This window comes from Xenorhabdus hominickii, assembly GCF_002632725.1.
In the GTDB taxonomy this organism is placed as follows: Bacteria; Pseudomonadota; Gammaproteobacteria; order Enterobacterales; family Enterobacteriaceae; genus Xenorhabdus; species Xenorhabdus hominickii.
In genome coordinates, this window is record NZ_NJAI01000001.1 from 417,953 (window position 1) to 533,295 (window position 115,343).

Consider the following 115,343-nt stretch of genomic DNA (forward strand, 5'->3'; position numbering starts at 1 on the left):
GATTTGTGACAATAACGGCAATAGACGTCAGCTTTGGCCATGCTTTACCCTTAAAAGGCGGGAAGCATATCACAACAACTAACTATTTAATACATGACCTTCCTTTGTAGTGTCATATCCTATAGTGCGAAGCGCTTTATTGACCGTATTCTCACTCATGACCTTACTGGGGTCTCTATCTCCGGGGAAAAGGTGCTCGTTATCGCCGCTGATCTCTTTCAGTTCCACCAGCAACGAAACAGCTTGCTTACTGAGTGGTACGATATGCGGCGTTTTCATCTTCATGCCACGATGAGAGAATTTCACACCGTCGATACTTTCCCTTTGACCGGGGATCTCCCACACTGCCCGTTCTAAATCAAACTCATCCCAACGAGCAAAGCGTAATTCACTGGCTCTGACATAGGTCAATAAACCCAGTTCAATAGCTATTCTGGTGATATTGCGGCCTTTAAACGCTTTAATACGTTCTAGAAACTCAGGGAACTGAGCGGGCAGTAAGGCGGGATGATGGGTAGCTTTAGTAGTAGAAAGTGCGCCTGCCATATCATTAGCGGGATTAGTGTCAATAATATCTTTCTGCACGGCATAGCGCATAATCGCAGTAACACGTTGCTGTAGTCGCTTCGCCACGTCATTTTTCCCCGCCTCATCGATCGCTGTTATAGGGGCTAATAGCTGACTGGTCTTTAACTTGCGAATGTCGAGCTTTCCGATATGGGGGAAAATATACAACTCTAAGTAACGTAGTACCCTTGCTCGGTGATCGTCGCTCCAGTTCTTTTGTTTATCGTGCCACTCACGCGCAATGTGCTCAAAAGTAAATGCCCCCACAGCTTCAAGTTGTGCCCCCTTTTGAATGTCTTTGGGGTCTACCCCGTCCGCTAATGCTTTCTTTGCTTCATCACGTTTTGCGCGAGCTTCCGCAAGGGTTACTGTCGGCCACACGCCAAAAGCCAAGCGATCTTCTTTCCTATCTCTTGGGCGTCTGTATTTTAAACGCCAATACTTACCGCCGTTGGGGGTAATCTCCAGATACAAGCCGCCACCGTCAGCAAGTCTATATTTTTTGTCTTTTGGCTTTGCAGTCTCTACTTGTCTAGCATTGAGCTTCATTTGGGGGCACCTCAATTAACCTAACCGGATGTTCCCCCAATTGTTCCCCCAAATGCCATAGATTGCAAGGGACGCTATGAGATACTATTAGATATTGAATTGTTGATTTAGTGGGGTTTTTAGGGAATTTGTAGACTTGGGTAGACGTTAGAAAACTAACGAATGGTGCCGAAGGCCGGACTCGAACCGGCACACCCGAAGGCGGTTGATTTTGAATCAACTGCGTCTACCGATTTCGCCACTTCGGCACTGAAGGGTTCGGAGAACGAGGTTCATTATACTTGTCGGAAGACCATTCGCAACACTTATCCTTTCAATTTTGTTCAAGTGCCGAAAAAATACGCATATTTATACCTTACCCATCAAATCAGATCAAAACTCAACCAATCATGCTCAATCCAGCGCACATAGTCCTCTTATAAACCTTCTTCACTAATAGACAACCCTTAAACTCCTTATATAATTCAACACAAAACACTGCTACGAGGTAAATTATCATGACTATTATTAGTTGGATTTTTGCAGGAGTCCTGATAGGTATCATTATCGGTGCCATTATGGCACTGTTTAAGAAAAATAAATGATGACCTTATTCCCCACTGATTGCTTCCTGATTGGTTAATCCAAAAATGAAAAAACGGCTCTATAAACTTTGTGTAGTTTCTGCCCTGTCATGGGCACTTTCAGCTTGTGCTGATTCCGGTAATTCATACCAGAACAAGTTTCAGCAATCCAATGCGCAACCTGCAAAGTGGAAAGTTTTTGAAGGTAATGGCAAGGTCAAAAAATTGGCTACCGCGCTGGTCGATCAGTATGCACAGTCAATCTTTGATGAAGGAGAGCCGTTGGGTATGGCGATGGTGGTTATTGATAATAATCGCGTCGAACATCGCAGTTTTGGAGAGACTTATCCGGGGAGTGGGGTTCGGCCACGTCAGGATTCTTTGATTCGTATTGCTTCAATCACCAAGTTGATGACCAGCGAAGTAATGATAAAGTTAGCTGAAAAGGAACGTATCAAGATCACCGATCCACTACAAAAGTATGCTTATTATGGTGTGAATGTACCTCATTTTGGCAAAAATCAGCCAATCCGGTTATATCATTTGGCAAGCCATACCAGCGGGCTACCACGAGAGCAGCCGGGTGGAAAGTGGGGGCGCCCCGTATTTATTTGGCCTACGCAATCCAATCGCTGGACTTGGCTGAAAACCTCAGGGCTGGATGCTGCACCCGGTACGACAGCTTCGTATTCCAATCTGGCTTATGATTTATTGGCGGATGCGTTGTCCAAAGCCACAGGGCAGCCATATACCCGCTTGCTGCAAGAGGAGATCACCCGGCCTTACCGCATGAAGGATACAACGCTGACGCCCCTGCCATCCCAATGCGCCCGTTTGATGGCAGGGGTTAAGCCCAGCCCTTGCGTACACACTACTGCCGCCGCAGGCAGTGGCGGAATCTATTCCACTCCCACCGATATGCAGCTTTGGATGCAGCAGTTTTTATCTTCCCACAATCAGTTGAGAAAACAGACTGCCAGCCGTGAACAGGGTATTTACTTTAAGCGTTCCGATCTGACATCAATCAAAGGGATGGATGTCGCAGGTCTGGCAAATGGTATCGGCCTAGGCTGGGTATATATGGATGCTAAAGACAATATTCCCGGTATTTATCAGAAAACCGGTGGTGGTGGCGGGTTCAATACTTATATGGCGATGATCCCTGAACGCAATATCGGCGTGTTTGTGGTGATGACACGTAAGGAAAAAAGCAAATTTAGCAGTGTGACGACTGGAGTGAATGACTTAGTTGCTGCACTGGCACATAACCAGAATCAAATTTAGTCAGTGTATTTTTGACAATCAAACAACAGACTGAGCTTTGCTGATGTGAAACTCAGTCTGGTTGAAATAAATAGTTTGCCACATATTTTAATGTTAATAAATTAAATATAATAAAAACAGTTAATTACATAAATTTATATACAGGTTCCAAATTTGTGTAAACGCCTCCCATACTCCCTAATTTTTTCACCAATTACTTCAGAAAAACCAGAAATCATTTATTATGCTAAAGGAAATCGGTTATATTTTTGCTAGATCTTCCATTACGAAAGAATACTCGGGAAGCAAGAATATCCCGCATCTGAACCGGGTTGCACGTTTCAAAAAAATCTTCAAACTCCTCGACTGAATTCCAAAAAGCCTTCTTCATATTTGGTGCTTCACTGTGTTCAGTCATAGAGTTGAACAGAAACTGATTTACAACATCTATGTCATAATCAGACGTTAATATTCTTTTAGGGTCATTATAATTAGCAGAAGAGCTGCTCCAATCTAGCTCTGAGAGGTCTTCAAAAGAATTAGTTCTTTTTTGATAGTCAACGGTATTCATATGAATTACCCCCTGATAAGCCTCCACGATCACTCTCTCAGGATTAGGCAATAATCGGGAAAAATTTGCCGCAAAAGAACTTCCCCATCTATCCCTATCTGCTGAATAGCAAAATAACAAACGAATATGACGATATTTAGGCATATCATGCTTAAAGTATCTATTTAAAATAGCTAGTAATTTTTCTGGCTCAATGAATTGGACCCCTGACAAACCATGGATTCTGGCTTCTGGATTCAGGGTTCTGGATTCTAAATTAGCTAGTGATCCTCCGGCTATGCCGTGACCCGATACACTCAAACGCGGCTCTTTAGATGCTCCACTACATACATCTTCAAAAACATGAAACCCTTCCGAAAAAAATTTAAGATATTTCATGATAAAAGCTTCCATCTTAGCTAAACCCAAAAACAATAATTATTTTAATTTCCTCGGGATACATTGAATATTGGCATATCAATGACACTCAAAAAATTTCAACAAGTAGGAATGGATAAAATAAAAACTGGTGGCTAATCAGTTCAAAACATGAGTGCTGTCAAAAAGCGATTACATTCTATGATAATCAATTAGTAACACAAATAAACTAATTTACACCTGGAATTAAGGCGAACTCCATACAAAAGTAAATAGACACTCACTACAAAAACTTGGCAAAAGCGTTCTCAATATTAGGGCCATGCCATAAACCAAACTCATCAGAGCCTGATCTTTATAAAAAGATGATTTTAATAAATATTATTTCAAGGAATTTGGCTGTTATCCGTTATCTTGGTTCCGCCGTAATACCAAACGGATTCATGAGGAGTATCGGGATCTAGAGGTTCGTAAGTGTCTATGTTACGACGTAATGTGTTAACTGAGTGCCGAAATCTATCTGTAAATTCTTGGGGATAACCAAAAGAATGGACTTTGCGGACGAACCCTATTTGGAAAAGACTATTCATAACGCGGGGATTATGAGGGTCAGTATCTGTATTAAATTGCTTTCCAGCAGGGTCATAAACTATCCGCCTCGTCCTGACATTACCGATATAACCTTCTACGTAGGTATGCGGACACAGCTTCGAAAAATGGCAGGCAAAAGAATTTTCATCACCACTCGCAGAATTACACAGTAATAAACGCAGGTAACGAAATCTTTTCAATTTTAGAGGGTACAGTATTTCAAATAACCCCTGTGGGGTTTTGCCAATATTGTGCCCATTGACGTCAAGACACAGCATAAAACCGTTTTCGTAATATCCACTATGTCCATAGACATTCAACCGTTTGATACCACGATATTTATCTTCAAAAGTATAAAAACCCTCTGGGTAATATTTTAGATCTCTCATGCTATTCACCTTCTGTTTCAATTAAGAATACAAGCAAGATGGGCTAAAAATACACCTAATACAGAGTGAATCTAAGAAAAAAATCGCCCCTGCGATAAAAGCAAGGGCGATATAAAATAAGCCTAGTGGAATATCAGTCTGTTACGTCTTCTTATTCAAAAGTAAGTAAATACTCACACCAAAGAACAACAGACTTGGCAGCAGCGCCCCCAATATCGGTGGTATGCTGTAAACCAGACTGAGCGGGCCGAATATCTCGTTCAAGACATAGAAAACGAAGCCCATGCTGATACCCACAACGACCCTGAATCCCATCGGTACGCTACGTAACGGCCCGAAGATAAAGGAAAGTGCCATCAGCATCATCACCGCCACAGATAAAGGCGCAAAGACCTTTTTCCACATATTGAGCTGGTAACGTCCGGCATCCTGTTGGCTTTGCGCCAGGTAAGTGATGTATTGATGCAAGCCGCGGATGGAGAGAGCTTCAGGATCAAGGGCAACAACACCCAATTTTTCCGGTGTCAGCCGACTGGCCCAGTCAGCAGAGATACGTTGCGAACCCGTGATACGTCCAATTTGGGTTAAGTCAGATTCTTCAACCTGAGATAATTTCCATAATTTATTATCATTATCATACACTGCGGAAGTTGCGTATCTCACTGACAGCAGTTTTTTGTTGGTATCAAAATGATAAATATTGACACCGTTCAGGCTGTTATCCTTACCGACGCTCTGAATATAAACAAAATCATAACCATCTTTTGCCCAAAGCCCTTTGGCGGTGGACATCAGCGAGCCACCATACATCTTCTGGGAACGGTAATTACGGGCAAGTTGCTCCCCCTGTGGTGCTACCCATTCACCAATAACCATTGTCAGCAGCACCAGCGGGATTGCTGTTTTCATCACTGAGCCAGCCACTTGCAGGCGGGTAAAACCAGAAGCCTGCATAACCACCAGCTCGCTGCGTGTTGCCAATGCCCCCAACCCCAATAACGCCCCAAGCAAGGCGGCCATTGGAAAGAATATTTGGATATCTTTGGGAACACTCAGCAATGTATAAATACCCGCAGAAAATGCAGTATATTCGCCCTGCCCGACCTTACGGAGCTGATCGACAAATTTGATGATGCCGGAAAGTGATACCAGCATGAACAACGTCATCAGGATGGTTTGCAGGATAGTTCGCCCAATATAGCGATCCAATACACCAAACATCAGGCCGCTCCTTGAGTCTTAAAGCGTGAACGCAATTTACGCATTGGGACGGTATCCCACACATTGAGGAACAGCGCCAACGCGAAATACGCACCATTGACCAGCCACATCCATAACATCGGATCGAGCTTGCCCCGGCCTCCGTTGGAACGCAGGGAACTTTGCAACAAGAAGAAAATCAGATAGAGCAACATGGCCGGCAACATACTGAGTATGCGCCCCTGACGAGGGTTCACAACACTTAGCGGAACTACCATCAATGCCATGGTCAAGACCGACACAATCAATGTCAGGCGCCAGTGGAACTCAGCACGGGAGTCGAAATCATTCTCGTGCCAAAGCTGAGTTATCGATTTTTGTTCAACTTTACCATTATCAATGTTGGCAGACTGATGCCCAATCACTGCCTGATAGTTCTTAAAATCAGTGATACGGAAGTCACGCAACATTGCAGTGCCTTCATAACGCGTCCCTTCATGAAGTACCGCAATCTGGTTGCCATTAGGCAATTCTTCCATATGACCACCGTCGGCTATCACCACAGACGGACGCTGATCATTTGCCGGGCGGAGTTGAGCAAGGAATACATTCTCAAAACTATTGCCTTTGACGTCACCGACATACAGCACCATACTGCTATCGCTGGAAGACTTGAACTGCCCTTCCATCAGCGCCGCAAGGCTTGGATTCGCCTTTGCATCCGCCAATACTTGTGCTTGGTATTTAGAAGACCACGGTGTGAACCAGATAACGTTGGCAGCCGCCAGAATGGATGTCAGCAGTGCCAGAATCATGGCCGATTTTACCAACACACCTTTGCCCAACCCACAGGCATGCATGACGGTGATTTCACTTTCGGTATAGAGTTTGCTGAATGTCATTAATACCCCGAGAAATAAACTCAGGGGTAAAATAAGTTGCGCCATGTCTGGCACACCTAATCCTAACAAAGATAAAACCAAATTTGCGGGAATATTCCCTTCCACTGCCGCGCCCAATACCTCAACCAATTTCTGGCTGAAAAAGATCAGCAATAAGATGAAAAGTATTGCGATTTGGCTTTTCAGGGTTTCCCGTACTAGATATCTAATGATGATCACGCTTATTACGCCTGTGAAAACTTGTCTTTTTGCAGGAAAGTCGCTAACTTCGTCGTATATCTACCATTTATATGCATCAGTTTGGCTTCCCCATCGCTAAAATGATACCAAAGCATCCCATATATTGGTTCCCAATTAGAACACACTTATCGTTAGCTAAGTACTAAAAAATAATGTGCTTAGCTTAACATAACAGTTAACTTTCTTTGGGATGAATTAATGCGGAACGTGATATTTTAACGATTGTATCCGTCTTTGTCTTTAAGATTCAGGAGAACTCATGGAGTTTAGTGTAAAGAGCGGTAGCCCGGAAAAACAACGCAGTGCCTGTATTATTGTCGGCGTGTTTGAACCTCGCCGTCTTTCCCCTATCGCAGAGCAACTCGACAAAATCAGTAATGGTTATATCAGTGCGTTATTACGCCGTGGTGAACTTGAAGGCAAAGTGGGTCAAACCCTATTGCTACATCATGTTCCCAATGTGCTCTCTGAACGTATCTTACTGGTTGGCTGCGGAAAAGAGCGTGAACTGGATGAACGTCAGTATAAGCAAATTATCCAGAAGACGATCAATACCCTCAACGAAACTGGCTCAATGGAAGCCGTTTGTTTCTTGACCGAATTGCATGTGAAGGGACGCAATAATTACTGGAAAGTACGCCAAGCGGTCGAAACAGCCAAAGAGTCACTGTATGTTTTTGACCAGCTCAAAAGCAGCAAAAATGAGCTTCGTCGCCCACTGCGCAAAATGGTGTTCAATGTACCAACCCGCCGCGAATTACCCAGCGGTGAGCGCGCCATTCAGCACGGTCTTGCCATTGCATCAGGTATCAAGGCGACAAAAGATCTGGCCAATATGCCACCCAATATCTGTAATGCTGCATACTTAGCATCACAAGCTCGCCAGCTTGCTGACAGCGCCGCCAATCTGACCACCAAAGTCATTGGCGAAGAGCAGATGAAAGAGCTGGGCATGAATTCCTATCTGGCAGTCGGCCAGGGTTCACAAAATGAATCCTTAATGGCAGTCATGGAATATAAAGGCAGCCGCGACACCAATGCGAAGCCTATCGTATTAGTGGGCAAAGGTCTGACGTTTGACTCCGGCGGTATCTCCATCAAGCCATCCGAAGGCATGGATGAGATGAAATATGATATGTGCGGTGCCGCTTCGGTTTATGGCGTGATGCGTGTTGTCGCCGAGCTGCAATTGCCAATCAATGTCATCGGAGTCCTCGCAGGGTGTGAAAACATGCCAGGTGGACGCGCTTACCGTCCGGGCGATATTTTGACCACCATGTCCGGCCAGACCGTTGAAGTGACAAATACGGATGCGGAAGGCCGTCTGGTACTGTGTGATGCGCTGACCTATGTTGAGCGTTTTGAACCGGAACTGGTCATTGATGTCGCCACCCTGACAGGTGCTTGTGTTGTCGCTCTCGGCGGTCACTACACTGGCCTGATGTCCAACCATAATCCACTGGCTCATGAACTGCTGAACGCTTCAGAGCAAGCCGGGGATCGTGCATGGCGTCTGCCTTTAGGTGACGAATATACCGAGCAGTTAGAGTCCAATTTTGCGGATATGGTAAACTCGTGCGGCCGTTCTGGTGGTGCAATTACCGCAGGGGCTTTCCTGTCTCGCTTTGCAGCCAAATACAATTGGGCCCACCTGGATGTTGCAGGTACAGCATGGCGTTCAGGTAAAGCGAAAGGCGCAACAGGTCGTCCGGTTGCGCTGCTGTCACAATTCCTGTTAAATCGTTCAGGTCTGAACACTGATGATTAATGCCCCTGCCGCACATTTTTATTTATAACCTTTTATTTTATAAAAATGTGTACAAAGGTATTGAGGGAATAAATGGAATTAAGGGTATTGCAATCGCAATACCCTTTTCCGTCACTGTTTCCCCGTAATCTTGTAACCAAGAAACTATGAAAAACGCCACCTTCTATTTATTGGAAAAGCTTTTATTGGAAAAGCAGCTCTCAGAGCAATCATCATTTTCTGATGATTTACAGCCACATGAATGGCTGGCATGTCAGCTTTCTGCTGACCAATGGCGTGCAGGGAAGCGGGTTCTGATTGCTTGTGAAAGTCAGCAACAGGCCGAAAAACTGGACGAAGCATTATGGCAGCGAGAACCAAGTCAATTTGTGCCACACAATCTTGCCGGAGAAGGCCCTCGCTATGGCGCTCCCGTAGAATTATGCTGGCCGCAAAAAAGAAGCAATGCACCGCGCGATATTCTCATCACATTGCTTCCTCACTTTGCAGACTTTGCCACGGCTTTCTATGAAGTGATAGACTTCGTCCCTATTGATGAAAATCTGAAACAGTTAGCTCGCGAACGATATAAATCCTATCGTAGCGTTGGCTTTAATTTGACCATGGCAAACCCGCCAATCTATTAAATATCAAGATAAAATGGAAAAGACACCCGCTAATCAAACGCAATCTGAGCCATCTCTCGATAAAACATACAACCCGACAGAGATAGAGCAACCTCTTTATAACCACTGGGAAAAAAGCGGTTATTTCAAACCTAATGGCGATACCAACCGTGAAAGTTTCTGCATCGTCATCCCGCCACCAAACGTCACTGGTAGCCTGCACATGGGACACGCATTCCAGCAGACTATCATGGACACTATGGTGCGTTATCAGCGTATGCAGGGCAAAAACACGCTGTGGCAGGCAGGTACTGACCACGCAGGCATCGCAACACAAATGGTTGTTGAGCGCAAAATCGCGGCCGAAGAAGGTAAAACCCGCCACGATTATGGCCGTGAAGCCTTTATCGACAAAATTTGGCAATGGAAAGCGGAATCGGGTGGCAATATCTCTAACCAGATGCGCCGTCTGGGTAACTCCGTCGATTGGGAGCGTGAGCGCTTCACTATGGATGAGGGTCTGTCCAAAGCGGTAAAAGAAGCCTTCGTTCGCCTGTACCAAGAAGATCTGATTTATCGGGGCAAACGTCTGGTTAATTGGGATCCCAAACTGCGCACTGCAATTTCTGATCTGGAAGTTGAAAACCGTGAAGTGAAAGGTTCCATGTGGCACCTGCGCTACCCACTGGCTGACGGCGCAAAAACGGCTGAAGGCAAAGATTACCTGATTGTTGCCACCACCCGCCCGGAAACCATGCTGGGAGATACCGGCGTTGCCGTTAACCCGGAAGATCCACGTTATAAGGATCTCATTGGCAAAGAGATCCTTCTGCCGCTGGTAAACCGTCGCATTCCTATCATCGGCGATGAGCACGCGGACATGGAAAAAGGCACTGGCTGTGTGAAAATCACCCCAGCTCACGATTTCAATGACTATGAAGTCGGTAAGCGCCACAGCCTGCCAATGATCAACATTCTGACCTTCGACGGTGATATCCGCGAAGCCGCAGAAGTGTTCGATACTAATGGCGAAGTTTCTGATGTTTATTCGACTGACATTCCTGCTGAATACCGTGGCATGGAGCGTTTTGCTGCTCGTAAAACGATGGTAGCAGAGTTCGAAAAACAAGGTCTGTTGGTTGAGATCAAACCTCATGACCTGACCGTTCCTTACGGCGACCGTGGCGGTGTGGTTATCGAACCAATGCTGACCGACCAATGGTACGTCCGTACCGCACCACTGGCAAAAGTAGCAATTGACGCGGTTGAGAGCGGCGATATTCAGTTCGTACCAAAACAGTACGAAAACATGTACTACTCTTGGATGCGTGATATCCAGGATTGGTGTATCTCCCGTCAATTGTGGTGGGGTCACCGCATTCCTGCATGGTACGATGCCGAAGGCAACGTCTATGTTGGTCGCGATGAAGAAGAAGTCCGCCGCGAAAACAATCTGGGTGCAGATATCGCCCTGACCCAAGACGAAGACGTACTGGATACCTGGTTCTCCTCTGGTCTGTGGACATTCTCTACTCTCGGCTGGCCTGAGCAGACCGACGCACTGAAAACCTTCCATCCAACCAATGTGCTGGTCAGTGGCTTCGACATTATCTTCTTCTGGATTGCCCGCATGATCATGATGACCATGCACTTCATCAAAGATGAAAACGGCAAGCCACAAGTGCCATTCAAGACAGTCTACATGACCGGCCTGATCCGCGATGACGAAGGTCAGAAGATGTCGAAATCCAAAGGTAACGTTATCGACCCACTGGATATGATCGACGGTATTTCTTTGGAAACACTGCTGGAAAAACGTACCGGCAATATGATGCAGCCACAACTGGCTGAAAAAATCCGCAAGCGCACTGAAAAACAGTTCCCGGAAGGCATTGAAGCCCACGGTACTGACGCCCTGCGTTTCACACTGGCAGCACTGGCTTCTACCGGTCGTGATATCAACTGGGACATGAAGCGTCTGCAAGGTTATCGCAACTTCTGTAACAAACTGTGGAATGCCAGCCGTTTCGTGCTGATGAACACCGAAGGGCAGGATTGCGGCCAAAACGGTGGCGAAATGTCACTGTCACTGGCCGATCGCTGGATCCTGGCTGAATTCAACCAAACGGTGAAAACCTACCGTGAAGCACTGGATACTTACCGTTTCGACATCGCCGCCAGTATTCTGTACGAATTCACATGGAACCAATTCTGTGACTGGTATCTGGAACTGTCAAAGCCAGCTATCAACAAAGGCTCAGAAGCGGAAGTCCGTGCAGCTCGTCATACTCTGATTGAAGTACTGGAAGGCCTGTTGCGTCTGGCACACCCAATCATTCCATTCATCACCGAAACCATCTGGCAGCGGGTAAAAGTGGTCAAAGGTATCGATGCGGATACCATCATGCTGCAATCTTTCCCTGAATTCGATCAGGCAAAAATTGATGAACTGGCTCTGAACGATCTGGAATGGATCAAGGAAGCTATCATTGCAATACGTAATATCCGTGCCGAAATGAATATCGCACCGAGCAAACCGCTGGAAGTTCTGCTGCGCGATGCCAATGACGATGCACAACGCCGTGTTGCGGAAAACCTCAACTTCATTCAGGCGATGGGCCGTCTTGCATCGGTGACCGTATTGGCAGCAGGAGAAGAAGCTCCCGTTTCTGTGACCAAACTGATCAACGGGGCAGAAGTGCTGATCCCAATGGCGGGTTTGGTAGATAAAGACGCAGAACTGGCACGTCTGGATAAAGAAATCGAGAAGCTGGATAAAGAGATCACCAGCATTGAAGGCAAACTGGCTAACGAAGGCTTTGTCAGCCGTGCGCCGGAATCCGTCGTTGCAAAAGAGCGTGAACGTCTGGCAACCAACAATACCGCAAAAGAGAAATTATTGGCGCAGAAAGAGACTATCGCTGCGCTGTAATATTTCTCGATTGAAATTTATACCCAATGGATTTCAAAGTGCAGCGTGACGGCAAGAGAACGAATCTCCAGAAGCATAGGCCACTATGTGACTGGGGTGGGTGAGCGTAGCCAACAAAGCTGCAACTTGAAAGACGACGGGTATATATAAAAAGCCACTGCCATTTAAATGGCAGTGGCTTTTTCATTTAGCATCTCTTTTAACTCTATCACTATTACACTCATGCAAATTGTAATAACATAAATTGCACTAATATAAAAAAAACCAATGAAAACATCAGACTTTTTAATATTGAGTGCGTATATTTGCTGATAAAATAAGCCAGTACCACTGTGACCAGCGCGAGTACATATTTAATCTCAAATTGCTCAATCAGCTCAATCAGGGATAAATTATTCAATGAAATATTGACGATAATGGTTCCCAGAATAAAACAAATGGCATAATCCAGCGAAGTAATTAGCAAGCTTTGCCCCTTGAAAAACCGATTATTATTCATCAGGAATGGCGTAGCCCTTAATACAAAACTTATCAATCCCATCAATACGATCAGCAGCATCATGATGTTTTATCCTTTCTGAGTTTTCGCTCAATAAGTGCAAGTCCAATCCCACACAAAATAGGGATTGCCAGATCCATTAATTTCATACTCACTTCATTCAATACCGGTGCGCACAACCCGCCCATTACTGCTGCCAACACGGACATATCTTTGCCCGAACGTTTGGCAGTCAAGGAGGCAAAATGAATGGGAACCAACATGCCTCAAAACAGAGAAAAGGAACCATAATTCAGATGTTCTGCCGAAATATACCCTAACAGCGTGGCACAAAATGTAATCACAAAACAGGGTATGGCAACACCCAGATAAAAATGAAATTGAGATTTACCATCGGTGATATTTTCTGCACAGATATGTGAATGCGTCACTGTATAAGTGCTGGCACTGAATCCTAACATCGACAACAAAATATTTCGCTTTGGGATACCATGAAAATACTGTGACATTACCATTGCCATCAGGAAAAAGCGGAAATTAATCAACAATGCCAAGATGATAACAGAGAATACCGCCCCATCAGCCAGATAACCTACCGCAGCAACCTGCAATGGCGCAGCATGTATCAATAATGACCCGACCAACGTTTCTGCCAATGGAACACCGTGGCTTTGATAAAGCGCCCCAATCGAAGCAAAAATAAGGAAAAAAGAGATACAGACAGGCAAAGAATGCATCATGCCTTTCTTAAAGAATGGATTCACACTTAGTACCTATATTTAGAGTTGTATTTAAAGTAGTGGAGAAATCGCTGTATTTCATAACGGAAGAATAGCCATATCATTGAGCTATATTATGAAAAAACAAAGTTATAGCAGGATATATATCATGGCAATCATTTTAAGAATAATTTTGACAAAGCTTCCCTGTGATTAAAATAACCCAACAAATAATAAACCCTATTTAATATAAGTAATTAGTGAAATTATATGTCACACGCCAATATGATATAACTTTATTTTATATATAAGGCTTTTAATATTCTCGTTATAGTGGTAACAATTTTAAAAACAATAAGTTACTCTCGGAGAAATAGAATGAAAATTGTTCTCAATATATTATTGGCGGGTATTGTTCAATTGGGTTTCACCCATCTGGCTTATGCGCAATCCACTCTCGATAACATTCAATCTACAGGCATCTTCAAAATCGGAACAGAAGGTGCTTATGCGCCATTCAGTTATCACGATGCTTCCGGGAAATTGACTGGCTTCGATGTGGAAATCGGCCGTGAAATTGCTTTGCGTATGAAAGTAAAACCTGAATTTGTTGAAGGCAAATGGGATGGTTTGATTGGTGGCCTTGATGCAGGACGTTCCGATGCAGTAATGAACCAAATCGCGATTACGCCAGAGCGCGAGAAAAAATACAGCTTTTCCCTGCCTTATGTGATTTCAGAAGCGGTACTGATTACCCGTACCAATAACAACGATATAAAAACATTCAGCGACTTAAAAGGGAAAAAATCGGCACATACCCTGACCAATAATTTTGCCCAGATTGCCAGAAATTATGGTGCAGATATCATCGGCGTTAATGGTTTTAATCAAGAAGTGGAATTGGTAAACACAGGTCGTGCAGATGCAACAATCAACGATAAACTTTCTTATCTTGATTACAAAAAACATCGCCCGGATGCCCCGGTAAAAATTGTTGTTGCGGATACTCAGGCTGCAAAAACTGCCGTACTACTACGTAAAAGTGATAGTGAATTAAAAGCCGCAGTAGATAAAGCCATTACTGAAATAAAAGCGGATGGTACTTATCAACGCATTTGGGATAAATATTTTTCTGAGGGAACAGTTGAATAATCAAAATAAAGAACAAATAAGATCAATGTCTATTGGATTGAGAAAAAGTAGGCGTCATTGACGCCTGCATTATCATTACTACTGAATATCAGTAAAAAGGAAGTCAGACATTACCAACCTATTGCAACACCCGCCCCAAATACCGCACCATCAGAATTATTCCAGCTCGTAGAAGCTCTGACATTGACGTTTTCAGTCACTTTCGCTTGAGTACCAACTGCAATCGCACTCCCATCGCGATATTGCCCCAAGCCCACACCGACACTAAAGCGGTTTGCATTGCTGTAAGGAATATTGGTCATAGCCGCAACACTGGCAATACCGGCGTTAGCACGTTTTTCTACACGGTTAATTTTGTTATCTAATTTGTGAACACTCTGGCGCATTTCTGATTCTAATGCGTTAAAACGTTTTTCAGAGTAAACATGATATTCACCCATTTTCGCATTCATATCCTGAGCATATTTATAGATCCCATCTGTTTTTGCATCCAGCTTATTCATTCTTTCTTCAGAAGCCTTCTTGACGATAGTGATTTTGTCACCTAACTGTTTATTTGTCTCTGAGTCTTTCGTGGGCTGCTCTGCCGCCTGCTGTGACGAACCCGCCTTTGTCACTGAGTCTGTGACCTTTGCTGCTGAATTCGTCGCTTCTTGCGCAGACTGCTCTGCCGCCTGCTGTGACGAGCCCGCTTTTGTCGCTGAGTCTGTGGCCTTTGCTGCTGAGTTCGCCGCTTCTTGCGCAGACTGCTCTGCCGCCTGCTGTGACGAGCCCGCCTTTGTCACTGAGTCTGTGGCCTTTGCTGCTGAACCCGCCGCTTCTTGCGCAGACTGCTCTGCCGCCTGCTGTGACGAGCCCGCTTTTGTCGCTGAGTCTGTGGCCTTTGCTGCTGAGTTCGCCGCTTCTTGCGCAGACTGCTCTGCCGCCTGCTGTGACGAGCCCGCCTTTGTCGCTGAGTCTGCGGCCTTTGCTGCTAAGTCCGCCGCAGCTTGCTCTGATTGTATGACAGTCTGCTGAATTTCAGAAAGCGTTATAAGAGTATCATCTATTTTCTTTACCTTATCTCCAATGTCTTTTTTTAATTCATTGGTAATACTACTCTTAACATCATCAAGCTGTTTTTTATTAACTGCATCGTTCGAATTCTTACCATCGGCAATATTAACTAACCGTAATTGAGTTTGATTATCACCAAAGGACACAACATTACTCTCATCTGCTTTAAAAGTAAGGTTTCCCACAAAATATGAGGTTGTATATGTGGGGTTGGAAAAGAAACCGCGACGGTTCAATTGAGCTACAGTAACTGCATCCTGATCTTTTTCACCATCAGCAATATTTGTTAGATATTTATTTTTAGTGGTATCTGCGCTACTTCCAAACGAAAACGAATTATCTCTGTCAGTTTCAGAGCCTTTTCCGATTGCAACTGCATTAGTATGGTGAGAAACTGCACTTGTCCCCAAAGCAATACCATCATTCTTATGAACAATAGCCCCCACTCCTATTGCAATACTTCGCTCTGCCTTAGCGTTTGATAGATTGCCTATAGCTACCGAATTTTCACTCTTATCATCAATTTTTCCTATAAAAGCAAAAGAGTTAGCACTGGAATTGCCAATTTTTCCAGCGCTCAAAGCAACAGAATGATTGCTATTATGACCAATACTCCCTTCGCTCAAAGCGACAGAACTAAATCCACTTTTTCCAATTGAACTTCCAAGTATTGCAATGGAATTTGCAGGATGAATATCGACATTAATATTTCCTGCATCTACACTACTATCATCTGATACAATATATCTAAATCCTACATGGTAATTTCCATGATGATATATTTTTAAATTTTCTATCAAATTCAAAGGAAGATATTTTGGTACTGGTTCTGAATCAGTACTCGTGCTGGCATATGATACTGATGCCGTACTGATTAACATCAATGAAACCATTGATTTAAATGAAATTTTTCTCATTATTTATTTCACCGTGATAAAAATAGATAAGTTTACTTATTAAAAAAAAGTTAATTCAATGAAACACCAAGAATAGACTTAATCTGTCTTTATTAATTTTTTATAAGAAATTCCATATTTATATAAAACTAAAATAAACACAATTATTATCTGAAAATCAACAATGTTATATATTGCATAAATTGAAATTAATAAATTAAATTAAGATAGTTATACTCGTATTCCTATTGAAATAAGCGCGTCATTAAATATTAAAAATAAATAAAAGACAAGTTTTTTTATTTATAAAAATTACATTACAATGCATATATCAGACTGATTCCATCTTAATATTTTATCTGTTAGCGCTAATTCTATGATTTTATTGATTCTCAATGACTTGTTTAAGATTACTCCGATAATACACTTTAAATTAGCAATTAGACACAGCACTATAATTTACATCAACTCATAATTTAATTCTGAAAAAACATTAATTAATAAAATATTTTAAAAACAAATTAATTAAATTATTTATTTTAAATATGAATATAAAAACATAATAACATCATTATTTATAATAACTCTACTCCTTGCCACATTTACCAATATCACCAGCCCATACTAAAGTTCTAAGCTATAACTTTATTGTATATAGCGTTCGCCTTTTCTTGCCATATCATCATTAAAACAACCTTATAAAAAATAAACATATTTTTAATATCTATCTATTAGGAAGAATCTATGACCCCAGATTGGCTCAGTTTAGCGCTGGATTCCCTTTGGCCGATGCTTTACGCCGGTCTCACATTCACCATTCCCCTTACGCTGATTACTTTCGCACTTGGGATCTCATTAGGATTTATCGTCGCTTTAATCAGACTGTATGGGCCTAAGCCACTGATTGCTGTGGTTCGCTTTTATGTCTGGTTGATTCGCGGTACGCCTTTGTTGGTGCAACTGTTTTTGATCTTCTACGCCCTGCCCAGCGTAGGCATTACATTGGAAGCCTTTACCTCTGCTGTTATCGGCTTTACCCTGAATGTGGGTGCTTATACGTCAGAAGTGATCCGTGCCGCATTGATTTCTGTTCCCAAAGGGCAATGGGAAGCCTCTCACTCTATCGGCATGAGTTGGTGGCAATCACTGCGCCGGATCATACTTCCACAGGCGGCTCGGGTTTCAATTCCTCCCCTGTCCAATACCTTTATTTCGTTGGTAAAAGATACTTCTCTGGCTTCCGTCATTACCGTGCCGGAAATGTTTCTGGCGGCACAGCGCATCGCCGCAGTTACCTATCAGCCGCTTATCCTGTATACCGAAGCCGCTATTCTCTACCTTCTCTTAAGCTCAGTGTTGTCAGCACTGCAAGTCCGGTTGGAAAAGAAATTCGCCCAACAAAGCAATAACCAGCAAAACAACCGTAATAATAAGGAAGCCAAAGATGATTCAGCTCACCAACATTGAAAAAAGTTTCGACGGGCAAAAGGTGCTGAAAAATATTAACCTGACGATAAAGGAAGGCAGTCTGACGGCACTGATTGGCCCTTCTGGTAGCGGGAAAAGTACTTTGCTGCGTTGTATTAATCTGTTGGAGATCCCACAGGCTGGCAAACTGGAAATTGGCAAAGAACAGATTACGTTTAACGGTAAGGATCGGTTGCCGCATCGGGAAATTCAGCGCTTTAGCCTGCAAACGGGCATGGTCTTCCAGAACTTCCAGCTTTTTCCGCATCTGACGGTAATTGAAAATATTATGGAAGGGCTAATTTGGGTACAGAAATGGCCGCGTGAACGCGCCAGAGAACGAGCGCTGGAATTACTGAAAAAGGTCGGGATGTCGCACAAAGCGGATGTCTGGCCGAGTACACTGTCGGGTGGTCAGCAGCAGCGAGTGGCAATAGCCAGAGCGATGGCACCCTCGCCTAAAGTCCTTCTGTGCGATGAACCAACATCAGCACTCGATCCTGAATTATCTAAAGAAGTGGTTTCCGTTTTGAAGCAATTGGCAGGAGAAGGCACTACCATGTTAATGGCAACGCACGATTTACGCTTGGCTGCCAACCTTGCCCATGATGTCGTCTTTCTGGAATCCGGTGAGATTATTGAATCGGGCCCGGCAAAAACTCTCTTTACCCGTCCCAGTAAAGTGCGTACTGGTGAATTTATCTCAACTCTGACAGAAACCTTACCGGATTGGGAAATATAGCAAGCAGTCACGTTTAATATCAGCAACATTATTTACTCGGAGAAACCCATGAAAACATTTTTTAGTTTGTTACTGGCCGGCGCGACTGCCCTTGCGATTTCTGCCCCAAGCTATGCCGGTAAAGATTTTGACGCGGTAAAAGCCTCTGGCGTCTTTAAGGTTGGTACAGAAGGCACTTATCCTCCTTTTACCTATCACGATGCCAGCAACAAATTAACCGGCTTTGATGTGGATATCGCACGGGAAATCGCTCAGCGTCTGAACGTTAAACCTGAATTCATGGAAGTCAAATGGGATGGTTTGATTGCAGGGCTGGATGCCAAGCGTTTTGATGCTGTTATCAATCAGGTGGGAGTTACTCCAGAGCGCGAAGCAAAATATAGTTTCTCTATTCCTTACACAACCTCGCAAGTCGTGTTGATCACCCGCAATAATAACAGTGATATTAAAGCCTTCGCGGATATTAAAGAAAAACGTTCAGCCCAATCACTGACCAGTAATTACGGGCAATTGGCAACGTCTTATGGTGCCACGTTAGTCAGTACGGATGGTTTTAACCAAGCCATTGATTTGGTCGCCACCGGACGTGCTGATGCAACATTGAATGATCGCTTGTCGTTTTTGGATTTCAAAAAACAGCGCCCGAACGCCCCTGTGAAAATCGTCGCCCAAAAAGCCGACGCGAGTAAATCAGCCGTTTTACTGCGTAAAGGCGATCCTGAGTTGGTAGAAGCGGTTAATAAAGCCCTACAAGAGATAAAAAATGACGGAACCTATACCCGTATCTCCGAGAAGTATTTTGGGGTAGATATTTCTAAATAATTAATCTTAAGTACCGGAACAAGTGGTAGGTAATAGATATAGGCGGAAACAACAGAATGATTGCAGAACCTACCAAAGCGCTTGAAGCAACAAGATTTGTTAATTTGTGAAGCTAAAGCTAATCGCACACGCTTTAAGAAGTAATCCCCGGTCACATAACTAACTATGTGACTGGGGTGAGTGAGCGCAGCCAACAAAGCTTCAACTTGAAAAACGATGGATATAGTTCTAATAAAATTGCCCTATACCAAAACCAACAACTCCATCACTATAACACCTCATAATTTTTACTGGTGACCCTGATGTATAGGCTGTCAATAACATCGCATATGCTGCCTGAGCATTTTTACTTGCGTTACTATCGTTAGTAAACTTATTATCGGTACCAGTAATATAATTATACAAAGATATTGTCGTAATAGTATTAGAGTTATTTTCTTTAAAACCAAATGTGATTCTAGCATCTTTATTATCGTCTACTCCCAAATAAACACTCGTTACATAACCCGTTTTATTTAAGTTTTTACTACAATTTCCAGCATAAGCACAGGCATGATTATTTATTACCATTAAAATAAAAAAACTTAAAATAATCTTTAATTTAATTTTCATATCTCTTCTCCTTTTGACCATATTTAATACCTTAATACATATCATGGTAACAAGTATTTACTCACAAGAATAACGTTTGATAAATTGGCATCATAGCATTCGCTAAGGGATAAATTATTTGAAATTTATGGCAGTTTAAAGAATTTACAAATCTTACTGTTCGTTGTAAATTATGACAATTAACCATATCTTGTATCCATGAATTTTCATTGTCAGATAAGCCAATCATATTTCTTGTCAGAAATTCTCCTCGCTGCTCGTGCAAATCTGATAAAAATTGAAGTTGATCAGAGTGCATAAGTGCTGGCTGAGGGCTAGCTAGCATATTTTCAAAATTTGACACTCCTATTGCATTACGATAAATATGTGCCCCACGTTCAGGATTTGGATAAAAAGACCGGTCAGCATTATCAGGATGAGAAAGGCCTACAGCATGACCAAATTCATGGAGTATTATTGTGTATAATAAATTTCCTAATAAAACTTTTCTATTATTGCTTCCAAAAATACCCCGTAACATATTGAGCCATGTATTATCTATAGGAATATGTTGTCTTAAAAAAATACCCGCTGAATTAAATACACTAGGATATCTTTGACGATAATAGTCTAAGCATACACTATTAGCCTCAAACGTAAGTGCAGTCCTGACTTCTGCCACGTCTCCATCTGAGTACAGAACATTATTTACCATATTAGGTGGAACAAATCGTATAATAAAATTAGGTTGTCTTGAACCTGAGTTTTGCTCAATCGTTAAACCATGCTCTCCCAACTGTCTATTCCAATATGCTGCAGCGGCTTCTACAAGAGGGGTGAGGGGAATACTGATCGAATGACCTTGGATTTCATAAGTAATTTCCATTTGAGGATTATCCAAAGTATATCCTATGTGACCTCCGTAACTAGATACCGCAGAATACATGTTTTGTTTATCTCTTGATAATAAAAAAGCTATATGAGTGTATGCTGGATCAGGAGGTTCAGTTTGAGCTATTGCCTGTGCTGTAGTAATAAGTAGAATAAATATAAATATTTTTTTAATGAGTTTCATATTCTAACCCTTTTATACTAAATGATGACTCCGTTGCGATTTTTTGGATTAATTTGAATGAATTTTTATTTTGGATAAATATATTCGGCGAGTACTAAAAATTGCCTAAAAGGAAATTTAATCACTCCGCATTACATTAACGTAATTCTTAATTAACTGGAAACATTACTCCATGATATTATAATGATAATATTTAAATTTCAGAATATCGATAAAGCAATAAAGCACGTTCTTGTCTACACTCAATGTCTTTTCAAAGCGGTCTCATCTATTTACTAACTAAACTATAAAGTATGGTGACGTTTTGTCAATGTCGATCAGCCCTTTCAGGAGAAGTATTGACAAAATATTCCCGCCAATTCAGTACACATTATTATAGAAATTATCTTGTTATAAGAATTACATTGTTATAAAACCAGCACCCATTTAATGTCATGTTATTATTGAAATAGACTTGGGCTGTGGCAGTGACTGCTGCCTACTCTGTCGGGGAGCAATGTTGAAAAAATACATTGAAACTATGGGCGGTGAAATGATATTTGGTGTCAAATTGCCTGACGGGAAATTAAGGAATTTTTCTAGTTAACAAATATGGGGCCGTACCCCACATTTGTTAACTACAAATCAAGTACTAACCGCCTCCCTTTTGCCCGGGAACAACAAATCAGCATTGATGTCTGACTCTGTTTTTCCTCATCACTAAAATATTGGTCACGATGATCTGCTTCACCTTCTAAAATCATTGTTTCACACGTACCACACACCCCTTCACGGCACAAACTTTCAACAGAGACAACTTTATTTTTTTCAATAACTTGTAGAATTGTTGATTCGCTATCGACTTCCAACTCAACGCCAGATTTAGCCAGAAAAACGGTAAACGTATCTCCTGTTTTATCTTCAAGAGTGAATTGCTCAAAATGCAATTGATGGCTGGGAAACCCAGCCTTTTGTGCCGCTTGTTTTACACCATCATTCAATGAATTTGAGCCACAGGTATAAACATGACTTCCTTCTGGTAATTGAGAGATAAATGTATCGAGTTCAAGCCGAGTACCTTCGGATGAGATATGGCAAACTATCTTATCCTTAAACCCCGATGCCATTAGCTCTTGGGTAAACGCATTGTCATTGGCATTCCGGTAGCAATAATGCAGTTCATATTCAGCATTTTGTTTTTGCAATTCATGCAAATGGGACATAAAGGGCGTGATCCCAATTCCACCCGCTATCAATATATGTTTTTTCGCTTCAGGCACTAATGCAAATAAGTTATTCGGCTCAGAAACAATGAGTTTGTTTCCAATAGCCACTTTTTTGTGCATAAATGCCGAGCCACCACGGGAATGCTCTCCTCGCTTAACCGCAATTTGATAACGTTGTTCATCAAAAGGAGAATTTAATAAAGAATAGGCATTACTATAATGGTTGTCATCATCCTGCATCTGTACAAAGAGGTGACTACCACTGGTAAAAGAAGGTAACTGTGTGTTTTCATCCGGTATTAGCGTAAATCGTTTAATTGTTGGTGTGATTGTCTCAATATCACTGACAATAACACCAAGCTTCTGATAAGTAGACACAAGCAACTCCTGATTATTCATTAAAAACCTTGGCAGAGATATTTCAGCTCTAAATAATCGTCAATACCGTGAGTAGAACCCTCACGCCCCAAACCAGACTGTTTTACTCCGCCAAAGGGAGCAACTTCATTAGAAATAAGGCCTGTGTTAATACCTACCATGCCATATTCTAATTTCTCTGAAACTCGCCAAATGCGTTGCGGGTTTTCACTGTAAAAATAGGCAGCAAGCCCATAAATGGTATTATTGGCAGATTCGATAACGCTATTTTCATCATCAAAAATAACCAGAGGTGCAATCGGCCCAAATATTTCTTCTTCTAATAACAGGCTATTTGTGGGGACATTACCGAGTACCGTGGGGATAAAGAAATTGTCACCTAAAGCATGACGTTTACCACCACATAATAAATCTGCCCCTTTATTTAATGCATCATCTAAAAGAAACTGAACTTTATCTGTCGATTTCGCGTTAATCAACGGGCCTATTTGTACTCCTTGATCAAAACCATTCCCCATTTTAAGTTTTTGTGCTTCTTCAACAAAACGCTGGCTAAATGTTTGATAAATAGCTTTGTGAATATAGAAACGATTCACACAAACACAGGTTTGACCTGCATTACGGAATTTGGCGGCAATCGCTCCTTCTACCGCTTTTTCGATGTCAGCATCATCAAAGACAATAAAGGGCGCATTTCCCCCTAATTCCAAAGATACTTTTTTTATACTGTCTGAACATTGACGCATTAATAAACGCCCAACCTCCGTTGAACCCGTAAAACTCAGTTTGCGTACCCGATCATCTGTAGTAAGTATTTCACCAATAATACGTGAATGACCCATGATAATATTTATCACCCCCTCAGGAATACCTGCCCGAATGGCTAGCTCCACCATTGCCAATGCTGTAAAGGGGGTTTCGTTCGCAGGCTTTATTATTATGCTACAGCCTGCTGCAAGTGCAGGCGCTGCTTTGCGGGTAATCATTGCAGCCGGAAAATTCCAAGGCGTGATAACTGCGCAAACACCGACCCCTTGTTTAATCACCATCAAGCGTTTGTCTGCCGTTGGCGAAGGAATAATTTCCCCGTTTATACGCTTTCCTTGTTCTGCAAACCACTCAATAAAAGAAGCAGCATAGACGATTTCGCCTTCAGCTTCTGCCAGTGGCTTTCCTTGCTCTGAAGTCATAATTGCCGCAAGCTGTTTTTTGTTTTCACTGATCAAGCGAAACCAATTTTGCAATAACTGAGCACGCTGATGAGCAGTAAGCGCCCGCCATTGCGGTAATGCATCGTGTGCAGCTTGAATGGCTTTTTTCGTTTCACTTGCTGCCATATTAGGTACTTGCCCGATGATCTTACCTGTTGCAGGATCAGAAACATCCAATGTTCCTTTATCGTCGGCATCGCACCACTGTCCATTGATGTAAGCCTGCTGACGAAAAAAAGGATTATCTGAAATATTCACTTAATGACCTCACTGACTAAGCTCATGACATAATTGCCTTTACCCTGCGCCATTTTATTCATGGTAAGTTTGAGCAATAAGATTGTGAAAATAAGCGATACCGTGTTCACTAATTCCACTTCCTGAACTATCCGCCATGATGCGTCCCTGACCGCGATAACCCCGCGATTTAAGCCCTTTTTGTACGCTTTCAACTAAGCACAGGTCTTCTGGGCGAAAAACGTCACGATACCATTCAATCAACGTTTGCTGTTCTTGAGTAATATCTTCATTCGTAAAGTAAATATCGTAATGTTGCAGCGTGGTTTCTGCATCTATCGGGAATTCATATATCACCGTCATCATGCCTTTAATTGGTGTAACGTTGTACATGGTACAAGGCCATAACCAAAAACCGTGGAATGACGACTCTCCTTCAAATTGAAAAGATTGATCGGAAGGGATCGCATGCCCGAATTGCAATGACCATTTCTCATGCATGGTATGCCAATAACGATCGACCTGAACGGACGTTGAAAAACCGGGATGTGCCGGGCCACAGTGATAACATTCCAGATAATTATCAACAATGCTTTTCCAATTCGCAGGTGTTACTGTCGTGAAACGATCGGCCAGCTTTAAATCATAAACTTCAGGGCAGGCTTCTAACACTTTAGCGCCTAATCCCGGTAACTGTTCCTCAACCGTACCGGCTTCCATATCCATATTAATAAAAACGAAACCCGCATACTCTTCCAATTTTACCGGGGTTAATTGAGCTAAGTCTTTATCAAAATTAGCGACATTTTCGCAATTACGGGCATGTGCCAAAGAGCCATCTAGCTTGAATGTCCATGCATGATAAGGGCAAGTAATCACATTTTTGGCCTTACCTTCCCCTGTCAATAATTGGTGCCCGCGATGAGGACAAACGTTAAAAAATGCACGCAGTACTTTGTCGCGCCCACGAACAATAGCAATGTTCTCACCAATAATTTCACGCGTAACATAATCGTTAGGATTAGCCAGCTCACTACTGTGCGCAACACAGATCCAGCTCTTGGCAAAAATCGCTTCTTTCTCATAATTAAACACGTCTTGAGAAGTATAGAAACGAGCAGGCATGGTGTATGCTTCTGTTGGATTTGCACAAAAATCTTTGGGTAATGTGAAATAAGAGTCTTGAATGCTCATATCAATTCCTACCGTGAATTTACTTGTATTGTTAATTTACTTACCGTGTTAATCATTTAACGAAATTGATGCCGTTGATGAAGCCATAGCGGGTTCGGTTGCTTTTTTCTGTGTATATGCTTTTTTCTGCATAGAGGTCGGCGCAATAACATGCTCTTTCTGGTTTAAGCTATCAATAAGATGTACAGGAACATGTGCATAGTCTTGTTTTATCCAGCGAATAAAACCGTATGTCTTAATCAATAGAACCACTAAAAAAGGCAATGCAGTCAGCACTACAGTGGTTTTCATTGTCTCTAAAGAAGCTTGCGTAAATAGAATTGAAAGTGGAATTAACGTAATCACCACACACCAGAAAAGACGTAATTTTCGGCTCGGATCTTGGCCTTCACTTAAATTACGCGTACTGGTTGCAGCCATGGTATAAGCCACGGCATCCATATGTGAGGCCAAGAAAATAATCATGATAAAGAGATAGGCAGCAAGGAAAAATTGGCCTAATGGCAATGCACTCAATAACTGGTGAACAGCCGTTTCTCCACCCAAAGTATTCAATATTTCAGGTACATTAATAGCGCCGGTAATAAATTGGTGCATTGCATAACTCTCCAGGACACCAAAGAAGAACCAGCAACCAAAAGTACTGCCTAATAACAATGCCCAAATCACTTCTTTAATTTTACGGCCATGAGAAACTCTGGTTACAAACATGGCAACACCGGGGGTATATGAAATCCACCATAACCAGTAGAATACCGTCCAACTCCGCGTAAATTGACCATCTCCCATCGGGTCGGTAAATAAGCTCATTTGCAGGAAATGCTGCGTTGTCAAACCAACCGCATTAATCATGTTATTAATGCTAAATTCCGTCGGCCCTACAATCAGGACAAGTAAAGCAAAACCCAATGCTCCCCATCCCACCATTTGACTTAAACGCCGCATACCATTATCAATACCAATATAAGAACTTAAACAAAAGATCAATGCTGCTAATAATGTAATGCCAGCTTGCACGATAAAATTATTAGGCATACCTGTTAATGAAGAAAGTCCGCCACTTAATGTCGCCGCAGTAACCACTAAAGAAATCGTTAACGCTCCTACAGTGGCAATTAAGAACGTCATATCAATGAGTCGTCCCCAAAAACCATGCGGATTAATTTTGATAATTGCGGAAATAATCCCTGATAAACTCAACCCTTTATTTTTTCTGACATGAAAATGGTAAGCCATGATCAGTGAAGCAAGTGCATAAGTTGCCCAGGCGCTTAACCCCCAATGGAAAAAAGAATAACTGATACTGTACTCCAGCGCTTTAGGGGTTTGAGGCGTAATATTAAGGCCAGGTGTCTGGTAATAATATGCCCATTCCATTACCCCCCAATATAAAGTCGATGAGCCAAGCCCTGCACAAATAAACATAAAGAGCCAAGGTATCGTGGTATAATCTGGTTTTCCTTCACCAAGCCGAATATTTCCGTATTTACTTAACGCCAGATAAAGCACAAACATCAAAGCGGCAAGAACTAATATTTGGATTGTTGATCCAAGTAAGCGAGTCAGCCCATTAAAAATTTCATTAGCAATAACACTTGTTTTCTCAGGAAATAAACTGAGTGTTATTGCTATAACAACAATACAAGCCAGGCTTATTACAATTAAAGGAACATCTTTCTTTGTATTGCTCAACATGAAACCTCCGTTTTTTCACTTTGTGCATCCCTCTTTTGGGTATCCATCTTTTGAATGTCCCTTTTTTGAGTATAGAAACAAAGTGCCTGTTATCGTTGTTATGATTACGTTTATGCTGGTATAGACACAACAAAAGGAAAACGTGAAATAAGTGGGAACGACACTTACCTCCTCTTTTGGTTAACAATTAAAATATATTATTGATACATGATTTAAACAATTGGTTGAATAGTAAATAGATAAAACACGTATCGTAATTAATGTTTTGTGACATACATTAATAATCAAAAGAGTAACGGTGATGGCTAACAACAAAAAGTAAACTATAATTAAAAGTCACACCCTAAAAACGAGTGTGATTTTTATAAGAAGTAAAGAATAAATAAATTATTTTTTAATTAATTAAATGGTTAATAATGGCTTCCCCAACCTGTTGAGTCGATGCTTCGCCTTTCATATCTGGCGTAACAATTCCTTTCGCTATCACCACTTCAATTGCAGATAAAATATCATCATAGGCATCTTGATAACGTGTATCGCTTTCTCCTGACATGCCTTTACCTAAGAACTGTAACATCATGGCCCCAGCCCAAATCATTGCAATAGGATTGGCAATATTTTTGCCATAGATATCTGGCGCAGATCCATGAACAGGTTCAAATAAAGAAGGAAAATGCCTTTCCGGATTCAGATTAGCAGAAGGTGAAATCCCAATCGTTCCAGTACATGCCGGCCCCAGATCAGAAAGAATATCGCCAAACAAATTAGAAGCAACAACGACATCAAATCGTTCCGGATTTAATACAAACCGGGCACAAAGAATATCAATATGTTGTTTATCCCATTTAATATCAGGATACTGTTTTGCCATCTCTTCAAAACGCTCATCCCAATAAGGCATGCTAATCGCCAATCCATTTGATTTAGTGGCAGACGTTAATAATTTACGCGGACGATTTTGGGCTAATTCAAACGCATATTTTAATATGCGATCAACACCACGGCGGGTAAAAACCGATTCTTGGATCACCACTTCATGTTCCGTACCTTCATGAAAACGGCCACCAATAGTAGAATATTCTCCCTCAGTATTCTCTCTGACAACATAAAAATCGATATCTTCCGGTTTTTTGTTCGCTAACGGGCAAGGCACCCCCGGTAAGAGACGGACAGGCCGCAAATTGACATATTGCTGAAAATCACGACGGAATTTAAGCAATGAACCCCAAAGCGAGATATGATCAGGTACCGTTTCAGGCCAGCCAACAGCGCCAAAATATATGGCATCAAACGCCATTAGCTGCTTAAACCAATTATCAGGCATCATTGTGCCGTGCTTAAGATAATAGTCACAACTGGCCCACTCGAAATACTCAAACGATAAACAGAGATCCCACTTTTCAGCTACAGCCTGCAATACCCGAATTCCTTCCGGAAGAACTTCATGGCCAATTCCATCCCCCGGAATTGCAGCAATCTTAAACGGTTTTTTCATTAGATATCTCTCATTTATCAGGATACAAAATTGACTTTTGAGCTATCTTATAATTGACTGATTCGTATTCAATCTTAAAAATGTAGAAACATAATTTACGATTTATGAACAATCTTCCTATTTTACAGGATCTGCGGGTTTTTCTTTTAGTCGCCAAGAGAGCAAGTTTTGTTGCAGCAGCCGAAGAAATTGGGGCATCTCCGGCCTTTATCAGTAAACGCATTGCGATCTTAGAGAACATATTGAATGTCACTCTATTACACAGAACAACACGTCGGGTATCGATTACGGAAGATGGTGAACGAATATACGAATGGGCACAACGTATTCTCAATGATGTTCACCAGATGCTTGATGAACTTTCTGAACTTCGGCAAGAACCTCAAGGAACAATTAGGGTAGTCAGTAGTTTCGGTTTTGGGCGGAAATTCGTTGCGCCTGCTTTATCAGCACTCATTCAGGCCTACCCACAATTGGAACTCCGGTTTGACGTGGAAGATCGCATTGTAGATTTAGCGACTGAAGGCATTGATTTAGATATTCGTGTTGGTGATGATATTGATAATAACCTTATCGCACGCAAACTTGCGTCTAACCACCGGATCCTTTGTGCATCCCCCTCTTATCTCACGCGTAATCCGATGCCAAAATCACTTAATGAACTCCCTGCTCACTCCTGTCTGGTGATCAAAGAGCGAGATCACCCCTTCGGAATTTGGCAGTTGCAAAACAGTACTGGCTCTCAATCGGTGAAAGTCACCGGGCCGATGTCATCCAATCATGGTGAAATCATTCATCAATGGTGCCTTGATGGTCATGGCATTACCCTGCGCTCTTATTGGGATGTCAGAGAAAACATCAAGTCAGGTACATTAGTCCATATTCTTCCTGAATATTATCAATCAGCTAATATCTGGGCGGTCTACGTCACACGTCTAGCCATGTCTGCTCGTATCAGAGTAACGATTGAATTTTTAGAACGCTATTTTCAACTTCATTATTCAGAAAAAATTGAAGTTAAATCAGATCAATAGTGATTAAAATACCGGATAAAAACAGCGCCTTGTCGGTAACTTGATGTGGAACCACGACCCCATACTTAACTGGTTAATTATTAGTTAAAACAATACATCCCATGCTGTATTATTTATCCTCCCTACCAATAAATAATATAAAGAGAAAATAATGACAGCAAAAACAACACAAAACTACATCATTCGCCCCATTAACCAGCAAGATAATTCAGGTATTGCCACAGTGATCCGTGAAGTCTCCGCCGAGCATGGCTTAACCGCAGACAAAGGTTTTGCTGTTGCTGATCCGATTCTGGATACACTGTACGAAGTTTACAGCCAGCCACGCAGCGCTTATTGGGTCATTGAAATGGATGGGGAAATTGTTGGCGGCGGAGGTGTTGCACCACTTGCAGGTGGTGATGGTGATACCTGTGAATTGCAGAAAATGTACCTGTCATCCGTATTGAGAGGAAAAGGCGTAGCCAAGCAAATTGTGCAGAAATCTCTGGAATTCGGTACACAACAAGGGTTTAAATGCTGCTATCTGGAAACAACAGAAACGCTGAAAGCTGCCATTGCCCTGTATGAAAAACTGGGCTTCAGCCATATTGATGAACCACTGGGCAATACAGGCCACAGCGACTGTGAAGTCCGGATGATCAAGGCACTATAACGACCATAATCACCAATAAATAAGCCCCACAGTTTAAGTGGGGCATTTGGCGCTGACAAAAATTAGTGCAATCTGCGTTCATCTTCCTCAGGCGGGAAGAGATCGACTTCATCGTCTTCATCATCTGGCGCGTTGGGATCTTCAAAGTACGTCCCCCAACCATCGTAATTAACACCGATCTTTTCAGCCAAATCCATCAGTTGCTCAACCTGTACGTTGATCAGTTCAGCTTCTAGGCGACTTTCACTAATCACATCGCAACACATCAAAACAACGCGATCTTCCGTTTCCAACTCTTCCGCATCTGTTACTTCATAGCCTAACTTAAATGCTTCGAGGGCGGCCTTCTCCAGTTGATCAAAGTCTTCCGCCGAAAAGTGGTGCTCAATGATATAAAGCGCTTCTGGATCACTGCCATCTTCCAATAATTCTTCGATGATCAAACGAGTCTCTTCACGCTGTTCTTCTAAAGCATGTGGGTCTGCCATGCCAATCCCCTCTATCTGTTGGCTGTCCAATTTTTGCATTCTCCCATCTTTTTTCTACAAAGGATATATCTATCCAATTTTGTTCAAGGAGAAGTACAAACCGTAAGCGACTGATTCATAGTCAGTCTTAATAACTCCCCCCTCATGAGCTCCGAAAACAAAGCTTGTAATTGAATTTTTTATCGATATATATTGAATATAAATTCAATTTTTCACTAATGGAGACAATGCGTAATGAACCCATTATTTCAACGTAACTTACTTAGATTGCTTGATATTACACCAATAGAAATTAATGCTCTTTTAACATTGGCTCATAAATTAAAATCGAATAAAAAATCAGATAAAGAATCGCCTTTACTCAAGGGAAAAAATATCGCCCTGATTTTTGAAAAAGACTCTACTCGTACACGCTGTGCATTCGAAGTTGCTGCCTACGATCAAGGTGCCAATGTCACCTATTTAGGCTCAAGTGGCAACCAGATTGGGCACAAAGAATCCATCAAGGACACCGCGCGAGTACTTGGACGCCTGTATGATGGAATTCAATACCGTGGTCACAGTCAGCACATTGTTGAGACATTAGCGCAATATGCCGGTGTTTCCGTTTGGAATGGCCTGACTGATGAATTCCACCCGACTCAGCTGCTGGCCGATTTAATGACGATACAGGAGCACAGCGATAAGCCATTGTCTGAAATCAAATTTGCTTATCTGGGCGATGCCCGCAATAACATGGGCAATACCATGTTGGAAGCAGCCGTATTAACGGGCATGGATCTTCGTTTGGTCGCACCAAAAGCTTGTTGGCCAGATACACATTTGGTTGCAGAATGCCAAAAACAAGCGGAAAAAACTGGCGGCCAGATCACTCTGACAGAAAATATTACGCAAGGTGTGAAAGACGCGGATTACCTGTATACCGATGTTTGGGTATCCATGGGCGAACCGAAGTCAGTCTGGCAAGAACGCATTACGTTATTGAAGCCTTATCAGGTCAATATGAATGTCGTGAAATTAACGGGCAATCCTAAAGTGAAATTCCTGCACTGTCTTCCCGCTTTCCACGATGAAGAAACGATGCTGGGTAAACAACTTGCGGAGGAATTTAATCTATATGGTGGGTTAGAAGTCACTAATGAAGTATTCGAATCAGAACACAGCATTGTGTTTGATCAGTCGGAAAACCGAATGCATACTATTAAGGCGATAATGGTAGCAACGCTGGTGAAAGAACTGGATTTGTAAAAAAAAAAAATGAATCACCAGTCACATAGCCAACCATGTGACTGGTGTAAGTCATGCAAGCAACAAAGAGACAATGCGAAACATAAAAGATATACCATTAATATCGTCATTTACTGGTAGAGGAAGATAGGGTTACTCATCAACAATATATAATTTTGTAAAATCTCTATTTCCCATTATTAAGAGCTTAGATATACAGCCAAAATTATCTGTTATTTGAACCATACAACCTGAATCATACTCTGGACGTTTAGAGTTATAATTATCACAATATCCAAGAGAAGCTCTGATAACATTATTGTCAGTATTTAGGCGTATCTTTCTATCACCATCAGGTAAATCGACATCTACCATCAGACTATTAACTGAAATTTCTTCTATATCAGAAGAGAACGCTATACCCATTCGTAATGGGGCTTATTTTGATTAGTATTGCAGATAATTCCGCCGACTTCGATGAGTTGAGCTTTAAAATCAATAAGCTCATAGCCTTTTATTGTTAATGAATCAGGTAACTTCCAATAATAAATATCGGTACCTACGTAATGTCCGCTTTCAAATTCATTCTTATAAGCTTCTTCAGTTTTTATTTCAAGTTCATGACCTTGTAGTCCATATGCGGCACGTGGGCTTTACCGACACTATTTCTGACTGCGGATTCTTCGCTACCCCAACGTTTGTGAATTTTTGTCCATGAATGGTTACCTCAGCTATAAATTCTCTTCTAGTCCCGGCATCGCCCCTCACTCTCAGATAACGATAAACAGTATCAGGAGAGGTAGTGATAGCATCATTCACCTCACTTGAGTTAATTGCGCCATTTATATTTTCCCCCGAATTCCTTCATCGAAGTCATTCTTGGTTTTATCACATGCCCAACCTGGATACATGGATGTCCCCGGTTTCAAATTCGAAGCCCGCGCAATAAGCGTCACACTCTCTTTTTCTTCATCAGTTAAAGGTTTATACATGCCATCAACTAGTTTCAAAATAGTAACCTCTACCTTAACTTGCTGATTACCATTCTCATAAAGTCTGTCTGTCGTTTTGCTATTTTCTGGAAAAAATTTAACATCAAATTGGAGAAAATTAATTTTCATTTATATATTTACCCGCTTTGTTTATACAGTGCCCATGATAGTGAAACGATAAATAGTGGAGTAATTTATTCATAAGATATGAATACATAAAAATTAACCACTATTTGCATAAATTTTATGATCGTTATTCAAATTGTCTAAAAAAACAAATATAAATTAATTTAATATTGGATATGAATTAATATATACCTTTCATCTTTCGAGCTAAAAATAGAAGTTTATTAAGTATATATTAATTGTAGAATAAAAATATCAACGGCGGCTCAATACCAATTTAAATGCAAAAAATAAAAAGATCCCCCCTGTTGCCCGATTCATCCACTTAACAACACTTTCACGGCGTAAGATATGGGAAAGTGGGCGTGTGGCATAAATCAGTGATAATGACCACAATGTGCCGAGTAATACATGGATCGTCACCAAACTGAATGTCCATAAAATGGGTGAATGCCCTTGCGGAATAAATTGAGGCAAAAATGAAACATAAAACACGCCCATTTTTGGATTCAACACATTACCTAACATGCCTTTGATAAACCAGTTTGATGCCTTGACTGAAGAAGATGTTTCCCCCGCTAATGTCTGCTTGGGACGCAGAATCATTTGGCTCCCCAGCCAGAATAAGTAAAGCGCTCCACACCATTTCAGAATATTGAATGCCATTTCAGAAACTGCAATCAATGTACCAAGGCCAAATGCCACCATTGCTCCCCAAATAAAACAACCCGCATTAATCCCAAGGGCAGCATGAAAAGCCTTTTTACCCCCTTCTGCCGTTGCGGTTCTCAAAACCAATGCGGTATCCAACCCGGGTGTCAATGTCAGTAATGTAGCAGCCACAACAAATGCAAGCAGAGAATCCACGACCGTCATGTTTTATCTCCAAAATCAGAGTGTGTAAAAATGTTTACTGATGATGCTAAATGACACTCATATATTCAACAGGCACGGTTTTCGTCAACCAAACACCGTTATCCGCCTGATGGAATTTAAATCCCTGTTCATACATCAACTGGGATTCAATTTTCAGGATAATCGCCGTAGATTTGTCCGCCGATAAATGCACGTAATGCCGCGTTCCTGCTACGAGCCCTTGTTTAAAGATGGAATCCAAAAAACGGGTAGCTGTGCCGTGGTACAAAATGCCAGGAGGAGCTTTCTCTTGATAGCAGATATCTACCTGCTGTGTTGAATGCCCTTGTACTGCCCTTATGCGCTTCTGATCGGCAGAAATAGCAAACCGTTTTTTGTCATTAGTATCGACAATCGTCTCAATCAGCGCGCAGTTCAAACGCTTACCATGCTGAGCCGCACATTTTATCAGCATACCGATATCAGCCCATCCTTCGTTATCCAATGTTAAGCCTATGGATTCCGGCTGATGACGCAGAACATAGCTTAAAAACCTACTAGTTTTAGTAAAAACGTGTTCCATATTTTTCATCTGTTAGTCTTAATATGAATTCCCTATTTTTGATGATAATTGAATCTGCGTTTCATCACCCACTGCTTTAAATAATCGTCCAGTAACTCGTGACGTTGGTCGCGCTTATCCCTAAGTTCACATCGTGCCAATGTCTCATCCAATTCCGATTCGATAAAAGCATAAATCCTCGGTTTACGCAGGCCATATTCTGTCTCATTCGCTGTCCGTTTAATCCTCAGTAGATCATCAATTTCCAGTTTTAATTGTGGATCATCCACCGTTCCCTTAACCAACGTTTCAAAATCTATCGGTGGGACGCCTTTACCCATTTCGATCCAGCGAACAGCAAGCAATGGACGCAATACGTAAAAGTACTTTTTAAGCCGAATTTCCTCACCTTGTAGATAGGCCCGGAAATTTTTCTTTGCCATAGAAAGATAGTGATAGCGGGCTTTAATAGCCGAAAAAAAATGTGGCACCATCGCTTTCAGCCCATTGGCCGCTACCGGATCGGCATGGTAAATAATGGGAGAATCTAACCATTCCATCAAAGTTGGGTTTGCCTGTTTCAACAATTTTAAAGTTTTGCGTAATTCCCAACCACAAATATCCAATTCATCACTGATAGGTAATTCGATTACGTCCCGCTCCGCTTCCACTTTGAGATACCAATCCATCTGATGGACATAAATAAACCGCACATCGTAATCACTGTCAGGTGAGGCAAAACCCCACCCACGACTACCAGATTCACAAGCGTACAGTATCATCACGCCATAGTTTTTTTCTATATCAGCCAATTTCTGTCTAATGCACGAACGCATGGCAGAGCTGACGGTGGTTATTTTTATTTCCTTTTCCATTTCTTCCATCTTTTCTTATCTTATTATTCTTATCCTTTTACACACACCACCTGACGCAGGGTATGCACGATTTCCACCAGCGATGACTGCGCTTCCATTACGGCATCGATATCCTTGTACGCCATTGGAATTTCGTCGATCACATCGCTGTCTTTACGGCATTCTACATGCGCAGTAGCCCGTTTTTGATCGCTGACGGTAAAGCGTTTTTTCGCCTCGGTACGGCTCATTATGCGCCCCGCTCCGTGGCTGCATGAACAAAAACTCTCTTCGTTTCCAAGACCACGGACGATATAACTTTTCGCTCCCATCGAACCCGGAATAATCCCCATCTGGCCTTTACGGGCAGATACCGCACCTTTACGTGTTACCAGAACATCTTCACCATAATGCTGCTCGCGCTGCACATAGTTATGGTGGCAATTCACCGCTTCCTGCTGTGTCGTAAAGGGTTTTGGGATCTCACGTGACAACGCTTCCAGCGCACGGTGCATCATCACTTCCCGGTTTTGACGGGCGTAATCCTGCGCCCAACTTACTGCTTCCATATAATCGTCAAAATAGCGGCTTCCTTCCTCGAAATACGCCAAGTCGCGATCTGGCAGGTTAGCGATATGCTGCTGCATATCTTGCTGCGCCAGTGTGATAAACAAATTACCGATAGCGTTACCTACACCACGGGAACCGCTATGCAGCATTACCCAAACACGATCCGCTTCATCAAGGCATAACTCGATAAAATGGTTCCCCGTTCCCAGTGTTCCCAAATGCTGATGGTTATTAGTGTTCAACAATTTGGGGTATTTATCGGTAATACACTTAAACCCATCCGCCAACGTCGCCCAATGTTGATCCACAATCTCCGGTGCCTTATTCCAAGATCCTTTATCGCGGCTTCCTCTATTCACGGTACGCCCATGTGGTACAGCGGCTTCGATGGCATGGCGGATATTCAACAGGCTATCCGGCAAATCAGACGCTACCAGTGAAGTACGCACCGCAATCATTCCACAACCAATATCCACCCCAACCGCAGCCGGAATAATGGCACCGCGTGTCGGGATCACGCTACCAATCGTAGAACCCTTACCGACATGCACGTCCGGCATTACTGCCAGATGTTTGAACACAAAAGGCATTTTGGCGGTGTTTTGCAATTGAATAATGGCTTTCGGATCAACCGGAACTCCATTTGTCCACATTTTTACAGGTGCGCCATTCTCTTGCGTCAATAAGTTATAAGCGTTGGTTTTCATTTCAGTTGTTGTCATTTTTGTTATCCTTTAATTTGTACCAGTCCGTTTAGAACCTGATCTAAACCGCCATATACAGAAATTTGATTAATACGTTCAGCGATACTTTCCAATGTTTCTAATTCTTTCAAACGTAAAGCAATTGGGTTGTTTTCCATCACTTTCGCGGTGTTCAATAGTGAACGTGTCGCCGCAGTCTCTTCTCGACGGCGGATCACGTTAGCCTGTGCGGATTTTTCCGCTTCAACGACTTGCGACAAAATGGCTTTCATATCGCCGGGTAAAATAATGTCTTTTACCCCCAAAGAGGCCACTTCCAGACCAAAATCTTCCGTCATCTGCCGGATTTGTTTGCTTACAAGTTCATCAATAACTTGTTTGTTTTCCAGCAATTCATCCAACGAACGAGTCCCAACCACCTCTCTCAGGGCAAATTGCAGCTCACGGTACAAATATGCCACTGGTTCACTCAGTTGTTCGTAAGCCATCAGTACATCGTGATAACGCCAGTTGGCCGATAAGTTGATGCGCAAATTGACTTTGTCACGCGTCAAAATTTCTTGCCCACCCACTTCCAGAGCCTGCAAACGGGTATCGACGATCTCAACGGTTACGTCATATCCAACTCGCCAGTAACCTTTTAAACCGGGTAGTAATAACGCCTGCGCTGCGCCATCCACTTTTAAAACTCCGACATGCCAGGCTGGAATTTGGGCGATCAACACACTATCCAACCCTTTCACGCTCCGTTTACGCGACATAGAAGAGGCAAGCAAAGAAACCAGCTCAGGCGAAACTTCCAGCTCTGAAGATTTAAGCACCTCAATGCGACGAGGATTACCATTTTTCCAATATAAGCAGCGCGTTGCAGGGGACAAAATCTCCATCAGAACTTCATGCTCATACAGCAATCCCATCTCATCATCCCCAATCTGGATGCCATCACAATATTGTTCTACCCAGTCGCAATGGTGTTGGTGCAAATGCTCCGCCAGAGCTTCTTCAACTTGTGCTTTCGAGCGTGTATCTACGATCTCAACCGTGACCTCATGCCCAAAACGCCAGTAACCTTGCAGACCCGGTTGCAATAATTTCTGCACCATTCCGTCAATTTTCAAAATCCCGATATGCCATGCAGGGATCGTGACGAGTAGTAAGCCATCCAATCCTTTTACACTGCGCTTACTTGCCTTTGAAGGCTGCAATAAAGTCAATAACTCGGGAGAAACAGCCTGTTCTGCAGTTTTGCGTATTTCAATTCGACGCAGGCCACCATTCGTCCAATACAGACGACGAGTCGCCGGTGATATAATCTCTATCAGCAAATCATGTTCATACAGCAACCCCATTTCATCTTCGGCAAGCCGAAGATCATCACAGTGCTGTTCAACCCAATCGGCATGGTACTGACGTAAGTGTTCCGCCAGTTTGGTATCAATTTCGGTACCATCCAGTTCAAAAACCGTCAATTTCAGTTTGTTGAACCAGTCATAGAAACGATATTCACCTGCCGTCAAAATCTGTTGGTACTCACCCTCTTTTGCCAATAAGCCAATCTGTCCCTGCAATATTTTTATTTTTTTCATCATGGTTATTTTCCTTTTTATATTCCCTTCATTCTGAAAACTGGGCATCAAAGCGAAACTAAAGGGGGGATACATCAGTACTCAAACTACAGTAGCTCAGTATCCTGCCTTTAACTCAGCGACATCTGCCGATGTCTTCAAAATGGTCACTCTCAACAGGCAGTCACGGGTTTTTATTTTTTTGTTTTAGCGCGTATCCGATAGAACCCTAAGTTGCTCGTCAATTGTCTGTTCACTGACGGAATACATGCAGTGTAATGACCTCTGCCATCACCCATGCACCGGCTGGATTTTGAATCCATGCTATTTCAGTGTGTTGACTCCCTGCTTTATTGCCAATTGCGTGCCAACGTTGAAAAAAAGCAGAAATACTTTTTATCTATTTGAAAAATAATTGTTTTTATTTTCATCTATTTTTGGTGATTGTTTTTACAGTTTAAATTCCTTATCTTTTCATATCGTTTTTTATAAATTTAGATAATTAAAAACAGGGAAGATAATGAAACGCAGAGTCGCCATTGGGGTGTTGGGTACAACGCTGGATAGAAGAGGCAAGAAGGCCAATCGCTGGGAAAAATGGCGTCCTACCATTGGCATGTGCCAACAACCAGAGCTGCCGATTGATAAACTAGAGTTGTTATACCAGCCCAATGACGCAGTTCTGGCGCAGAGAGTAAAAGAGGATATTGAACAAGTTTCACCACAGACAGAAGTGGTGTTGAACGCAATCCAAATCGCAGATCCGTGGGACTTTGAAGAAGTCTATACTGCTTTGCTGGATTTTGCTGTTCGTTATCCTTTCGATATTGAAAACGAAGAGTATCTGGTGCATATCACGACCGGCACCCACGTTGCACAGATCTGTTGGTTCCTGTTGACCGAAGCCCGTTATCTGCCCGCCCAATTGCTCCAAACGTCCCCTCAAAGTGGCGATCACGAGAGCCATCCTGAGGGCATTTACACGATTATCGATTTAGATCTCAGCCGCTATACCACCCTGACCAGCCGCTTTTTACGTGAACAGCAGGAACAAGTGGCGTTTCTGAAATCCGGTATCGCCACACGTAATGCCAATTTCAACCGTCTGATCGATCAAATCGAACGTGTCGCTCTGCGCTCTACCGCGCCAATTCTGCTTACGGGGCCAACGGGGGCCGGTAAATCTTTTCTCGCGCGCCGGATCTATCAATTACAGCAATCGCGTCATTTACTCAAAGGTCGGTTTGTGGAAGTGAACTGTGCTACCTTGCGTGGTGATAATGCGATGTCCACGTTGTTTGGTCACGTCAAAGGGGCATTTACAGGGGCGATCCAACCACGTACCGGACTACTGCGTGAAGCCAATGGCGGCATTTTGTTTCTTGACGAAGTGGCAGAGCTGGGGTTGGATGAGCAGGCGATGTTACTGAAGGCCATCGAAGAAAAAAGTTTTCTGCCTTACGGTTCGGATAAGGAAGTACACAGCGATTTCCAATTAATTGCCGGTACACACCGCGACCTGCGTGATTGGGTCGCTCAGGGCAAATTCCGCGAAGATTTGTATGCCCGCATCAATATGTGGACTTACCAACTGCCCGGCCTCGCACAACGCAGTGAAGATATCGAGCCGAACATTGATTATGAACTTGCCCGCTATGCACAAATGCAACAAACACAAGTTCGCTTCGATAAGGAAGCACGGCAGACTTACCTGCGTTTTGCCTGTTCTGAACAGGCGCAGTGGCGGGGGAATTTTCGTGAGCTTAGTGCATCAGTCGCACGAATGGCGACATTCGCCGAAAATGGACGTATTAATCAACTCTCGGTTGACGAAGAAATCATACGACTCGAGCAAAATTGGCACGGAGAAGAATGCTCTTCTCTGCTCCCCGATAATTTTCCGGAAATTGATCTGTTTGATCGCCAACAATTGGAAACAGTAATTAAAGTCTGCCGCGAGTCCAACAGCTTATCGGAAGCGGGACGTAAATTATTTGCCGTTTCACGCCAACAGAAAAAACAGCCCAATGATGCCGATAGATTACGCAAGTACCTTGCCCGATTCGATCTGGATTGGGAGAGCATCCAACATTATTAAAACAACAATAAATAAGAGAGCGACAACATGGAACTGAAATTTTTAGGCACCAGTGCAGGCATTCCCACCAAAGAGCGCAACGTCACCAGCTTGGTGCTCGATCTACAGGGCATCCGCAACGCACTCTGGATGTTTGATTGCGGCGAGGGTACACAGCACCAAATCCTCCACTCCCCCATCAAAATCTCCAAGCTGGAAAAAATCTTTATCACCCACCTGCACGGGGATCACATCTTCGGTTTACCCGGATTATTGTGTAGCCGTTCGATGGGAGGATCTACTGATCCCCTGACTTTATACGGGCCAACGGGCATACGTCAGTTTGTGGAAACTGCATTACAGCTAAGCAGCTCTTTCCTGACCTATCCACTAGAGATTATCGAAGTTCAACCCGGCCAACTGTTTGATGACGGAGAATTGAAAGTCACAGCGTATACTCTGAACCATCGTGTAGAGTGTTATGGCTATCGTATTGAAGAGCACGACAAGCCCGGTTCGCTCGATGCCCAAAAGCTGAGCCAAGATGGCATTCCCCGTGGCCCGTGGATGCAGACACTGAAACAAGGCGGCACGGTAACGCTGGAGGATGGCCGTACGATTTGTGGAAACGATTACTTAGGCACTCCGATCCGTGGCAAGTCACTGGCCATTTTCGGGGATACCGAACCTACGCCGGAAGCGCTGAAATTGGCCGCTAATGTTGATGTGATGGTGCATGAAATCACGCTGGAAGATGCATTTGCCGCAAAAGCCAATGAACGAGGGCATTCCACCACCAAACAAGCCGCAACACTGGCGCAGGATGCCAAGGTGAAACATTTTATCGCCACACATATCAGTGGCCGATATGGTCTCGAAGAGTGCCCGAGATTATTGGCAGAGTGTCGGGAAATCTTCCCTAATACCGATCTGGCCGAAGATTTTGCGGTATTTACAGTGAAGTAATTTCCGTTAAAAAGAACAAATGGTTTTTAAATTAATATTGCCTTATGAAATATTAATTGCTTCGATGAGCTGATCACATGCTCTTGAAAGATGCTTTATCGGAGCCATAGCCACTCCTAATAATAGTCCTTTTTGTTGGGGGCTATTAATATCATACCAGACAGATAATGGTGCAGGTGCTAAACCGACTTGAACCATTTTTCTCACCAGAGAAACATCATCAACATTTTGTGGGAGGTTTATCAGCACTGATAGGCCTCCTGCCAAAAGTTGGAAACTATTATTGCGTGCTTGGAGTTGAGTCATTAATTCATTTCGCTGAGTTAAATATAAACGTTTTGTACGCCTAATATGCCGCATATAATGACCTTTTTTCATAAATTCTGAAGTCGCTAATTGGACAGCCGGCCCCGGAGCTGGTGAAAGACAGACTGCAATTTCAGAGAATTGATTCACTAAATGCAATGGCACAACAATGAAGCCTAATCTCAATGAGGGACTCAGTGTTTTGCTAAAAGAGCCAATATGAATAACTCGTCCTGCTTGATCTAATGAGGCTAATGCCGGGGTAGCTCTACCTTCCAGTCGTAATTCACTAAGATAATCATCTTCAATGATCCAGGCATTTTCTTTTGATGCCCAGTTTAGAAGTTGTAAACGTCGTTCTAATGATAATGTGTAACCGAGGGGTGCTTGCTGACCAGGAGTAACAATAGCGAGAGCTGCATTAGGGGCTTGTGTTATCCCCTGCTCAACAATAAGACCTTCCTTATCTACAGGGACAGGGACAATAGATAATTTACCTAACTCTAATCCCTTGCGTGTTAATGGAAAACATGGATTTTCTATCCACGCCTGTTCTCCCTCAATCCCAAGCGCCTTGAGAGTAAGCCCGAGTGCCCCTGCAAAACCGTTGGTAATAATAATTTGAAATGGTGAACATGCAATTCCACGAGAAATAGCAAGATAACTGGCAATTTCACGTCTTAAACCCAGTTCTCCACATGGGTCAGGATAACTGATGGATGTTCCTAATTCTGCATGAATTCCATAAGAACGTATCCTTGAAAAAAGCTTAATTGGTAAATTTTCTTGTGAAGGAACACCCATTTGAAAGATGGCAGGCCCAGCCGTAAATTCTTTATACATGTCCATAAAAGAACTAGGCTTAATACCCTGTTCTTTTATAACTGTATTAGGACGTTCCACTACACGAGTTCCCGTTGATCGTGATGCTGTAATCAATTGATTATCCATTAATCTTTCATAAGCAATGCGGACTGTTCCCCGGGATACACCCAATTGAGCTGCTAAATCAAGCCATGAAGGTAAACGTGCTCCTGATTTCAATACACCTTTCTCAATCGCATTTGTGATCCCAATACGAATTTGTTCAGTGAGAGGTGTTTTTGACAACCTATCTAATTTTAGCTCAAGAGGTTTATTCATCTCGTGGTACATAAAGATTAATGATTTTTGGGTCTATTGCTTGTACCAAATATCGATAATAATTAAAAGCACTACTTCTTGGTTCACCCAATTTCTTGGTATACCCAATGGATTTCAATACCGTTCTAACAAAACGGCATTACTGGCTTTTCGTTATCCTTTTCCACACAAAGTAAAAGTTCGGAGAAATAAACATGAATTACGCGAAAGTCTCACCTAAAATTATTAACCCGTTATATAAAAGCTATGAAGAAATACATGCCTCTGAACTGGATCAGTCTCTCATTCTACTGGTAGAAATACGGGTATCCCAAATTAATGGCTGTGCCTATTGCTGCCGTCTTCATGCTGAAGAAATCCGTAATAAACATGGTATCGAACAGGTCAAACTGGATAAATTACCCGCATGGTTCAATTCCAGCATCTACAGCCCCAAAGAAAAACTGGCGCTGGAGTGGTGTGAAGCCCTGACGACTGATCTTAAGCAAAGCACACTGGATAAGATCAAAGAACGCCTTGATGCCGTCTTTACAGAAAAAGAGATTGTTGACCTGACGGCTGCGATTTCCCTGATAAATGCGCTCAATAGAATGGCAGTGAGTTTAGGCGACAAAAACGAATAACAGAAAAAAATTTCTTCCGGCAAACCTTGCGGTGGATGCTATCGTGAGTATAATGCGCGACGATTTGCTGGGAGAAAACATGAAAGATTGCGCTGTAAAGGCCGTTACAAAACATCAAGCTAACGAAAAACTGTCTGTTGGCAGCGTGGGCGTATTGTTTTTTCCATTGCTCAACCGAACATTTAAAAAGCCCCTCAATTGAGGGGCTTTTTTTTGCTGCCCAGTCCAAGGCTAGAAGTCAAAAAGAGGAACGTACACATGGCTAATCCGTTATATCGCAAACATATCATTTCAATTAATGATCTGAGCCGCACAGATCTGGAATTGGTATTGCAAACGGCCGCTACATTGAAAGCCAATCCGCAGACTGAATTACTGAAAAATAAAGTGATCGCGAGCTGCTTTTTTGAAGCCTCGACCCGTACCCGTCTCTCTTTTGAAACCGCCATTCAGCGACTCGGCGCTTCCGTCGTTGGCTTTGCTGACAGCAGCAATACCTCATTAGGTAAAAAGGGAGAAACGCTGGCAGATACCATTTCTATCATCAGCCAATACGCCGATGCGATCGTCATGCGCCACCCGCAGGAAGGAGCAGCCCGACTGGCTTCTGAGTTTTCCGGCCATATCCCTGTGATTAATGCCGGCGATGGTGCAAACCAGCATCCGACCCAGACTTTACTTGACCTGTTCACCATTCAGGAAACTCAGAACAGACTGGAAAACCTGAAAATCGCCATGGTCGGTGATTTGAAATACGGCCGCACCGTTCACTCACTGACGCAAGCACTGGCGAAATTTAACGGTAACCATTTCTGTTTCATTGCGCCTGATGCACTGGCGATGCCAAGCTATATCCTGCATATGCTGGAAGAAAAGCAAGTGAGCTACAGTCTCCATAACAACTTTGAAGATGTCATGCCTGAGCTGGATATTCTGTATATGACCCGTGTCCAGAAAGAACGTCTTGACCCATCAGAATACGCCAATATCAAGGCTCAGTTTGTTCTGCGCGCGGCAGATCTGGTGAATGTCAAAAAGAACCTGAAAGTGCTGCATCCACTACCACGTATTGATGAAATCACGGTAGATGTCGATAAAACACCATATGCTTACTACTTTCAGCAAGCAGGTAATGGCATTTACGCGCGTCAGGCATTGCTATCACTGGTATTGAATGAAGATATCGCCATAGAAAAATGATGAGAAGTTTAATCTTCTTTAATTGAGGGAAGCCCATTCAGGGCATTTTGACCAGCTCGGTTTTAATGAAGATCATATCGCAATCTCCCAAAACCGAGCTTGAATCGACATACTTCTAACTGCTATTAAGCAGAACTTTGAACCATCAATATCTTATACAAGACGCTGAGTTTCAGATTCACTCTGTTCTGTGAGAGATAATTTCACTGGCACAGACTTTGATGTTGGTGTACCTGTACCCTCACCAACGCTATTCATTGGTACTAGTGGGTTCGTCTCTGGATAATAAGCAGCAAGGTTGCCGCGTGGAATGTTGTAAGAAACCAATTTGAAACCGTAGACTTTACGCTTGATACCATCATTCCATACCGTTTCGATATCGACGAGATCACCCTCCTCATATCCCGCTTGCGCGATATCTTCCGGATGCATAAACAGCACTTCCCGTTGACCATAAACCCCTCGATAGCGATCATCCAAACCATAAATCGTAGTGTTGTATTGATCATGAGAACGCAAGGTCTGCAACACAAAAGGAACTTCAGCACCTTCAATTTGCGGAAACAGCGTTTTCGGCAGTGGTGCATGACTAAATTCTGCTTTTTTGCTCGGTGTGGCAAAACGTAATTCGGCTGCCGCATTACCAAGATAGAAGCCACCGGGATGTTCACATTTTTTATTGAAACCATCAAAACCCGGAATAGTTGCAGCAATATGGTCGCGGATCTTATTGTAATCCCCAGCCAATTCCAGCCAGTTAATCGTTGCTGTATTGCCTACCGTAGCATTCGCAATACCTGCAACGATCGCAGTTTCAGAACGTTGGGTATCAAATAACGGTTTATTCACACCTTCTGAGGCATGAACCATGCTGAAAGAATCTTCTACTGTCACAAACTGTGAACCTGTAACCTGAATATCTCGTTCAGTACGACCTAATGTTGGCAGGATAAGAGCACCTTTTTTACCGGTAACAAGATGACTCCGATTTAATTTGGTACTGATATGCACAGTCAAGTCGCAGTGCCGCAGGGCCTCTTCTGTACGCAGGCTGTCAGGAGCTGCTGCAGCGAGGTTCCCACCCAGAGCGATCAGAACTTTGATTTCATCACGCAACATAGCACTCAGCGCCTGCACAACATTATGCCCATGAGCACGAGGGGGTTCGAAACCAAAATGGGCAGCCATACTATCTAAGAAAGGCTTGAAAGGTTGTTCATTAATCCCCATCGTCCGATTGCCTTGCACATTACTGTGACCACGAACCGGACAAAGCCCTGCTCCGGGTTTACCCAACTGACCAAACAGTAATTGAAGATTAACAATTTCACGAACGGTAACCAATGAGTGTTTATGTTGAGTGATTCCCATTGCCCAAGTACAAATAACGCGTTCAGCATTTTGGTAAATACTCGCAGCCTCGCGCAATTGTGCTTCGGTCAACCCCGATTGTTTTTCAATAAATGACCATTCGGTAGCGTCAACTTCTTGCAAATAAGCATCCACGCCTTCGGTGTAGGTTTCGATAAATTCCAGATCAAAAATACCTGATTTACCTTCAGTCAACAGAGCGTTATGAGTTTCCAAAAGCGCTTTAACAATCCCCCGCACCGCTGCCATATCGCCACCAAGATTAGGTTGGTAGTAACGATGGCTAATGTTACCCGCCATTGGAGTAATCACTTCGAGTGGTTTTTGTGGATCAGCGAAACGCTCTAAACCGCGCTCATGCAGAGTATTAAAAGTAACAATGCGAGTGCCACGCTCTGCGGCATGCCGTAAGCTATGCAACATCCTGGGGTGATTTGTGCCGGGATTTTGTCCGAATATAAAGATGGCATCAGCATGATCAAAATCTTTCAGCAAAATGGTACCTTTACCCACGCCTAAACTTTTCAACATACCGTAACCACTGGCTTCATGGCACATATTGGAGCAATCAGGGAAGTTATTCGTTCCCAAAACACGGCCAAACAACTGATAAAGCCATGAAGCCTCATTACTGGCTCGACCAGAAGTATACAACTCAAGCTGATCAGGGTTATCCATGCCTTTTATATGGCTGGCAATCAGAGCAAAAGCATCATCCCAGCTAACCGACTCATAATGATCCGTTTGCGGGTTATAGCTCATCGGTTCAACGACTCGCCCTTGATATTCAAGGAAATAATCACTCTGTTGGTAAAGTTTACTGACACTGTGAGTAGCAAAGAACTCCCGCTCAACGTGTCTGCGAGTTGCTTCCCAAGTCACTGCTTTAGCCCCGTTCTCACAGAAACTGAACAAGCTTTTATTGTCATCTCCCCATGCGCATCCCGGACAATCAAAGCCTCTGGGCTTGTTCATCCGCATCAGATTAACCATGTTTTTTAAGGCTTGTTTACTGTCAAAGACAAAACGAGTTGTTGCTTCCAAAGACCCCCAACCACCAGCAGCTGCATGATAGGGTTTTATTTTTGATTTAAATTTCATAAAAATCTCTTATCTTTTATGTTGTGGTCAACATAATAGGCCACAGATTGACAGGTGAACCAAAAACTAAAAGTCGTCCTTCGCTTTATAATCATACTCCTACCTATCTATTGTGGTAGTAATTCCGTGTTTAATTTACGAAAAAACCGAGCTATTTACGATTAATGCATCTATAGCAACACCTCTAATTCCACAAATTTTCCGATTTCCATCAGGTCAGTGAACCAAAGTTGCTATATATACATAGATAGGTCTGTGTGATGTTTAATGATGATTCGTAATACGACAATTAGCGGTGAACATGAACATAGTGTGATGGAGATCAGATATACGATAGCAGAGGCCGAATAGAGAGTAAGGCTTCTATTTTGATTCGGGACTAAAGATTTTGCTTATAGTGAGGGGGAAGAGATACATACAGAAAATAAGAATACACAACTTGGAAAGTAAGGAACATATTGGTACTAGAATGGGGTTTTCGATAGAGATATCATCACAATACATCCCTAATGTTGTACATATTAACATCACCTGCTCGTTATGCTCATAACCTTTATTCATCAATCTGTTAAGTATAACGAGCAGGAACACGACTTTTTGACACAAAGTTTATACACTCATCATTCCTTTCTCTGATATCCCTTCCTTAGAGCCTTACGCTACATACATAGAATTTCCCTGATGCCGACATCTTGTATTACAAAATATTAATAGATAACATAATATTATGAATATCAACGCACGACAATATATTATCAAAGAGATGATATAATGCAAGAACCGAACAATAAGAAAACAACCGAATCTGATGCCTTGTTGTCAAACATCGCACAAAATATTGATTTTTTGATGAAAAAAAACAATATAGACTCACAATCTCTGAGTCAGTTAACAGGCCTTGGCATTGCCACTATCAATAGTCTTAAACGTGGTGTTGGGAATCCTACTATTGCTACTATTTCATCTATTGCGGATGTATTTGGTGTCAATGTTGGTGAAATTACAGACAATAAATTATTTGAATCAAATGAAAATCAAGAGATTATTTCATCAATACCCCTAATTCGTTATGACGAATTAGATGGCTATGCATCAGGGAAAGTGGTAAACACAAATCTATATAAACTCAGTATTCAGGAAGATCATGAAGGCTCACTTTTCGCAGTAGAATTTTCAAATAACCTTCTATCGCCGTACTTTGATAGCAACACTATTGCAATAGTTTCTAAAACTGAAAGCTTTTGTGACAGTGATGTAGTACTTGTAAAAATTAAAGATGCTCCTATTTGTTTTAGGCAAATTTTTGTAGGAGAAAGTGGAATTTACTTTTCAATATTAGGAATTGAACACGAACGTAAAATGACCTTCACTCAAAATTATACAATAATTGGTGTTGTGATAAAATCAATTAGAAAATTAAAATAGGAAATTAATTATGGATAAAATAATTGATTTTTTCAAAAAAACATTCAAACCTCGTTATATATATAGTTTACAAAAATTCGATCCAATAAAAGAAAACGGATTTTATATCCTTAAAGAATTAGGCACCCACACATGTATAAAAGCAACTGCCGAAGATATTTTTGAAAGTGATTTTCTATACAACATCAATCCTGCTGACATCATATTTATAACACGTTTTGAAGAAAATGACATGAGAAAAAAGCAGAGATTCGAAATAATAGAAGAAAGGCGGGATCTGATATTTACTATACAAAATCACTATTCTCGAAGACAAGTAAATGGAAAAGAATTACTGATAGATAAGAATATAGTAGAAAAATTAGACCCAAGTAGTCTTGTAAGAATCGCCTACATGTCAGGATTAAAAGATGGAAGAAAAATTTCCGACGAAATATCAAGATCTGAAAAAATAAAATCATCAAAAACCACAAAACTAAAGGTGATAAAGTGAACCGAGATTACCCTACCAATTCAAAGTTCAAATATGATTCCTTATTCATTTCGTTATCCGTCACTATAATGATAACTTGTGATGTTCTGGTCTATAAAACCCTAGATTTCCACGGCTTTAAGATTACATTTAGTGGAATTTTATTCTCATTTTATTTCCTTATCTCCACAATTCAAACGGAAGTTTATGGATATAGACAAGGAGTAAAAACTGTCTGGACCATAGTATTGTGCCAATCAATCTTTGTAATGATTATCTTTGCAGCATCCCATGCACAACCTGAAAATAATCAAATATCAATGAATTTCAAAGCATTATTTGGTGAATTTTGGCGTGTTATGGTAGGGACATGGACTTCAGTACCAATTTCTTATTTTATAAATGGGTTCGTGATATCTACCTTAAAAAAAGTCTTTCTCGGCCGATTTTTTTTCATCAGATATATCATTGCGTCAATGATTACTCAAGCTGCTCTTCTATTATCAGCATATCCTATAAGCCTGTCTTCAAAATATAGCTTCAATGAACTCATTACAATAATTGCAACAACATGGTCTTATAAAGTAATAATGTCCATTATCCTTCTACCTATAGGAATAATATTGGCAGACAAAGTAAAAAAACTAGAGTCCACTGATATATATGATTGGAATATCTCATACAATCCATTTATTTTCGGAGGTAATAAAAAATGAAAGCTATTCAATTAACAGACATACATTTAACCCGAAACAGAGAACAAAAAATATTTGATATAAATCCTTATGACAATTTTGATTTTGTTTGTGAGGAAATACATAGAATAATTAATATTACCGAAATAGAGTTAATTATCGTATCCGGTGATATTACAAATGATGGGGATGTCTATGCCTATCGATACTTTTTAAATAAAATGGAGTCGCTAAAAAAACCTTATATTGCAATACTTGGCAATCATGATCTCAAAAGTAATTTTGATATCGCACTCACTGAAGAAAAAAGAAAATACATTATCAACTCACAAGAATATAACAATAAAGATTGGCATATTATGTCTGTCGATACGGTTGTCGAAGGTGAAGATTATGGTTTTATATCTAAAAATAATCTTTATGAATTAGAAAGCAAAATTATTGAAAACAGAAATTTTAATATTGCCATATTTATGCATCATCATGTGATGCCAGTTGGTACACCACTTGTAGATAGTTGCATGCTGAATAATGCTAAAACACTGTTAGAACTCTGTGAAGAATATCAAGTTAACTTTATTGGTTGCGGACATGCCCACACTTCACGCACTTGGTATCATAATACAATGACAACATGTGTTGCCCCGGCTGTTTCATTCCAGTGGTTATCAGGAACAGATACCGTTACGATATCAAAAGGTTTTGGCTTCAATATAATAAATTTTTCACCTGATTTATCTATAACGTCATGTAGTTATTAATATCCTTCATTTCTTAAGTTATATACTCGTCGTCTTTCAAGTTACAGCTTTGTTATCTGCGTTCACTCACCCCAGTCACATAGTTAACTATGCTGCTGGGGATCCTCTCTCTTACTACAACACTGCAAATTGAGATTCTTAGAGGGCAACGATATCCTCTCCACCACAAAATAAAGTATCCCACCATCATTGTATTATCAGCAACAATCGTGGATGCAACCATACTTTGAGAGGGTTCTAATTTAACCGTCATTGCTGCAAAGTTAACACCTCCCCCAGTATAAGAGGCCGAAATCATTCCACTGATTTTGTCCAATTCTGGGATATATTTTCTGAATAGCAGGAAGGCAATTATTGTTCCTAACATCGTCGCGATAGAGGAAATACCCAATCTTATATGAGAAAATAGGCTGATTTCCTTGATCCCCTAATATCCGGAGGAAGAATACCGAAACGGTATTCATGACACAACATGACTCAAGACCACCAATTACAAGTAGAAGCCATTAAATGTGGTACCGTTATCGATCACATTCCGGCTCATGTCGGCTTCAAATTATTGTCTCTGTTCAAACTCACCAAAACAGATCAACGTATTACCATCGGCCTGAATCTACCTTCCAATCATCTGGGCAAAAAGGATCTGATCAAGATTGAAAATACGTTTCTGACAGAGCAGCAAGCCAACCAGCTCGCCATATACGCACCACATGCCACAATCAACAACATTGAAAATTATGTGGTAGTGAAAAAAATGCCAATCAATCCGCCTGAGCGCATCGACAGTATTCTGATCTGCCCAAATGGCAATTGCATCAGCCATAATGAACCGGTTGAAAGCAGCTTTAACGTGATGGCGACCAAAGATGATGTGGTGCTGCGCTGTAAATACTGTGAAAAAGAATTTGATCGCCAAGCGGTTATCAATAACGATTAAAAAAACCTGCTCCGGCAATTTAAAAATACCCTGTATCATTTGATGCAGGAGTTGGGAGCACTATAATGGCGATCCCGCAAAATTTTCTATTCAGACGTTAAACAGGAGTTTCGAATGTCACGTTCTATTCATACCGAGAATGCACCAGCAGCAATCGGCCCTTATGTTCAGGGTGTTGATCTGGGCAGCATGGTTATCACTTCCGGTCAGATCCCTGTTGATCCAAAAACCGGAACTATCCCTGAAGAGGTTACCGCACAAGCTCGTCAATCTTTGGAAAATGTTAAAGCCATTATCGAACAATCTGGCCTGAAAGTGGCGGATATCGTAAAAACTACGGTATTTGTTAAAGATCTGAATGACTTTAACGCTGTGAACGAAATTTACAAAGCATTCTTCACTGAACATAATGCGCCTTTCCCTGCCCGCTCATGTGTTGAAGTTGCCCGTCTGCCAAAAGATGTGAAAATCGAAATCGAAGCTATCGCCATCCGCAGCTAATTTTCTATGTCCGATGGCCCTGATAATCCCAATATCAGGGCTATTATTTTTTACCCTTCCTTTCCTGTTCCCGCCAAGGTAACTTTATCTTTCTTTGTCTTAGATCAACCTTGCATGTTGTATATCAGCTTTAATTTTCTACATATTGTGTTTAAATAAAATATATTCACTATATATGGTATTTATACACAAAATTATCCACATCAGACAAAAAATAGGCATTCATGTCATTTGCGCTTGTGGGTACATATCTAGGAGTCATATCGTGAGAACCGCCCCTGAATGGCATGATCAACTCGATCAAGAAATTCGTGGCCTGATTGAGCAAAATCATGTCTCCCTGCTCAATGAAAATGCCAATAAAGATAGTAAGGTCATCCCTACACAACGTGATCTATTGGCAGGGATCGTCGCCAGACAATATGCCAAACAGCATATGTTGCCGCATGATGTAGTTATGGCGCATGAAAAGGGAGAAATTCATTATCATGATCTGGATTACGCTCCATTTTTCCCCATGTTCAACTGCATGTTAATCGATTTACAGGGTATGCTGACCAACGGCTTTAAAATGGGCAATGCGGAAATTGAGCCGCCTAAATCTATTTCTACCGCAACTGCTGTCACTGCTCAGATTATCGCGCAAGTTGCCAGTCATATTTATGGTGGCACAACCATTAATCGTATTGATGAAGTCCTCGCGCCTTTCGTGAAAGCCAGTTATGACAAACATCTGGCGATTGCCAGGGAGTGGCAGATAGCAGATCAGTCCGCCTATGCAGAAGCCCGCACGGAAAAAGAGTGTTACGATGCTTTCCAATCTCTGGAATACGAAGTCAATACACTACATACGGCTAATGGGCAAACGCCGTTTGTCACCTTCGGGTTCGGATTAGGAACGTCAAAAGAATCCCACCTTATTCAAACCTCCATTTTGCGCAATCGGATTGCTGGGTTGGGGAAAAACCGCAAGACTGCCGTATTCCCCAAACTGATTTTTGCGATCCGTGATGGGCTGAATCATCGGTTTGGTGACCCTCACTATGACATTAAATTATTAGCGCTGGAGTGTGCCAGCAAGCGTATGTACCCCGATATCCTCAATTATGATCAGGTGGTTAAGGTAACAGGATCGTTTAAAACTCCAATGGGCTGCCGCAGTTTTCTCAGTGTTTATGAAGAAAACGGTCAGCAAATTCATGAAGGGCGAAATAACTTAGGCGTGATTAGCCTCAATCTCCCTCGTATTGCACTCGAAGCCAAAGGAGATGAAACCGCGTTCTGGCAACGTTTGGATCAACGTTTGTTGCTGGCGAAAAAAGCGCTGATGACCCGAATTGCGCGTCTCGAAAACACCAAGGCATGTGTTGCTCCCATCCTCTATATGGAAGGGGCTTGCGGTGTACGTCTGAAAACCGATGACAATATTGCCGAAATTTTCAAACAGGGCCGTGCTTCTATCTCATTAGGTTATATCGGTATCCATGAAACGATAAATGCGCTATATGGCAACCATATTCATCTTTTTGATGATGAAAAGCGCCAACAAAAGGCCATTTCCATTGTTAAATATCTCAGTGAGGCAGTTGATAAATGGAAGCAGGAAACAGGCTATGGATTCAGTCTGTACAGTACGCCAAGTGAGAATTTATGCGATCGGTTCTACCGTTTGGATACTTCCGAGTTTGGGGTAATTTCGGGTGTTACCGATAAAGGTTATTACACTAACAGCTTCCATCTGGACGTGGAGAAGAAAGCTAATCCCTACGATAAACTGGATTTTGAAGCGCCTTACCCACCTTTGGCTAATGGAGGCTTTATCTGTTACGGCGAGTACCCCAATCTGCAACATAATTTAAAAGCATTAGAAGATGTTTGGGATTATAGCTACTCGCGTGTTCCTTACTATGGCACCAATACCCCCATTGATGAATGCTATCAATGCGGTTTCACGGGAGAATTTGCCTGTACCAGTAAAGGATTCGCTTGCCCTCAATGTGGCAATCATGACTCTGCTCATGTCTCGGTGATCCGCCGCGTGTGTGGCTATCTCGGTAGCCCAGATGCCCGCCCATTCAACGCGGGTAAGCAAGAAGAGGTGAAACGTCGTGTGAAGCATCTCGGTAATGGTCAAATCGGTTAATGCCATGAATTATCATCAATATTATCCTATTGATGTCGTTAATGGCCCCGGCACCCGCTGCACCTTGTTCGTGTCGGGCTGTTTACATCAATGCCGTGGCTGCTACAACCAAAGTACATGGCGGGTTGATTCGGGTCAGCCTTTTACACAGACTATAGAAAATCAGATCATCGCTGACTTGAAAGACCATAGTATTAAACGGCAAGGCCTATCATTATCCGGTGGCGATCCCCTGCATCCCCACAATATCCCCACTATACTGCAATTAGTTCAGCGGGTAAGAGAAGAGTGCCCAGATAAGGATATCTGGCTGTGGACAGGCTATATATTCAATCAATTAAGCGAAATCCAGCGAGAAGTCGTTAACTATCTTCATGTACTGGTAGATGGAAAGTTTGAACAGGCGTTGTATGACCCCTCGTTAATTTGGCGAGGCAGTCATAATCAGGTCATTCACTATTTACGATAACCCGTTACCACAATTCATGACTGTAAAACTTATTATGGTAAAACTCACTGAATACGGGGATTGGAAGGCGACCGCCTTAGCGTTGCCAGTGTAATTTTTTGCCAAAGCCGAGGGTGTTATCCACCATTTTTATTTCATTCAAATTGAGTTGCCAGATAGGAGATTTGGCCGTCAGCGCGATGGGAAAACGACGGCAGTAGCGTGCTCTGGCAACACTTTCGGCGTCATCTGCCAACAGAACTACTTTCCCGCGAAATTGAATCCCTTTGATTTGAGCAATATTACGGGTTTGGCCAGCAACAGTACCTGCAATGCTAGGGTTTACCTGCATCATCTGACCGTGACGCGTATCAGATTCAGTCATAAACCAAAGTGCCATGCTATCAACATCAAATACATAAAAGCAGCTAGCACACCATAAATCTTGGTTTAAGGAAGTACAAAGTGTAAAAACATGTCGTTTAGCAAGATAGCGACAAATTGTTAAAAAATCATTATTAGTTTCCATGTAAATCAATACCGTTATTTTAACCTGTTTTTTACAGAACACGACTGGGCTTTTATCCAGTTATGTGTTCTGTATTTTATTAGATATATTGGAAAGTCAGCATGGAACACTATAAATTATTTATAGATTTCAGCAACTCCATTGAGATTATTATGGCCTGTTGCGGAAATAACCCGGAAATATTTTGCGCCAGCTTCATCAGCTTTTTTGGATAAGGCATCAGTCAGGCTATCCAATGTGGCTTCCCCAGTTACTGAAACTACACCAACCTTATTTTCTTTAGCGGCTTTAACTTCAGTAGCGGCAAATGAGCCAAATGAAACAGTACATAATGCTAAAATGGCGACAATATTTTTTGCGTTTTTCATCTTGAATTCCTCTATTCACTTTTAAAACTGGGCTTACCCCGTGTGATGTGGATCAGACTATATGTCCGCACAGAAAATTATAATTAGCAATTACTGCTATAGTTTTTCAATTTTTTTGAATAAAAATAGTTAGCAGCGTTTTCCAAATGGAATATAATTTCAATTAATTCATTTTGTTATATAAATAAAACAATAAAATTCAGCCTACAACCGAATAACTAATTAGTTTCATTACATAATAAATAATTGGAATAATTTAAAATAAATAATGAACATTAACGTATCTCATTGGTATCTCTATCTGATCAGAACACGAAACGGTTCCCTATATACTGGGATCACTACCGATATATCCCGCCGATTTATGCAGCACACATCAGGAAAGGGTGCAAAAGCCCTCAGAGGAAAAGGCCCATTGACGATAGTCTATCAAAGTTCAGTAAAAGATCGGGGAATAGCATTGAGAATGGAGTACTGCGTAAAAAAACTGAGTAAACAGCAAAAAGAGAAGCTGGTTATAACCCAACCTCTCTGTATAACGACTTATTTAATGACAACCGATTTATCGGAGAAGTGTTTGCCAGAAATTACCCCGTCAACAATCACATATTCTCAAAATGGGCAGAATAAGTGACCAGACCATGACAGTCTTCCAGCGAAACATCAGTCAGAGGATAGAGCTGGAAATAATCCTCGCAATCAGGCCATTGGCAGTATAATTGATATTCATTGGCAAGCTTGAAACCAAAACGGCGGTAATACGCATGATCACCAAGTACCACAACTGCGCCATATCCAAATTCGTTCAAGCTATCCAGCCCTTCATACACTAATTTTTCGCCAAGACCCTGACGACGATACTGCTCCGCAACCGCCAAAGGTGCCAGACCAACCCACTGATGATCTTCACCATTGATATCAACTGGAGTGAAACCGACATAGCCAATCACATGACCTTCATCGTCAGTCGCAACAACACCCAGTGTCAACAGTCCATCTTCTCTTAGTCGCTGAACTAACTCAGCTTCTGCCGATGTTTCAAAAGATTGGCGCAACAAGCGATCAATCCCCATAGCATCAACGGGAATTTCGACCCTGATTAACATGACGATAACGCGCGACCGTGCGGATCGGCGCCCTCTTTCTGTCCCGCTTTGATTAATTCAGCCAGACGCAATAAACCAAAGCGAAGAATGGATGGCATAGATTCCAGTTCAATAGAATCCGTAATATTTTTCACATGCAGTCCCAATTCAGAGTTTCCTTTAATCCATAAGCGACGCTGAAAAAACAGTGTATCAAAATCTTCCATGCAAGCAGTAATATGGATGGAATCATTTGCATCGCCGCTGAAACTGACGTCTCCGTGAACATGTGGGCTGACCAAATGGGAATGGATTTTACCTAACACGGTTCAGACTCCTTTTAGTGCAAAGTAATATGCAATTCTGCCAAAACCCCACTGCATTTTACGAGCCTACATCAAGAGTCGATAATAAATCCCTCATCACAAAACGTCTACAGGACAAACATGGGAAAAAGACGAATGCCATCTTTTGTACATAACAGGGCTTTTTATCCATGAAAAACCAGATATTTTTTCACAGTTATCAAATATCAGCTTGTGCGAATCCTGTGTTTTGTTTTTTTACGTCTTATGAATAAAAAAGCGCTTAAAACGTTGTGTAATCCCCCGAAACTCCCCATTACGCAGCATACCGACAAAAATTCCCAAGATCATGTATATCACACCAAGAAGCAACATCACGCCAATATCCCAAAAAACACGATGTAATGGCAGCCCCATTTGGTTCACACCCGCAATCGCTTTTGTTGCCCATGTGGATGGCAGTGCTGATGAAATCACTCTTACCCAATCAGGCATTGCCTGAATCGGCCAAATCGTGCCTGAAATGTAGAAGATCGGCGTAGTAATAAAGGCCAGTGTCAGATAAATCATTTCGATGCTGCGCAAGCACTCCGTAACCAGTTTACCGAGTCCTAACACTGCCAGCAGGAATGGGAATGTCAGCAACAGTAAGAGATAAATCGGCGCATCCTGCCGATACCCCAAGATCCACGGCCACAAGACAAAAAAGATCACCGATAGGAACAACCAAATGGGGATCAAGGCCGACAAAGCGCCCAAATAGACGGGAAGCGGCGGCTTGCCTTTAGGCGTTCCTCGTATGGCAATACTGACACGAACACAAGCAATCAATAAAGAATGCTGTAACAACATGACCAGCAAACTAGGAAAAACTATCGCGGCATAGCTGACTCCCGGGTTAAATAACCCGATGGTTTCTCCCCGAATCGGTTGCAGCAAGACTTTCACCTGTTCGTTGCTGAAACCTGATTTCAATAACAACATGCCATTATATTCCGACAAAAGTTGCTGATAGGCAGATACTAAATTTTGTTGAATCTGCCCATTAGCGAGGCGATTGGTAGCATCACCATAAATAGGCACTGTCACATTTTGACCACTCAACAGCCGTTTTTCAAAACCTACCGGCACGATGATAATGGCAAATATTGTTCTCTGGAGCATGTCACGGCGGGCATTATCGAGACTGTTATAGCTTTTAATTTCAACTTTCGCTGTAGAATCAATACGGCGGATCAATGTACGGCTCGCATGGCTGTTATCCTGATCTATCACAGCAACAGGCAGATCCCACAAAGAAGGACGCACGTAGACCAGACTCATTACACACAACGAAACAATTAAGAGTAACCACATGGGCTTCTCCAACATCCCCAACAATACGTTGCGAAATGTCTGCCAGTACAGATTCCAATTTATTTGACCATTACCCAGCATTGGCAACACCTTCAGATTGATTAAGTCGTTTCCACAAACGATGACGGATCAAAAAACCACAGACCGCAGGATAGATCATTAATATCAGACAAACATGCAGGATAACCTGTAGCGATACCTCCCGCAGGAAGATATCAAACATAGCATTCAAGGCATGGGTTAATGGTTCAAGGTTAGAAATAATCCTTGCGGGTAATACCATTGATAATTCAGGTACAGCCATGCCAGAAAAAGCCATAGCAACACTTACCAGCAACCCAATCAAAGAGTAAGCAGTTAACGCGCTGCTGGTGAAGGTAAACAACAACAAGCCAACACTTTGTGCAGCAATAACATAGAAAAACCCAACAACCGGCATGTACAACGGATTACCCGTCACTTTTGCATCAAAGAAAAAAACGAGCGCCATGACTTCCACCATCAATAGCAATGTGAAAATCAAGGTATAAGGCACTAGTTTTCCCAATAATGACCCGACAAAAGATTTAGTACTTAAGAGTTGCTTTCCTCTGGCCATCGTATAGATGGTGGATGTCACAACAAAAAGCTGTAATAGATGGATGATAGCTGCAAATTGTTGGTAATAAATAAAACTGCCACTCGCATTAAACAGGCTATCATAGGACATAGTCGCTTTCGCTAACGGAGGAAGCTGCCGACCAATTTCAGAAGCAATAATTGCACGATATTTCGCATTCTCTTCCGCCATCAATCCACTGAAATCTTGAACTGAATAACTACCGGCACCATAAAACAAGGCGTTGTAATACATTCTGACCGTAGGCTGTTTGCCATTCAAAGCATCTTTTTCAAGATTTTCAGGCAGATAAAGTAGTGCATAATCCTCAGCGCTGTTCAGTCTCTCTAAGGATTTTGGCAAGCTATTATCATAAAATTTGATATCCGCGTGAGGAGCGGCATTCAAATTGCGTGTCAACGTGCGTGATAACTTACTCTGATCATTATCAACAACCGATACAGGCAAGTTAAACAACGTTCCTTCTGAAAAATTTGCACCGATTAAGATAAACAAAAACAGAGGGAACAACCAACTCAGCCAGTGAAACACCGGGCTATGAATCGCAGCCCTGAGTTCTCGCGTAAATGCCAGTTCAAAACTGCTCCATGCACACGCAGCTTTTCTGTTCATCAGAAAAGCCACCTTACTTATCCCAGAGCCACAATGCACTCATACCAGAACGCAATCCATCAACGGGTTGCAATGGGTATAACCGAACTTCAAACGTTCTCAGGTCAAAATCCCCTGTCGCCCGAGTTGCGCGTTTTGTCGCGTAATCCCCCATCGGCGCGATATAACGGATTTCAGCCTCAATCTCTTTATTATCCAGTGCAGGCACACGCAATTTAATCTTGTCGCCCTTGTGAACTTTCGCCAGAATATCTTCGCGCAGGCTGTAGACAAAGTAATTTTGTGGAATACGCACCAATGTTGCCAGTGGGCTATTAGCGTTAAAGAATTGGCCAACTTCTGCCGGTAATGGCCCAACTTCACCATCAACAGGCGCTTTAACCTGTAAATCCTCACTCTGAATTTTCAACTCACGCAGTGTTTCTTCTGCTTCATTCAGCTCTGCCTGGTGCTGTTGCCGTAATTCGACACGATCACCGTTTTTCCCTTCATCTAGTTTCGCTTTAGCCCCCAACATTTTCTGATAGTTGACATCGCGTTTATTGCGTTCATCATCCAATTCACTGGTAGATACATAGCCTTTAGTTGACATATTACTGAGGCGGACAACTTTACGTTGTGCATTTTTATACTCTGATTGAGCTTGCACAAACTCAGCCTCTAAATCGCGGATATTCTCCTCACGCGTTCCATGCAGGGATAACTCAAATGTTGCCTTAGCCTGATCGCGTTTGGCTTCCGCTGCAGCAACTTTAGCGGCTAGCTCAGGACTATCGAGGCTCACCATCAGTTGCCCTGATTTGACTTCATCCCCTCGCCCAACATGAAGCTCAATGACTCGACCACTGGCTTTGGAAGCAACGATAACTTCCGGCGCATCGACTTCACCCTGTAACAACAGCTCTTGGCTGTGGGAGCGGAAAAGTACTGCTATTGCGATCAGGAAAATAATTAATAATATTGTGAAAAGTGTTCTTTTCTTCATTATGTTCTGTAAGCTCCAAGCGTACTATCAGGTCAAAGTTCTCTATAAAATAGGTAACGTAGTGTGACATTACTGAAGATGATTATTTTTAGAGATTCGTGCGTTTGATCACTTGATCACTGACGAGCAGGAAGCCCTAATCAGAGCATAATAAACAGCACAATATAGTCTAAATATTAAACATCGCTTAAACCTTAGCATTTCTCTGCCAAATACTCTTATATCAGTTATAAATATCAACATAATAAAAATTAAAATTATTTAATAATGAAAATAAGAAAAAAAGATACATAAATAGAATTATATTTCATAAAATTGCAATATGGTTAGCATATCATCGTTCAAATTAAAAATAGTAAACAACAAAATAATTAATTAAATAACAAAATAATTAGTTAAATAATATTTATGTTAATTAGATTAATAGGAAATAACGGCGGCTGTTACATAGAAACACTGCGTTACCATAATAACAATTAAATATTATATTATTTACAATTATTTCTTGTTTATATTAATTAATATTAATATCATTTTTATTCAAGATCGGACTTGATTACGAATAAATCCATAAAAACAGCTCCAGTAGTAAGGTTTTATTATGCAATAAATTTTCACATTGCAATTTTATATTTATCAAAAAAAATATTTATGTATTACTTTAAAGAATAGATGAGTGCCATTTTACTGTAATGTGAATTTTACCTAGGTATTTTTTATCAATGGCAATCCAGTAAATAGACATTAGGACAAAGTTAAAAATAAATATTATTTGTGAATTTTTCAATTTAGCGTAAAAAAATAATGATCATCACTATCTAGAATAATATCTTTCAAATAGTTAACAATCTAAAATAAAATATCCTTGCTTGTATAATAATTGTCATTATTACGTTCCAAATAGGGTTATAGCATGACGGAAATAGATCAAAAACCGGAAAGATCACTGTGATCTGTCCGGTATCTTTTTTGTATATAACGAGAATATTTTTCCTATTCAGGTGATAAGCACGATTTGCAGATAAAACTTGATAAACCCAGAGTGGGAAATGGTACAAATGCGACCATAAATATCTTTAAATTTAATGAGTTATTAAGTAGTGATATATTTTCCGCCATCAATTTTTAGCTTTTGATTATGTTGCCATGCTTTCTGAAACCGCACTGGATTACTAGCGGTATAATGCATAGTATGGCGTATATTCCTATGCCCTAAATAATCTTGAATTAATCGGGTATCCAACCCCTGATTGGCCAGTTCAAAACCACAGGAATGACGCAATTTATGTGGATGTAATTTGATCGATAATCCTGCCTGTTCCCCGTATCGTCCCATTAATACATGAACCCACTGGCGCGATAGTTTACTGCCCTTGCGTGAAGGAAATAACCACGAAGAGACGCGATATACCTGATTACTATTTCTGATTTTAAGCCATTTTAAAATCAACTCTTTTTCCGTTGTTGATATAGGATGTGTTGTCGAAAATCCATTCTTTAATCGCTTTATATAAATGGTTCTCCCTGCGATATCAATATCGGAGACTTTTAATGAAGTCAGCTCACTCACACGTAGGCCATGGATATAAGTTAGGTACAATAAACACTGATCGCGCTCTTTATTTACAGAATTAGTTAGTACAGCAAAAACACGCTTCCATTCGTCTTGTGTGATGTATTTTCTCATGACAATCTCCAATAAAACTAATCTAGCACTACTCCAATTTCACACCTTCTGTTTGAACAGAATACCGACATGATAAGAATATCTTTATGTTTATCATTCTCACGGCAATAAAATTCCTCCTGATAAAGGAATATTAATTAAAAAGGTTTGAATGATTGTTTTTTGATCGACCACATAAAGAATTTTAACTTTATTAATTATATTACCTAAGTACAATTTTGCAGAATATAAATAATATCTTAATCACAAAAAGCACAATAAATGGTTGTAAAGAACGATGAACAGTTCTGCCATTCTGATTTATTAAATTATGAAATGTTATTTGATATCTATTTTCCGAATTTTAAATAACTCGCCAGCGATTAGAAAAAAGAAAGGTAAAACGAAAGTAAAGATTTGCTAACAACAATAAGCTAACCAATCATATTCTCTTATATTTTGTATTGTTTTTATTTTGATCAATCTAAAAACTTCAAAACAATCCAAATAAAAATGATAACTATTTGTTTTTTAATCACTAATTAAATAAAAAATATTTTAACTATCAAAAAACGGCTGACTCCACTAAATTCCCATTTTCTCTTCAATTTTCTGTTTTAGTTAGAATGATTGATAACGAAAGTTATATTGATCGAAAAATGATTTTATGTTGGAATAAAAATCCTGAAAATACAAAATACCTAGATCAATAATCTAGTTATTGTCTATTCATCATATTTTTTAACTATTTTGTGACATATCAGGTCAGGCAATGTCGTGTTGTCAGCTTTTTATTCGTCATTACCTGGCGTTTTCCTCTTCGATTACACGATTCATGACTGGTATTAAATCGAATACATATCCTGAAATGGATAGGTTTGCCGCTGGTTGTCGCCTGATATTTTTTATGGTTACAGGTTTATAGCTATGAACAAAAAATTCGATAAGCCGTGGCTTCATAATCAGCAATATTTGCTGAAACGTGTAGCCTGGGTAAACATTATCACCCAAATTGTGCTTCCGGCTGCGAGCGCATTTACCCCCGTTATCGCTACCGCCAAAACACATACGACTTCTCAAAATGAAAATTTGGTGCTACCGACAGAACCTTATATTCTAGCCTCAGGAGAAACAGTCAATATCATCGCAAAACGCTATGATTTAACAGTCTCTGACCTGAAAGAGATCAATCAACTACGCACCTTTAGCAAACCTTTTATGGCACTTGGTATCGGTGACGAAATTGATATCCCTAAACCGCGCCACAATAAGTTTCTACCTTTTAACTACGCTCAATTGAATAAAACGCTATTAGACAAAACGTCGACTACAGATAAAAGCTCTCTTCGTTTGGCTGAAGCAGCCTCTCAGGTTGGTCAGCTACTAACCAACGACAATATCGGGGATAACGCAGTAAACCGATTAAGCAATCTGGCAATAGGTGAAACTAATCGACAGATTCAAGATTGGCTGGGACGCTATGGCACAACACGCGTTCAAGTCAATGTAGACAGACATGGTCATCTGAGTGGCAGCCAGTTTGATATGCTACTGCCGCTGTATAACACCAACAACTATCTGGCTTTCACCCAGTTAGGCTTACGCCGTATTGATGAACGTAATACTGTCAATATTGGCTTAGGGCAGCGCCATTTTTTTAGCAATTGGATGCTAGGTTACAACGCCTTCCTTGACCATGATTTCACCGGAAATAATACCCGCTTAGGTGTCGGTGCAGAATACGCCCGCAATTACCTGAAATTAGGCGCAAATGGCTACCTCCGTTTAAGTGACTGGAAAGAATCTCGACTTTTGACAGATTATGATGAACGTCCCGCCAATGGATTCGACCTGAGAGTTCAAGGTTATTTACCCGTTTTGCCACAACTCGGTGGTAGTTTGATATATGAACAATACTTCGGTAATGAAGTTGGATTAATAAATAAAGACCACCGCAGAAAGAATCCATCTGCTTTCACTGCTGGGATTAATTATACTCCCATTCCATTACTGACTTTCGGTATTGACCATAGACAAGAGACATCCGGCAGTGGAGAAACCTCGTTTAATCTGACCCTGAACTATGAAATAGGCACACCGTGGTCAAAACAAATTGATCCGGATGCCGTAGCGTTCAACCGCACTTTACAAGGTAGCCGCTACGATTTGGTGGAACGCAATAACCAGATCGTTCTGGAATATCGCAAGCGTGAAGTGATCTCTCTGATTATCGATAATTTGGTCGTCGGCTATGCGGGTGATACCAAAGCTATTCATATCAGAGTCAACAGTAAGTATGGATTGAAAGATATCCAATGGGACGTAAAAGACCTGTTAATTAATGGCGGTAAGATTAAACACAAAGGTGGTACAAACTACCAACTGCTCCTGCCGAAATATCAATCTCAAGGTAATAACACCTACACTGTGGGCGCTATTGCCTACGATGAACGCGGCAATGCTTCCAAACGCGTAGAAATGCAGGTACAGGTACTCAACGCAGAAGTCAGTGCCGACAAATCGACCTTCACGACAAAAGATAAAGAAATGCTGGCGGATGGACACTCCAATACCCTTCTGACATTGATCTTAAAGGATAAACATAACGCACCAATCAGCGGAATGGCCTCGAAGATCAAATTGGTCACCAGTGGATTAAGTGGAGAAGGCAGCGATCCGAAGATCGCAAAAATGAAAGAAACCCAACCGGGTGTCTATGAGTCCTTGCTTACTTCTGGTGAAAAGATAGGGGTAATGAAAATTACACCAGAAGTGGATGGACTCAATATCAAGCCCGTAGAGGTCCTATTTGTGCATCCCGACGCGCCGCTCGTCAGAAATCTAGCCATAACTGGCAAGTTGGAGATGGGGCAAAAACTCAGTGCAACCTATACTTTTAACGCAAACCACGGCGATAAAACTGATAAATCCCGCTATATATGGGGTAACAAAGGTAGTACTGATGTGACTAAAGGCAATACGATCACCGAGTCTGGCAAAATCCCTAACTATACATTGACACAGGAAGATGCAGGTAGGGTGAAAGAGGTTGCTGTGCAAGCCCAAAATGCGATGGGTCTCATCGGGAATACCCAGACCGTTGATACCAGCATGGATGCCGAACTGGGCAATCATACGCATGATAGTGGAAAAGGAGGCTCTGTCAGGGGACTGGCCGATAATATCATCGTCACGATGAGTGCCGATAAGGTTAAGAGAAATGAACCGATTACCCTGAAAGTCAAAACACTAAATCACGGGCAGCTAGTCCGGAATGTGGCAATCAGAGTTCAGGCCATCAAGGCGCTCAATCGGCAGGATGTTTCTCAGAAAATTTCGGTGTTACTCAATGGTGAATTAAAGCAGTACCAAGACTTCTCTGATGATCAAGGTATGCTGTCTATTTCTGTGACAGATCCGAACGGACTTGGCGTGAAAACAACGCTGTCTGTCAAAGCAGATGGCAGTGTGGCACCTGAATCGAAAGATGCTATTTTCACTGTAATTACCAGCCCAGACGTTCCAAGTGCAAACTTTTGGGGGCACATGGCTGAAACTATAACTCTAAATGGAGTCACTTTTAGACGACCACAATTACAAACAGAGGCAGATGACGGCTCACATAAGGTAGGACATTCCGTATATCCTGAACATGGTGAAGTATGGCATCGCCGTACCCATGAAGGCGCATTATTCTATTGCAGGAAATTAATGAATGCACAACTACCGACAAAAGATGAATTGATCAGCCTGAGCCAAACCTATCCAGATAAAATACAAAACATGTTTGGCTGGCCAGACCATCGTGCCTATCGTTCTTCAACGCCAGGAACAGATCCAAATGGGGAGCAAGGACGAGAAGATAAAGGTCCGGTAACCGGACATTATTCGATGACCATCGACCGCTACAATCCACATGTCATCAGAGATACAACCTTCGATTACGTTAGCTGCAAGAGCTAATACCATTCATTTCATAGCGAAAAATCCGTCCCGTTAAGGGACGGAGCATTCTTCGGTATTTATTCCCTTCATCTTTCGAATTGCCTTTTTGTTGACTACGTGAGAATAAATACGTGCTTCTGCCGATGTCTATTGACGGCATTTAATACAACCTTTGATAATGGCATTTTAAATTTATTTATCGTTATTAATCACTCAATGAAAATATATGTACGAATTTAACCTCGTTTTGTTATTACTTCAGCAGATGTGTGTCTATCTTGTGATCGCTTGGCTGCTAAGTAAAACGCCTCTGTTTATTCCCCTACTGCAAGTTACCTTCCGCTTGCCACATAAGCTGATGTGTTACGTTATTTTTTCCATCTTTTGCATTATGGGAACGTACCTTGGGTTAAAGGTTAATGACTCCATTGCCAATACACGCGCTATCGGGGCCGTACTGGGTGGTTTTCTCGGAGGCCCAACGGTAGGGGCGATGGTAGGCCTTACAGGGGGTCTACATCGTTATTTACTTGGAGGCATGACGGCATTCAGTTGTATGATATCCACCCTTGTGGAAGGTGTGCTTGGTGGCCTTGTACATATTTATCTGATGAAACGAGGCCAGATTAATAAGCTGCTGAATCCATGGACGGCCGCCATTGTGACTTTCTTTGCTGAATGCACCCAAATGTGTATTATCCTGCTGCTTGCCAATCCTTTCAGTGAAGTACTGAATTTGGTGAAAGATATCGCCGCTCCCATGATCATCGCCAATAGTATTGGCGCGGCGATGTTTATCCGTATCCTCTTGGATAGACGTGCTATTTTCGAAAAATATACCAGTGCCTTTTCTGCCCAAGCCTTAAAAATTGCAGTCTGTACTGAAGGTATTTTACGTAAAGGTTTCAATGAAGATAACAGTATGCGGGTCGCTAAAGTTATCTATCAGGAGTTGGAAATCGGGGCTGTCGCAATCACTGACAGAGAAAAGTTACTGGCGTTTATTGGTATCGGCTCCGATCATCATTTACCCGGTACGCCTATTGCTTCAAATCAATCACATCGTGCGATAGAAAACAACGAAGTGGTATATGCTGATGGTAATGAGACCCCTTATTGCTGCTCCCTCAGCCCTAGCTGCAAACTGGGTTCTGCTTTGGTCATTCCTTTGCGAGGAGAAAACCAACAGGTGATCGGCACTATCAAACTTTACGAAACCAAGAATCGTTTATTCAGTTCAATCAATCGTACATTGGGTCAGGGCATTGCCAGTCTGCTTTCTGCCCAAATTCTTGCCGGGCAGTATGAACGAAATAAACAATCTTTATTGCAATCAGAGGTGAAACTACTTCACGCGCAAGTAAATCCTCACTTTTTGTTTAATGCCCTGAATACATTGCAAGCTGTGATCCGTCGGGATAGCCAACAGGCAGGACAGCTTGTGCAATATCTTTCAACGTTCTTTCGCAAAAATTTAAAACGGCCCGAAGAAATTGCGACTTTGGAGAATGAAATAGAGCATGTGAATGCTTACTTACAAATCGAGAAAGCTCGCTTCCGCGAACATCTTCAGATTGCTATCGAAATACCAGAACTGTTACGCAACGCAAAATTACCGGCATTCTCCTTACAACCCATGGTAGAAAATGCCATCAAGCATGGCACGTCACAGTTATTGGAGACTGGAAGAATTACGATCAGTGCTCATCAGGATGCCAATCTGCTGAGAATCAAAATTGAAGATAATGCAGGACTCTACTGCCCAGAACACATGGGTAACGGACTTGGGATGAGTTTGGTAGATAAACGTCTGCGTCTTCGCTATGGTGAAAACTACGGTGTGCATGTTGAATGCCAACCGGAGGAATTTACCCGTATCATTTTATGTTTACCATTGGAAAAAGAGGCTGACAAAGCGGCGTAAATAATGAATGTATTGATTGTTGATGATGAACCTCTGGCTCGTGAAAATCTACGTTGTCTGCTGGAAGAGGAAACGGATATCCAAATCATCGGTGAATGCGCCAATGCGGTGGAAGCGATTGGTGCCATCCATCGTCTGAAACCCGATGTTGTTTTCCTTGATATCCAAATGCCCCGTATTACCGGACTTGAAATGGTAGGTATGCTCGACCCTGAGCATCGCCCTTATATTGTCTTTTTGACTGCATTTGATGAATATGCAGTGCAAGCCTTTGAAGAACATGCGTTCGATTATTTATTAAAACCGCTAGAAAAAGAACGTTTGAGTAAGACGTTGCAACGACTGCGCTCTGGCTATCAAAAGCAAAATCTGGCCGACCTGCAACGCGAAGATGAGCAATTGAAATACATTCCCTGTACAGGACACAGCCGGATATGGCTGATGCAGCTAGACGATGTACTGTATGTCACGTCCCGGCTGAGTGGTGTGTATGTCATGAGTGCCAATGGGCAAGAAGGCTTTACCGAGTTAACTTTGCGTACTTTGGAAACACGAACTTCACTGACACGTTGCCATCGTCAGTACCTTGTTAATATGACCCAGTTAAGAGAGATTGTTTTCGTGGAAAATGGACAAGCGGAACTGGTTCTGAGTAATGATGCACGTATTCCGGTCAGCCGTCGTTATCTTAAGCCCCTCAAAGAAGAATTGGGTTTAAATTAATCGCTAAGGCATAATTTCCTGCCCCTACAAGAAAAATAAACTAAGGAAATGCTCGTGGCAGATTTTTATCTCAAAATTAAAACAAACCGAATGATCCTGAAGAATCTCAAGAATCAGAAAGAACTGAAAATTGAGGGGAGTTTCAGTACGTCACGTTTACTTATCGGCGAGTTTGATAATGCAGTATTTCAGTTACATACTTTGATCAATCAACATGGTTTTCTTAAAGGTATTAAGCGCCTTTTCGAACGAAAACATCGAGTACTGATTCATCCATTAGAGCAAAGCGAAGATGGACTGTGTTCTGTAGAAGAAAGAATTTTACAGGAAGTTACTCACGTTGGTTTCAACGGCCATATAAGGAAAGTAGTTATTCATCAAGGTGAGCACTTACTTTCAGATAATGAAACTAAAGCTGAATTGAGCAAACGCATCCCAAAAAACCTACCTAAACGCAATTAGAAATTCATACGACACAAATAATAAAGCCCCTTCTCCATTAAGAGAAGGGGCTTTATTTAATGCATCACGATTACAATATTTTCAACGTAATCGTGAAGCTGCTAATCAAGCCATTCACTAGAATGTCACCGCGTGATTATGCGTTACCGTTGCTTTGGCTCGGACGACGACGTGGTGCACCACCATTGACATCATCGTTGCTACGACCGCGGAAAGAACCACGCTCGCCACCGCCACGACGTTCATTGTTAAAACGGCGGCCACCACCATTGCTGTTGCTAGCACTATCGCGATCACGACGTGGGCCATTACCACCATTGCCGCCACCGTTACCGTTGCCACCATTACCGCCACGGCCACCACCACGACGCTCACGACGTTCGAATGGCTGTGCATCGCCCATCAACTGCATGTTCAATGGTTTGTTCAAAATACGGGTGCGGGTGAAGTGAGACAGTGTTTCCCCTGGCATCCCTTTTGGCAGCTCAATTGTGGAGTGCGTCGCGAATAGTTTGATGTTACCGATATAACGGCTGCTGATATCACCTTCGTTAGCAATTGCGCCCACAATGTGACGGACTTCAACACCATCATCGCGGCCAACTTCAATGCGATACAGTTCCATGTCACCCACGTCACGACGTTCACGACGAGGACGGTCACCTCTATCACTTCTGTCGCCTCTGTCGCCTCTGTCGCTTCTATCGCGCTCACCAAAGCCATTGCCATTGCTATTACGACGACGGTCATCACGATCATTGAATTCACGGCGAGGACGGCGAACTGGATCTGGTGGCAGAATCAATGGACGCTCACCCTGTGCCATTTTCAGCAGAGCTGCGGCCAGTGTTTCCATATCCAGCTCGTCACCAGTACCCAACTTAGACAACAGCGTGCGGTATTGGTCCAAATCGCTGCTTTCCAATTGTTGCTGAACCGTAGCCGCAAATTTCTCCAGACGACGCTGACTCAGAAGTTCCGCATTTGGCAGTTCAACTTCTGGGATTGTCAGTTTCATGGTACGTTCAACGTTACGCAACAAACGACGCTCACGGTTTTCAACAAACAGCAAGGCACGGCCTGCACGGCCTGCACGGCCTGTACGACCAATACGGTGTACGTAAGATTCGGCATCCATTGGGATGTCGTAGTTAACAACCAAGCTGATGCGCTCAACATCCAGACCACGAGCGGCAACATCAGTTGCAATCAGAATGTCTAAACGGCCATCTTTCAGACGCTCAAGTGTCTGCTCACGTAGTGCCTGGTTCATGTCACCATTCAGGGCAGCAGAGTTGTAACCGTTATGCTCCAATGCTTCTGCCACTTCCAGCGTTGCATTTTTGGTACGCACGAAAATAATCGCAGCATCAAAATCTTCTGCTTCAAGGAAACGTACCAGCGCTTCGTTTTTGCGCATGCCGTGAACTGACCAATAACTCTGGCTGATATCAGGACGGTTTGTCACGTTGCTCTGAATGCGGACTTCTTGTGGGTTATTCATGAATCGACGCGTAATACGGCGAATCGCTTCAGGCATAGTTGCTGAGAACAGAGCGGTCTGATGTTCAGCAGGGATCTGGCTCATGATGTTTTCAACATCTTCGATGAAGCCCATACGCAACATTTCGTCGGCTTCATCCAATACCAAACCTTTCAGATTGGACAGATCCAATGTTCCACGTTTCAGGTGATCCAGCAGACGGCCTGGCGTTCCCACCACAACTTGTGGTCCCTGACGCAATGCACGTAATTGAACGTCATAACGCTGTCCACCGTACAGTGCAACAACATTCACGTTGCGCATATGTTTGGAAAACTCTGAACATGCTTCAGCAACCTGTACCGCCAGTTCACGGGTTGGTGCTAACACAAGGATCTGTGGAGCTTTAAGTTCAGCATCAATGTTATGCAGTAACGGCAAGCTGAATGCCGCAGTTTTACCACTACCCGTCTGTGCCATGCCCAGCACGTCACAGCCGTTCAGCAGGTGAGGAATACATTGTTGTTGAATAGGAGAAGGTTTTTCGTAGCCCAAGTCTTCCAATGCAGAAAGAATAGGTGTTGATAAACCTAAATCAGCAAAAGAGATTTCAGTCTCAGTGGTCATGTAATGGTGCCTCATTAATCGTGGCGGCCAGCTTACATAACACAGTGAAAAGAATTTCTGTCATTTTCATTTAAAATGTGAACTGGCTCAAATTATGTAATTAAACGAACAAACAAGTCCTCACCTCTTAAGGTGTGGACTTTAAAATCTGTCGTGAATATGTTCGTCAGCTATTGTTGGTTCGATCCCGATAAATCATCTTGTCTTTGGCCTAGTAACGCCAATTCCAACAATGCATAGCGGTGCTCAACAAAGTTATGGACATTGTTAGCTACCGTCAGCTTGAATAACGCAACTGCGTTATCCTCATCCCCCAGACTTAGGTAATGTTTACCTAAATAGAAGTCAGTTTCACTGAGATGCTCAGCGAGCGAAGTGTTATCCGCTGAATCCTGTTTCAGGCGTTCCATCAATGTTTTTTCATTGATTTTACGCAAATAGAATTCAACAATATTCCAGCCCCATAGCCCCCGGTTCGCTTTGTCAAAATGGTGCGACAAATTCGTCATTGCAACCTTAGGATCAATTTTTTCTTCCACAAGGTACAACCACAACGAACGGAAGGGATCATTTGGATCGTCTTGATAAAACGCCTGCAGATCATCCTGCGCCAATCGATAACGGCCACCGTAATACAGTGCAATGCCGCGATTCATTCGCGCGTAGTTGTAAGTTGGATCAAGCTCTAAAACAGAATCAAACGCTTCATAGGCAGCATTAAAATTACCTGCCTGCGTAGAGTAAATTCCCAGATAATTAAAAATCTCAGGAATATCAGGACGGATAGACAAAGCCACTGAAAAATCATTCTGTGCCAATGCCCTCAGCCCTAGGCTATCATACAGCACACCTCGTTCATATAAAAGCTGTGCATACTCATCTTCTGTGAGTGACCGACTCGCAAGTATTTGCTCCATGCGAGCCAGAATAACCTCTTGTTGCAATGTTGGTTGGAGTGGAATAGCAATAACTTCATTTTTACGCCACTCAGTGTTGCCACATCCCACAAGGAGAAAAATAGCTGCGACGTAACACCAGCGCAGAAAAGAATTCATTTCCTACTCCCGAAGTCAGACATTAATTAGAATGCCCTATTACTCCACCCACATTGTATACCCAATAAGATCTCAAGTAACTTGAAATCTTATTGGGTATAAACGGCGTCCTTTTTACAGGACGCCGCTCTTTACGTCAAATTTATTCTACTGATGATTCCGATGATTGTGGTGCTTCATCGGTAGTAGTTACTGCTTCTTTCATGCTCAGGCGGATACGTCCCTGGCGATCAATTTCCAGTACTTTTACCGGAACTTCCTGACCAACTTGCAGATAATCAGTGACTTTCTCTACACGTTTGTCCGCGATCTGAGAAATGTGTACCAGACCTTCTTTACCACCACCAATAGCAACAAATGCACCAAAATCAACGATACGAGTGACTTTACCATTATAGATGCGGCCAACTTCAACTTCAGCAGTGATTTCTTCAATACGGCTGATAGCGTGACGGGCTTTATCACTGTCAGTTGCCGCAATCTTCACTGTACCATCATCTTCAATTTCAATGGTGGTGCCGGTTTCTTCTGTCAACGCTCGGATCACAGAGCCACCTTTACCAATCACATCTTTGATCTTGTCTGGATTGATCTTGATGGTGTGAATGCGTGGTGCAAATTCAGAGATATCATTACGTGGACCCTGAATAGCCTGCTCCATCACATTAAGGATGTGCAGACGGGCACCTTTTGCCTGATTCAAGGCAATCTGCATGATCTCACGGGTAATACCTTCAATTTTGATGTCCATTTGCAGTGCACTAATACCATCACGGCTACCTGCAACTTTAAAGTCCATGTCGCCCAGATGATCTTCGTCACCCAGAATGTCAGACAGAACAACAAAGTTATCACCTTCTTTTACCAGGCCCATTGCGATACCAGCAACAGCTGCTTTAATCGGCACGCCCGCATCCATCAGCGCCAGTGAAGCGCCACAGACGGAAGCCATAGAAGAAGAACCGTTAGATTCAGTGATTTCAGACACAACACGAACGGTATACGGGAATTCGTTGGCATTTGGCATCACAGCCAATACGCCACGTTTCGCCAAACGACCGTGACCAATTTCACGACGTTTTGGTGAACCGACCATACCTGTTTCACCCACGCAGTATGGAGGGAAGTTATAATGGAACAGGAAGCGGTCTGTACGCTCACCCATCAGTTCATCGATAACTTGTGCATCACGCTCTGTACCCAGAGTTGCAGAAACCAGTGACTGAGTTTCACCACGGGTGAACAGAGATGAACCATGAGTACGTGGCAATACGCCAGTACGAACGTCCAAAGCACGTACCATGTCTTTTTCACGGCCATCAATACGAGGCTCGCCACGCAGAACACGACCACGAACAACGTTTTTCTCCAGCACAGACAGAACGTCAAGAACTTCGCCCTCATCCAGTTCAGTGCCTTTTTCAGCCGCTTCAGCCAGAACCAACGCAGAAACTTCTTCTTTGATAATATTAACCTGAGCGTAACGTTCCTGCTTCTCAGTAATGCGGTAAGCATCGCCCAGACGGCTTTCAGCCAGTTCAGCAATACGGTCATGCAGTGGCTGGTTGATTTGCTCTGGCGACCAGTCCCATTTATCTTTGCCTGCTTCAGCAGCCAGTGAGTTGATGTTATCAATCACAATTTGCTGTTGCTCGTGACCAAATACAACTGCACCCAGCATTTGTTCTTCAGTCAGCAGATCCGCTTCGGATTCTACCATCAATACCGCACCTGCCGTACCTGCAACGACCAGATCCAGACTACTGTGTTTCAGTTCATCGCTGGTTGGGTTCAGTACGTACTGGTCATTGATGTAACCAACGCGCGCAGCACCAATTGGGCCATTGAATGGAATGCCAGACAACGCCAGTACCGCAGAGGCACCGATCATGGCAACAATATCAGGGTTTACCTGAGGGTTAACAGAAACCACTGTCGCGATGATTTGAATTTCGTTCAGGAAACCTTCTGGGAACAGAGGACGCAGAGGACGGTCAATCAGACGGGCTACTAACGTTTCGCCTTCTCCTGGACGGCCTTCACGACGAAAGAAACTTCCCGGAATACGACCAGCAGCGTAAGTACGCTCCTGATAGTTAACAGTCAAAGGAAAGAAATCCTGACCTGCTTTAACTTTTTTCTGACCCACTACGGTTACAAATACCGCGGTGTCATCCATATTTACCATAACAGCTGCTGTCGCTTGACGAGCCATCATGCCGGTTTCAATGGTCACAGTGTGCTGACCATACTGAAATTTACGAACTATCGGATTCAGCAAAATAATTTTCCTTTGTTAGTGTTGCCGATTTTAAGATTCAGCAACAATGGAGTTTCTCTTATTGCTACACCCTCACGACTAATGACAGTGCTTATTCCTTCATCTTTCACATTGCTTTTTGTTGCCTAGCCCGTTTATTGCTGCCACAAAGCAATTTGAAATCATTGGATATTTTCTTTTAAGTACTCTCATTAGCCGCGCGAGTCACTGTAGCCGAAGAGATTCAAACTTTTAGAAACAGTATTCTTAGAAACTATGCTCTTAGAAATAATACTCTTAGAAACAATGTTTAAGTTTATCTACACCGTTTCCTAGAAGAAAAGGGGCCCGCTTAGGCCCCCTTTCCACTGAAACTCATCGATTAGCGACGCAGTCCCAGACGCTCAATCAGTGAAGTGTAACGAGCCAAATCTTTACGCTTCAGGTAGTTCAACAGCTTACGACGCTGTGCAACCATTCTCAGCAGACCACGACGGCTGTGGTGATCTTTTTTATGCTCAGCAAAGTGACCTTGCAGCTGGTTGATATCAGCAGTCAGCAGTGCAACCTGAACTTCGCTGGAACCACTGTCGTTGGCGCCACGGCCAAAATCAGCAATAATCTGCGCTTTTACAGCAGTGCTTAGAGACATAGTATAACTCCAAATATTTAGTTTAAAATGACGAGTGCCGATCTCTAATTCAGCCACTCATATATAGACGCGGTATTCTACGCTGCAAATAGGTGAAGCGCAAGACAGCACAATTGTTGCCATTTTCCTGCTCTTACGTAATTTGTCTGTTTCAAATTCCTTGTCGGTCGCTATCATTATTCAATTTCGGTTTCAACAACCAGACGACGTGGAGCCACCAGCCCATCATCGTCAATTACCGCAATGCCAATGAATTTATTTTCATCACCTTCGATAACTCGCACCCATTCATCTGAAGCCAAATTGTGTCCGCTTCGAACAGGTTGTCCCTGTTTAAAATAGGAGGCAACGACGGATGCCAAGTGAATCACAGGGAAATGGGCTACTGCGGAATCTATCGGCAACAGCAATGGATCCAGCAACGCGCCCGGTTCAATTTCTTGAGCTTCAGCTTGTTGCTTTAATTCATATAACTGTTCCAGTGTCACCATTCGTTGGTTAGGGTAATTGGCGACCTGTAGACGACGCAGGTAAATCACATGCGCACCACAGCCCAAAAGTTCACCCAAGTCATCAATGATAGTGCGGATGTAAGTTCCCTTGGAACAGTGTATTTCCAGCTCTAATTCATCCCCTTCCCAGCGAATGAATTGCAATTCGTAAACGGTGATAGGACGTGCTTCCCGTTCAACTTCAATTCCTTGGCGAGCATATTCGTACAGCGGTTTTCCCTGATGTTTCAATGCAGAGTACATGGAAGGTACTTGCATGGTATCACCACGGAAGGTATCCAAGGCTGCATCAAGCTGAGATTGGGTAATTTGTACTCCGCGTTCACTAATGATTGTCCCATGTGAATCCGAAGTATCCGTACGCTGTCCCAAACGGGCTATCACCCGGTAGCGTTTATCAGAATCCAGCAAGAATTGGGAAAATTTAGTCGCTTCACCAAGACAAATCGGTAGCATGCCTGTTGCTAACGGATCCAGTGCGCCTGTATGACCAGCTTTGCTGGCATTGAAAATGCGCCTTACTTTCTGCAACGCATCATTGGAGGAAATATCCTGCGGCTTGTCCAGCAGCAATACACCGTGAATCGCACGGCCTTTACGACGGCGCCCCATCACTTTTCCTCATTGTGATCCGCAGATGCGCGACGCTGTTCATCATTTTTCACAACGTTGCTAACTAAGTTAGACATACGCATCCCTTCCACTAATGAACTGTCGTAAGAAAACGTCAATTCAGGGATAACACGCAGACGCATCGCTTTACCCAGCAGGGAACGAATAAAACCAGAGGCTTCGTTCAATGCCTTGATACCGTCATTGACCATATTTGAATCATGGTCTTGTACCAGTACGTTCAGAAAGGTCACAAATACTTTGGCATAAGCCAAATCGCGGGAAACCTCAACACCAGAGACGGTCGCCATTCCTATACGGGGATCTTTGACTTCGCGCTGTAAAATGATGGCAATCTCTTTTTTCATTTCTTGAGCAACGCGTTGAGTACGACTGAATTCTCTTGCCATTGTTATATCTCCTGACATTTTGGGGGGCATTAAGCCCCCCAAGAATGGAATGAATCTATTGGGTAGATAATGGTATTAATCGATGGTGCGTTTAACTTCGATCACTTCAAAGACTTCAATCATATCGCCAACACGGACATCATTGTAGTTCTTCACACCGATACCACATTCCATACCATTACGGACTTCGTTTACGTCGTCCTTAAAGCGGCGCAGAGATTCCAACTCACCTTCATAGATAACCACGTTATTACGTAGGACACGGATCGGATTATTACGTTTGATGACACCTTCTGTCACCATACAACCAGCTACAGCACCAAATTTCGGTGACTTAAATACGTCACGGACTTCGGCAAGACCCATGATCTGCTGTTTGTATTCAGGTGCCAACATACCGCTCATTGCCTGTTTGATTTCATCAATCAGACTATAGATAACGGAGTAATAACGCAGATCCACGCTTTCGCTTTCGATAATGCGACGCGCTGAAGCATCTGCACGAACGTTAAAGCCCAGAATGATTGCGTTCGATGCAGCAGCCAGTGTTGCATCAGTCTCGGTGATACCACCCACGCCAGAACCGATGATTTTCACTTTGACTTCATCAGTAGACAGTTTCAGCAATGAATCACAAATTGCTTCACATGTACCCTGAACATCAGTTTTCAGAACGATGTTCAGTTCAGATACCTTACCTTCTTCCATGTTAGCAAACATGTTTTCCAGTTTAGATTTCTGCTGACGAGCCAGTTTCACTTCACGGAATTTACCCTGACGATACAGAGCAACTTCACGCGCTTTTTTCTCATCACGAACAACGGTCGCTTCATCACCCGCAGATGGAACGTTGGACAGACCAAGAATTTCTACTGGAATAGATGGACCTGCAGACATGACTTCAAGGCCAAGCTCATTACGCATCGCACGGATACGGCCATATTCGAAGCCACACAGGACGATGTCGCCTTTGTTCAGAGTACCAGACTGAACCAGAATGGTCGCAACTGGGCCACGGCCTTTATCCAGGAACGATTCAATGACCACACCATTCGCCATACCAGTACGTACGGCTTGCAGTTCAAGGACTTCAGCCTGAAGCAAGATTGCTTCCAACAATTCATCAATGCCGATACCTGCTTTAGCAGATACATTGATGAACTGAGTTTCACCGCCCCAATCTTCTGGAATAATGCCGTACTGAGACAGTTCGTTTTTCACACGATCCGGATCAGCTTCTGGCTTGTCGATCTTGTTCACAGCAACAACAACCGGTACGTTGGCTGCTTTAGCATGTTGAACGGCTTCGATGGTCTGAGGCATCACACCATCATCCGCTGCCACAACCAGAACAACGATATCCGTTGCTTTAGCACCACGTGCACGCATGGAGGTAAACGCAGCATGGCCTGGGGTATCCAAGAAGGTAACCATGCCTTTATCGGTTTGCACGTGATATGCACCGATGTGCTGAGTAATACCACCCGCTTCTCCAGAAGCCACTTTCGTGGAACGGATATAGTCCAGCAAAGAGGTTTTACCATGGTCAACGTGCCCCATGATGGTAACAACCGGTGCACGAGATTCAGCCAGAGTTTCCCCGGTATCACGATCACTCATCAGCGCTTCTTCCAGCTCGTTTTCACGACGCAGGATAACTTTGTGCCCCATTTCTTCGGCAACCATTTGCGCAGTTTCTTGATCGATAACTTGGTTAATGGTCACCATTGCACCCATCTTCATCATGGTTTTGATGACTTGGGAACCTTTGACAGCCATTTTGTTAGCTAATTCAGCAACAGTAATTGTTTCACCAATTACGACATCACGGTTAACGGCTGCAACAGGTTTGGTGAAGCTTTGCTGTAAGGTGCTCTTACGCTGTTTGCCTTTGGTACGGCCTACTGCACGCGCTTCTTCACGATCAGCTTTCGATTCAGAATGTTTATTATTCTTCTTCTGGCGGGCTGCTTTGCCACCACGGGTGCGGGAACGGCGATCGCCTTCAACTTTGGCGTCATTTTCATCTTCCGCGTCACGGGCATGACGGGATGTCGTTACATGATAGTCACTACTCTCAGTGCTTTCAGTTTCTTTTTCTTTAGAAGACCATTCGTCTTTCTTTTCTTCTGCCATTCGACGCGCTTCTTCTGCAACACGTTTCGCTTCAGCTTCAACCTTACGGCGTACTTCTTCTTCAGCTTTGCGTTTTAAATCTGCTGCTTCGGCTTCACGACGCGCTTTTTCATTTTGCGCCGCAGAATCAGTCTGAACTGATTTTTGTTTGTTTTCGGTATGTTGCTTAGTCACTTTTTCTTTTTCCGCCGCCTCACGCTGAGGCAGTTTAGCCTCTTCACGCTTGGCTTTTTCTTCTGCTACACGTTGAGCGCTCTCGTTTGCTTCATGCTTAGCCTTTTCTTCAGCTTCACATTTAGCTTGCTCTTCCGCGAGTTTTTTCGCTTCAGCTTCAAGCCGCGCCTTCTCTTCTGCCTCGCGCCGAGCCTGCTCTTCCGCTTCACGCTTCGCCTGTTCTTCCGTTTTAGCCTGTTCAACGGCATCACGGTTTACATATGTGCGTTTTTTACGGACTTCAATCGCTACCGATTTACTTTTGCCACCGGTGCCAGGAACGTTCAGTGTACTACGTGTTTTACGCTGTAATGTCAATTTACCTGGCTGGCCGCCAGAACCACCTTGTTCGCGGTTCAAGTGGGCCAGCAAAGCTTCTTTTTCTTTCTGGGAAACAGAGTCAGTTGCGGTTTTCTGAATGCCAGCATCAGCGAACTGCTGGGTTAGACGTTCTACCGATGTCTGGATCTCTTCTGCCAGTAATTTTACGGTTACCTCTGTCATTCTGTTCCTTCCTGCTACAGTTTATTTATGCATCATCGCCAAACCAACAGATATTACGGGCTGCCATAATGAGTTCTCCTGCTTTCTCATCACTCAGTCCTTCGATATCAGATAAGTCGTCGATACCCTGCTCTGCAAGATCTTCCAGAGTACAGATGCCACGGGCAGCCAGGTCAAACGCCAAAGTACGCTCCATGCCAGGCAGATTCAATAAATCTTCGGCAGGTTGCTGATCACCAAGGCTCTCTTTTTGAGCCAGTTCCAGCGTCGTCAAGGCCGCTTTTGCACGTTCACGAAGAACTTCAACGGTTTCCTCATCAAGGCCTTCTACTGCCAGAAGTTCATTGATTGGTACATAAACCAATTCTTCCAGTGTAGAGAAGCCTTCCTCGACCAATACGGTGGCGAAATCTTCATCAATGTCGAGATGCTTGGTAAATGTATCAATAGAAGCATGTGCTTCTGCCTGATGTTTTGCTTGCAGCTCTTCCGCAGTCATGACATTCAGTTCCCACTTGTCATCACCACGATGTTTTTTCAACAGCTGTGCTGCCAGACGAACGTTTTGACCATTGCGACCAATCGCCTGAGCAAGATTACTGTTTTCTACGGCAACATCCATTGTGCAGTTGTCTTCGTCAACCACGATAGATGCAACATCTGCCGGAGCCATTGCATTAATGACAAACTGTGCAGGGTTATCATCCCACAACACGATGTCAATTCTTTCACCGCCCAGCTCGCTGGAAACGGCCTGAACCCTTGCGCCACGCATACCTACGCAGGCACCAACCGGATCAATACGCTTATCGTTAGTTTTCACTGCGATCTTCGCACGAGAACCCGGATCACGGGCAGCAGCTTTGATCTCAATAATCTCTTCACCAATCTCAGGTACTTCAATGCGGAACAGTTCAACCAGCATTTCTGGACGAGAACGTGTGATGAAAAGTTGTGCACCACGTGCTTCAGGGCGAACATCATACAGAACACCGCGAACGCGGTCACCCGGACGGAAGTTTTCACGTGGTAACATGTCTTCACGCAAAATAACCGCTTCTGCATTATTACCCAAATCCAGAGTAATATTTTCGCGGTTCACTTTTTTGACTTGGCCAGTTACGATTTCGCCTTGTTGCTCACGGAACTGATCCACAACCATAGCCCGCTCAGCTTCACGTACTTTCTGTACGATAACCTGCTTTGCCGTCTGGGTCGTGATGCGGTCAAAAGTTACTGATTCAATTTGGTCTTCAATATAATCACCCAGTTCAATTTCTGGGTCTTCATATTTTGCAGCTTCCAATGTGATTTCACGGGTTGGTAGAGTCACTTCATCTACTGCTACCCAACGACGAAAGGTATCAAAATCACCGGATTTACGATCGATGCAAACACGAACGTCTATTTCCTGCTCATACTTTTTCTTGGTGGCTGTCGCCAGTGCAATCTCTAATGCTTCGAAGATTTTTTCGCGAGGGAGAGATTTTTCATTAGAAACCGCCTCCACAACAGCCAGAATTTCTTTATTCATCCTAGTTGCCTCATCCGAACTTTAAAAGTGGGGTACCAGGTTCGCTTTCTGGATGTTGCTCAGTGCGAACACTTCGTCTTTTCCATCCACCGTAACCGTAATCATTTCACCATCAACAGCCTTGATGATCCCTTGCCATTTACGGCGATTCTGCATTGCCATTCGTAAAAACAAATTGACTTTTTCGCCCATAAAACGCTGGTAGTGTTCAGCCTTAAACAGTGGACGCTCAAGCCCAGGTGAAGATATTTCCAGGTTATAAAGTACAGAAATCGGATCTTCAACATCAAGCACTGCACTGACCTGGTGGCTAACATCAGCACAATTATCAACAGTGATACCCTCTTCACTATCAATATAGATCCGCAATGTTGAAACACGTGCGCGAATAAACTCCAGGCCAACTAATTCGAAACCCAAAGCTTCAACTGGTGCTGAAATCATCTCTGTTAATTTTTGCTCTAATGTGGACAAGCCCACCCCCAAGACATAAAAAAAGGGCTATATTAGCCCAGTAGTTCTGCTGTCAAATAACAAAAAACCCCGATACCCGGGGCTTTATGTAACTGGACCCTGTTTACTGCCAGTGGTCTCAACCAACTTCTTTCTATACCTTTCTTCAAAGTAACCTTGCAAATTAGGATTGATATCTTAACGGCTGCTGAATGGCTACTCTGGAAAAGGCTCAGGTTGTTAAGAAGTGGTTGCGGGAGCCGGATTTGAACCGACGACCTTCGGGTTATGAGCCCGACGAGCTACCATGCTGCTCCATCCCGCGTTCGAAAACGTGGCAAATCTTACGCTGATAAAACTAAAAACGCAAGTTTCTAGATTAATGGTGCCGAGGACGGGACTTGAACCCGTACGCCCGTTGTTTAGGCACTACCACCTCAAGGTAGCGTGTATACCAATTTCACCACCTCGGCACTGATTTTATAGGACTGTTATTCTAACATTTATTTAAACTAACAACCCTATTTCAATTCTATTACTGAAATTTACTGCGGGATATCACTGTTTGTTTTTGCTGGAACCGCCGGAACTTCTGTTTGTTTTTCAACTTTTACAGGTTCAACGAGGTTATCCCATTTACTGCTAGAACCCGTTTTGTTGCTGGTCATGTTACCAAGAATCAGACTGATAACAATAAACAGCGTGGCAAGAACAGCGGTCATGCGAGTCATAAAATTCCCAGAACCCGATGAACCAAACAGCGTGTTAGATGCACCCGCGCCGAAAGAAGCACCCATATCAGCACCTTTACCTTGCTGTAGCAGAACCAGAGCAATAAGCCCGATGCCAACCAGCAAGAATATACCTAAAAGAGCTTCATACATATGTTGTACCCGTTTCCTCGTGGGATTTACCACAATTTCGTAGCGATTTTATATTGCATCACCCGCTCACAAAATTAGAAAAATTAACTTATTGAGCGGGTGTGAATACTAACCAAAGCGTATCAGACACGCAAGAGTAATTTTAAATACTGGCGCTGATCGAAGAAAAAATCAACAAATCAACCTGTTTTTTTCACAGCATCAGCAATACGATGCGCCAATGCTGTAACTTGTTCTTCGTCTTCACCTTCTACCATGACGCGGATCAATGGCTCTGTACCGGATTTACGCAGCAAAACACGACCACGGCCATTCAATTCAGTTTCAACAGATCGCACGGCATCAAGTACAGACTCTGATTGCAGGGGATCAGTATCACCCACAAAGCGGACGTTAACCAAAATTTGCGGCAGAAGTTTCATGCCACTACACAAATCATGCAGGCTCATATTATTACGCACCATAGCACTCAGAACTTGCAACCCAGCAACAATACCGTCACCTGTCGTGGTTTTATCCAGCAAAATCACATGGCCTGAATTTTCTGCTCCCAGACGCCAGCCTTTTTCCTGCAATTTTTCCAGTACATAGCGATCGCCAACTTTTGCACGTTCGAATGGGATACCAAGCTGTTTCAGTGCCAACTCGAGTCCCATATTACTCATCAGAGTGCCTACTGCTCCACCACGTAACTGGCCTTGCCTCAATGCTTCACGCGCGATGATATAGAGGATCTGGTCGCCATCAACTTTCTGACCCAGATGGTCAACCATGATGATGCGGTCACCATCACCATCAAATGCCAGACCAACATCTGCCTGTTCTTCCAGTACACACTGTTGCAATAGACAAACATCAGTTGCACCACACTTTTCGTTGATATTAATACCATTCGGCTCGCAGCCAATCGTAATAACATCTGCCCCAAGCTCTCTGAGAACGTTTGGAGCAATATGGTAGGTGGCACCATTAGCACAATCGAGAACAACTTTTAATCCATTCAAGTTTTGTTCACTAGGAAATGTACCTTTACAAAACTCAATATAACGACCAGCAGCATCAACGATCCTATTTGCACGTCCCAATTCCGCCGATTCCACACAGGTCAGTGGTTTCTCCATTTCTGCTTCAATGGCTTCTTCAACAGCATCAGGCAATTTAGTCCCATCAATGGAAAAGAATTTAATGCCGTTATCATAGTAAGGGTTGTGGGAAGCCGAAATGACAATACCAGCTTCTGCACGGAAAGTACGTGTGAGATAGGCCACAGCAGGTGTTGGCATAGGGCCGGTAAAGGATGCCGATAATCCTGCCGCGGCCAATCCTGCCTCCAGCGCAGATTCCAGCATATAACCTGAAATTCGGGTATCTTTACCAATGATGATTTTGCGGGAACCATGACGTGCCAGCACTTTTCCAGCGGCCCAACCAAGTTTCAAAACAAAGTCAGGGGTAATTGGGCTATTACCGACTTTGCCACGGATACCATCCGTACCAAAATATTTACGGCTACTCATAAACTTCTTTTCCTTTGCTGAACGTATTCTTTGCTCACTGCATGTTTTTTGCTGGCGTTATGTTTTTTGCAGGCAATGTTGCCTGCATAGTTGCCTGCACGATTTTCATCGCCTGAGCGGTTTCTTTGACATCATGCACACGGATTATTCGGGCACCTTGCATGGCTGCAATCACAGCACAAGCAACGCTTCCTGTCACTCGCTCCTGTGGTGGTAGATGAAGCAATTGACCAATCATTGACTTACGTGACATTCCCGCCAGAATCGGTAAACCGAAATGATGGAATTCTTGCAAATGAGCCAATAACTGGTAATTATGCGATAAGTTCTTACCAAAACCGAAGCCAGGATCAAGGATCAGATTATTTTTTGCGATACCAGCCGCAATACAAAGCTCAATTTGCTGCATCAGAAATGTTTTGACTTCCGTAACGACATCTTCGTAATACGGTTCGGCTTGCATCGTACGGGGTTGTCCCTGCATATGCATTAAACAGACCGGTAATCCAGTTTGTGCCGCCGCATCAAGTGCTCCCGGCTCCTGCAACGCACGAATATCATTGATAATATGAGCACCGACTTTGGCAGATTCTTGCATTACTACCGCTTTTGACGTATCCACGGAAACCCAAGCATCAAAGCGCTGCGTTAATGCCTCAATCACAGGAACTACACGTTCCAGCTCTTCCTGCTCACTGATATCATCCGCACCAGGGCGCGTCGATTCCCCACCAACATCAATGATAGTTGCCCCTTCTTCAATCATTTTGGCTGCATGCCACAAAGCTGTATCCAACGTATTGTGAGTACCACCATCCGAGAAGGAATCAGGGGTAACGTTTAGAATTCCCATTACTTGCGGATAAGAAAGGTCGAGGACTCTGCCTCTGGCTGTCAGTTTCATCGCTAAGGGCCTTAATGTTAAAACCCCAGGGGAGCCTGGGGTTTAATAAGTACAGTCAGTCAAATTTAAGGACAACCGTTTGTGATTCCCTTTAATTTGATAAGATTGTTAGCCATCTTAAGCGGTTGGATTACCATCCGCAGGCTTCTCAGTTTGTTGAGAAGATGATGTATTATGGCGATTATTACTACCATTATTGTTATCACCTTCCCAACCTGCTGGTGGACGTACTGATGTTCTGTTCATCAAGTCATCAATCTGTGGTGCATCAATAGTTTCATACCTCATCAATGCATCTTTCATTGAATGAAGAACATCAAGATTATCCATCAAAATCTGACGAGCACGTAAATAGTTACGATCGATGATAACTTTCACTTCCTGATCAATTAAACGCGCAGTATCTTCAGACATATGTTTTGCCTTGGCAACCGAACGACCGAGGAAAACTTCACCTTCTTCTTCGGCATACAACAATGGCCCCAACTTTTCTGAGAAACCCCACTGTGTCACCATGTTGCGCGCAATAGAAGTCGCTACTTTGATATCATTCGACGCACCAGTAGAAACATTATCTACACCATAGATAATTTCTTCAGCTAACCGACCACCGTATAACGTTGATATTTGACTTTCTAATTTCTGACGACTTGCACTGATCTGATCGCCCTCTGGCAAGAAGAACGTCACGCCTAACGCGCGGCCACGTGGGATAATCGTCACTTTATGAACAGGATCGTGTTCTGGCACCAAACGACCGATAATGGCATGTCCTGCTTCATGGTATGCAGTGGATTCTTTCTGTTCCTCTGTCATCACCATTGAACGGCGTTCTGCCCCCATCATGATCTTATCTTTGGCTTTTTCGAACTCAACCATAGAGACTACACGCTTGTTACCACGAGCAGCAAACAAAGCAGCTTCATTTACAAGGTTAGCCAAATCGGCGCCCGAAAAACCCGGTGTGCCACGGGCAATAATGGAAGCGTCAATATCAGTATCAAGAGGTATACGACGCATATGCACTTTCAGAATCTGCTCACGACCACGTACATCAGGCAGACCAACAACGACTTGACGGTCAAAACGACCAGGACGCAACAATGCAGGATCCAAAACATCTGGACGGTTGGTAGCGGCAATAACAATAATACCTTCGTTACCTTCGAAGCCATCCATCTCAACCAGCATCTGATTCAGTGTCTGTTCACGTTCATCATGTCCGCCCCCCAAACCAGCACCACGCTGACGGCCTACTGCATCGATTTCATCAATGAAGATGATACAAGGTGCCGCTTTTTTCGCCTGTTCAAACATATCGCGAACACGGGAAGCACCGACACCAACAAACATTTCAACAAAATCAGAACCGGAAATAGTGAAGAAAGGCACTTTCGCCTCACCGGCAATAGCTTTCGCCAACAGCGTCTTACCCGTACCAGGCGGGCCAACCATCAAGATACCTTTCGGGATCTTACCACCCAGTTTCTGGAAACGACCGGGTTCACGCAAATACTCTACCAGTTCACCCACTTCTTCTTTTGCTTCGTCACAACCAGCAACGTCGGCAAACGTGGTTTTTATCTGATCTTCTGTCAACATGCGGGCTTTGCTTTTACCAAAAGACATCGCCCCTTTACCGCCGCCACCTTGCATTTGGCGCATAAAGAAGATCCAGACGCCAACCAGCAATATCATTGGGAACCATGAAATGAAGAGTGTCGCCAACAGGCCTTGTTGTTCTGGTGGCTCACCAATAACTTTTACCTGTTTATTAAGCAGGGTATCCAGCAGCTTTTCATCCTGAATCGGCATATAAGTGCTGTATTTTCCACCGTTGTCTTTCTTAGTGAAATCGATGTCACGACCCGAAATACGTACTTCGCTTACTTGATTCTGTGATATCTCATTGATGAAATTAGAGTAATCCACCCTACGACCGCTAGAATCGCTGGGACCAAAACTCTGGAACAATAACATCAAGACAACTGCGATGACTAACCAGAGAATCAGGTTTTTCGCCATGTCACTCAAGGGATTAACCTCATATTACAACTGTGTTAACAAATAGTAGTCAGGGTACTATACTTTCCGCCCTGTCGCTACAATGTATACTTCACGTGATCGTGCCCGCGAAGCTTCTGGTTTACGAATTTTTATCTTCGTAAAAAGGGAGCGTATTTCCCTCAGGTACTGATCAAAGCCATCTCCCTGAAACACTTTGACAATAAAACTACCCCCAGGGGCCAGCACATCACGACACATATCCAACGCTAATTCAACCAGATACATGGATCGGGGAATATCGACCGCGGGGGTTCCACTCATATTGGGAGCCATATCCGACATGACGACCTGGACTTTATTATCACCAACTCTATCAAGCAATGTTTTCAATACAAGTTCATCACGAAAATCTCCTTGCAGGAAATCGACCCCAACTATCGGATCCATCGGTAAAAGGTCGCAAGCAATCACCCGCCCACGATTACCAATCTGACTGACTACGTATTGAGACCACCCTCCCGGAGCAGCGCCTAAATCAACAACGGTCATGCCCGGTTTAAAGATTCTGTCGCTTTGTTGTATCTCATCAAGTTTAAACCAAGCGCGAGAGCGAAGCCCTTTTTTCTGCGCCTGAAGAACATATTTATCACTAAAATGTTCCTGTAACCAGCGACTTGAGCTTGCTGAGCGTTTTTTATTGGCCATTGTTCTTTCCAACTATACTAATAGAGAGCTTTATTTTTTGCGCTCTCTTATCAAACCACACCACACTTTTATGGTGATAGCTATGAGATGGCGGTAGAATGTGTCGTTTTCAATCCCAACTAAGCAAAAAAACGATGACCCTTAATAAGAAACAAGTTCAACACCTGAAAAGTCTCGCTCATTCATTAAAGCCTGTCGTTATGATCGGCAACAATGGGCTGACCGAAGGCGTATTGGCTGAAATCGAACAAACTCTTTCGCATCACGAGCTTATCAAAGTCAAGGTCGCAGGCGAAGACCGCGAAATCAAAACTTTGATCGCTGAAGCGATTGTTCGTGAAACTGGTGCACATAATGTGCAAATTATTGGAAAAATTTTAGTTCTCTATCGTCCATCAAAAGAGCGCAAGATTAGTCTACCTAAATAACCACGGCATATTTATATAAAAGTGCCATATTGTCATGATAAAAAAGGCCAGAGCTGGCCTTTTTTATTTCATGTCAGCGTAATGGCCAATTACCATCGTGCTTATTAGAAATAATCCACGTTCAAAACTTCGTATTCCACTTGACCGCCTGGCGTGGAAATTACAACAGCATCATCCACTTCCTTACCAATTAAGCCACGGGCGATAGGTGAGTTCACGGAAAGCAGATTTTCTTTAATATTTGCTTCGTCATCCCCCACGATACGGTAGGTTTGCTCTTCATCCGAGTCCACATTCAATACCGTTACCGTTGCCCCAAAGATCACACGGCCGTTGTTGATCATCTTCGTGACATCAATTACCTGCGCATTGGAGAGCTTAGCTTCAATTTCCTGAATACGACCTTCGCAGAAACCCTGCTGCTCACGAGCAGCATGATACTCAGCATTCTCTTTCAAATCGCCGTGTTCACGCGCATCAGCGATTGCAGCAATAATTTTAGGGCGACGTACATTCTTCAAATGCTCTAATTCTTCGCGCAATTTGTCCGCGCCGCGTACCGTCATCGGAATTTGTTTCATTTATCAAACCTCTAAATCAATCCTAAGCCCAAACAACATCTTCCTGATTTTGAATAACAGCACAATGAGCACACCCTATCAGGCGGGCTTCCAGACAATAAAAGTAATATAAACCCAGCATCACCTGAAGTTCATATGCATATTTTTTTACCTGCTAATCTATTATTCTAACGTAGAGTTGATGATGGATCATCGTTTACTTTTCCCTGAATTGCACCTTAGTATTATTGATACAAATTTCCCTGAAATACATCCATCTTTTTATATGCGAGATCTATGGCTCTTTTAAAGATTACTAAAAGAATAGCGAATGTGCTCAGTTTGAGTCTGAGTATTTTCAGTGCAAATACCCTTGCCATTGAGGAATACGCTCAGTATTTGCCTGAGGGGACAAATTTTTCATTTGTTGCCCAAAAAGTGGGTTCAAATACTCCCTTGATTGATTATCACGGGCAACAAATGGCATTACCTGCAAGTACACAAAAAATTGTGACCGCACTAGCGGCTCAACTACAGCTCGGCAATGATTACCGTTTTGTCACGACACTGGAAAGTGATGCGGCTATTTCAAATGGCATACTAAAAGGTAACCTGATTGCTCGTTTTGTCGGTGATCCGATGCTGACTCGCACACAACTGCGCAATATGGTGGATAAATTGAAGCAGTTAGGCATAAATCAGATTGATGGTGATCTCATCATAGATATTTCTATTTTTGCCAGTCACGATAAAGCCCCCGGCTGGGTATGGAACGATATGACCCAATGTTTCAGTGCCCCTCCATCGGCTGCAATCGTAGATAAAAATTGCTTTTCAGTTTTACTGAACAGCTCTGAACACCCCGGTGATCTGGCATTTGTCCGTGTTCCCTCTTTTTATCCGGTCAATGTATTTAGTGAAGTAAAAACATTGGCCAAAGGTTCCCCAGAAGCAAAATACTGCGAGCTTGATGTCACATCGGGTGATTTAAACCGATATACCCTCACTGGTTGCCTGACGCAACGCGATGAGCCATTACCATTGGCATTCGCCATCCAGAATGGTGCCAGCTATGCAGGTACTATTTTGAAAAATGAGCTGAATCTTGCAGATATTGAATTAAAAGGCTATATACGACGCCAATCGGCTCCTCAGCATCCAGAAAAAATTCTCACCCTAAATCAATCAGCGCCGTTACACCATATGTTGACAATCATGTTGAAAAAGTCAGATAACATGATTGCTGATACTATTTTTCGTACTCTAGGCCATCGCTATTTTAACGTTCCCGGTACATGGCGAACTGGTTCTGATGCCGTTCATCAGATCTTAAAACGAAAAGCGGGTATTGATTTAGGCAATACAGTCATAGTGGATGGTTCCGGCCTTTCACGTCACGATCTAATCAGCCCTGCAACCATGATGCAGATATTGCAATTTATCGCCCAGCACAACGATGAACTGGACTTCATCTCTATGCTGCCTCAGGCAGGACATGATGGCACTCTGGCCTATCGCCCCGGGCTGCATGAAGCGGGTGTGGATAGCAAGGTATTTGCCAAAACTGGGTCATTACAAGGCGTTTATAATCTTGCCGGATTTATAACAACCGCCAGCGGGCAACAAATCGCTTTTGTCCAATTTATCTCTAATTACACGGTTTCCCCCGAAGATCAACGTAACCGTCGTGTTCCATTGGCGCGTTTTGAAAATCATTTATATAAATGGTTATACCGCAACCATTGAGCAAGAACAGATAAAAAATCGATAGAGAATAGAATAGAAAAAGGGCGCTATTTTTAGCGCCCTTTACTATATTTAAACACCATATCCAAACGTCGAGTATAAAGATTAGTGTTTATAAATAAACTCAATACCTTCGTCGTCTTCTTCGTCCCAGTCGTCATCTAAATCATCTTCAGATGATTGCTCCAACTGTTCCTTATGATAATCATCCCACATGAATTCAACTTTTTCAGGCTGAGCCTCTTCTAATGTTTCCATGCTACGAGGCTGAGTCTTCATGAACTCCATGATGTCCCAGCAAAGCTCTTTCACGCCCTGACGGTTCACGGCTGAAATCATGTAATAATCACCTTCCCAACCCAGCTCATCAGCAATCGCTTTTGCTCGCTGCTTGGCTTCTTCCGGGTCCGTCGTCAGGTCAACTTTGTTGAACACCAACCAACGTGGTTTTTCTGCCAGTTTTTCACTGTATCTGTGTAGCTCTTTGATGATGATACGGGCATTTTCAACCGGATCAGATTCATCAATTGGGAAGAGGTCAATCAAATGCAGTAAGACGCGGCAACGCTCCAAATGTTTCAGGAATCGAATACCCAGACCTGCACCTTCTGATGCCCCTTCAATCAAACCTGGAATATCCGCGACCACGAAGCTTTGTTCATGATCCATACGCACGACGCCAAGGCTTGGCACCAATGTTGTAAATGGATAATCAGCAACTTTAGGTTTTGCTGCCGAAACCGCACGAATAAAGGTGGATTTGCCTGCATTTGGCATCCCCAGCATACCCACATCAGCCAACAACATCAGTTCTAACATCAACTCGCGGCTTTCTCCCGGCGTACCCATCGTTCTTTGACGAGGAGCACGATTCACAGAAGATTTAAAGCGGGTATTACCGAGACCGTGGAAGCCCCCTTTTGCAACCATAAAACGCTGTTCATGGCGCAACATATCTCCAATCACCTCACCTGTAGCAATATCACTCACACGGGTTCCGACGGGAACTTTGATAGTAATATCCTGGCCACGTTTACCGGTACAATCACGGCTTTGTCCGTTTTGACCACGTTCGGCACGGAAAGATTTTTCGAAACGGTAGTCAATCAGGGTATTGAGATTTTCATCTGCTAACAGATAAACATCGCCGCCATCGCCGCCATCACCACCGTCTGGCCCACCTTTGGGAATATATTTCTCTCGACGGAAGCTGACGCAACCATTGCCACCATCTCCCGCTACAACCAGTATCTTGGCTTCATCTACAAATTTCATTACTTTTCTCCGTAGGATAGCCACCGTAAAGCTGGATGGCTGCTGTACCCAGAGATGGCATTACCCGCCGTCTTTCAAGTTGCCGCTTTGTTGGCTGCATCTTGAAATCCATAGGGCATAATCCAAAATATAAAAAGCCCCGCAACACACATTGCAGGGCTTCCGATTCGATCGAAGATCAAAAAACTTATTCAGCTACGATGCTGATAAATTTACGGTTTTTTGGACCTTTAACTTCGAATTTAATTTTTCCGTCAGCTAATGCGAACAGGGTGTGGTCACGGCCACAACCTACGTTGTTGCCTGCGTGGAATTTAGTACCACGTTGACGAACGATGATGCTGCCTGCTAAAACAGACTCACCACCAAAACGTTTTACACCCAGACGTTTGCTTTCAGAATCGCGACCGTTACGAGTCGAGCCGCCAGCCTTTTTGTGTGCCATTAATCTGCTCTCCTAAAATCTTAAGCGATGCCAGTGATTTTAACATCAGTGAACCACTGACGGTGGCCCTGCTGCTTACGGCTGTGTTTACGACGACGAAACTTAACAATTTTAATTTTCTCGCCACGGCCATGAGCAACAACTTCAGCTTTGACTTTAACGCCTTCAACTACTGGAGCGCCGATCTTGATGTCTTCACCATTCGCGACCATCAGAACCTGGTCAAACTCAACAGTTTCACCGGTTGCGATGTCCAGCTTTTCCAAGCGAATTGTTTGACCTTCGCTTACTCGGTGTTGTTTACCACCACTTTGGAAAACTGCGTACATATAAACTCCGCTTTCCGCGCACCCCCTAAAAATGCTTTCCAGAGCGCGCTATAAAATATTCACAATAGGGCGCGAATTCTACGCAAAAACCACTTGGAAGACAAGAGCAGAATTAGAACAGATGTGAAAAAAACGGAGTTTTTCAATTGTCATTTATTTGAACGGTTTTTCAAGTACAATCGATACATCGTGATATCTGTTGATATGCTAATTTAATGAGCACAGCTCTGAATCAGAGTCCAAAGCCAAAACATGAATTTAGAATCGATTACAAAACTCACCGCTGATGATATGGCAGCGGTTAATGAAACCATTCTTAAGCAATTAAATTCTGATGTTGCGCTGATCAACCAGCTGGGTTACTACATTATCAGCGGTGGCGGTAAACGCATTCGCCCCATGATTGCGGTACTGGCTGGTAAAGCGCTTCATTGCGAACAAGAAAAGTACGTCAAAGTGGCGGCCTTGATTGAATTTATCCACACTGCAACCTTGCTGCATGATGATGTTGTTGATGAGTCAGACATGCGTCGCGGCAAGGCAACGGCCAATTCTATTTATGGCAACGCGGCCAGTGTCCTTGTGGGTGATTTTATCTACACACGCTCATTCCAGATGATGACTGATCTTGATTCCATGCGTGTATTGAAACTCATGTCTGACGCCACAAATGTCATTGCTGAAGGTGAGGTGATGCAGTTAATGAACTGTAATAACCCGGATATCTCAGAAGATGACTACATGCGCGTCATTTATAGTAAAACTGCCCGCCTGTTTGAAGTTGCAGCACATTCGGCCGCTATTTTAGCCAATGCAACATCTGAACAAGAAGTAGCACTGCGCGATTATGGCCGTTATCTTGGTACAGCGTTTCAATTAATTGATGATCTTCTGGATTACGATTCAAATGACAATACACTCGGCAAGAATACAGGGGACGACCTAAACGAAGGCAAGCCAACACTTCCCCTTCTACACGCCATGAGTCATGGAGCGCCTGAACAGTCAGCTCTGATACGCAGTGCTATTGAGCAAGGTAATGGCCGCCATTTGTTGGAAACTGTACTAGCAACAATGAAACAGTGCGGTTCACTTGAATATACCCGCCAACGGGCGGAGGAAGAGGCAGATAAAGCCATTTCAGCGTTACAAGTACTGGAAGAATCTCCATACAAGGCGGCTCTTATAGGATTAGCCCATGTCGCAGTACAGCGACTTTCTTAATTCAAATAGACTTTTTTAATTCAAATAAAGTACCCCAGATTGCTTACTCTGAGGTACTTTCCTTATTATCAACCTCTTGAATTCCTATATATTGAACAAGGCTAGCTAACCCTCTTCTCAATATGAACTTGACCATGCGTTCTCTTTCAGTTTTGGTCAACTGATAATAAGCTTCCACCCAAATCATAAAAGGATCCTGCCGCTTATTCCGGCAATACTCGACCGAGTTTTCACTCACGGTCAGTACATTCAGAACTTCTTCGGGCAGGCTGTTGACATGATATTCGAGTGCCTTTCCCTGCACTCCACGCTTACGGCGTTGTTCCCAACTCTCACGCCTTGCCATCAGGTTTACTCCTTGGGGAGACGATGGCAGACCTGCGAGGCCGATGAGTTCCTTTGCAGAATACCATTCTTTTTTCATCTCTTTTTCCTCGCTTTTTACCGGAGCAGTGAATAAAAAGCCAAATTTTGAACATTTGGCTTTTCAAAAGCTGCCTCAAGTCGCAGTGATTTTTTCCAAAAAACTTCTTATGCCATCTCGTAATATCACTTCGGTAATGACCTCCTTTTCTTCCTCGGTGAGCAAATTAAATGCACTCACCCAAATGGCTAAAGGATCTTGTTTCTGAACCTGATATTCAGGTGATATTTCATAAAGTTCCAGAGCGGTCAAAGTTGATTCAGGAAAACAAGAATAATGGTATTCAATTGCCCTACCTTGAACACCGATCCGCTTTTGCCTCAACCATTCTTCACGTTTTGCTCTAGCATTAACTCCTTGTGGTGATCTAGGTAGTTCTCCTACACCGGTCAACTCCATTGCCGTATACCACTCTTTTTTCATAATGTTTCTCTATTTTTGTAACCAAGTTCAAAAAAGAAGTTATTAAGAAAAAATTAGAAACATTTTTTGGAAAAATAATGTTATTTTATTTTCTTAATAACAGATTCGTGTTCGTTATTAATTTCACACTAACGCTTTAGTTATACCACTAATGTGGCGTCAAATTTAATAGGAAAGGATTAAAAAAATGATTTCTATGAAATCGGATTGGCATCCTGCTGATATTATTGCAGCTTTACGTAAGCGTGGAACTACACTGGCAGCCGTTTCCCGTGAAGCAGGGCTAAGCTCATCAACTTTGGCGAATACACTTTCTCGCCCATGGCCCAAGGGAGAGTGGATAATAGCGGATTATTTAGAATTGCATCCGTCCGAAATATGGCCAAGCCGTTATTTCGACCCCAGAACAGGAGAGTTATTAGAAAGAAAAATTCGAGATAAAAAGAATAATTAGTTATCAATATAATTATTCAAAGAAAAACCGCTAGTTATATTTTAACTAGCGGTTTTAGTTATTCAATATATTTAACTTAATTTGTATATTAATAAATTACGAATTAAATAAATTAACCGTTAATAAATTTTTCGCCTAATTCAATATCTTTCTTCAAAACATCCAGCATATTATCTAGTGACTTATGTTCAAAATCACTCAATTCGCCAATATCTAAACGCTCTTCGATACCATTCTTGCCTAAGCGAACAGGTTGAGCGAAGAAACGAGCATATTTACCGTCACTTTCGACATAGCTGCATTCGATAACATTGCTTTCGCCTTGCAGACCGCGGATCAGAGAAAGTCCCAGACGTGCCGCTGCCTGCCCCATCGATAGAGTTGCAGATCCGCCACCCGCTTTCGCTTCAACCACTTCAGTACCTGCGTTCTGGATACGTTTGGTCAATGCTTCAATTTCTTCATCAGTAAAACTAACGCCAGGAACTTGAGACAGCAGTGGCAGAATAGTTACACCTGAATGCCCACCAATAACCGGAACTTCCAGCGCTTCTGGTTTCTTACCTTTCAGTTCAGCAACAAACGTGTTTGAACGGATGATATCCAACGTTGTCACACCGAACAGACGGTTCTTATCGTAAACACCTTCTTTTTTCAAAACCTCAGCAGCAATCGCTACGGTAGTATTGACAGGGTTAGTGATAATTCCGATTAATGCTTTTGGAGAAGTTTTAGCAACCTGCTGAACCAGATTACAAATAATCCCAGCATTGATGTTAAACAGGTCGGAACGATCCATACCCGGTTTACGTGCCACACCTGCAGAAATCAATACCACATCTGCACCTACCAATGCAGGGGTTGCATCTTCACCAGCAAAACCAGTGACTTTGACTTCCGTTGGGATATGGCTCAGATCGGCTGCCACACCTGGAGTCACCGGAGCAATGTCATACAAGGAAAGTTCTGAACCTGAAGGAAGTTGGGTCTTGAGTAGAAGGGCAAGTGCCTGACCAATACCACCGGCTGCACCGAGAACTGCAACTTTCATCCTGATACTCCTTAAATAAGTGCTGTAAAAAACTTAAACCTATCTGGTTAAGAGAGATTAAAAACAATCTGTTAACAACCAGATTATCCACCTATTGGCTTAATGATGGAACACCAAAGTTGTTTTATTCTAGACAAAATGCTTATCTGTTAATGAGATAACGGACACTTTTTTGAGAATTATTCCAGTTTTACCACTCACAACTTAGCTGATTAACTTACTCCCCGCTCTAGTTCCAAACAACTCCATTTAATTAACAATACATTTACCATGCTCAATATGTGGAAAAAAATGAATCAAAAATAACCTTATTAATTATCAGCTATTAATCGGATAATAGGGGAAAAGTATGCAATTAAGCGCTAATTAAGCTCTATAGCTGGGTTTTCTCTTCTCTTTCTTGAATAAAAATGCACTCTTTCGCATAATATCAGCCTTATAACGGATCCAAAGATGGTGAAATATGCGTGCTCCTTCGAAACAAGAAGATTTGGTAAAGGCTTTCAAGGCATTATTGAAAGAAGAAAAATTCAGCTCTCAAGGTGAAATTGTTACAGCACTTCAGGACGAGGGTTTTGAAAATATCAACCAATCTAAAGTTTCCAGAATGCTGACTAAATTTGGTGCTGTCCGAACCCGTAACGTAAAAATGGAAATGGTCTACTGCCTACCAGCAGAACTCGGGGTTCCCACAGCAACTAGCCCATTAAAAAATCTGGTATTAGATATCGATTATAATCACAGTGTTGTCGTTATACGTACCAGCCCGGGCGCAGCACAGTTAATTGCACGACTGTTGGATTCATTAGGTAAAGCTGAAGGCATTCTTGGTAGCATCGCGGGGGACGACACCATTTTTACCACCCCAGCGAAAAACTTTACGACAAAACAACTCTATGAGGCGATCCTCAACCTGTTTGAACAAGAGCTTTAATCCTACTCGCTGTATGTCCATAAACCTGCGAACAGACACAGCGAAACACCAAAAGACACATCATATAATATTGCCTTATATGAAAAGAGGATCGCCCAATAGGTACGATCCTCTTACTCCAATCCATTTTCCGATCAGGCAGCATTTGCCTTCTTAGCCAATGCAGTCAGCAACTTATCATGAATGCCACCAAACCCACCATTGCTCATAATCAGGATATGATCACCTGGCTGGGCTGTTTCAGCAATCATCCGAATCAAAGCATCAATATCAGTACTCCAACGAGCAGGCTGAATACATTGCTCCGCAATTTCAATTACCTGCAACGGAATGTTGGCTGGTTGATAGAGAAAAACTTCATCAGCACGTCCCAGAGACGGCGCGATATCATTTTTGCTCATGCCCATTTTCATAGTATTAGAACGAGGTTCCAAGACAGCAAGAATACGAGCCATCCCGCCGACTTTACTTCTCAGTGCTTCCAACGTAGCTAAAATAGCCGTCGGATGATGGGCAAAATCGTCATAAACCGAGACACCATTCACTTCGTCACGTAACTCAAGCCGGCGGCGGGCATTGATAAATTCCCCCAAAGCCTGACAAGCATCAGCAGGTTGCACCCCAACATGACGGGCTGCCGCAATCGCGATCAAACCATTATGCATATTGTGTTCACCTACGAGTGACCAATTGACTTCCCCAACCAGTTCACCATGATGAAATACTTGATAGTTGCTACTATCCTGACTGACTTTCTTCGCCTGCCACTCTCCGGTTTCTCCGAGCTGTTCCAACTCACTCCAGCATCCCATTGCAAGTACATGTTTCAGATTGATGTCACTATCGGGAACAATGATCTTACCTGTACTCGGCACAACTCTGACAAGATGATGGAACTGTTTTTGAATAGCCGCCAAATTTTCAAAAATATCGGCATGATCAAATTCGAGATTATTCATAATCAGCGTACGGGGGCTGTAATGCACAAATTTTGAACGTTTGTCAAAAAAGGCACTGTCATATTCATCCGCTTCAATCACAAAAAACGGGCTATCTCCGATTTGTGCAGAAACCTCAAAATTACCCGGTACACCACCGATCAAGAATCCCGGTTTATAGCCACAAGCTTCCAAAATCCACGCCAACATACCTGCCGTTGTCGTTTTACCGTGAGTTCCCGCAACAGCCAATACCCAACGTTCAGGTAAAACGTGATCATGCAACCACTGTGGGCCGGAGGTATAAGGGATACCACGATCCAACACCATTTCTACGCAGGGATTACCGCGAGTCATGGCATTACCTATGATCACTATATCTGGCACCGGATCGAGTTGTGCAGGATCGTATCCTTGAATCAGCTCAATACCCTGTTTTTTCAATAGGGTGCTCATTGGTGGATACACATTGGCATCAGAGCCGATAACTTCATGACCCAATGCACGAGCGAGGAGTGCTAGCCCTCCCATGAAAGTACCGCAAATGCCAAGAATATGAATACGCATTTATTTCTATCCAATATCATGAACTGTATCACTATTCTAACCATCAAATCGGAGATTAGAAATGCAATAGCCTATCAATCAACTCATTCTTTAGCTAAACTGCCGCGCATAAGTGCAACACGCAAGTGCAGCACGCTCTCTAAAACCACAATCAAATTCAGGACTTTTCGTCATGAAAACATTAGGCGAATTCATCGTCGAGAAACAGCAAGACTTTCCTCATGCTACAGGTGAACTGACTGCCCTGCTTTCTGCTATCAAACTGGGCGCCAAAATCATTCATCGGGATATCAACAAAGCCGGGTTAGTGGATATTTTAGGTACCAGTGGTGTATCGAATGTTCAGGGTGAAGTTCAGATGAAGCTGGACTTGTATGCCAATGAGAAATTGAAGGCTGCATTAAAAGCTCGTGGTGAAGTAGCAGGTATCGCTTCCGAAGAAGAAGATGAGATCGTTATCTTTGATGGCGACCGTGCAGAAAATGCGAAGTATGTTGTTTTGATGGACCCACTGGATGGTTCTTCGAATATTGATGTAAACGTTTCCGTCGGGACTATTTTCTCAATTTACCATCGAATTACGCCAATTGGGCAGCCCGTTACTGAAGAAGATTTCCTGCAACCGGGAAGTCATCAGGTTGCAGCAGGTTATGTGGTTTATGGCTCTTCCACAATGTTGGTTTACACCACGGGTTGCGGAGTTCATACATTCACTTACGATCCTTCCCTTGGCGTTTTCTGCCTGACCCATGAGAAAGTTCAATTCCCAGAAAAAGGCAATATGTACTCGATCAACGAAGGGAACTACATCAAATTCCCGATGGGCGTGAAAAAGTACATCAAATATTGTCAGGAACAGGATGAAGCCACCCAGCGCCCTTACACCACCCGTTATATCGGCTCTCTGGTTGCAGATTTCCACCGTAACCTTTTGAAAGGCGGTATCTATATTTACCCAAGCACCGCAAGCCACCCAACCGGCAAACTACGCCTGCTTTATGAGTGCAACCCAATTGCATTTCTGGCTGAACAGGCTGGCGGCAAAGCCAGCGATGGTGCTAACCGCATTCTGGACATCACACCAAATAAACTACACCAGCGTGTACCTTTCTTTGTAGGCATGAAATCCATGGTGGAAAAAGCCGAAAGTTTTATGGCTGAATACCCTGACGAATAAGTCAGTTTATTGCGTAGTTATGTAGTGAGTAGTTATGTGGTTAATTGAAGAGGCGAAGGTTAGCCTCTCTAACTTATCTAACTTATCTAACTGACTCTACCTCAATTAATCTACCGGAGTACAGGTGTAACACAGAAAAATGGAATTACTTTAAGTCTGTTTTGGCTATAATACCCGGCACTCCATTTTGGTTTGAAATTGAAGGAAACCTTTTATGAGCCTGAACAACGTACCAGCGGGTAAAGAACTGCCTGAAGATATCTATGTCATCATTGAGATCCCAGCAAACGCAGATCCAATTAAATATGAAGTAGATAAAGAGTCTAGCGCTCTGTTTGTAGACCGCTTCATGTCTACCGCTATGTTCTATCCTTGCAACTACGGTTATATCAATAATACTCTGTCTCTGGATGGCGACCCTGTTGATGTACTGGTTCCAACTCCATACCCATTGCAGCCAGGTTCCGTCATCCGCTGCCGTCCAGTTGGTGTTCTGAAAATGACCGACGAATCCGGTGAAGATGCAAAACTGGTCGCTGTTCCTCATACCAAACTGAGCAAAGAATACGATCACATCAAAGATGTGAACGATCTGCCAGAACTGCTGCGTGCTCAAATCACTCACTTCTTCGAGCATTATAAAGATCTGGAAAGCGGCAAATGGGTTAAAGTTGATGGCTGGGACAATGTCGAGGCCGCTAAAGCTGAAATTATTTCTTCTTTCGAACGCGCTGCAAAAAAATAATTCCTGCGGTTAACCGCAAGTTTTAATTGCAAAAAACCTCTGTACCCATCAGGGACAGAGGTTTTTGTTTGGCTCTGATTTTGATCAAAATCGGTTTGATTAAAATAGTTTTTAAAAACAGAGATTACGCTAATCGCAAATCACTGAGCTTTATTCTTCTCCGTGGCGCTTTAACCAGTCACCACTTGTTATCCGATCCAATCCCTCGACAGGCAATTTATAAAGATAAATCCACGCCTTACCGTAAGGTGTTTCAATCAGTTCCCTTAGATACTCCTGAGAGTTCTTTTTCAATTCATCCAGTTCTGTCAGGATAGATGGCGTAATACGATATACTTCGCATTCAATTGTCCCTTCACCACGAATAACCGCCGGATAATGCCCTAGGTCATAAATTTCATAACCTTCTAAACTGTATTCTCCTAACAGTTGGGCATCTGTCATCCAGTGATGATTACCTTGTTTGCGCCTCAGGCTGCCATAAACAATAACTCGCATTTTTAAAACTCAAACTCATAGAGCAGATCTAAAGCTTGATCAATACCAGATACTGCTTCTAGATACAATCTTGGCATAACGCGATAACGCAATGTCAGTGTCGCCAACGAGTCAAAAATACCGACACCATACTTCACTTGTAAGTCTTTGGTTATTCTGCCACTGACGACAACTTGGGATTTATCGCCAACACCTTGCGTATCCAAAGCCAGATCAGAGACACCAAAAGTTTCACCTATCTTGCCCACTATCTGACCACTCTGGGCTACCCCCAAGCCAATCAACATGGCTGTCATCTGGGAGTTGTCAGAATCCCCTTTTTCCAAACCTTCCCCACGTAGCAGGTAAGACAGAGCTTCCTGCTGTGATTTGACAGGATCAGAGAAAACTTCTACTTTGGGTCTGTCCGCTAGCCCTGTCACTCTCACTCCGGCAATAACTTTATTTGCCGTCGATTCGGGGTTACGAATCGCTTCAATATTCAATAAAGGCTGATCTGGCGGGCCAGAGAACATAATCGTTCCTTTACGCACCTGCAAATCTTGCCCATAAGCACGAAAACGCCCTTCTGGAATATCAATCTGACCATTCAGCCCCAGCCCTTGTTTATCCTGAAGGACTTTCAACGCGCCTTTTAGCTGGGCTTGCAGACCAAATGCACTCAGGCGTACATCATTGCCAATATGAATATTTAAGTTGCTTTGAATCAAAATAGGCGATTTTTTCTTCTCGATTGGCTGACGGTTTTTATCCAACATCACCTCATCTGAAGAAACACCGACTGCCGATTCAGGCAATTCCTGAACCGTAATACGCGCCCAAGGAATATCTACATTACCGTTCAGTTTCAGTAAGCTTGGTGTCGCTTCCAGTACCAAATCCGGGCTGACATCCACTTTCACCATCGGTGGAACGATGATTCGTATTTTGTCGCTATGTGCTGAGATTCTGGCGTGCCATACATTTAAATTACGCCAGCCAGCATCACCATTCAGATTCAATTGCCCATTAGGGGTTTTAATCATCCCCTCCAAATCAGAACGGACACCATCAAAATGAACGGCTAATTGACCTTTAGATATATCGAATGGCAACCAATGGCTAATTACCTGCAAATCATCAGCTTTCAGTAGACCAAATAACAGGGGATGCTTGGCATTCCCGCCAAAACGCAAATTCGCATTCAGAGCGCCTTCCGCTTTTTCACCTTTACCCAAAATAGGCTTAATCAGCTTCAAGGAGAGATCTTGAATATCTACCGATCCCGATAATTTGCGGCTGCCTTCTAAATCAGCCACCTGAACATTGCCGTTTAAATGCCCATTTCCAGCCAGTTTGAATAACCATGCCAAATTTGCTTTACCATTTGTTAACCCAGCGTTCAAAGTCAGTGTGTCAAAACTAACGGGAAGAGTGATACCTTCCACAACCTGACGAACTTGAACACCATTTCCTTGCAAGGCGATTTTTGCCTGCGGCAATCCATGATTTGCCGTCCACTTAACATCGGCATTACCGCTGAACACGCCCTTGAGCTGCGTGCTTTTATCAAGGAATGGCTGAACCATCGCTAAATCAAATCGTTCAAAGACAATTTGTGCATGACCGCTAGCACCCGCTTCAATCGGTTTAGGAATACAAACCTGAGCATTAGGATTGAGCCAGCAGTGCGTTCCGATCGTGACTTTCTGTTGTAAATTCAAATAATCGATGGCTACCGCTTTGCTTAGGCGCCATTCACCCACTGGCGTATCAAAATAGGTATTATTGATATTGCCTTTCCAGCGCTCCTGCTGGCGATCAAAACTGCCATTGAGTGCCAACTGCCCTGATACGGGATTACCCTCAACCTTCAACTGTAAATTATGCTGTTTTTCTGTGCCCTTAGCATTGAGCGTCAAGCTATTGATGATCAAATTCGCCTGTTTCAGTTGGTGAACCACAACCGATAACTGCCCTTCAATTTGTTTACTAGAACGCACATCTCCTTTAATCGTGGCGCTACCCACTCGCAGTTCATCTTGCCAACGCAACCCACGAGCGTTCAAATCTGCCACGATTTGAGGTGCCTTCATGTTGCCACACAGTTTGATATTCCCCGTAATCAGACCGGCCAACCCCGGCAATAAGCCATTTAATTGCGGCGCATTAATTTCACCATCCAGTTTCCACGCTTCATCCGTAAGCCGGCCTTGAACATTTAGCGTATTGTGCCCAAGTACGAGATCGAATTGAGGAATATCCCACTGCCCAGCCGCATTACCCGATGCCTTGCCATGGGCTTTAACCACGTTCTGTTTCACATGACCATTAAGGCTAATTTCAGGGATTTGGAGCTGCCAACTTCCCCCATACAGGCTACCCCGCACCGCTATTTCACCATCCATTTTGGCAGGCCATTCCGGCCATTGTTTGGCTGTATTGATGTCATCTAAAATCAGCTTGGCATTCCAGCTAATTGCTTTACTCCAATCAACAACACCGGTTACATCCGCTTTTCCCTGTAATGCAGCTAAACGCAAACGGGTGAGTCTGAGTAACTCTTCATTGCCCTTCGCATCCAGCATCAGCAATGCCGGAGGAATATCACTCCCCTTAATATCAGAGCGGAGAGAAAGATCGTAACCACTGGCCTGCCCATTAAGACGCAGTTTGACGCCATCAAGCTGATAATCTGATTTGCCGGTTAATGGCCATTGAAGTTGTTTACTTTCCAGTGTCAAGCGTACAGGCAGGCCAGCCTGTGCTAATTCAGTCTGCGCATCCAGACTAGCGACAATAGGCCCAGAAAGATGCAACGCGAGATCGAGCTGCTGCAACAAAGCGCCATTTAACGTTAAATCAACCTGCTGACCTTGCAATTCCTTCAAACCAATATTATCTACATCGCCAACATCACCTTTAATCGCGAGCTTAACTGGCCACTGTTCAGCAAGCGTTACTGTTCCCTTAATTGCAAGTGAACCTTCCGGTGCCTGTACACTCAACGTTTGTATATCGATTTGTTGCCCTTGATTGCTGGCTTGTAGCCGCAGATCATTGACTGTAATGTCGTTATTCCCAGTCAAACGAAGTTGACTGCCATGAATGCTTTCTACTGTGATATCAAGAGGAATAGGAACATTTGGTAATTCTGCCAAAAGAGGTTTGGCAAACAGCGCCTTTAAGGTTTCTCCCAATGATTTCTCAGCTTCAACCTGCTGACTGTTTTTTTGCTCTGTATTGATGTGTTCAGAGGATGTTTTTGGCAACGCAACCAATAGGTTGCTGATTGCCGTAGGCTTCAATACCAGTTTTTTTTCCTGCCACTGAGCGCCAGCCTTAAATTCATCCAATGCAATAGCAATATCATCTACCTTGACGTGGACATTTTTCAAAGCCAGCAAATCCAGTGAGATAGGATACGGTGTTTTCAACTCAGTCAGTGGTTTCGAATCAGGGGAGGGTTCGGATGGTGGAAGCTCAGCCGTATTCACCGAAACCAAGACACCTTCGGTCGTCAAGGCATTGACACAGACATGACTGTGCCGCAAACAGGAAAGTCGTAGTGAAAGATGTAAATTGTCAGCGCTGACATTAACTCCCGGCATCTGATATTTCATGCCTTTTAGCGTTAAATCACGCCAACCTCCGCTGACACTGGCAATTTCCAATCCCGGCACCCAACGCGCCGCACTATTAATCATAAAGTGCAAACCCGCTTGTGTGCCAACCAATCCCACAACCGTCACCAATAACAGGCCAACAATCAGTAGAAAAGCAATACTAAACCTTTTCACCCACCTCATAGTTCAGCCCCTAAACCGATATAAAATTCAACATTATGATTGTTTGGATCTCCGAGCGGAGTCGCCACATCAAATTTTATCGGCCCAACAGGTGAAGCCCAGCGCACACCAATTCCTGCACCTGTTTTAAAATCACTCTTTCTAATATCGTCCACCGCTTCACCCGAATCTACAAACAGGGCACTCCACCAGTTGCCATAAACATTATATTGATATTCCAACGAACCGACTGCCAGCTTTGATGCTCCAACTAATTTCCCTTTACTGTCTGTCGGTGAAATTTTCTGGTACTTATAACCTCGGATGCTGCGATCTCCCCCAGCAAAGAAACGAAGGTCGGGAGGCACTTTGTCGAATTCATTAGTTTCTATCCAGCCCAAATCCGCCCGCGCCACAAAACGGTGATTCTCCCGATACGTTCTGATCCAGACGTGATGTGCCTGTAACACGAAAAAATCGACATTGGACTGCCAACTTGTATCAGAAACATCAAGTGAGTAACGCTGGCTATCCCCCCAATAAGGCATGGTACCGCCACGTTGACGAATACGGCTGATACTTGCTCCCGGATAAAGCAACATAGTAGTGTTTGTTACGTTGGCCTGCGTAAAGTGGCTAAAACTCCAGCGTAGATTAACGCCGTACTGCCAGCCAGTAAAACGATCCCAGTTACGGGAAAAGTTCAAAGTTGCCGTATCCGAAATGGTATCATTAATATCTTTACGTTTATAACCAGCTTGTAACTGATAATATTCTTCAAGAGGATTGACCTTAAGCGGCATTTTATAAGAGCCGTCAATGGCTTGGTCTCGTGCAGAAAGGTTAAGGTTGGTACTCAGGCTATGCCCACGTGAATTGAGCCATGGTTTTTTCCATTTTGCCTGAAGGCGGGGGCCAACATCCGTCGCATAACCTCCCCCTAATTCCACATAATTGGCAGAACGAGGCACTAAAGATGCGTCCAGCGGCAATAGCTTATCCTTGCTTTCACGCCCCACCTTAAAATCGGGCACAACAACCGCTGAATTAAACCAACCAGTATCGACCAAACGACGGTTGAATTCGGCCAGTTGCTCTGAGGTGTAATATTCACCCTGTTTGAAAGGAATAAGATTATCTAGGTAAGTTTGACGAATTTGTGAACCATGAAATATCACAGGGCCAAAACGGTAACGCTGGCCGCTATCAAAATTGAAATCCCAATAAGATTTGAGTTGTTGTTGCTCGACACCAAGTTCACTTTTCTTCATCACCGCGTCAAAATACCCCTTCTTAACAGCCAGATTAGTCAGTGAGCTCTTAAAATTCTCATATTCGCCATGATTCAGGATTTCTCCTTCCTTTGGCTTATTTTTTTTGATCAACTTTGCATAATCTTGGTCATCCTTCGCAGCACCTTCCAAATCCACGCTCACCTCAGCCACCCGAACAGGTTCCCCCGGCGTCACTATTGCAGTCAAAACAGGGCGGGAAGGAGGCGTTTTCTCTTCATACGTGAATTGGATCGTAGGATCGTAGTACCCTAATGGCCTGAGCCCCAAGCGTATAGCCTTCTCTACACGACCACGGAAACGCCCATCTGGAGAAACTTCATCAGTGCTGATATTTGAAAGCTGCACCCTAGCATTTTTTTCCAGCTCGCCAGAAAGTCCTTCCACTTTCAGCCGTAAATTTGCACTATAGGCTGATGGAGCTGTGACAGACACACAAAGCACACATATAAGGGGGTATCGTGACACGCGAACTCCTAATATTTGTTTATCCGAGGAAGAAAGTCCAACGATATAAAAATGCTGCAATAATTTAATTCTGGTAAAGTTTGAAAGATATACAAGCAACCAATAATCATAAAATATGTCAAGAACGGGAGAGAATCTTGCCAAATTCAGCCGATGAAAGCCAACATGTTTCCCAACAGGATGCCTTATCTGGTAGGGCTACCCCATTAAATGTATCACCCTGCCACGCCATCACTCAGCATACGATAGATAACATACCGACAAATATGGAAATTGCCTATATAGGAATGGGATGTTTCTGGGGAGTTGAGCGACTGTTCTGGCAACAGGACGGCATTTACACAACTTCTGCAGGTTACAGTGGCGGAACTACACCAAATCCGACCTATGAAGAAGTCTGCACCGGCTTAACCGGGCATGCCGAAATCGTCAGAGTCGTATTTGATCCAACCAAAATCACTTATACACAGTTATTAACATTATTCTGGGAACAGCACGATCCCGCTCAAGGTATGCGTCAACATGGTGATATCGGGACACAATACCGTTCTGTCCTTTACACCGTTTCATCTCAACAATATGAACAGGCGATCGCCAGCCGTGATCAATTCCAGCAAGCGATGATTCAAAATGGTGACCAACGCACTATCACCACAGAAATCCGCGAAGCCGGGCCATTCTATTTTGCAGAAGATTATCATCAGCAATACCTATACAAAAATCCAGAAGGATATTGTGGATTAGGCGGTCTCGGAATCTGTTTCCCTCCAACGCACAAAAACTAGCCGATTTAGTTAGCCCAATGTTATAATCATCGGGCTAACTTAAATTTAAGTTATGGCAGGCAGCTCGCCGTAATATTTTTTATTTGTATAATTTTTCATCTCACCTCCAGTGTTATTCAAATAAAACCTACCCTATCGCTGGAGTTAAGACACGGATACTTTATGTTAAATAGTTTATTAATCATTCTCTTGCTTTGCACTATTAGCGCATTTTTTTCGCTATCAGAAATTTCTCTGGCTGCTTCAAGAAGAATCAAATTAAAGCTCATGGTAGATGAAGGGAATCTCAATGCTGCTCGCGTCCTTAAGCTGCAAGAAACCCCTGGCATGTTCTTTACGGTTGTTCAAATAGGCCTGAATGCAGTGGCAATCCTTGCAGGGATTGTAGGCGAATCCGCATTTTCGCCAGCCTTGAAATCCCTGTTCCTGAAATTCATGTCACCAGAATGGGCCCATCAGCTGGGGTTTATCTGCTCTTTCACCATCGTCACCAGTATCTTTATCCTGCTTGCTGATTTAACCCCTAAACGCATTGGTATGATTAAGCCCGAAGCCGTTGCCATGAGAATTGTCAATCCAATGCGTTTCTGTCTGACAGTTTGCCGACCACTGGTTTGGTTGTTTAATGGCCTGGCTGACTGTATCCTCAAAATTTTTAAAATCCCGATGGAGCGCAATGAAGACATTACATCTGACGATATTTACGCTGTTGTCGAAGCAGGGGCCATTGCAGGGATACTTCGTAAAGAAGAGCATGAGTTAATCGAAAATGTTTTCGAACTGGAATCCCGTACCGTTCCCTCTGCCATGACCTCTCGTGAAAGTGTGGTCTATTTTGACAAGAATGAAGACGAAAACAGTATCAAAGAAAAAATCTCCACTCATCCACACTCTAAATTTCTTGTCTGTGATGGTGACATTGATCATGTCATAGGCTATGTGGACTCGAAGGATTTACTCAACCGTGTGCTGAGCGGACAAAGTCTAAACTTGAAAGATGGTGTCCAAATCCGCAATGCACTGATGATCCCAGATACACTCTCACTTTCTGATACTTTAGAAAGTTTCAAGGCTGCTGCTGAAGATTTCGCGATTATTCTCAATGAATACGCATTGGTGATGGGCATTATTACACTTAATGACGTTATGACCACTTTAATGGGTGATTTAATCGGTCAGAGCCAAGAAGAACAAATCGTTATCCGTGACGAAAACTCATGGCTGGTTGAAGGAGGAACGCCAATTGAAGATGTACTCCGAGTACTTGATATCGATAATTTTCCTGATTCCAGTAATTATGAAACTATCGCTGGGTTTATGATGTTTCGCCTGCGGAAAATTCCAAAACGCACGGATTCTGTGACATTCAGTGGCTATAAATTTGAAGTTGTGGATATCGATAACTACAAAATCGATCAACTACTGGTAACAAAAGTGGTCGATACAACCACACAACCCAATCATTCTAGCTACGACCAGAAATATGAAGCATAAAGAATAGTGAATCAAAAAACGGCCGCAAGGCCGTTAAGTATATTGATGATGTGTATCCATAAACCACATATCTATCAATAAATGAGCTGTGTAAAAAATTACCCCATTTCGGTCTGTAAACGCAACACTTGTTGGTTAACTTCGCTCATTACATGGAAGTGGCGCTTATCTTTTATCCTTGGAGGTAAAATTTTCCCATAGTTAAATTCAAAAGCGCCCATGTCCTTAATGTATAAACGTCCACTAAATAGAGTTTTTACGTAGAGAGCAATTTTCAGTGGATTGTAGTGGTGAAAGATTTTCATCTCTGTTTTTTTCCTCCCATGCTTCTTACGATACTATTTTCTCATATCACATAATCAATCGATAAAAAGACTCATCATTGTTATGTCAGATGTATAGACTAGGTATAGAGAAATTTGTTCCCCTATCATCAAGATTCAATCACTAAATTTATATAATATGATGAAATAACAAAGCATTATGTTGCATTACTTGTCAGTTTTTTCATATTTTGTTTTAAATGTTACTAAATTGTTTACTTTGTCGAGGACAGACCAGTTAACAAGCGCTATGCTGAATATGACATTCCCTGATAACATGCCACACCATGCCAAATAAGGAATAAACATGATAAAAAACATTGTGTTATCTGCGATATTAAGTTTAACGCCAATATTCGCATTCGCCCATAACATCACATTGGGGCAACATGTCCCAGCGACCAGTGTGACAGATAAGGGTGAGCTGTTGCTTAACGATAACAAGTTCAGCTATCAAGAGTGGGACACGGCTGAGTTGCCGGGAAAAGTGAGAACTATCCAGCATATTGCTGGCCGTAGTTCTGCAAAAGAGATGAATGACCCTCTGATTCAAGCCTTGAAAAATGCCAATTTCCCCAAGGATAAGTATCAAACAACCAGCATAGTGAATACTGACGACGCAATTTTTGGCACCAGCGTTTTCGTTCGTAATAGCCTCGAAGACAGTAAAAAACAGTTCCCGTGGTCACAATTTATTGTCGACAGCAACGGGCAGGCTAAAAAAGCGTGGGAGCTGGAATCCAAAAGTTCAGCAATCATTGTTCTGGATAAAAATGGTAACGTGAAATTTATCAAAGATGGAAAATTAAGTAACGAAGAGATCACACACGTTGTCAGCATGATCGAAGAAGAACTGAAAAAATAATCTGAATTTAAATCACGATAATTTTATTATAGTTCAGTGATAATGGTTTCTCTACAGTAAGCCATTATCACCTGAATATTAAAAAATGCTGACTCTGAATCCTGGGTTTAGGAAAGATTCACGTGGTGTATAATCCAGCGTCTTCCCTTGCCAATCCGTAACATGCGCACCAGCGGCAATTGCAATGGCATGACCAGCACCAGTATCCCAGATATTGGTTGGCCCAAAACGTGGGTAAAGTTGGGCTTTTCCTTCTGCAACCATACAGAACTTCAGTGAAGATCCCACCGAAAGCGTATCATGAACCCCCAACTGAGCAAGATAGTCTCTCAATTCTTCATCATCCCGATGAGAACGGCTGACGACCACGATTGGCGGTGCTGCTGGAATAACTTTAATGGGCAGAAATTGTCCCTTATCTTCTTTCCACGCCTGACGTCCTTGCCCTGAATACAACACATCCCGCACAGGAACATAAATAACCCCCATTACAGGTACACCGTCTTCAATCAAAGCAATATTGACAGTAAACTCGCCATTTCGGCGAATAAACTCTTTCGTGCCATCCAAAGGATCAACCAGCCAGTAACGCCGCCAATTTTTCCGTTCTTCCCATGTGGGTGGATCTTCTTCAGATAGCAACGGGATATCAGGCGCAATACGCAACAATCCGATTTTAATGATCTTATGGGCGGCAATATCCGCAGCGGTCACTGGCGAATCATCCGTTTTGTGTTCTACTTGCAACGGTTGCTCAGCCTGATAGACCTCCATGATCGCCGCTCCTGCATCCCGTGCCAATTGGCAGATCTGTTGTAGCATCATACACCTCTGCATTCACTGTTCAGCGATACCCGTAATTTCTCAAATTACCGCTTTGCTGGCCGTAACCTGAAACCTATTTAGGGTATTTTACTTGAAGCTACATTTTTAGCGTATTTTTGTACAGAAATAGCGAATAGTTTATTCCTGAACATGTGCAAAAAAATAGCCGGCTAAGCGGCTATTTAGATAATTCAACAGAGAATTACAAGATTTCAAGTAACTCTACTTCGAAGATCAGTGCACTATAAGGAGGGATAGAGGCACCGGCACCTCGCTCACCATAAGCCAGATTCTGAGGAATATAGAGTTCCCATTTAGAACCGACTGGCATCAGAGTCAAGGCTTCAATCCAGCCAGGGATCACGCCACTAACTGGAAACTCTGCTGGAGTACCACGTTGTACTGAACTATCAAATACCGTGCCATCAATCAGGCGACCTGTATAGTGAACACGAACACGATCGGTACGCGCTGGGATAGCGCCTTCGCCTTGTGTCAGGACTGAAAACTGTAAACCAGATTCAGTGCTGCTTACACCTTCACGCTGTGCATTTTCTGCCAGAAATTTTTGGCCTTCTTCTGCCATCGCCTGCTGATGTTCACGACGAACGCTATCGGCACGTTCATGTACCTCACGCAGCGCACGATGCAGTTCTTCAACAGGGATAGCTGGAGCACGGCTTTCCAGTGCATCACACAGCCCTGCCAACAGCGCTTCTGGCTCCAACCCTTGTAAACCAGATTCCTGTAATTGCTGCCCAACCTGCAGACCAATACCGTAACTTGCCCGCGCTTCAATAGATTCAAAAGAAGGTGTTGTCATGAAAATACCTGTTATTAAATAAGTGAAGGGCCAAGCATAACAGCACTACCTAAATGGGTAAACGCGTGAAGGATTTTAATCGGGATCAATAACGTGAAACATTAATGTTTGAAAGGTCACTGCATCATGACAAACAAAAAACGCTGGCAATGCCAGCGTTTTTTGTCACATGTTCTTCAGCTAATCTAAGATTAAGCTTCTGGAACGATGTTAACGTTCAACTGTGCGAATACATCGCTGTGTACTTGGAAGTGAACTTCGTGCTCACCAACAGTACGCAGAACGCCGTTAGACAGGCGAACTTCACTCTTAGCTACTTCAACGCCAGCTGCAGTAACTGCATCAGAGATATCGCGAGTACCGATAGAACCGAACAGTTTACCTTCGTCACCTGCTTTAGAAGCGATGGTAACGGAGCCCAGTGCAGTGATTTTCTCTGCACGAGCTTGCGCTGCTGCCAGAACGTCAGCCAGTTTAGCTTCCAGTTCTGCACGGCGAGCTTCGAAGAATTCGACGTTTTTCTTAGTCGCAGGAACAGCTTTGCCCTGTGGTACTAAGAAGTTACGGGCATAACCCGCTTTAACGTTAACTTGGTCACCCAGGCTACCCAGGTTCGCTACTTTATCAAGCAGAATAACTTGCATTACCTTATCCTCTCAAAGTCGTTAATGGACTGGGCCTATTACTGATGACGATCAGTGTAAGGCAACAAAGACAGGTAGCGCGCACGCTTGATAGCACGAGCGAGCTGACGCTGGTATTTTGCACGGGTGCCAGTAATACGGCTTGGTACAATTTTACCACTTTCGGTAATGTAGTTTTTCAGCGTAGCAATATCTTTATAATCGATCTCTTGTACGCCTTCCGCTGTGAAGCGGCAGAACTTGCGACGACGGAAATAACGTGCCATTTGGCTAGTCTCCAGAATCTATCAATTCAATCTGCTCGGCATGAAGAACCAATTTGCTAAGGCCATTACGCCCATAATGGGAATTAATGAAGCCCGTAACAGTGATTCGACTGCCGACCGTTATACTGTGAGTATATTCCTGTAACAACTGTCCGCTGGCAATAACGGGCATTCTGCACCATGACTGCCTGCTGAATCCGGCTTCCTGTTGCGTTGAACGATGTTCAAGCACAAATTGACAATGCGGAATACCAGATGGACTGACTTTTCGTATCGGTGCCTTGCACACTGTGCCAGAAAGCACCAATCGATTGGTTGTCACGAAGATTACTCTTCAGAATCCCCAGCTTCATCAACATCATCAACCAGGCCTTCTTCCAAGACCAGATCACGGCTGCGACGTTCGTCTTTAGCCTTAACCATTGGTGATGCTTCAGTTACTGCGTGCTTAACGCGCATAACCATGCTGCGGATAACGGCATCGTTGAAGCGGAAATTAGTTTCCAGCTCATCAATCGCTTCTTGTGGCGCTTCAACGTTCAGCAGAACGTAGTGAGCCTTGTGCAGTTTGTTGATTGGGTAAGCCAGTTGACGACGACCCCAGTCTTCCAGACGGTGAATCTGACCTTGCGCGTTAGTGATAGTCGCACTGTAACGCTCGATCATGCCCGGAACCTGTTCGCTTTGGTCAGGATGGACCATAAAAACGATTTCGTAATGACGCATTAGCATTGCTCCTTACGGATTATTCAGCCTCCTGTCAGGGTCAGCCGTGGCCCATGGAGGCAAGGAACGTATTTGATACGGCTGAAAAATCGACGCGTCACTATACCCGCACAATAAAAAAAACTCAAGGTACGAGAGAGAAAAACGCGTTTATTCTTCTTTACTGATGGTTTTAGCTGGGCACTTTACTGGGCGTTTCTCTGTCGCACGATTTCAAACAGACATATCCCTGTTGCAACCGATACGTTCAGAGAAGAGACCGAACCCGCCATTGGAATACTAATTAATTCATCACAATGCTCACGCGTCAGTCGGCGCATACCTTCACCTTCTGCGCCCATCACCAAAGCCATAGGACCCGTCAATTTGCTCTCATATAAAGTATGAGTCGCTTCACCTGCGGTTCCAACAATCCAGACATTGTGTTCTTGCAACAAACGCAAAGTACGGGCAAGGTTTGTGACACGGATCAGCGGAACGCTTTCCGCAGCACCACAGGCAACTTTTTTGGCTGTCGCATTCAGTTGTGCGGAGCGATCGCGGGGAACAATCACCGCATCAACACCGGCAGCATCCGCAGTACGCAGGCAAGCCCCGAGATTATGCGGGTCTGTGACACCATCCAGTACCAGTAGGAAAGGACGATCCAACTGAGACAGCAAATCAGGCAAATCATTTTCCTGATACTGACGTCCCGGCTTGACCCGTGCAATAATCCCTTGGTGTACCGCATTTTCTGTTTGCGCATCCAACCATTGACGATTGGCAAGTTGCACTGCAATGCCGATACTTTCCAATTCCTGCAATAATGGAGTTAAACGGCGATCCTCACGCCCTTTCAGGACGTAAACTTCCATGAATCGCTGCGGATCACTCTCCAACAAAGCTTTAACGGCATGAATACCGTAGATAATTTCACTCATGACTGACTGATACCTAACCTTCTGATATCTCTACTGATACCGAAAAAATGGAGGGCAGCTGAAACCACCCTGATTTACTGTTTTTACGGATTGATTCTTACTGGCTATTGGCTCACGCTTTTTTCGCGCGTTTTGCTTTCAGTTTTTCCGCAATTCTTTTGGTTTTGTCTGACGGTTTTTTCTTCTTACTGGGTTTAGGTGATTTCGGATTTTCCGCACTTTTCTTTTTACGGAAGGAGCTGTCTGACTCAAAATTGGCTGATTTTTTATTATCACGGCCTTTTTTGTCCTTTTTACGCTCTGAAGTGCCTTTTTTCACTTTATCACGCACAGTCTTACCCGGATTACGCGCTTTACGTGTTGTTGAAAGCAAAGCGAAATCAATTTTACGCTCATCCATGTGAACCGCTTCCACACGGATCTCTACCTCATCTCCCAAGCGATAAGTCTGCCCAGAAGATTCACCAATCAGACGCTGACCAACATTATCATATCTGTAATAATCATTATCCAGCGTCGATACATGTACCAAACCGTCAATGAACAGGTCATTCAGGCGGACAAAAAAGCCAAAGCCTGTCACGCTAGTGATCACCCCAGTGAAAACGTTGCCCACCTGATCTTGCATAAAATCACATTTCAGCCAATCAGCTACATCCCTTGTCGCTTCATCGGCCCGACGCTCAGTCAAGGAACAGTGGTCGCCTAATTGCAACATGTGCTCCATGTCGTTGTGCCAACCTCCTGTTGGAGTCCAACGATCCTCAACAATACCCTTCTCTTGCGCCAATAAATATTTGATCGCCCGATGCAGTGCCAAATCGGGATAGCGGCGAATTGGCGAAGTAAAGTGAGAGTATGCACGTAGTGCCAAACCAAAGTGTCCCCGATTTTCCGGCTCATAGATTGCCTGTTTCATGGAACGCAATAACATGGTTTGCAATAATTCATGATCCGGTCGATCCGCGACGTCTTTCATCAATTGCGCATAATCTTTCGGTTCTGGCTGCATTCCTCCCAATAGAGTCAGCCCCAACTCATTGAAGACCGAACGCAGGTTCAGAATACTTTCTTCTCTCGGACGATCATGAATACGATATAACGCAGGTTCATTGTGCTTCTCAACAAAGCGAGCTGCCGCAATA

The 115,343-nt window shown here is 43.0% G+C and carries 106 protein-coding genes, 3 tRNA genes and 2 pseudogenes (1 of these 111 cut by a window edge); 39 read left to right on the top strand and 72 right to left on the bottom strand.

Translation table 11 applies throughout. The features are described 5' to 3' along the window. Nucleotides 1-93: 93 nt before the first annotated feature. Nucleotides 94-1,116, bottom strand: a pseudogene (locus tag Xhom_RS01755) (tyrosine-type recombinase/integrase); the annotation flags it as partial. Nucleotides 1,117-1,279: 163 nt separating this feature from the next. Then, nucleotides 1,280-1,364: transfer RNA gene (locus Xhom_RS01760), tRNA-Leu, on the bottom strand. Between the two features lie 381 nt (nucleotides 1,365-1,745). Between Xhom_RS01760 and ampH the strand changes: the two genes are divergently transcribed. Continuing rightward, nucleotides 1,746-2,963, top strand: a complete 1,218-nt coding sequence (ampH, locus tag Xhom_RS01765) for a D-alanyl-D-alanine-carboxypeptidase/endopeptidase AmpH (protein ID WP_069317143.1) — start codon at nucleotides 1,746-1,748, stop codon at nucleotides 2,961-2,963. 226 nt (nucleotides 2,964-3,189) lie between these two features. Here the strand turns inward: ampH and Xhom_RS01770 are convergent, their stop codons facing one another. From Xhom_RS01770 to lptF, 4 genes are all read right to left on the bottom strand, one after another. Further along, nucleotides 3,190-3,891: a hypothetical protein gene (locus Xhom_RS01770; protein WP_145957422.1), complete on the bottom strand. Its 702-nt coding sequence runs from the start codon at nucleotides 3,889-3,891 to the stop codon at nucleotides 3,190-3,192. A gap of 365 nt (nucleotides 3,892-4,256) precedes the next feature. After that, nucleotides 4,257-4,850, bottom strand: a complete 594-nt coding sequence (locus tag Xhom_RS01775; RefSeq protein WP_069317145.1) for a hypothetical protein — start codon at nucleotides 4,848-4,850, stop codon at nucleotides 4,257-4,259. Between the two features lie 141 nt (nucleotides 4,851-4,991). Beyond that, complete coding sequence (gene lptG / locus Xhom_RS01780; protein ID WP_069317146.1) at nucleotides 4,992-6,071, bottom strand: LPS export ABC transporter permease LptG; 1,080 nt, start codon at nucleotides 6,069-6,071, stop codon at nucleotides 4,992-4,994. Then, entirely contained in the window at nucleotides 6,071-7,171 is a 1,101-nt protein-coding gene (gene lptF, locus Xhom_RS01785) for an LPS export ABC transporter permease LptF (protein ID WP_069317147.1), read from the bottom strand. Before lptF ends, lptG begins: the two co-directional genes overlap by 1 nt. A 280-nt stretch (nucleotides 7,172-7,451) precedes the next feature. Here lptF and pepA point away from each other — a divergent pair, with 280 nt between their 5' ends. From pepA to Xhom_RS01800, 3 genes are all read left to right on the top strand, one after another. Beyond that, the gene (gene pepA / locus Xhom_RS01790) at nucleotides 7,452-8,960 is read left to right on the top strand and encodes a leucyl aminopeptidase (protein WP_069317148.1); all 1,509 of its coding nucleotides are present in this window, start codon (nucleotides 7,452-7,454) and stop codon (nucleotides 8,958-8,960) included. Nucleotides 8,961-9,106: 146 nt separating this feature from the next. After that, the gene (locus Xhom_RS01795) at nucleotides 9,107-9,586 is read left to right on the top strand and encodes a DNA polymerase III subunit chi (RefSeq protein ID WP_069317149.1); all 480 of its coding nucleotides are present in this window, start codon (nucleotides 9,107-9,109) and stop codon (nucleotides 9,584-9,586) included. Between the two features lie 13 nt (nucleotides 9,587-9,599). Beyond that, nucleotides 9,600-12,497, top strand: coding sequence for a valine--tRNA ligase (locus tag Xhom_RS01800; protein WP_069317150.1), 2,898 nt, complete (start codon nucleotides 9,600-9,602; stop codon nucleotides 12,495-12,497). Nucleotides 12,498-12,717: 220 nt separating this feature from the next. Here Xhom_RS01800 and Xhom_RS01805 read toward each other — a convergent pair whose 3' ends face one another. From Xhom_RS01805 to Xhom_RS01815, 3 genes are read right to left on the bottom strand one after another with little or no spacing between them, the layout of a single operon-like run. Further along, on the bottom strand, nucleotides 12,718-13,059 hold the full coding sequence (locus Xhom_RS01805; RefSeq protein ID WP_069317151.1) for a hypothetical protein: 342 nt from the start codon (nucleotides 13,057-13,059) through the stop codon (nucleotides 12,718-12,720). Then, nucleotides 13,056-13,259, bottom strand: coding sequence for a hypothetical protein (locus Xhom_RS01810; RefSeq protein WP_069317152.1), 204 nt, complete (start codon nucleotides 13,257-13,259; stop codon nucleotides 13,056-13,058). Before Xhom_RS01810 ends, Xhom_RS01805 begins: the two co-directional genes overlap by 4 nt. A 3-nt stretch (nucleotides 13,260-13,262) precedes the next feature. Further along, a complete protein-coding gene (locus tag Xhom_RS01815) occupies nucleotides 13,263-13,760 on the bottom strand; it encodes an AzlC family ABC transporter permease (protein ID WP_145957423.1) in 498 nt (165 codons plus the stop codon). A 333-nt stretch (nucleotides 13,761-14,093) separates the two neighbouring features. Between Xhom_RS01815 and Xhom_RS01820 the strand changes: the two genes are divergently transcribed. Next, nucleotides 14,094-14,867 (top strand): amino acid ABC transporter substrate-binding protein, encoded by a 774-nt coding sequence (locus Xhom_RS01820; protein WP_069317154.1) that lies wholly within the window; start codon nucleotides 14,094-14,096, stop codon nucleotides 14,865-14,867. A gap of 110 nt (nucleotides 14,868-14,977) precedes the next feature. Here Xhom_RS01820 and Xhom_RS01825 read toward each other — a convergent pair whose 3' ends face one another. Continuing rightward, nucleotides 14,978-16,840: a YadA-like family protein gene (locus Xhom_RS01825; RefSeq protein ID WP_099139636.1), complete on the bottom strand. Its 1,863-nt coding sequence runs from the start codon at nucleotides 16,838-16,840 to the stop codon at nucleotides 14,978-14,980. 723 nt (nucleotides 16,841-17,563) lie between these two features. On the opposite strand from Xhom_RS01825, the gene Xhom_RS01830 reads away from it, so the two are divergent. From Xhom_RS01830 to Xhom_RS01840, 3 genes are read left to right on the top strand one after another with little or no spacing between them, the layout of a single operon-like run. After that, nucleotides 17,564-18,286 carry an amino acid ABC transporter permease gene (locus Xhom_RS01830; RefSeq protein ID WP_069317156.1) on the top strand — a complete coding sequence of 241 codons (723 nt, stop codon included), beginning with the start codon at nucleotides 17,564-17,566 and terminating at the stop codon, nucleotides 18,284-18,286. Further along, the gene (locus Xhom_RS01835) at nucleotides 18,264-19,028 is read left to right on the top strand and encodes an amino acid ABC transporter ATP-binding protein (RefSeq protein ID WP_069317157.1); all 765 of its coding nucleotides are present in this window, start codon (nucleotides 18,264-18,266) and stop codon (nucleotides 19,026-19,028) included. The genes Xhom_RS01830 and Xhom_RS01835 overlap by 23 nt, the downstream gene beginning before the upstream one ends. 48 nt (nucleotides 19,029-19,076) lie before the next feature. Next, complete coding sequence (locus Xhom_RS01840) at nucleotides 19,077-19,850, top strand: amino acid ABC transporter substrate-binding protein (RefSeq protein WP_069317158.1); 774 nt, start codon at nucleotides 19,077-19,079, stop codon at nucleotides 19,848-19,850. A 228-nt stretch (nucleotides 19,851-20,078) separates the two neighbouring features. Here the strand turns inward: Xhom_RS01840 and Xhom_RS01850 are convergent, their stop codons facing one another. The 7 genes from Xhom_RS01850 to Xhom_RS01885 all read right to left on the bottom strand — a co-directional run bounded on the left by Xhom_RS01850 (nucleotide 20,079) and on the right by Xhom_RS01885 (nucleotide 28,931). After that, nucleotides 20,079-20,462, bottom strand: coding sequence for a hypothetical protein (locus Xhom_RS01850; protein WP_069317159.1), 384 nt, complete (start codon nucleotides 20,460-20,462; stop codon nucleotides 20,079-20,081). 61 nt (nucleotides 20,463-20,523) lie between these two features. Then, nucleotides 20,524-21,516 carry a zinc metalloprotease gene (locus tag Xhom_RS01855; RefSeq protein WP_069317160.1) on the bottom strand — a complete coding sequence of 331 codons (993 nt, stop codon included), beginning with the start codon at nucleotides 21,514-21,516 and terminating at the stop codon, nucleotides 20,524-20,526. A 617-nt stretch (nucleotides 21,517-22,133) separates the two neighbouring features. Beyond that, entirely contained in the window at nucleotides 22,134-23,099 is a 966-nt protein-coding gene (locus tag Xhom_RS01865) for a PDR/VanB family oxidoreductase (protein ID WP_069318499.1), read from the bottom strand. Between the two features lie 20 nt (nucleotides 23,100-23,119). Beyond that, a complete protein-coding gene (locus tag Xhom_RS01870; RefSeq protein ID WP_069317161.1) occupies nucleotides 23,120-24,568 on the bottom strand; it encodes an NAD-dependent succinate-semialdehyde dehydrogenase in 1,449 nt (482 codons plus the stop codon). A gap of 54 nt (nucleotides 24,569-24,622) precedes the next feature. Continuing rightward, on the bottom strand, nucleotides 24,623-25,741 hold the full coding sequence (locus Xhom_RS01875) for an aromatic ring-hydroxylating oxygenase subunit alpha (RefSeq protein ID WP_069317162.1): 1,119 nt from the start codon (nucleotides 25,739-25,741) through the stop codon (nucleotides 24,623-24,625). Between the two features lie 48 nt (nucleotides 25,742-25,789). Then, entirely contained in the window at nucleotides 25,790-27,436 is a 1,647-nt protein-coding gene (locus Xhom_RS01880; protein ID WP_274540172.1) for a BCCT family transporter, read from the bottom strand. Nucleotides 27,437-27,830: 394 nt separating this feature from the next. Beyond that, the gene (locus Xhom_RS01885; RefSeq protein WP_069317163.1) at nucleotides 27,831-28,931 is read right to left on the bottom strand and encodes a tartrate dehydrogenase; all 1,101 of its coding nucleotides are present in this window, start codon (nucleotides 28,929-28,931) and stop codon (nucleotides 27,831-27,833) included. Between the two features lie 104 nt (nucleotides 28,932-29,035). Here Xhom_RS01885 and Xhom_RS01890 point away from each other — a divergent pair, with 104 nt between their 5' ends. Further along, nucleotides 29,036-29,965 (top strand): LysR substrate-binding domain-containing protein, encoded by a 930-nt coding sequence (locus tag Xhom_RS01890; RefSeq protein ID WP_069317164.1) that lies wholly within the window; start codon nucleotides 29,036-29,038, stop codon nucleotides 29,963-29,965. A 151-nt stretch (nucleotides 29,966-30,116) separates the two neighbouring features. Beyond that, nucleotides 30,117-30,620, top strand: coding sequence for a GNAT family N-acetyltransferase (locus tag Xhom_RS01895; RefSeq protein ID WP_069317165.1), 504 nt, complete (start codon nucleotides 30,117-30,119; stop codon nucleotides 30,618-30,620). 62 nt (nucleotides 30,621-30,682) lie between these two features. Here Xhom_RS01895 and rraB read toward each other — a convergent pair whose 3' ends face one another. After that, nucleotides 30,683-31,108 carry a ribonuclease E inhibitor RraB gene (gene rraB, locus Xhom_RS01900; RefSeq protein ID WP_069318500.1) on the bottom strand — a complete coding sequence of 142 codons (426 nt, stop codon included), beginning with the start codon at nucleotides 31,106-31,108 and terminating at the stop codon, nucleotides 30,683-30,685. Between the two features lie 234 nt (nucleotides 31,109-31,342). Here rraB and argF point away from each other — a divergent pair, with 234 nt between their 5' ends. Continuing rightward, nucleotides 31,343-32,356 carry an ornithine carbamoyltransferase gene (argF, locus tag Xhom_RS01905; RefSeq protein ID WP_069317166.1) on the top strand — a complete coding sequence of 338 codons (1,014 nt, stop codon included), beginning with the start codon at nucleotides 31,343-31,345 and terminating at the stop codon, nucleotides 32,354-32,356. A gap of 132 nt (nucleotides 32,357-32,488) precedes the next feature. Here argF and Xhom_RS01910 read toward each other — a convergent pair whose 3' ends face one another. The 7 genes from Xhom_RS01910 to Xhom_RS01940 all read right to left on the bottom strand — a co-directional run bounded on the left by Xhom_RS01910 (nucleotide 32,489) and on the right by Xhom_RS01940 (nucleotide 38,101). Then, nucleotides 32,489-32,761 carry a hypothetical protein gene (locus Xhom_RS01910; RefSeq protein ID WP_145957424.1) on the bottom strand — a complete coding sequence of 91 codons (273 nt, stop codon included), beginning with the start codon at nucleotides 32,759-32,761 and terminating at the stop codon, nucleotides 32,489-32,491. Nucleotides 32,762-33,177: 416 nt separating this feature from the next. Further along, on the bottom strand, nucleotides 33,178-33,456 hold the full coding sequence (locus Xhom_RS01915; RefSeq protein WP_069317167.1) for a hypothetical protein: 279 nt from the start codon (nucleotides 33,454-33,456) through the stop codon (nucleotides 33,178-33,180). 252 nt (nucleotides 33,457-33,708) lie between these two features. Continuing rightward, nucleotides 33,709-34,329 (bottom strand): LysE family translocator, encoded by a 621-nt coding sequence (locus tag Xhom_RS01920; RefSeq protein ID WP_069317168.1) that lies wholly within the window; start codon nucleotides 34,327-34,329, stop codon nucleotides 33,709-33,711. A 46-nt stretch (nucleotides 34,330-34,375) separates the two neighbouring features. After that, nucleotides 34,376-34,900: an RNA 2'-phosphotransferase gene (locus tag Xhom_RS01925; protein ID WP_418384642.1), complete on the bottom strand. Its 525-nt coding sequence runs from the start codon at nucleotides 34,898-34,900 to the stop codon at nucleotides 34,376-34,378. A 23-nt stretch (nucleotides 34,901-34,923) separates the two neighbouring features. Then, a complete protein-coding gene (locus Xhom_RS01930) occupies nucleotides 34,924-35,754 on the bottom strand; it encodes a nucleotidyltransferase domain-containing protein (RefSeq protein ID WP_069317169.1) in 831 nt (276 codons plus the stop codon). Nucleotides 35,755-35,774: 20 nt separating this feature from the next. Next, nucleotides 35,775-37,001: an RtcB family protein gene (locus Xhom_RS01935; RefSeq protein WP_069318502.1), complete on the bottom strand. Its 1,227-nt coding sequence runs from the start codon at nucleotides 36,999-37,001 to the stop codon at nucleotides 35,775-35,777. 20 nt (nucleotides 37,002-37,021) lie between these two features. Continuing rightward, on the bottom strand, nucleotides 37,022-38,101 hold the full coding sequence (locus tag Xhom_RS01940; RefSeq protein WP_069318503.1) for a slipin family protein: 1,080 nt from the start codon (nucleotides 38,099-38,101) through the stop codon (nucleotides 37,022-37,024). A 982-nt stretch (nucleotides 38,102-39,083) separates the two neighbouring features. Here Xhom_RS01940 and rtcR point away from each other — a divergent pair. Both rtcR and rnz read left to right on the top strand, forming a co-directional pair. Beyond that, nucleotides 39,084-40,661 (top strand): RNA repair transcriptional activator RtcR, encoded by a 1,578-nt coding sequence (gene rtcR / locus Xhom_RS01945; RefSeq protein ID WP_069317170.1) that lies wholly within the window; start codon nucleotides 39,084-39,086, stop codon nucleotides 40,659-40,661. Nucleotides 40,662-40,688: 27 nt separating this feature from the next. Then, the gene (gene rnz / locus Xhom_RS01950; protein WP_069317171.1) at nucleotides 40,689-41,606 is read left to right on the top strand and encodes a ribonuclease Z; all 918 of its coding nucleotides are present in this window, start codon (nucleotides 40,689-40,691) and stop codon (nucleotides 41,604-41,606) included. 42 nt (nucleotides 41,607-41,648) lie between these two features. Here rnz and pdxR read toward each other — a convergent pair whose 3' ends face one another. Then, entirely contained in the window at nucleotides 41,649-43,055 is a 1,407-nt protein-coding gene (pdxR, locus tag Xhom_RS01955; RefSeq protein WP_069317172.1) for a MocR-like pyridoxine biosynthesis transcription factor PdxR, read from the bottom strand. A 194-nt stretch (nucleotides 43,056-43,249) separates the two neighbouring features. On the opposite strand from pdxR, the gene Xhom_RS01960 reads away from it, so the two are divergent. Genes Xhom_RS01960 through pyrB form a run of 3 tightly spaced genes read left to right on the top strand, consistent with a single transcriptional unit; the run spans nucleotide 43,250 to nucleotide 44,878 of the window. Then, complete coding sequence (locus tag Xhom_RS01960) at nucleotides 43,250-43,678, top strand: carboxymuconolactone decarboxylase family protein (protein WP_069317173.1); 429 nt, start codon at nucleotides 43,250-43,252, stop codon at nucleotides 43,676-43,678. Nucleotides 43,679-43,721: 43 nt separating this feature from the next. Continuing rightward, nucleotides 43,722-43,880 (top strand): hypothetical protein, encoded by a 159-nt coding sequence (locus tag Xhom_RS29955; RefSeq protein WP_157104624.1) that lies wholly within the window; start codon nucleotides 43,722-43,724, stop codon nucleotides 43,878-43,880. 56 nt (nucleotides 43,881-43,936) lie between these two features. Continuing rightward, the gene (gene pyrB, locus Xhom_RS01965; protein ID WP_069317174.1) at nucleotides 43,937-44,878 is read left to right on the top strand and encodes an aspartate carbamoyltransferase; all 942 of its coding nucleotides are present in this window, start codon (nucleotides 43,937-43,939) and stop codon (nucleotides 44,876-44,878) included. A 153-nt stretch (nucleotides 44,879-45,031) separates the two neighbouring features. Here the strand turns inward: pyrB and Xhom_RS01970 are convergent, their stop codons facing one another. Further along, on the bottom strand, nucleotides 45,032-47,350 hold the full coding sequence (locus Xhom_RS01970; RefSeq protein ID WP_069317175.1) for an FdhF/YdeP family oxidoreductase: 2,319 nt from the start codon (nucleotides 47,348-47,350) through the stop codon (nucleotides 45,032-45,034). A gap of 771 nt (nucleotides 47,351-48,121) precedes the next feature. Here Xhom_RS01970 and Xhom_RS36275 point away from each other — a divergent pair. From Xhom_RS36275 to Xhom_RS01990, 4 genes are read left to right on the top strand one after another with little or no spacing between them, the layout of a single operon-like run. After that, nucleotides 48,122-48,775 carry a helix-turn-helix domain-containing protein gene (locus tag Xhom_RS36275; protein ID WP_232326133.1) on the top strand — a complete coding sequence of 218 codons (654 nt, stop codon included), beginning with the start codon at nucleotides 48,122-48,124 and terminating at the stop codon, nucleotides 48,773-48,775. Nucleotides 48,776-48,785: 10 nt separating this feature from the next. Beyond that, nucleotides 48,786-49,268, top strand: coding sequence for a hypothetical protein (locus Xhom_RS01980; RefSeq protein WP_069317176.1), 483 nt, complete (start codon nucleotides 48,786-48,788; stop codon nucleotides 49,266-49,268). After that, nucleotides 49,265-49,963 (top strand): VUT family protein, encoded by a 699-nt coding sequence (locus Xhom_RS01985; protein WP_069317177.1) that lies wholly within the window; start codon nucleotides 49,265-49,267, stop codon nucleotides 49,961-49,963. The genes Xhom_RS01980 and Xhom_RS01985 overlap by 4 nt, the downstream gene beginning before the upstream one ends. Continuing rightward, the gene (locus Xhom_RS01990; protein ID WP_069317178.1) at nucleotides 49,960-50,703 is read left to right on the top strand and encodes a metallophosphoesterase family protein; all 744 of its coding nucleotides are present in this window, start codon (nucleotides 49,960-49,962) and stop codon (nucleotides 50,701-50,703) included. The genes Xhom_RS01985 and Xhom_RS01990 overlap by 4 nt, the downstream gene beginning before the upstream one ends. Before the next feature lie 52 nt (nucleotides 50,704-50,755). On the opposite strand, the gene Xhom_RS36280 is transcribed toward Xhom_RS01990, so the two are convergent. Continuing rightward, the gene (locus Xhom_RS36280; protein ID WP_274540173.1) at nucleotides 50,756-51,094 is read right to left on the bottom strand and encodes a DUF819 family protein; all 339 of its coding nucleotides are present in this window, start codon (nucleotides 51,092-51,094) and stop codon (nucleotides 50,756-50,758) included. Between the two features lie 81 nt (nucleotides 51,095-51,175). Between Xhom_RS36280 and pyrI the strand changes: the two genes are divergently transcribed. From pyrI to nrdG, 4 genes are all read left to right on the top strand, one after another. Then, nucleotides 51,176-51,640, top strand: coding sequence for an aspartate carbamoyltransferase regulatory subunit (gene pyrI / locus Xhom_RS02000; RefSeq protein WP_069317179.1), 465 nt, complete (start codon nucleotides 51,176-51,178; stop codon nucleotides 51,638-51,640). Nucleotides 51,641-51,754: 114 nt separating this feature from the next. Further along, entirely contained in the window at nucleotides 51,755-52,141 is a 387-nt protein-coding gene (ridA, locus tag Xhom_RS02005; protein ID WP_069317180.1) for a 2-iminobutanoate/2-iminopropanoate deaminase, read from the top strand. 175 nt (nucleotides 52,142-52,316) lie between these two features. Next, complete coding sequence (gene nrdD, locus Xhom_RS02010) at nucleotides 52,317-54,284, top strand: anaerobic ribonucleoside-triphosphate reductase (RefSeq protein ID WP_418384646.1); 1,968 nt, start codon at nucleotides 52,317-52,319, stop codon at nucleotides 54,282-54,284. A 4-nt stretch (nucleotides 54,285-54,288) separates the two neighbouring features. Then, a complete protein-coding gene (gene nrdG / locus Xhom_RS02015; RefSeq protein WP_069318505.1) occupies nucleotides 54,289-54,753 on the top strand; it encodes an anaerobic ribonucleoside-triphosphate reductase-activating protein in 465 nt (154 codons plus the stop codon). Nucleotides 54,754-54,829: 76 nt separating this feature from the next. Here the strand turns inward: nrdG and Xhom_RS02020 are convergent, their stop codons facing one another. Together Xhom_RS02020 and bhsA are read right to left on the bottom strand one after the other, a co-directional pair. Further along, nucleotides 54,830-55,261 (bottom strand): YhbP family protein, encoded by a 432-nt coding sequence (locus Xhom_RS02020; RefSeq protein WP_069318506.1) that lies wholly within the window; start codon nucleotides 55,259-55,261, stop codon nucleotides 54,830-54,832. A 116-nt stretch (nucleotides 55,262-55,377) separates the two neighbouring features. Then, a complete protein-coding gene (bhsA, locus tag Xhom_RS02025; protein WP_069317181.1) occupies nucleotides 55,378-55,629 on the bottom strand; it encodes a multiple stress resistance protein BhsA in 252 nt (83 codons plus the stop codon). Between the two features lie 274 nt (nucleotides 55,630-55,903). On the opposite strand from bhsA, the gene Xhom_RS02030 reads away from it, so the two are divergent. Next, complete coding sequence (locus Xhom_RS02030; RefSeq protein ID WP_084023354.1) at nucleotides 55,904-56,263, top strand: GIY-YIG nuclease family protein; 360 nt, start codon at nucleotides 55,904-55,906, stop codon at nucleotides 56,261-56,263. Here the strand turns inward: Xhom_RS02030 and Xhom_RS02035 are convergent. From Xhom_RS02035 to Xhom_RS02060, 6 genes and pseudogenes are all read right to left on the bottom strand, one after another. Continuing rightward, nucleotides 56,232-56,735, bottom strand: coding sequence for a GNAT family N-acetyltransferase (locus Xhom_RS02035; protein WP_069317182.1), 504 nt, complete (start codon nucleotides 56,733-56,735; stop codon nucleotides 56,232-56,234). The two genes, Xhom_RS02030 and Xhom_RS02035, sit on opposite strands and share 32 nt — an antisense overlap. Beyond that, nucleotides 56,729-57,016: pseudogene (ubiT, locus tag Xhom_RS02040) on the bottom strand (ubiquinone anaerobic biosynthesis accessory factor UbiT); the annotation flags it as partial. The gene Xhom_RS02035 and the pseudogene ubiT, both read right to left, overlap by 7 nt. A 261-nt stretch (nucleotides 57,017-57,277) precedes the next feature. Then, a complete protein-coding gene (locus Xhom_RS02045; protein ID WP_069317184.1) occupies nucleotides 57,278-58,456 on the bottom strand; it encodes an ABC transporter permease in 1,179 nt (392 codons plus the stop codon). Continuing rightward, nucleotides 58,446-59,606 (bottom strand): ABC transporter permease, encoded by a 1,161-nt coding sequence (locus Xhom_RS02050; protein ID WP_069317185.1) that lies wholly within the window; start codon nucleotides 59,604-59,606, stop codon nucleotides 58,446-58,448. The genes Xhom_RS02045 and Xhom_RS02050 overlap by 11 nt, the downstream gene beginning before the upstream one ends. 13 nt (nucleotides 59,607-59,619) lie before the next feature. Beyond that, the gene (locus tag Xhom_RS02055; RefSeq protein WP_069317186.1) at nucleotides 59,620-60,591 is read right to left on the bottom strand and encodes an HlyD family secretion protein; all 972 of its coding nucleotides are present in this window, start codon (nucleotides 60,589-60,591) and stop codon (nucleotides 59,620-59,622) included. Nucleotides 60,592-61,684: 1,093 nt separating this feature from the next. Then, nucleotides 61,685-62,278 carry a tyrosine-type recombinase/integrase gene (locus Xhom_RS02060; protein WP_069317187.1) on the bottom strand — a complete coding sequence of 198 codons (594 nt, stop codon included), beginning with the start codon at nucleotides 62,276-62,278 and terminating at the stop codon, nucleotides 61,685-61,687. Nucleotides 62,279-63,184: 906 nt separating this feature from the next. Here Xhom_RS02060 and Xhom_RS02065 point away from each other — a divergent pair. From Xhom_RS02065 to Xhom_RS02080, 4 genes are all read left to right on the top strand, one after another. Continuing rightward, nucleotides 63,185-66,220: an inverse autotransporter beta domain-containing protein gene (locus Xhom_RS02065; protein ID WP_069317188.1), complete on the top strand. Its 3,036-nt coding sequence runs from the start codon at nucleotides 63,185-63,187 to the stop codon at nucleotides 66,218-66,220. A 208-nt stretch (nucleotides 66,221-66,428) separates the two neighbouring features. Further along, nucleotides 66,429-68,126 carry a sensor histidine kinase gene (locus tag Xhom_RS02070; RefSeq protein ID WP_069317189.1) on the top strand — a complete coding sequence of 566 codons (1,698 nt, stop codon included), beginning with the start codon at nucleotides 66,429-66,431 and terminating at the stop codon, nucleotides 68,124-68,126. Then, nucleotides 68,127-68,849: a two-component system response regulator BtsR gene (gene btsR, locus Xhom_RS02075; RefSeq protein ID WP_198148785.1), complete on the top strand. Its 723-nt coding sequence runs from the start codon at nucleotides 68,127-68,129 to the stop codon at nucleotides 68,847-68,849. It begins immediately after the preceding gene. Between the two features lie 54 nt (nucleotides 68,850-68,903). After that, nucleotides 68,904-69,311, top strand: a complete 408-nt coding sequence (locus Xhom_RS02080; protein ID WP_069317191.1) for a hypothetical protein — start codon at nucleotides 68,904-68,906, stop codon at nucleotides 69,309-69,311. 136 nt (nucleotides 69,312-69,447) lie between these two features. Here Xhom_RS02080 and Xhom_RS02085 read toward each other — a convergent pair whose 3' ends face one another. The 16 genes from Xhom_RS02085 to rlmE form a co-directional block, all read right to left on the bottom strand. Further along, complete coding sequence (locus Xhom_RS02085) at nucleotides 69,448-71,421, bottom strand: DEAD/DEAH family ATP-dependent RNA helicase (RefSeq protein ID WP_069317192.1); 1,974 nt, start codon at nucleotides 71,419-71,421, stop codon at nucleotides 69,448-69,450. A 170-nt stretch (nucleotides 71,422-71,591) separates the two neighbouring features. Continuing rightward, nucleotides 71,592-72,476 carry a lipoprotein NlpI gene (nlpI, locus tag Xhom_RS02090; protein ID WP_069317193.1) on the bottom strand — a complete coding sequence of 295 codons (885 nt, stop codon included), beginning with the start codon at nucleotides 72,474-72,476 and terminating at the stop codon, nucleotides 71,592-71,594. Between the two features lie 142 nt (nucleotides 72,477-72,618). Continuing rightward, a complete protein-coding gene (gene pnp / locus Xhom_RS02095) occupies nucleotides 72,619-74,757 on the bottom strand; it encodes a polyribonucleotide nucleotidyltransferase (protein ID WP_069317194.1) in 2,139 nt (712 codons plus the stop codon). 361 nt (nucleotides 74,758-75,118) lie between these two features. After that, on the bottom strand, nucleotides 75,119-75,388 hold the full coding sequence (gene rpsO / locus Xhom_RS02100; protein ID WP_069317195.1) for a 30S ribosomal protein S15: 270 nt from the start codon (nucleotides 75,386-75,388) through the stop codon (nucleotides 75,119-75,121). A 176-nt stretch (nucleotides 75,389-75,564) separates the two neighbouring features. After that, nucleotides 75,565-76,512, bottom strand: a complete 948-nt coding sequence (gene truB / locus Xhom_RS02105; RefSeq protein ID WP_069317196.1) for a tRNA pseudouridine(55) synthase TruB — start codon at nucleotides 76,510-76,512, stop codon at nucleotides 75,565-75,567. Then, a complete protein-coding gene (rbfA, locus tag Xhom_RS02110) occupies nucleotides 76,512-76,922 on the bottom strand; it encodes a 30S ribosome-binding factor RbfA (protein ID WP_069317197.1) in 411 nt (136 codons plus the stop codon). Before rbfA ends, truB begins: the two co-directional genes overlap by 1 nt. A gap of 75 nt (nucleotides 76,923-76,997) precedes the next feature. Beyond that, nucleotides 76,998-79,775 carry a translation initiation factor IF-2 gene (gene infB / locus Xhom_RS02115; protein WP_069317198.1) on the bottom strand — a complete coding sequence of 926 codons (2,778 nt, stop codon included), beginning with the start codon at nucleotides 79,773-79,775 and terminating at the stop codon, nucleotides 76,998-77,000. Nucleotides 79,776-79,800: 25 nt separating this feature from the next. Further along, the gene (nusA, locus tag Xhom_RS02120; RefSeq protein ID WP_069317199.1) at nucleotides 79,801-81,309 is read right to left on the bottom strand and encodes a transcription termination factor NusA; all 1,509 of its coding nucleotides are present in this window, start codon (nucleotides 81,307-81,309) and stop codon (nucleotides 79,801-79,803) included. A gap of 21 nt (nucleotides 81,310-81,330) precedes the next feature. After that, nucleotides 81,331-81,783, bottom strand: coding sequence for a ribosome maturation factor RimP (gene rimP, locus Xhom_RS02125; protein WP_069317200.1), 453 nt, complete (start codon nucleotides 81,781-81,783; stop codon nucleotides 81,331-81,333). 227 nt (nucleotides 81,784-82,010) lie between these two features. After that, nucleotides 82,011-82,087: transfer RNA gene (locus tag Xhom_RS02130), tRNA-Met, on the bottom strand. Between the two features lie 58 nt (nucleotides 82,088-82,145). Further along, nucleotides 82,146-82,235, bottom strand: a tRNA-Leu gene (locus tag Xhom_RS02135). A gap of 72 nt (nucleotides 82,236-82,307) precedes the next feature. Beyond that, nucleotides 82,308-82,646 carry a preprotein translocase subunit SecG gene (gene secG / locus Xhom_RS02140; RefSeq protein WP_069317201.1) on the bottom strand — a complete coding sequence of 113 codons (339 nt, stop codon included), beginning with the start codon at nucleotides 82,644-82,646 and terminating at the stop codon, nucleotides 82,308-82,310. A gap of 179 nt (nucleotides 82,647-82,825) precedes the next feature. Beyond that, entirely contained in the window at nucleotides 82,826-84,163 is a 1,338-nt protein-coding gene (glmM, locus tag Xhom_RS02145) for a phosphoglucosamine mutase (RefSeq protein WP_069317202.1), read from the bottom strand. A 34-nt stretch (nucleotides 84,164-84,197) separates the two neighbouring features. Beyond that, complete coding sequence (gene folP / locus Xhom_RS02150; RefSeq protein WP_069317203.1) at nucleotides 84,198-85,067, bottom strand: dihydropteroate synthase; 870 nt, start codon at nucleotides 85,065-85,067, stop codon at nucleotides 84,198-84,200. Nucleotides 85,068-85,184: 117 nt separating this feature from the next. Further along, nucleotides 85,185-87,101 (bottom strand): ATP-dependent zinc metalloprotease FtsH, encoded by a 1,917-nt coding sequence (gene ftsH, locus Xhom_RS02155; RefSeq protein ID WP_069317204.1) that lies wholly within the window; start codon nucleotides 87,099-87,101, stop codon nucleotides 85,185-85,187. 48 nt (nucleotides 87,102-87,149) lie between these two features. Beyond that, a complete protein-coding gene (gene rlmE / locus Xhom_RS02160; RefSeq protein WP_069317205.1) occupies nucleotides 87,150-87,779 on the bottom strand; it encodes a 23S rRNA (uridine(2552)-2'-O)-methyltransferase RlmE in 630 nt (209 codons plus the stop codon). A gap of 134 nt (nucleotides 87,780-87,913) precedes the next feature. Between rlmE and yhbY the strand changes: the two genes are divergently transcribed. Continuing rightward, entirely contained in the window at nucleotides 87,914-88,207 is a 294-nt protein-coding gene (yhbY, locus tag Xhom_RS02165; protein ID WP_047962392.1) for a ribosome assembly RNA-binding protein YhbY, read from the top strand. A 104-nt stretch (nucleotides 88,208-88,311) separates the two neighbouring features. Here the strand turns inward: yhbY and greA are convergent, their stop codons facing one another. After that, nucleotides 88,312-88,788, bottom strand: coding sequence for a transcription elongation factor GreA (gene greA / locus Xhom_RS02170; RefSeq protein ID WP_069317207.1), 477 nt, complete (start codon nucleotides 88,786-88,788; stop codon nucleotides 88,312-88,314). A 276-nt stretch (nucleotides 88,789-89,064) separates the two neighbouring features. On the opposite strand from greA, the gene dacB reads away from it, so the two are divergent. Then, the gene (dacB, locus tag Xhom_RS02175) at nucleotides 89,065-90,513 is read left to right on the top strand and encodes a serine-type D-Ala-D-Ala carboxypeptidase (protein WP_069317208.1); all 1,449 of its coding nucleotides are present in this window, start codon (nucleotides 89,065-89,067) and stop codon (nucleotides 90,511-90,513) included. A gap of 105 nt (nucleotides 90,514-90,618) precedes the next feature. Here the strand turns inward: dacB and cgtA are convergent, their stop codons facing one another. From cgtA to rplU, 3 genes are all read right to left on the bottom strand, one after another. Continuing rightward, nucleotides 90,619-91,788 (bottom strand): Obg family GTPase CgtA, encoded by a 1,170-nt coding sequence (gene cgtA, locus Xhom_RS02180; RefSeq protein ID WP_069317209.1) that lies wholly within the window; start codon nucleotides 91,786-91,788, stop codon nucleotides 90,619-90,621. Nucleotides 91,789-91,975: 187 nt separating this feature from the next. Further along, nucleotides 91,976-92,233: a 50S ribosomal protein L27 gene (rpmA, locus tag Xhom_RS02185; protein ID WP_069317210.1), complete on the bottom strand. Its 258-nt coding sequence runs from the start codon at nucleotides 92,231-92,233 to the stop codon at nucleotides 91,976-91,978. Between the two features lie 20 nt (nucleotides 92,234-92,253). Next, nucleotides 92,254-92,562 carry a 50S ribosomal protein L21 gene (rplU, locus tag Xhom_RS02190; RefSeq protein ID WP_012986964.1) on the bottom strand — a complete coding sequence of 103 codons (309 nt, stop codon included), beginning with the start codon at nucleotides 92,560-92,562 and terminating at the stop codon, nucleotides 92,254-92,256. Between the two features lie 252 nt (nucleotides 92,563-92,814). Here rplU and ispB point away from each other — a divergent pair, with 252 nt between their 5' ends. Then, nucleotides 92,815-93,786: an octaprenyl diphosphate synthase gene (gene ispB, locus Xhom_RS02195; protein WP_069317211.1), complete on the top strand. Its 972-nt coding sequence runs from the start codon at nucleotides 92,815-92,817 to the stop codon at nucleotides 93,784-93,786. A gap of 43 nt (nucleotides 93,787-93,829) precedes the next feature. Here the strand turns inward: ispB and Xhom_RS02200 are convergent, their stop codons facing one another. Together Xhom_RS02200 and Xhom_RS02205 are read right to left on the bottom strand one after the other, a co-directional pair. Beyond that, entirely contained in the window at nucleotides 93,830-94,210 is a 381-nt protein-coding gene (locus Xhom_RS02200; protein WP_069317212.1) for a DNA-binding protein, read from the bottom strand. 75 nt (nucleotides 94,211-94,285) lie between these two features. Beyond that, nucleotides 94,286-94,633 carry a DNA-binding protein gene (locus Xhom_RS02205; protein WP_069317213.1) on the bottom strand — a complete coding sequence of 116 codons (348 nt, stop codon included), beginning with the start codon at nucleotides 94,631-94,633 and terminating at the stop codon, nucleotides 94,286-94,288. 187 nt (nucleotides 94,634-94,820) lie between these two features. Between Xhom_RS02205 and Xhom_RS02210 the strand changes: the two genes are divergently transcribed. Next, nucleotides 94,821-95,087, top strand: a complete 267-nt coding sequence (locus Xhom_RS02210) for a helix-turn-helix domain-containing protein (protein WP_069317214.1) — start codon at nucleotides 94,821-94,823, stop codon at nucleotides 95,085-95,087. Nucleotides 95,088-95,199: 112 nt separating this feature from the next. Here Xhom_RS02210 and mdh read toward each other — a convergent pair whose 3' ends face one another. Next, the gene (gene mdh, locus Xhom_RS02215) at nucleotides 95,200-96,138 is read right to left on the bottom strand and encodes a malate dehydrogenase (RefSeq protein ID WP_069317215.1); all 939 of its coding nucleotides are present in this window, start codon (nucleotides 96,136-96,138) and stop codon (nucleotides 95,200-95,202) included. 463 nt (nucleotides 96,139-96,601) lie between these two features. Between mdh and argR the strand changes: the two genes are divergently transcribed. Then, nucleotides 96,602-97,072 (top strand): transcriptional regulator ArgR, encoded by a 471-nt coding sequence (gene argR, locus Xhom_RS02220; RefSeq protein WP_069317216.1) that lies wholly within the window; start codon nucleotides 96,602-96,604, stop codon nucleotides 97,070-97,072. A gap of 134 nt (nucleotides 97,073-97,206) precedes the next feature. Here argR and mpl read toward each other — a convergent pair whose 3' ends face one another. Next, entirely contained in the window at nucleotides 97,207-98,577 is a 1,371-nt protein-coding gene (gene mpl, locus Xhom_RS02225) for a UDP-N-acetylmuramate:L-alanyl-gamma-D-glutamyl-meso-diaminopimelate ligase (RefSeq protein ID WP_069317217.1), read from the bottom strand. A gap of 172 nt (nucleotides 98,578-98,749) precedes the next feature. On the opposite strand from mpl, the gene fbp reads away from it, so the two are divergent. Further along, the gene (gene fbp, locus Xhom_RS02230; protein WP_069317218.1) at nucleotides 98,750-99,754 is read left to right on the top strand and encodes a class 1 fructose-bisphosphatase; all 1,005 of its coding nucleotides are present in this window, start codon (nucleotides 98,750-98,752) and stop codon (nucleotides 99,752-99,754) included. Nucleotides 99,755-99,968: 214 nt separating this feature from the next. Beyond that, nucleotides 99,969-100,499: an inorganic diphosphatase gene (gene ppa, locus Xhom_RS02235; RefSeq protein WP_069317219.1), complete on the top strand. Its 531-nt coding sequence runs from the start codon at nucleotides 99,969-99,971 to the stop codon at nucleotides 100,497-100,499. Between the two features lie 150 nt (nucleotides 100,500-100,649). Here the strand turns inward: ppa and Xhom_RS02240 are convergent, their stop codons facing one another. Genes Xhom_RS02240 through tamA form a run of 3 tightly spaced genes read right to left on the bottom strand, consistent with a single transcriptional unit; the run spans nucleotide 100,650 to nucleotide 106,524 of the window. Continuing rightward, complete coding sequence (locus Xhom_RS02240) at nucleotides 100,650-100,997, bottom strand: gamma-glutamylcyclotransferase family protein (RefSeq protein WP_069317220.1); 348 nt, start codon at nucleotides 100,995-100,997, stop codon at nucleotides 100,650-100,652. A gap of 2 nt (nucleotides 100,998-100,999) precedes the next feature. After that, on the bottom strand, nucleotides 101,000-104,785 hold the full coding sequence (gene tamB, locus Xhom_RS02245; protein WP_069317221.1) for an autotransporter assembly complex protein TamB: 3,786 nt from the start codon (nucleotides 104,783-104,785) through the stop codon (nucleotides 101,000-101,002). Further along, on the bottom strand, nucleotides 104,782-106,524 hold the full coding sequence (gene tamA / locus Xhom_RS02250; RefSeq protein ID WP_069317222.1) for an autotransporter assembly complex protein TamA: 1,743 nt from the start codon (nucleotides 106,522-106,524) through the stop codon (nucleotides 104,782-104,784). The genes tamB and tamA overlap by 4 nt, the downstream gene beginning before the upstream one ends. Before the next feature lie 137 nt (nucleotides 106,525-106,661). Between tamA and msrA the strand changes: the two genes are divergently transcribed. Together msrA and paeA are read left to right on the top strand one after the other, a co-directional pair. Continuing rightward, nucleotides 106,662-107,309: a peptide-methionine (S)-S-oxide reductase MsrA gene (gene msrA / locus Xhom_RS02255; RefSeq protein ID WP_069317223.1), complete on the top strand. Its 648-nt coding sequence runs from the start codon at nucleotides 106,662-106,664 to the stop codon at nucleotides 107,307-107,309. A 162-nt stretch (nucleotides 107,310-107,471) separates the two neighbouring features. Next, on the top strand, nucleotides 107,472-108,803 hold the full coding sequence (gene paeA / locus Xhom_RS02260) for a polyamine export protein PaeA (RefSeq protein ID WP_069317224.1): 1,332 nt from the start codon (nucleotides 107,472-107,474) through the stop codon (nucleotides 108,801-108,803). Nucleotides 108,804-108,901: 98 nt separating this feature from the next. Here paeA and Xhom_RS02265 read toward each other — a convergent pair whose 3' ends face one another. Next, complete coding sequence (locus Xhom_RS02265; protein WP_069317225.1) at nucleotides 108,902-109,108, bottom strand: DUF1107 domain-containing protein; 207 nt, start codon at nucleotides 109,106-109,108, stop codon at nucleotides 108,902-108,904. A 325-nt stretch (nucleotides 109,109-109,433) separates the two neighbouring features. On the opposite strand from Xhom_RS02265, the gene Xhom_RS02270 reads away from it, so the two are divergent. Next, nucleotides 109,434-109,991: a YtfJ family protein gene (locus Xhom_RS02270; protein ID WP_069317226.1), complete on the top strand. Its 558-nt coding sequence runs from the start codon at nucleotides 109,434-109,436 to the stop codon at nucleotides 109,989-109,991. A 78-nt stretch (nucleotides 109,992-110,069) separates the two neighbouring features. On the opposite strand, the gene cysQ is transcribed toward Xhom_RS02270, so the two are convergent. The 8 genes from cysQ to rnr all read right to left on the bottom strand — a co-directional run. Continuing rightward, nucleotides 110,070-110,813 carry a 3'(2'),5'-bisphosphate nucleotidase CysQ gene (cysQ, locus tag Xhom_RS02275; protein WP_069317227.1) on the bottom strand — a complete coding sequence of 248 codons (744 nt, stop codon included), beginning with the start codon at nucleotides 110,811-110,813 and terminating at the stop codon, nucleotides 110,070-110,072. 205 nt (nucleotides 110,814-111,018) lie between these two features. After that, nucleotides 111,019-111,639 carry a BamJ family beta-barrel-assembly machinery protein gene (gene fklB, locus Xhom_RS02280; protein WP_069317228.1) on the bottom strand — a complete coding sequence of 207 codons (621 nt, stop codon included), beginning with the start codon at nucleotides 111,637-111,639 and terminating at the stop codon, nucleotides 111,019-111,021. Nucleotides 111,640-111,830: 191 nt separating this feature from the next. Further along, a complete protein-coding gene (rplI, locus tag Xhom_RS02285; RefSeq protein ID WP_069317229.1) occupies nucleotides 111,831-112,283 on the bottom strand; it encodes a 50S ribosomal protein L9 in 453 nt (150 codons plus the stop codon). Nucleotides 112,284-112,321: 38 nt separating this feature from the next. Next, nucleotides 112,322-112,549 (bottom strand): 30S ribosomal protein S18, encoded by a 228-nt coding sequence (gene rpsR / locus Xhom_RS02290; RefSeq protein ID WP_000135199.1) that lies wholly within the window; start codon nucleotides 112,547-112,549, stop codon nucleotides 112,322-112,324. 4 nt (nucleotides 112,550-112,553) lie between these two features. Next, entirely contained in the window at nucleotides 112,554-112,871 is a 318-nt protein-coding gene (priB, locus tag Xhom_RS02295) for a primosomal replication protein N (RefSeq protein WP_069317230.1), read from the bottom strand. A 5-nt stretch (nucleotides 112,872-112,876) separates the two neighbouring features. Further along, the gene (gene rpsF, locus Xhom_RS02300; RefSeq protein ID WP_010845247.1) at nucleotides 112,877-113,275 is read right to left on the bottom strand and encodes a 30S ribosomal protein S6; all 399 of its coding nucleotides are present in this window, start codon (nucleotides 113,273-113,275) and stop codon (nucleotides 112,877-112,879) included. Between the two features lie 185 nt (nucleotides 113,276-113,460). Then, on the bottom strand, nucleotides 113,461-114,198 hold the full coding sequence (gene rlmB / locus Xhom_RS02310; protein ID WP_069317231.1) for a 23S rRNA (guanosine(2251)-2'-O)-methyltransferase RlmB: 738 nt from the start codon (nucleotides 114,196-114,198) through the stop codon (nucleotides 113,461-113,463). A 112-nt stretch (nucleotides 114,199-114,310) separates the two neighbouring features. Continuing rightward, a protein-coding gene (gene rnr, locus Xhom_RS02315) for a ribonuclease R (RefSeq protein WP_069317232.1) crosses the window boundary here: on the bottom strand, nucleotides 114,311-115,343 show its end. Its footprint extends 1,400 nt past the window's final position; only the last 1,033 of its 2,433 coding nucleotides appear in the window; its start codon lies beyond the right edge, outside the window; it ends in the stop codon at nucleotides 114,311-114,313.

Bases quoted from the DNA above. Each gene is read 5' to 3' on its own strand.
- ampH (WP_069317143.1), top strand. From the start codon at position 1,746: ATGAAAAAACGGCTCTATAAACTTTGTGTAGTTTCTGCCCTGTCATGG.
- Xhom_RS01770 (WP_145957422.1), bottom strand. From the start codon at position 3,891: ATGAAATATCTTAAATTTTTTTCGGAAGGGTTTCATGTTTTTGAAGAT.
- Xhom_RS01775 (WP_069317145.1), bottom strand. From the start codon at position 4,850: ATGAGAGATCTAAAATATTACCCAGAGGGTTTTTATACTTTTGAAGAT.
- lptG (WP_069317146.1), bottom strand. From the start codon at position 6,071: ATGTTTGGTGTATTGGATCGCTATATTGGGCGAACTATCCTGCAAACC.
- pepA (WP_069317148.1), top strand. From the start codon at position 7,452: ATGGAGTTTAGTGTAAAGAGCGGTAGCCCGGAAAAACAACGCAGTGCC.
- Xhom_RS01795 (WP_069317149.1), top strand. From the start codon at position 9,107: ATGAAAAACGCCACCTTCTATTTATTGGAAAAGCTTTTATTGGAAAAG.
- Xhom_RS01800 (WP_069317150.1), top strand. From the start codon at position 9,600: ATGGAAAAGACACCCGCTAATCAAACGCAATCTGAGCCATCTCTCGAT.
- Xhom_RS01805 (WP_069317151.1), bottom strand. From the start codon at position 13,059: ATGATGCTGCTGATCGTATTGATGGGATTGATAAGTTTTGTATTAAGG.
- Xhom_RS01810 (WP_069317152.1), bottom strand. From the start codon at position 13,259: ATGTTGGTTCCCATTCATTTTGCCTCCTTGACTGCCAAACGTTCGGGC.
- Xhom_RS01820 (WP_069317154.1), top strand. From the start codon at position 14,094: ATGAAAATTGTTCTCAATATATTATTGGCGGGTATTGTTCAATTGGGT.
- Xhom_RS01825 (WP_099139636.1), bottom strand. From the start codon at position 16,840: ATGAGAAAAATTTCATTTAAATCAATGGTTTCATTGATGTTAATCAGT.
- Xhom_RS01830 (WP_069317156.1), top strand. From the start codon at position 17,564: ATGACCCCAGATTGGCTCAGTTTAGCGCTGGATTCCCTTTGGCCGATG.
- Xhom_RS01835 (WP_069317157.1), top strand. From the start codon at position 18,264: ATGATTCAGCTCACCAACATTGAAAAAAGTTTCGACGGGCAAAAGGTG.
- Xhom_RS01840 (WP_069317158.1), top strand. From the start codon at position 19,077: ATGAAAACATTTTTTAGTTTGTTACTGGCCGGCGCGACTGCCCTTGCG.
- Xhom_RS01850 (WP_069317159.1), bottom strand. From the start codon at position 20,462: ATGAAAATTAAATTAAAGATTATTTTAAGTTTTTTTATTTTAATGGTA.
- Xhom_RS01855 (WP_069317160.1), bottom strand. From the start codon at position 21,516: ATGAAACTCATTAAAAAAATATTTATATTTATTCTACTTATTACTACA.
- Xhom_RS01875 (WP_069317162.1), bottom strand. From the start codon at position 25,741: ATGAGCATTCAAGACTCTTATTTCACATTACCCAAAGATTTTTGTGCA.
- Xhom_RS01880 (WP_274540172.1), bottom strand. From the start codon at position 27,436: ATGTTGAGCAATACAAAGAAAGATGTTCCTTTAATTGTAATAAGCCTG.
- Xhom_RS01885 (WP_069317163.1), bottom strand. From the start codon at position 28,931: ATGAAAAAACCGTTTAAGATTGCTGCAATTCCGGGGGATGGAATTGGC.
- Xhom_RS01890 (WP_069317164.1), top strand. From the start codon at position 29,036: ATGAACAATCTTCCTATTTTACAGGATCTGCGGGTTTTTCTTTTAGTC.
- Xhom_RS01895 (WP_069317165.1), top strand. From the start codon at position 30,117: ATGACAGCAAAAACAACACAAAACTACATCATTCGCCCCATTAACCAG.
- rraB (WP_069318500.1), bottom strand. From the start codon at position 31,108: ATGGCAGACCCACATGCTTTAGAAGAACAGCGTGAAGAGACTCGTTTG.
- argF (WP_069317166.1), top strand. From the start codon at position 31,343: ATGAACCCATTATTTCAACGTAACTTACTTAGATTGCTTGATATTACA.
- Xhom_RS01910 (WP_145957424.1), bottom strand. From the start codon at position 32,761: ATGGGTATAGCGTTCTCTTCTGATATAGAAGAAATTTCAGTTAATAGT.
- Xhom_RS01915 (WP_069317167.1), bottom strand. From the start codon at position 33,456: ATGAAAATTAATTTTCTCCAATTTGATGTTAAATTTTTTCCAGAAAAT.
- Xhom_RS01920 (WP_069317168.1), bottom strand. From the start codon at position 34,329: ATGACGGTCGTGGATTCTCTGCTTGCATTTGTTGTGGCTGCTACATTA.
- Xhom_RS01925 (WP_418384642.1), bottom strand. From the start codon at position 34,900: ATGAAAAATATGGAACACGTTTTTACTAAAACTAGTAGGTTTTTAAGC.
- Xhom_RS01930 (WP_069317169.1), bottom strand. From the start codon at position 35,754: ATGGAAGAAATGGAAAAGGAAATAAAAATAACCACCGTCAGCTCTGCC.
- Xhom_RS01935 (WP_069318502.1), bottom strand. From the start codon at position 37,001: ATGAAAACCAACGCTTATAACTTATTGACGCAAGAGAATGGCGCACCT.
- Xhom_RS01940 (WP_069318503.1), bottom strand. From the start codon at position 38,101: ATGGTGCAGAAATTATTGCAACCGGGTCTGCAAGGTTACTGGCGTTTT.
- rtcR (WP_069317170.1), top strand. From the start codon at position 39,084: ATGAAACGCAGAGTCGCCATTGGGGTGTTGGGTACAACGCTGGATAGA.
- rnz (WP_069317171.1), top strand. From the start codon at position 40,689: ATGGAACTGAAATTTTTAGGCACCAGTGCAGGCATTCCCACCAAAGAG.
- pdxR (WP_069317172.1), bottom strand. From the start codon at position 43,055: ATGAATAAACCTCTTGAGCTAAAATTAGATAGGTTGTCAAAAACACCT.
- Xhom_RS01960 (WP_069317173.1), top strand. From the start codon at position 43,250: ATGAATTACGCGAAAGTCTCACCTAAAATTATTAACCCGTTATATAAA.
- pyrB (WP_069317174.1), top strand. From the start codon at position 43,937: ATGGCTAATCCGTTATATCGCAAACATATCATTTCAATTAATGATCTG.
- Xhom_RS01970 (WP_069317175.1), bottom strand. From the start codon at position 47,350: ATGAAATTTAAATCAAAAATAAAACCCTATCATGCAGCTGCTGGTGGT.
- Xhom_RS36275 (WP_232326133.1), top strand. From the start codon at position 48,122: ATGCAAGAACCGAACAATAAGAAAACAACCGAATCTGATGCCTTGTTG.
- Xhom_RS01980 (WP_069317176.1), top strand. From the start codon at position 48,786: ATGGATAAAATAATTGATTTTTTCAAAAAAACATTCAAACCTCGTTAT.
- Xhom_RS01990 (WP_069317178.1), top strand. From the start codon at position 49,960: ATGAAAGCTATTCAATTAACAGACATACATTTAACCCGAAACAGAGAA.
- pyrI (WP_069317179.1), top strand. From the start codon at position 51,176: ATGACTCAAGACCACCAATTACAAGTAGAAGCCATTAAATGTGGTACC.
- ridA (WP_069317180.1), top strand. From the start codon at position 51,755: ATGTCACGTTCTATTCATACCGAGAATGCACCAGCAGCAATCGGCCCT.
- nrdD (WP_418384646.1), top strand. From the start codon at position 52,317: ATGGTATTTATACACAAAATTATCCACATCAGACAAAAAATAGGCATT.
- nrdG (WP_069318505.1), top strand. From the start codon at position 54,289: ATGAATTATCATCAATATTATCCTATTGATGTCGTTAATGGCCCCGGC.
- Xhom_RS02020 (WP_069318506.1), bottom strand. From the start codon at position 55,261: ATGGAAACTAATAATGATTTTTTAACAATTTGTCGCTATCTTGCTAAA.
- bhsA (WP_069317181.1), bottom strand. From the start codon at position 55,629: ATGAAAAACGCAAAAAATATTGTCGCCATTTTAGCATTATGTACTGTT.
- Xhom_RS02035 (WP_069317182.1), bottom strand. From the start codon at position 56,735: ATGTTAATCAGGGTCGAAATTCCCGTTGATGCTATGGGGATTGATCGC.
- Xhom_RS02045 (WP_069317184.1), bottom strand. From the start codon at position 58,456: ATGCTGGGTAATGGTCAAATAAATTGGAATCTGTACTGGCAGACATTT.
- Xhom_RS02050 (WP_069317185.1), bottom strand. From the start codon at position 59,606: ATGAACAGAAAAGCTGCGTGTGCATGGAGCAGTTTTGAACTGGCATTT.
- Xhom_RS02055 (WP_069317186.1), bottom strand. From the start codon at position 60,591: ATGAAGAAAAGAACACTTTTCACAATATTATTAATTATTTTCCTGATC.
- Xhom_RS02060 (WP_069317187.1), bottom strand. From the start codon at position 62,278: ATGAGAAAATACATCACACAAGACGAATGGAAGCGTGTTTTTGCTGTA.
- Xhom_RS02065 (WP_069317188.1), top strand. From the start codon at position 63,185: ATGAACAAAAAATTCGATAAGCCGTGGCTTCATAATCAGCAATATTTG.
- Xhom_RS02070 (WP_069317189.1), top strand. From the start codon at position 66,429: ATGTACGAATTTAACCTCGTTTTGTTATTACTTCAGCAGATGTGTGTC.
- Xhom_RS02085 (WP_069317192.1), bottom strand. From the start codon at position 71,421: ATGACCACTGAGACTGAAATCTCTTTTGCTGATTTAGGTTTATCAACA.
- nlpI (WP_069317193.1), bottom strand. From the start codon at position 72,476: ATGAATTCTTTTCTGCGCTGGTGTTACGTCGCAGCTATTTTTCTCCTT.
- rpsO (WP_069317195.1), bottom strand. From the start codon at position 75,388: ATGTCTCTAAGCACTGCTGTAAAAGCGCAGATTATTGCTGATTTTGGC.
- truB (WP_069317196.1), bottom strand. From the start codon at position 76,512: ATGGGGCGCCGTCGTAAAGGCCGTGCGATTCACGGTGTATTGCTGCTG.
- rbfA (WP_069317197.1), bottom strand. From the start codon at position 76,922: ATGGCAAGAGAATTCAGTCGTACTCAACGCGTTGCTCAAGAAATGAAA.
- infB (WP_069317198.1), bottom strand. From the start codon at position 79,775: ATGACAGAGGTAACCGTAAAATTACTGGCAGAAGAGATCCAGACATCG.
- nusA (WP_069317199.1), bottom strand. From the start codon at position 81,309: ATGAATAAAGAAATTCTGGCTGTTGTGGAGGCGGTTTCTAATGAAAAA.
- secG (WP_069317201.1), bottom strand. From the start codon at position 82,646: ATGTATGAAGCTCTTTTAGGTATATTCTTGCTGGTTGGCATCGGGCTT.
- glmM (WP_069317202.1), bottom strand. From the start codon at position 84,163: ATGAGTAGCCGTAAATATTTTGGTACGGATGGTATCCGTGGCAAAGTC.
- folP (WP_069317203.1), bottom strand. From the start codon at position 85,067: ATGAAACTGACAGCCAGAGGCAGAGTCCTCGACCTTTCTTATCCGCAA.
- rlmE (WP_069317205.1), bottom strand. From the start codon at position 87,779: ATGGCCAATAAAAAACGCTCAGCAAGCTCAAGTCGCTGGTTACAGGAA.
- yhbY (WP_047962392.1), top strand. From the start codon at position 87,914: ATGACCCTTAATAAGAAACAAGTTCAACACCTGAAAAGTCTCGCTCAT.
- greA (WP_069317207.1), bottom strand. From the start codon at position 88,788: ATGAAACAAATTCCGATGACGGTACGCGGCGCGGACAAATTGCGCGAA.
- dacB (WP_069317208.1), top strand. From the start codon at position 89,065: ATGGCTCTTTTAAAGATTACTAAAAGAATAGCGAATGTGCTCAGTTTG.
- cgtA (WP_069317209.1), bottom strand. From the start codon at position 91,788: ATGAAATTTGTAGATGAAGCCAAGATACTGGTTGTAGCGGGAGATGGT.
- rpmA (WP_069317210.1), bottom strand. From the start codon at position 92,233: ATGGCACACAAAAAGGCTGGCGGCTCGACTCGTAACGGTCGCGATTCT.
- rplU (WP_012986964.1), bottom strand. From the start codon at position 92,562: ATGTACGCAGTTTTCCAAAGTGGTGGTAAACAACACCGAGTAAGCGAA.
- ispB (WP_069317211.1), top strand. From the start codon at position 92,815: ATGAATTTAGAATCGATTACAAAACTCACCGCTGATGATATGGCAGCG.
- Xhom_RS02200 (WP_069317212.1), bottom strand. From the start codon at position 94,210: ATGAAAAAAGAATGGTATTCTGCAAAGGAACTCATCGGCCTCGCAGGT.
- Xhom_RS02205 (WP_069317213.1), bottom strand. From the start codon at position 94,633: ATGAAAAAAGAGTGGTATACGGCAATGGAGTTGACCGGTGTAGGAGAA.
- Xhom_RS02210 (WP_069317214.1), top strand. From the start codon at position 94,821: ATGATTTCTATGAAATCGGATTGGCATCCTGCTGATATTATTGCAGCT.
- mdh (WP_069317215.1), bottom strand. From the start codon at position 96,138: ATGAAAGTTGCAGTTCTCGGTGCAGCCGGTGGTATTGGTCAGGCACTT.
- argR (WP_069317216.1), top strand. From the start codon at position 96,602: ATGCGTGCTCCTTCGAAACAAGAAGATTTGGTAAAGGCTTTCAAGGCA.
- mpl (WP_069317217.1), bottom strand. From the start codon at position 98,577: ATGCGTATTCATATTCTTGGCATTTGCGGTACTTTCATGGGAGGGCTA.
- fbp (WP_069317218.1), top strand. From the start codon at position 98,750: ATGAAAACATTAGGCGAATTCATCGTCGAGAAACAGCAAGACTTTCCT.
- ppa (WP_069317219.1), top strand. From the start codon at position 99,969: ATGAGCCTGAACAACGTACCAGCGGGTAAAGAACTGCCTGAAGATATC.
- Xhom_RS02240 (WP_069317220.1), bottom strand. From the start codon at position 100,997: ATGCGAGTTATTGTTTATGGCAGCCTGAGGCGCAAACAAGGTAATCAT.
- tamB (WP_069317221.1), bottom strand. From the start codon at position 104,785: ATGAGGTGGGTGAAAAGGTTTAGTATTGCTTTTCTACTGATTGTTGGC.
- paeA (WP_069317224.1), top strand. From the start codon at position 107,472: ATGTTAAATAGTTTATTAATCATTCTCTTGCTTTGCACTATTAGCGCA.
- Xhom_RS02265 (WP_069317225.1), bottom strand. From the start codon at position 109,108: ATGAAAATCTTTCACCACTACAATCCACTGAAAATTGCTCTCTACGTA.
- Xhom_RS02270 (WP_069317226.1), top strand. From the start codon at position 109,434: ATGATAAAAAACATTGTGTTATCTGCGATATTAAGTTTAACGCCAATA.
- cysQ (WP_069317227.1), bottom strand. From the start codon at position 110,813: ATGCTACAACAGATCTGCCAATTGGCACGGGATGCAGGAGCGGCGATC.
- fklB (WP_069317228.1), bottom strand. From the start codon at position 111,639: ATGACAACACCTTCTTTTGAATCTATTGAAGCGCGGGCAAGTTACGGT.
- rplI (WP_069317229.1), bottom strand. From the start codon at position 112,283: ATGCAAGTTATTCTGCTTGATAAAGTAGCGAACCTGGGTAGCCTGGGT.
- rpsR (WP_000135199.1), bottom strand. From the start codon at position 112,549: ATGGCACGTTATTTCCGTCGTCGCAAGTTCTGCCGCTTCACAGCGGAA.
- rpsF (WP_010845247.1), bottom strand. From the start codon at position 113,275: ATGCGTCATTACGAAATCGTTTTTATGGTCCATCCTGACCAAAGCGAA.
- rlmB (WP_069317231.1), bottom strand. From the start codon at position 114,198: ATGAGTGAAATTATCTACGGTATTCATGCCGTTAAAGCTTTGTTGGAG.